Annotated in this window: 116 protein-coding genes and 5 pseudogenes (1 of these 121 running past the window's edge); 67 read left to right on the top strand and 54 right to left on the bottom strand. The window is 60.6% G+C overall.

Annotated features, from left to right (window positions below):
• Positions 1-24: 24 nt before the first annotated feature.
• From otsB to NKJ46_RS11735, 4 genes are all read right to left on the bottom strand, one after another.
• Positions 25-867, bottom strand: coding sequence for a trehalose-phosphatase (gene otsB / locus NKJ46_RS11750; RefSeq protein ID WP_352665053.1), 843 nt, complete (start codon positions 865-867; stop codon positions 25-27).
• Positions 864-2,645 carry an alpha,alpha-trehalose-phosphate synthase (UDP-forming) gene (locus tag NKJ46_RS11745; RefSeq protein WP_352466252.1) on the bottom strand — a complete coding sequence of 594 codons (1,782 nt, stop codon included), beginning with the start codon at positions 2,643-2,645 and terminating at the stop codon, positions 864-866. The genes otsB and NKJ46_RS11745 overlap by 4 nt, the downstream gene beginning before the upstream one ends.
• 179 nt (positions 2,646-2,824) lie before the next feature.
• Positions 2,825-4,987 (bottom strand): amylo-alpha-1,6-glucosidase, encoded by a 2,163-nt coding sequence (locus tag NKJ46_RS11740; RefSeq protein WP_352665051.1) that lies wholly within the window; start codon positions 4,985-4,987, stop codon positions 2,825-2,827.
• Positions 4,988-5,034: 47 nt separating this feature from the next.
• Positions 5,035-6,096: a glycosyltransferase family 4 protein gene (locus NKJ46_RS11735; RefSeq protein ID WP_352665049.1), complete on the bottom strand. Its 1,062-nt coding sequence runs from the start codon at positions 6,094-6,096 to the stop codon at positions 5,035-5,037.
• Between the two features lie 247 nt (positions 6,097-6,343).
• On the opposite strand from NKJ46_RS11735, the gene NKJ46_RS11730 reads away from it, so the two are divergent.
• Positions 6,344-6,649, top strand: coding sequence for a DUF982 domain-containing protein (locus NKJ46_RS11730; protein WP_502903389.1), 306 nt, complete (start codon positions 6,344-6,346; stop codon positions 6,647-6,649).
• Here the strand turns inward: NKJ46_RS11730 and NKJ46_RS11725 are convergent.
• A complete protein-coding gene (locus NKJ46_RS11725) occupies positions 6,570-7,424 on the bottom strand; it encodes a methyltransferase family protein (RefSeq protein WP_352665045.1) in 855 nt (284 codons plus the stop codon). The two genes, NKJ46_RS11730 and NKJ46_RS11725, sit on opposite strands and share 80 nt — an antisense overlap.
• Complete coding sequence (locus tag NKJ46_RS11720; RefSeq protein WP_352665043.1) at positions 7,385-7,927, bottom strand: hypothetical protein; 543 nt, start codon at positions 7,925-7,927, stop codon at positions 7,385-7,387. Before NKJ46_RS11720 ends, NKJ46_RS11725 begins: the two co-directional genes overlap by 40 nt.
• Before the next feature lie 94 nt (positions 7,928-8,021).
• Here NKJ46_RS11720 and NKJ46_RS11715 point away from each other — a divergent pair, with 94 nt between their 5' ends.
• The 10 genes from NKJ46_RS11715 to NKJ46_RS11670 all read left to right on the top strand — a co-directional run bounded on the left by NKJ46_RS11715 (position 8,022) and on the right by NKJ46_RS11670 (position 18,209).
• Entirely contained in the window at positions 8,022-8,363 is a 342-nt protein-coding gene (locus NKJ46_RS11715) for a hypothetical protein (RefSeq protein ID WP_352665041.1), read from the top strand.
• A 6-nt stretch (positions 8,364-8,369) separates the two neighbouring features.
• Complete coding sequence (locus NKJ46_RS11710) at positions 8,370-8,912, top strand: hypothetical protein (RefSeq protein WP_352665038.1); 543 nt, start codon at positions 8,370-8,372, stop codon at positions 8,910-8,912.
• Between the two features lie 703 nt (positions 8,913-9,615).
• Positions 9,616-9,870 (top strand): DUF6894 family protein, encoded by a 255-nt coding sequence (locus tag NKJ46_RS34750; RefSeq protein ID WP_353046777.1) that lies wholly within the window; start codon positions 9,616-9,618, stop codon positions 9,868-9,870.
• A 425-nt stretch (positions 9,871-10,295) separates the two neighbouring features.
• Entirely contained in the window at positions 10,296-10,838 is a 543-nt protein-coding gene (locus NKJ46_RS11700) for a class I SAM-dependent methyltransferase (RefSeq protein WP_352665034.1), read from the top strand.
• Positions 10,839-11,151: 313 nt separating this feature from the next.
• Positions 11,152-12,864, top strand: coding sequence for an ABC transporter ATP-binding protein (locus tag NKJ46_RS11695; RefSeq protein ID WP_352665032.1), 1,713 nt, complete (start codon positions 11,152-11,154; stop codon positions 12,862-12,864).
• A 6-nt stretch (positions 12,865-12,870) separates the two neighbouring features.
• Positions 12,871-14,052 carry a glycosyltransferase family 9 protein gene (locus NKJ46_RS11690; protein ID WP_352665030.1) on the top strand — a complete coding sequence of 394 codons (1,182 nt, stop codon included), beginning with the start codon at positions 12,871-12,873 and terminating at the stop codon, positions 14,050-14,052.
• Between the two features lie 9 nt (positions 14,053-14,061).
• Positions 14,062-15,249 carry a glycosyltransferase family 9 protein gene (locus tag NKJ46_RS11685; protein ID WP_352665027.1) on the top strand — a complete coding sequence of 396 codons (1,188 nt, stop codon included), beginning with the start codon at positions 14,062-14,064 and terminating at the stop codon, positions 15,247-15,249.
• Complete coding sequence (locus NKJ46_RS11680; protein ID WP_352665024.1) at positions 15,239-16,417, top strand: glycosyltransferase family 9 protein; 1,179 nt, start codon at positions 15,239-15,241, stop codon at positions 16,415-16,417. The genes NKJ46_RS11685 and NKJ46_RS11680 overlap by 11 nt, the downstream gene beginning before the upstream one ends.
• 302 nt (positions 16,418-16,719) lie before the next feature.
• Positions 16,720-17,499: a sulfotransferase domain-containing protein gene (locus NKJ46_RS11675; protein ID WP_352665022.1), complete on the top strand. Its 780-nt coding sequence runs from the start codon at positions 16,720-16,722 to the stop codon at positions 17,497-17,499.
• Positions 17,500-17,513: 14 nt separating this feature from the next.
• Positions 17,514-18,209: a sulfotransferase family protein gene (locus NKJ46_RS11670; RefSeq protein WP_352665020.1), complete on the top strand. Its 696-nt coding sequence runs from the start codon at positions 17,514-17,516 to the stop codon at positions 18,207-18,209.
• A gap of 30 nt (positions 18,210-18,239) precedes the next feature.
• Here the strand turns inward: NKJ46_RS11670 and NKJ46_RS11665 are convergent, their stop codons facing one another.
• Complete coding sequence (locus NKJ46_RS11665) at positions 18,240-19,454, bottom strand: glycosyltransferase family 2 protein (protein ID WP_352665018.1); 1,215 nt, start codon at positions 19,452-19,454, stop codon at positions 18,240-18,242.
• On the opposite strand from NKJ46_RS11665, the gene NKJ46_RS11660 reads away from it, so the two are divergent.
• The 4 genes from NKJ46_RS11660 (at position 19,422) to NKJ46_RS11645 (ending at position 23,613) form a co-directional block, all read left to right on the top strand.
• On the top strand, positions 19,422-20,585 hold the full coding sequence (locus NKJ46_RS11660) for a glycosyltransferase family 4 protein (RefSeq protein ID WP_352665016.1): 1,164 nt from the start codon (positions 19,422-19,424) through the stop codon (positions 20,583-20,585). The two genes, NKJ46_RS11665 and NKJ46_RS11660, sit on opposite strands and share 33 nt — an antisense overlap.
• A 113-nt stretch (positions 20,586-20,698) precedes the next feature.
• Entirely contained in the window at positions 20,699-21,490 is a 792-nt protein-coding gene (locus NKJ46_RS11655) for a glycosyltransferase family 2 protein (RefSeq protein WP_352665014.1), read from the top strand.
• An 89-nt stretch (positions 21,491-21,579) separates the two neighbouring features.
• The gene (locus tag NKJ46_RS11650) at positions 21,580-22,302 is read left to right on the top strand and encodes a glycosyltransferase (protein WP_352665012.1); all 723 of its coding nucleotides are present in this window, start codon (positions 21,580-21,582) and stop codon (positions 22,300-22,302) included.
• 273 nt (positions 22,303-22,575) lie between these two features.
• Entirely contained in the window at positions 22,576-23,613 is a 1,038-nt protein-coding gene (locus NKJ46_RS11645) for a phosphatidylglycerol lysyltransferase domain-containing protein (RefSeq protein WP_352665010.1), read from the top strand.
• Between the two features lie 591 nt (positions 23,614-24,204).
• On the opposite strand, the gene NKJ46_RS11640 is transcribed toward NKJ46_RS11645, so the two are convergent.
• The 8 genes from NKJ46_RS11640 to NKJ46_RS11605 all read right to left on the bottom strand — a co-directional run bounded on the left by NKJ46_RS11640 (position 24,205) and on the right by NKJ46_RS11605 (position 33,025).
• A complete protein-coding gene (locus tag NKJ46_RS11640) occupies positions 24,205-25,281 on the bottom strand; it encodes an ABC transporter ATP-binding protein (protein ID WP_352665008.1) in 1,077 nt (358 codons plus the stop codon).
• Positions 25,278-26,078 carry an ABC transporter permease gene (locus NKJ46_RS11635; RefSeq protein ID WP_352665006.1) on the bottom strand — a complete coding sequence of 267 codons (801 nt, stop codon included), beginning with the start codon at positions 26,076-26,078 and terminating at the stop codon, positions 25,278-25,280. Before NKJ46_RS11635 ends, NKJ46_RS11640 begins: the two co-directional genes overlap by 4 nt.
• 1 nt (position 26,079) lies before the next feature.
• The gene (locus NKJ46_RS11630; RefSeq protein ID WP_502903392.1) at positions 26,080-26,940 is read right to left on the bottom strand and encodes an ABC transporter permease; all 861 of its coding nucleotides are present in this window, start codon (positions 26,938-26,940) and stop codon (positions 26,080-26,082) included.
• 66 nt (positions 26,941-27,006) lie between these two features.
• Complete coding sequence (locus tag NKJ46_RS11625; RefSeq protein ID WP_352665004.1) at positions 27,007-28,026, bottom strand: ABC transporter substrate-binding protein; 1,020 nt, start codon at positions 28,024-28,026, stop codon at positions 27,007-27,009.
• 83 nt (positions 28,027-28,109) lie between these two features.
• Positions 28,110-29,585, bottom strand: a complete 1,476-nt coding sequence (locus NKJ46_RS11620) for an aldehyde dehydrogenase (RefSeq protein WP_352665002.1) — start codon at positions 29,583-29,585, stop codon at positions 28,110-28,112.
• Positions 29,582-30,640 carry an LLM class flavin-dependent oxidoreductase gene (locus NKJ46_RS11615; RefSeq protein WP_352665000.1) on the bottom strand — a complete coding sequence of 353 codons (1,059 nt, stop codon included), beginning with the start codon at positions 30,638-30,640 and terminating at the stop codon, positions 29,582-29,584. The genes NKJ46_RS11620 and NKJ46_RS11615 overlap by 4 nt, the downstream gene beginning before the upstream one ends.
• A 5-nt stretch (positions 30,641-30,645) precedes the next feature.
• Positions 30,646-32,445 carry an alpha/beta fold hydrolase gene (locus NKJ46_RS11610; protein WP_352664998.1) on the bottom strand — a complete coding sequence of 600 codons (1,800 nt, stop codon included), beginning with the start codon at positions 32,443-32,445 and terminating at the stop codon, positions 30,646-30,648.
• The gene (locus tag NKJ46_RS11605) at positions 32,438-33,025 is read right to left on the bottom strand and encodes an amino acid synthesis family protein (RefSeq protein ID WP_352664996.1); all 588 of its coding nucleotides are present in this window, start codon (positions 33,023-33,025) and stop codon (positions 32,438-32,440) included. The genes NKJ46_RS11610 and NKJ46_RS11605 overlap by 8 nt, the downstream gene beginning before the upstream one ends.
• 140 nt (positions 33,026-33,165) lie before the next feature.
• Between NKJ46_RS11605 and NKJ46_RS11600 the strand changes: the two genes are divergently transcribed.
• The gene (locus NKJ46_RS11600; protein WP_352664994.1) at positions 33,166-33,837 is read left to right on the top strand and encodes a GntR family transcriptional regulator; all 672 of its coding nucleotides are present in this window, start codon (positions 33,166-33,168) and stop codon (positions 33,835-33,837) included.
• Between the two features lie 682 nt (positions 33,838-34,519).
• Here NKJ46_RS11600 and NKJ46_RS11595 read toward each other — a convergent pair.
• Positions 34,520-35,011, bottom strand: coding sequence for an Lrp/AsnC family transcriptional regulator (locus NKJ46_RS11595; RefSeq protein ID WP_352664992.1), 492 nt, complete (start codon positions 35,009-35,011; stop codon positions 34,520-34,522).
• A gap of 384 nt (positions 35,012-35,395) precedes the next feature.
• Between NKJ46_RS11595 and NKJ46_RS11590 the strand changes: the two genes are divergently transcribed.
• From NKJ46_RS11590 to NKJ46_RS11560, 7 genes are all read left to right on the top strand, one after another.
• The gene (locus NKJ46_RS11590) at positions 35,396-36,778 is read left to right on the top strand and encodes an aspartate aminotransferase family protein (RefSeq protein WP_352664990.1); all 1,383 of its coding nucleotides are present in this window, start codon (positions 35,396-35,398) and stop codon (positions 36,776-36,778) included.
• A gap of 35 nt (positions 36,779-36,813) precedes the next feature.
• Positions 36,814-37,590 (top strand): amino acid ABC transporter ATP-binding protein, encoded by a 777-nt coding sequence (locus NKJ46_RS11585; protein WP_352643410.1) that lies wholly within the window; start codon positions 36,814-36,816, stop codon positions 37,588-37,590.
• A 99-nt stretch (positions 37,591-37,689) separates the two neighbouring features.
• Complete coding sequence (locus tag NKJ46_RS11580) at positions 37,690-38,448, top strand: transporter substrate-binding domain-containing protein (RefSeq protein WP_352665119.1); 759 nt, start codon at positions 37,690-37,692, stop codon at positions 38,446-38,448.
• A 58-nt stretch (positions 38,449-38,506) separates the two neighbouring features.
• Positions 38,507-39,220, top strand: coding sequence for an ABC transporter permease subunit (locus tag NKJ46_RS11575; protein WP_352664987.1), 714 nt, complete (start codon positions 38,507-38,509; stop codon positions 39,218-39,220).
• Between the two features lies 1 nt (position 39,221).
• Positions 39,222-39,914: an ABC transporter permease gene (locus tag NKJ46_RS11570; protein ID WP_352664985.1), complete on the top strand. Its 693-nt coding sequence runs from the start codon at positions 39,222-39,224 to the stop codon at positions 39,912-39,914.
• A gap of 10 nt (positions 39,915-39,924) precedes the next feature.
• Positions 39,925-40,278, top strand: coding sequence for a cupin domain-containing protein (locus NKJ46_RS11565; RefSeq protein WP_352643415.1), 354 nt, complete (start codon positions 39,925-39,927; stop codon positions 40,276-40,278).
• A gap of 30 nt (positions 40,279-40,308) precedes the next feature.
• Positions 40,309-41,652: an NAD(P)/FAD-dependent oxidoreductase gene (locus NKJ46_RS11560; RefSeq protein WP_502903388.1), complete on the top strand. Its 1,344-nt coding sequence runs from the start codon at positions 40,309-40,311 to the stop codon at positions 41,650-41,652.
• A gap of 156 nt (positions 41,653-41,808) precedes the next feature.
• On the opposite strand, the pseudogene NKJ46_RS11555 reads toward NKJ46_RS11560, so the two are convergent.
• The 9 genes and pseudogenes from NKJ46_RS11555 to NKJ46_RS11515 form a co-directional block, all read right to left on the bottom strand.
• Positions 41,809-41,895: pseudogene (locus NKJ46_RS11555) on the bottom strand (ferritin-like domain-containing protein); the annotation flags it as partial.
• Between the two features lie 588 nt (positions 41,896-42,483).
• The gene (locus NKJ46_RS11550) at positions 42,484-43,176 is read right to left on the bottom strand and encodes an amino acid ABC transporter permease (protein WP_352664980.1); all 693 of its coding nucleotides are present in this window, start codon (positions 43,174-43,176) and stop codon (positions 42,484-42,486) included.
• A 17-nt stretch (positions 43,177-43,193) separates the two neighbouring features.
• Complete coding sequence (locus NKJ46_RS11545) at positions 43,194-43,910, bottom strand: amino acid ABC transporter permease (RefSeq protein WP_352664978.1); 717 nt, start codon at positions 43,908-43,910, stop codon at positions 43,194-43,196.
• Between the two features lie 67 nt (positions 43,911-43,977).
• On the bottom strand, positions 43,978-44,805 hold the full coding sequence (locus tag NKJ46_RS11540; RefSeq protein ID WP_352664976.1) for a transporter substrate-binding domain-containing protein: 828 nt from the start codon (positions 44,803-44,805) through the stop codon (positions 43,978-43,980).
• Positions 44,806-44,829: 24 nt separating this feature from the next.
• The gene (locus NKJ46_RS11535; RefSeq protein WP_352664973.1) at positions 44,830-45,570 is read right to left on the bottom strand and encodes an amino acid ABC transporter ATP-binding protein; all 741 of its coding nucleotides are present in this window, start codon (positions 45,568-45,570) and stop codon (positions 44,830-44,832) included.
• Between the two features lie 57 nt (positions 45,571-45,627).
• Positions 45,628-46,191: a peroxidase-related enzyme gene (locus NKJ46_RS11530; protein ID WP_352664971.1), complete on the bottom strand. Its 564-nt coding sequence runs from the start codon at positions 46,189-46,191 to the stop codon at positions 45,628-45,630.
• Entirely contained in the window at positions 46,188-46,670 is a 483-nt protein-coding gene (locus tag NKJ46_RS11525) for a CMD domain-containing protein (protein ID WP_352664970.1), read from the bottom strand. The genes NKJ46_RS11530 and NKJ46_RS11525 overlap by 4 nt, the downstream gene beginning before the upstream one ends.
• On the bottom strand, positions 46,667-48,136 hold the full coding sequence (locus NKJ46_RS11520; protein ID WP_352664968.1) for an NAD(P)-binding domain-containing protein: 1,470 nt from the start codon (positions 48,134-48,136) through the stop codon (positions 46,667-46,669). Before NKJ46_RS11520 ends, NKJ46_RS11525 begins: the two co-directional genes overlap by 4 nt.
• On the bottom strand, positions 48,133-49,104 hold the full coding sequence (locus NKJ46_RS11515) for a LysR family transcriptional regulator (protein WP_352664966.1): 972 nt from the start codon (positions 49,102-49,104) through the stop codon (positions 48,133-48,135). Before NKJ46_RS11515 ends, NKJ46_RS11520 begins: the two co-directional genes overlap by 4 nt.
• Positions 49,105-49,335: 231 nt before the next feature.
• Here NKJ46_RS11515 and NKJ46_RS11510 point away from each other — a divergent pair, with 231 nt between their 5' ends.
• A complete protein-coding gene (locus NKJ46_RS11510; protein WP_352664964.1) occupies positions 49,336-50,406 on the top strand; it encodes an NAD/NADP octopine/nopaline dehydrogenase family protein in 1,071 nt (356 codons plus the stop codon).
• Between the two features lie 198 nt (positions 50,407-50,604).
• On the opposite strand, the gene NKJ46_RS11505 is transcribed toward NKJ46_RS11510, so the two are convergent.
• The 5 genes from NKJ46_RS11505 to NKJ46_RS11485 all read right to left on the bottom strand — a co-directional run bounded on the left by NKJ46_RS11505 (position 50,605) and on the right by NKJ46_RS11485 (position 55,950).
• A complete protein-coding gene (locus NKJ46_RS11505; RefSeq protein ID WP_502903387.1) occupies positions 50,605-51,393 on the bottom strand; it encodes an amino acid ABC transporter ATP-binding protein in 789 nt (262 codons plus the stop codon).
• Positions 51,394-51,403: 10 nt separating this feature from the next.
• Positions 51,404-52,495 carry an amino acid ABC transporter permease gene (locus NKJ46_RS11500; RefSeq protein ID WP_352664962.1) on the bottom strand — a complete coding sequence of 364 codons (1,092 nt, stop codon included), beginning with the start codon at positions 52,493-52,495 and terminating at the stop codon, positions 51,404-51,406.
• A gap of 2 nt (positions 52,496-52,497) precedes the next feature.
• A complete protein-coding gene (locus NKJ46_RS11495) occupies positions 52,498-53,613 on the bottom strand; it encodes an amino acid ABC transporter permease (RefSeq protein WP_352664960.1) in 1,116 nt (371 codons plus the stop codon).
• Positions 53,614-53,678: 65 nt separating this feature from the next.
• Positions 53,679-54,719, bottom strand: a complete 1,041-nt coding sequence (locus NKJ46_RS11490; protein WP_352664958.1) for a transporter substrate-binding domain-containing protein — start codon at positions 54,717-54,719, stop codon at positions 53,679-53,681.
• A 22-nt stretch (positions 54,720-54,741) separates the two neighbouring features.
• Positions 54,742-55,950, bottom strand: coding sequence for a trans-sulfuration enzyme family protein (locus NKJ46_RS11485; RefSeq protein WP_352664956.1), 1,209 nt, complete (start codon positions 55,948-55,950; stop codon positions 54,742-54,744).
• 79 nt (positions 55,951-56,029) lie between these two features.
• Here NKJ46_RS11485 and NKJ46_RS11480 point away from each other — a divergent pair, with 79 nt between their 5' ends.
• Positions 56,030-56,926, top strand: a complete 897-nt coding sequence (locus NKJ46_RS11480; protein ID WP_352664953.1) for a LysR family transcriptional regulator — start codon at positions 56,030-56,032, stop codon at positions 56,924-56,926.
• A gap of 272 nt (positions 56,927-57,198) precedes the next feature.
• Here NKJ46_RS11480 and NKJ46_RS11475 read toward each other — a convergent pair whose 3' ends face one another.
• From NKJ46_RS11475 to NKJ46_RS11440, 8 genes are all read right to left on the bottom strand, one after another.
• Positions 57,199-57,978, bottom strand: a complete 780-nt coding sequence (locus tag NKJ46_RS11475; RefSeq protein ID WP_352665115.1) for an ABC transporter ATP-binding protein — start codon at positions 57,976-57,978, stop codon at positions 57,199-57,201.
• Positions 57,979-57,985: 7 nt separating this feature from the next.
• On the bottom strand, positions 57,986-58,756 hold the full coding sequence (locus tag NKJ46_RS11470; RefSeq protein WP_352665113.1) for an ABC transporter permease: 771 nt from the start codon (positions 58,754-58,756) through the stop codon (positions 57,986-57,988).
• 79 nt (positions 58,757-58,835) lie between these two features.
• A complete protein-coding gene (hisD, locus tag NKJ46_RS11465; RefSeq protein WP_352664951.1) occupies positions 58,836-60,179 on the bottom strand; it encodes a histidinol dehydrogenase in 1,344 nt (447 codons plus the stop codon).
• Between the two features lie 29 nt (positions 60,180-60,208).
• The gene (locus NKJ46_RS11460; RefSeq protein WP_352664949.1) at positions 60,209-60,949 is read right to left on the bottom strand and encodes an SDR family NAD(P)-dependent oxidoreductase; all 741 of its coding nucleotides are present in this window, start codon (positions 60,947-60,949) and stop codon (positions 60,209-60,211) included.
• Between the two features lie 21 nt (positions 60,950-60,970).
• Complete coding sequence (locus NKJ46_RS11455) at positions 60,971-61,684, bottom strand: SDR family NAD(P)-dependent oxidoreductase (protein WP_352664947.1); 714 nt, start codon at positions 61,682-61,684, stop codon at positions 60,971-60,973.
• Positions 61,681-62,565 carry a polysaccharide deacetylase family protein gene (locus tag NKJ46_RS11450; protein WP_352664945.1) on the bottom strand — a complete coding sequence of 295 codons (885 nt, stop codon included), beginning with the start codon at positions 62,563-62,565 and terminating at the stop codon, positions 61,681-61,683. Before NKJ46_RS11450 ends, NKJ46_RS11455 begins: the two co-directional genes overlap by 4 nt.
• A 69-nt stretch (positions 62,566-62,634) precedes the next feature.
• The gene (locus NKJ46_RS11445; protein WP_352664943.1) at positions 62,635-63,633 is read right to left on the bottom strand and encodes an ABC transporter substrate-binding protein; all 999 of its coding nucleotides are present in this window, start codon (positions 63,631-63,633) and stop codon (positions 62,635-62,637) included.
• Positions 63,634-63,674: 41 nt separating this feature from the next.
• A complete protein-coding gene (locus NKJ46_RS11440) occupies positions 63,675-65,774 on the bottom strand; it encodes a N,N-dimethylformamidase beta subunit family domain-containing protein (protein WP_352664941.1) in 2,100 nt (699 codons plus the stop codon).
• A 143-nt stretch (positions 65,775-65,917) separates the two neighbouring features.
• Between NKJ46_RS11440 and NKJ46_RS11435 the strand changes: the two genes are divergently transcribed.
• Entirely contained in the window at positions 65,918-66,775 is an 858-nt protein-coding gene (locus NKJ46_RS11435) for a helix-turn-helix transcriptional regulator (RefSeq protein ID WP_352664939.1), read from the top strand.
• Positions 66,763-66,939 carry a hypothetical protein gene (locus NKJ46_RS11430; protein ID WP_352664937.1) on the top strand — a complete coding sequence of 59 codons (177 nt, stop codon included), beginning with the start codon at positions 66,763-66,765 and terminating at the stop codon, positions 66,937-66,939. Before NKJ46_RS11435 ends, NKJ46_RS11430 begins: the two co-directional genes overlap by 13 nt.
• Positions 66,940-67,114: 175 nt before the next feature.
• Here NKJ46_RS11430 and NKJ46_RS11425 read toward each other — a convergent pair whose 3' ends face one another.
• From NKJ46_RS11425 to NKJ46_RS11415, 3 genes are read right to left on the bottom strand one after another with little or no spacing between them, the layout of a single operon-like run.
• Complete coding sequence (locus NKJ46_RS11425) at positions 67,115-67,912, bottom strand: hypothetical protein (RefSeq protein WP_352664935.1); 798 nt, start codon at positions 67,910-67,912, stop codon at positions 67,115-67,117.
• Between the two features lie 12 nt (positions 67,913-67,924).
• Positions 67,925-68,662 (bottom strand): HupE/UreJ family protein, encoded by a 738-nt coding sequence (locus tag NKJ46_RS11420; protein WP_352664933.1) that lies wholly within the window; start codon positions 68,660-68,662, stop codon positions 67,925-67,927.
• Positions 68,663-68,710: 48 nt separating this feature from the next.
• On the bottom strand, positions 68,711-69,094 hold the full coding sequence (locus NKJ46_RS11415; RefSeq protein WP_352664932.1) for a hypothetical protein: 384 nt from the start codon (positions 69,092-69,094) through the stop codon (positions 68,711-68,713).
• A gap of 104 nt (positions 69,095-69,198) precedes the next feature.
• Between NKJ46_RS11415 and NKJ46_RS11410 the strand changes: the two genes are divergently transcribed.
• From NKJ46_RS11410 to copD, 15 genes are all read left to right on the top strand, one after another.
• Positions 69,199-69,480 carry a metal-sensing transcriptional repressor gene (locus NKJ46_RS11410; RefSeq protein ID WP_352664930.1) on the top strand — a complete coding sequence of 94 codons (282 nt, stop codon included), beginning with the start codon at positions 69,199-69,201 and terminating at the stop codon, positions 69,478-69,480.
• Between the two features lie 8 nt (positions 69,481-69,488).
• The gene (locus NKJ46_RS11405) at positions 69,489-70,826 is read left to right on the top strand and encodes a cation diffusion facilitator family transporter (RefSeq protein ID WP_352664928.1); all 1,338 of its coding nucleotides are present in this window, start codon (positions 69,489-69,491) and stop codon (positions 70,824-70,826) included.
• 67 nt (positions 70,827-70,893) lie between these two features.
• Complete coding sequence (locus NKJ46_RS11400; RefSeq protein WP_352664926.1) at positions 70,894-72,216, top strand: MFS transporter; 1,323 nt, start codon at positions 70,894-70,896, stop codon at positions 72,214-72,216.
• 9 nt (positions 72,217-72,225) lie between these two features.
• Entirely contained in the window at positions 72,226-72,666 is a 441-nt protein-coding gene (locus NKJ46_RS11395) for a YqaA family protein (protein WP_352454979.1), read from the top strand.
• A gap of 160 nt (positions 72,667-72,826) precedes the next feature.
• Positions 72,827-74,389 carry an ABC transporter substrate-binding protein gene (locus NKJ46_RS11390; RefSeq protein WP_352664924.1) on the top strand — a complete coding sequence of 521 codons (1,563 nt, stop codon included), beginning with the start codon at positions 72,827-72,829 and terminating at the stop codon, positions 74,387-74,389.
• Positions 74,390-74,417: 28 nt separating this feature from the next.
• Positions 74,418-75,359: an ABC transporter permease gene (locus NKJ46_RS11385; protein WP_352664922.1), complete on the top strand. Its 942-nt coding sequence runs from the start codon at positions 74,418-74,420 to the stop codon at positions 75,357-75,359.
• A gap of 4 nt (positions 75,360-75,363) precedes the next feature.
• Positions 75,364-76,275 (top strand): ABC transporter permease, encoded by a 912-nt coding sequence (locus tag NKJ46_RS11380; RefSeq protein WP_352664920.1) that lies wholly within the window; start codon positions 75,364-75,366, stop codon positions 76,273-76,275.
• Entirely contained in the window at positions 76,272-77,285 is a 1,014-nt protein-coding gene (locus NKJ46_RS11375; RefSeq protein WP_352664918.1) for an ABC transporter ATP-binding protein, read from the top strand. The genes NKJ46_RS11380 and NKJ46_RS11375 overlap by 4 nt, the downstream gene beginning before the upstream one ends.
• A complete protein-coding gene (locus tag NKJ46_RS11370; protein WP_352664916.1) occupies positions 77,278-78,261 on the top strand; it encodes an oligopeptide/dipeptide ABC transporter ATP-binding protein in 984 nt (327 codons plus the stop codon). Before NKJ46_RS11375 ends, NKJ46_RS11370 begins: the two co-directional genes overlap by 8 nt.
• A gap of 806 nt (positions 78,262-79,067) precedes the next feature.
• Positions 79,068-79,517 (top strand): ATP-binding cassette domain-containing protein, encoded by a 450-nt coding sequence (locus NKJ46_RS11365; protein WP_352665111.1) that lies wholly within the window; start codon positions 79,068-79,070, stop codon positions 79,515-79,517.
• Positions 79,448-79,792, top strand: coding sequence for an ATP-binding cassette domain-containing protein (locus NKJ46_RS11360; RefSeq protein WP_352665109.1), 345 nt, complete (start codon positions 79,448-79,450; stop codon positions 79,790-79,792). The genes NKJ46_RS11365 and NKJ46_RS11360 overlap by 70 nt, the downstream gene beginning before the upstream one ends.
• Positions 79,743-80,009 (top strand): oligopeptide/dipeptide ABC transporter ATP-binding protein, encoded by a 267-nt coding sequence (locus NKJ46_RS11355; RefSeq protein ID WP_352632932.1) that lies wholly within the window; start codon positions 79,743-79,745, stop codon positions 80,007-80,009. The genes NKJ46_RS11360 and NKJ46_RS11355 overlap by 50 nt, the downstream gene beginning before the upstream one ends.
• A 225-nt stretch (positions 80,010-80,234) precedes the next feature.
• Complete coding sequence (locus NKJ46_RS11350; protein ID WP_352635978.1) at positions 80,235-80,777, top strand: hypothetical protein; 543 nt, start codon at positions 80,235-80,237, stop codon at positions 80,775-80,777.
• A gap of 146 nt (positions 80,778-80,923) precedes the next feature.
• Positions 80,924-81,397, top strand: a complete 474-nt coding sequence (gene copC / locus NKJ46_RS11345; protein ID WP_352664914.1) for a copper homeostasis periplasmic binding protein CopC — start codon at positions 80,924-80,926, stop codon at positions 81,395-81,397.
• Positions 81,398-81,399: 2 nt separating this feature from the next.
• Positions 81,400-82,257: a copper homeostasis membrane protein CopD gene (copD, locus tag NKJ46_RS11340; protein ID WP_352664912.1), complete on the top strand. Its 858-nt coding sequence runs from the start codon at positions 81,400-81,402 to the stop codon at positions 82,255-82,257.
• 62 nt (positions 82,258-82,319) lie between these two features.
• Here the strand turns inward: copD and NKJ46_RS11335 are convergent, their stop codons facing one another.
• Together NKJ46_RS11335 and NKJ46_RS11330 are read right to left on the bottom strand one after the other, a co-directional pair.
• Positions 82,320-82,508 (bottom strand): recombinase family protein, encoded by a 189-nt coding sequence (locus NKJ46_RS11335; protein ID WP_352665107.1) that lies wholly within the window; start codon positions 82,506-82,508, stop codon positions 82,320-82,322.
• 477 nt (positions 82,509-82,985) lie between these two features.
• Positions 82,986-84,761 (bottom strand): heavy metal translocating P-type ATPase, encoded by a 1,776-nt coding sequence (locus tag NKJ46_RS11330; RefSeq protein ID WP_352665105.1) that lies wholly within the window; start codon positions 84,759-84,761, stop codon positions 82,986-82,988.
• 376 nt (positions 84,762-85,137) lie between these two features.
• Here NKJ46_RS11330 and NKJ46_RS11325 point away from each other — a divergent pair.
• Together NKJ46_RS11325 and NKJ46_RS11320 are read left to right on the top strand one after the other, a co-directional pair.
• Positions 85,138-85,260: pseudogene (locus NKJ46_RS11325) on the top strand (metallophosphoesterase); the annotation flags it as partial.
• Positions 85,259-85,732 (top strand): annotated as a pseudogene (locus NKJ46_RS11320) (amino acid ABC transporter ATP-binding protein); the annotation flags it as partial. The pseudogenes NKJ46_RS11325 and NKJ46_RS11320, both read left to right, overlap by 2 nt.
• A gap of 227 nt (positions 85,733-85,959) precedes the next feature.
• On the opposite strand, the gene NKJ46_RS34745 reads toward NKJ46_RS11320, so the two are convergent.
• A complete protein-coding gene (locus tag NKJ46_RS34745; protein ID WP_502903386.1) occupies positions 85,960-86,100 on the bottom strand; it encodes an ATP-binding cassette domain-containing protein in 141 nt (46 codons plus the stop codon).
• A 269-nt stretch (positions 86,101-86,369) separates the two neighbouring features.
• Between NKJ46_RS34745 and NKJ46_RS11310 the strand changes: the two genes are divergently transcribed.
• On the top strand, positions 86,370-86,897 hold the full coding sequence (locus NKJ46_RS11310; RefSeq protein ID WP_352664910.1) for a hypothetical protein: 528 nt from the start codon (positions 86,370-86,372) through the stop codon (positions 86,895-86,897).
• On the opposite strand, the gene NKJ46_RS11305 is transcribed toward NKJ46_RS11310, so the two are convergent.
• Complete coding sequence (locus NKJ46_RS11305; protein WP_352664908.1) at positions 86,898-87,485, bottom strand: TetR/AcrR family transcriptional regulator; 588 nt, start codon at positions 87,483-87,485, stop codon at positions 86,898-86,900. It lies immediately after the preceding gene.
• Between the two features lie 146 nt (positions 87,486-87,631).
• Between NKJ46_RS11305 and NKJ46_RS11300 the strand changes: the two genes are divergently transcribed.
• From NKJ46_RS11300 to NKJ46_RS11290, 3 genes are all read left to right on the top strand, one after another.
• Positions 87,632-88,516, top strand: coding sequence for a class I SAM-dependent methyltransferase (locus tag NKJ46_RS11300; protein WP_352664906.1), 885 nt, complete (start codon positions 87,632-87,634; stop codon positions 88,514-88,516).
• 130 nt (positions 88,517-88,646) lie between these two features.
• Complete coding sequence (locus NKJ46_RS11295; RefSeq protein ID WP_502900676.1) at positions 88,647-89,291, top strand: DUF1007 family protein; 645 nt, start codon at positions 88,647-88,649, stop codon at positions 89,289-89,291.
• A gap of 21 nt (positions 89,292-89,312) precedes the next feature.
• A complete protein-coding gene (locus NKJ46_RS11290; protein ID WP_352665102.1) occupies positions 89,313-90,026 on the top strand; it encodes a HoxN/HupN/NixA family nickel/cobalt transporter in 714 nt (237 codons plus the stop codon).
• Positions 90,027-90,142: 116 nt separating this feature from the next.
• Here NKJ46_RS11290 and NKJ46_RS11285 read toward each other — a convergent pair whose 3' ends face one another.
• From NKJ46_RS11285 to NKJ46_RS11270, 4 genes are read right to left on the bottom strand one after another with little or no spacing between them, the layout of a single operon-like run.
• Positions 90,143-91,030, bottom strand: a complete 888-nt coding sequence (locus NKJ46_RS11285; protein ID WP_352664904.1) for a DUF1259 domain-containing protein — start codon at positions 91,028-91,030, stop codon at positions 90,143-90,145.
• 33 nt (positions 91,031-91,063) lie between these two features.
• Positions 91,064-92,431, bottom strand: a complete 1,368-nt coding sequence (locus NKJ46_RS11280; protein ID WP_352664902.1) for a cytochrome b — start codon at positions 92,429-92,431, stop codon at positions 91,064-91,066.
• Between the two features lie 14 nt (positions 92,432-92,445).
• Positions 92,446-92,916 carry a chromate resistance protein ChrB domain-containing protein gene (locus NKJ46_RS11275; RefSeq protein WP_352664900.1) on the bottom strand — a complete coding sequence of 157 codons (471 nt, stop codon included), beginning with the start codon at positions 92,914-92,916 and terminating at the stop codon, positions 92,446-92,448.
• Entirely contained in the window at positions 92,913-93,887 is a 975-nt protein-coding gene (locus NKJ46_RS11270; protein ID WP_352664898.1) for a Fe-Mn family superoxide dismutase, read from the bottom strand. Before NKJ46_RS11270 ends, NKJ46_RS11275 begins: the two co-directional genes overlap by 4 nt.
• A 109-nt stretch (positions 93,888-93,996) precedes the next feature.
• Here NKJ46_RS11270 and NKJ46_RS11265 point away from each other — a divergent pair, with 109 nt between their 5' ends.
• The 3 genes from NKJ46_RS11265 to NKJ46_RS11255 are packed head-to-tail and all read left to right on the top strand — an operon-like array spanning position 93,997 to position 97,723.
• Positions 93,997-94,974, top strand: coding sequence for a chromate resistance protein ChrB domain-containing protein (locus tag NKJ46_RS11265; RefSeq protein ID WP_352664896.1), 978 nt, complete (start codon positions 93,997-93,999; stop codon positions 94,972-94,974).
• A gap of 17 nt (positions 94,975-94,991) precedes the next feature.
• Complete coding sequence (gene chrA / locus NKJ46_RS11260) at positions 94,992-96,407, top strand: chromate efflux transporter (RefSeq protein ID WP_352550975.1); 1,416 nt, start codon at positions 94,992-94,994, stop codon at positions 96,405-96,407.
• Positions 96,359-97,723, top strand: coding sequence for an MFS transporter (locus NKJ46_RS11255; protein WP_352664894.1), 1,365 nt, complete (start codon positions 96,359-96,361; stop codon positions 97,721-97,723). The genes chrA and NKJ46_RS11255 overlap by 49 nt, the downstream gene beginning before the upstream one ends.
• A 93-nt stretch (positions 97,724-97,816) precedes the next feature.
• On the opposite strand, the gene NKJ46_RS11250 is transcribed toward NKJ46_RS11255, so the two are convergent.
• Positions 97,817-98,032 carry a DUF1127 domain-containing protein gene (locus NKJ46_RS11250; RefSeq protein ID WP_352664892.1) on the bottom strand — a complete coding sequence of 72 codons (216 nt, stop codon included), beginning with the start codon at positions 98,030-98,032 and terminating at the stop codon, positions 97,817-97,819.
• 119 nt (positions 98,033-98,151) lie between these two features.
• On the opposite strand from NKJ46_RS11250, the gene NKJ46_RS11245 reads away from it, so the two are divergent.
• From NKJ46_RS11245 to NKJ46_RS11235, 3 genes are all read left to right on the top strand, one after another.
• A complete protein-coding gene (locus NKJ46_RS11245) occupies positions 98,152-99,057 on the top strand; it encodes a transcriptional regulator GcvA (protein WP_352664890.1) in 906 nt (301 codons plus the stop codon).
• 283 nt (positions 99,058-99,340) lie between these two features.
• Positions 99,341-99,481, top strand: a complete 141-nt coding sequence (locus tag NKJ46_RS11240; RefSeq protein WP_023708325.1) for a hypothetical protein — start codon at positions 99,341-99,343, stop codon at positions 99,479-99,481.
• A 166-nt stretch (positions 99,482-99,647) separates the two neighbouring features.
• A complete protein-coding gene (locus tag NKJ46_RS11235; protein ID WP_352664888.1) occupies positions 99,648-100,991 on the top strand; it encodes a hemolysin family protein in 1,344 nt (447 codons plus the stop codon).
• Here the strand turns inward: NKJ46_RS11235 and NKJ46_RS11230 are convergent.
• Entirely contained in the window at positions 100,966-101,493 is a 528-nt protein-coding gene (locus tag NKJ46_RS11230; RefSeq protein ID WP_352664886.1) for a DedA family protein, read from the bottom strand. The two genes, NKJ46_RS11235 and NKJ46_RS11230, sit on opposite strands and share 26 nt — an antisense overlap.
• Before the next feature lie 105 nt (positions 101,494-101,598).
• On the opposite strand from NKJ46_RS11230, the pseudogene NKJ46_RS11225 reads away from it, so the two are divergent.
• The 5 genes and pseudogenes from NKJ46_RS11225 to NKJ46_RS11205 all read left to right on the top strand — a co-directional run.
• Positions 101,599-101,691 (top strand): annotated as a pseudogene (locus tag NKJ46_RS11225) (hypothetical protein); the annotation flags it as partial.
• A gap of 30 nt (positions 101,692-101,721) precedes the next feature.
• Complete coding sequence (locus tag NKJ46_RS11220; protein ID WP_352664884.1) at positions 101,722-102,042, top strand: hypothetical protein; 321 nt, start codon at positions 101,722-101,724, stop codon at positions 102,040-102,042.
• A 106-nt stretch (positions 102,043-102,148) separates the two neighbouring features.
• A complete protein-coding gene (locus NKJ46_RS11215; RefSeq protein ID WP_352664882.1) occupies positions 102,149-102,613 on the top strand; it encodes an FAD-binding oxidoreductase in 465 nt (154 codons plus the stop codon).
• Positions 102,614-102,788: 175 nt separating this feature from the next.
• Positions 102,789-103,319, top strand: coding sequence for a hypothetical protein (locus NKJ46_RS11210; protein ID WP_352664880.1), 531 nt, complete (start codon positions 102,789-102,791; stop codon positions 103,317-103,319).
• Between the two features lie 58 nt (positions 103,320-103,377).
• Positions 103,378-103,827, top strand: a complete 450-nt coding sequence (locus NKJ46_RS11205) for a c-type cytochrome (RefSeq protein ID WP_352664878.1) — start codon at positions 103,378-103,380, stop codon at positions 103,825-103,827.
• 536 nt (positions 103,828-104,363) lie between these two features.
• Here NKJ46_RS11205 and NKJ46_RS11200 read toward each other — a convergent pair.
• Positions 104,364-104,834, bottom strand: coding sequence for a MerR family transcriptional regulator (locus NKJ46_RS11200; RefSeq protein WP_352664876.1), 471 nt, complete (start codon positions 104,832-104,834; stop codon positions 104,364-104,366).
• Between the two features lie 136 nt (positions 104,835-104,970).
• On the opposite strand from NKJ46_RS11200, the gene NKJ46_RS11195 reads away from it, so the two are divergent.
• The 6 genes and pseudogenes from NKJ46_RS11195 to NKJ46_RS11170 all read left to right on the top strand — a co-directional run bounded on the left by NKJ46_RS11195 (position 104,971) and on the right by NKJ46_RS11170 (position 109,633).
• Positions 104,971-105,339 carry a mercuric transporter MerT family protein gene (locus tag NKJ46_RS11195; protein WP_352665100.1) on the top strand — a complete coding sequence of 123 codons (369 nt, stop codon included), beginning with the start codon at positions 104,971-104,973 and terminating at the stop codon, positions 105,337-105,339.
• A 38-nt stretch (positions 105,340-105,377) separates the two neighbouring features.
• Entirely contained in the window at positions 105,378-105,686 is a 309-nt protein-coding gene (locus NKJ46_RS11190) for a heavy-metal-associated domain-containing protein (RefSeq protein ID WP_352664874.1), read from the top strand.
• Positions 105,687-105,810: 124 nt separating this feature from the next.
• Complete coding sequence (gene merA / locus NKJ46_RS11185) at positions 105,811-107,250, top strand: mercury(II) reductase (protein WP_352664872.1); 1,440 nt, start codon at positions 105,811-105,813, stop codon at positions 107,248-107,250.
• Between the two features lie 6 nt (positions 107,251-107,256).
• Positions 107,257-107,940, top strand: coding sequence for an organomercurial lyase (gene merB / locus NKJ46_RS11180; RefSeq protein WP_352664870.1), 684 nt, complete (start codon positions 107,257-107,259; stop codon positions 107,938-107,940).
• Positions 107,941-108,189: 249 nt separating this feature from the next.
• Positions 108,190-108,768 (top strand): annotated as a pseudogene (locus NKJ46_RS11175) (cation efflux transmembrane domain-containing protein).
• A 28-nt stretch (positions 108,769-108,796) separates the two neighbouring features.
• Positions 108,797-109,633 (top strand): sulfite exporter TauE/SafE family protein, encoded by an 837-nt coding sequence (locus NKJ46_RS11170; protein WP_352664868.1) that lies wholly within the window; start codon positions 108,797-108,799, stop codon positions 109,631-109,633.
• A 77-nt stretch (positions 109,634-109,710) separates the two neighbouring features.
• On the opposite strand, the gene NKJ46_RS11165 is transcribed toward NKJ46_RS11170, so the two are convergent.
• On the bottom strand, positions 109,711-109,875 hold the full coding sequence (locus tag NKJ46_RS11165) for a hypothetical protein (protein ID WP_352665097.1): 165 nt from the start codon (positions 109,873-109,875) through the stop codon (positions 109,711-109,713).
• Between the two features lie 123 nt (positions 109,876-109,998).
• On the bottom strand, positions 109,999-110,760 hold the full coding sequence (locus NKJ46_RS11160) for a hypothetical protein (protein WP_352664866.1): 762 nt from the start codon (positions 110,758-110,760) through the stop codon (positions 109,999-110,001).
• Positions 110,761-110,917: 157 nt separating this feature from the next.
• On the opposite strand from NKJ46_RS11160, the gene NKJ46_RS11155 reads away from it, so the two are divergent.
• Both NKJ46_RS11155 and ligD read left to right on the top strand, forming a co-directional pair.
• Positions 110,918-111,379: a hypothetical protein gene (locus NKJ46_RS11155; RefSeq protein WP_352664864.1), complete on the top strand. Its 462-nt coding sequence runs from the start codon at positions 110,918-110,920 to the stop codon at positions 111,377-111,379.
• 434 nt (positions 111,380-111,813) lie between these two features.
• A protein-coding gene (ligD, locus tag NKJ46_RS11150) for a DNA ligase D (RefSeq protein WP_502903385.1) crosses the window boundary here: on the top strand, positions 111,814-111,851 show its 5' portion. The gene runs 1,900 nt beyond the window's last position; 38 of the gene's 1,938 nt are visible here — the first part of the coding sequence; the start codon lies at positions 111,814-111,816; the stop codon falls past the right edge of the window.

Below are 111,851 nucleotides of genomic sequence, written 5' to 3'. Positions count from 1 at the left end.
AAAGACCTTCAATGAGAAACGCGCTTATCGGTCGGACGATGCCGTGGCTGCGATATTGAGCTTCGCCGCTGATTCGGTCGCTGCTTGCTTGCCGGCCGGTCGAGCACCGGCCACCGCCGACGTCTCGAAACTGGCTTCGAGCCAGGCTATCGCGCCGGTCACGTCATCGAGGGCATAGTTTGCGGCCGTCGGTCCGTTCGGCTTCACGCGGATGGAGATGCCGCCAATTTCATTGATCGCCTCGAAACCGTGTTCGTCCGATGTATCGTCTCCGAGGAATATCGGCCGCCGGCCGACAAAGGGCGGAATGTCCATAAAACGTCGGATGGCAGCACCTTTGACGGCTTCCAAAGGCATGAGCTCGACGCCGGCGTTTCCCGGAAGCACCCGATAACCCTTCGGAAGCCGGGCCAAAGCCTGTTCGACGAGCTGGATTGCGGGCGCAAGCAGTTGCGGGGCTGCTCTTGTATGAACGGCAAGGACCGGCCCCTTGCGTTCGACATACACCTTGCCGCTGCCCAGTTCGGCCTCGATCTCGTCGGCAAGGGCGGCGATGTCGGCCGGCGCGTCGGCGGCATCGATCGGACCGCTCGGCGTCAGCCGGTGCTCCAGGCCATACAGTCCGGCGATCCGCAGCTTCAGCGGATGGAACAGCTTGTCCACGGCGGGAATCGATCGGCCGGTGATGAAGGCGGCCGCACCATCCAGCCGCCGCTCTATGCGTCCGAGCAGATTGCGCAATTCCTCGCCGACGAACACTGCGTCGGGATGGGCAGCGTGCTCCAGCAGAGTTCCGTCGATGTCGAGGAAGAGCGCCCATTGCCCTGCCGGCAGGTTCAACGCCGGCGGTTGTTCAAAGCTTTTCACGATGCTGCCTTCCGTGCCCGCTCGAACATCGAGATGACGTTGTTGGTGTTCGATGGCGGGCGCTCGCCGGTTCCGGTCACCCTGTCGAGATCGCCGCGTTTGCGCAGGCGCGCCGCATCCAGCAGCATGCTGCCGGCCCAGCGGTAGACATTGTTGTCGCGGACCATCTCGCGCATCGGCCGCAAACGCTCGCGCTGCTCGTCCGGCGTCATCGTCAGCGCCTGCAACAGCGCCTCACTCATCATGGCCGCATCGTAGGGGTTGACGATCAGTGCTTCCAGCAGTTCGCGCGAGGCACCGGCAAAGGTGCTGAGCAAAAGCACGCCCTGTTCGTCGTCGCGCGCTGCGACGAATTCCTTGGCGACAAGGTTCATGCCGTCATGCAGGCTGGTGACCATGCAGATGTCGGCGGCGCGATAGACCTCGTAGACCTGCTCCTGCCGATGATGTTCGGCGACCATCAGGATAGGGCTGTATGTCTCGCTGCCATAGCGCCGGTTGAGCTCCTCGGCACAGCGACGGCATTCGTCATGGAGTTGCTGGTAGGCGGGCAATGTCCCCCGGCTCGGCGCCGCGATCTGCAGGAAAACCACCTTGCCTATCCATTCGGGATATCTCGTGAACAATTCGTCCAGGGCATGGAAGCGATCGAGAATGCCTTTCGTGTAGTCGAGGCGCTCGACGCCAACGCAGAGTTTGGTATCCGCAGACAGGCCGAATCTGTCGCGCACGCTGGCGCGGCACTCCTCCACAGACGGCAGTTTTGCCAGCAATTGGGCCGGCCATTCTATGGAAATGGGATAGGCGTGGACCAATGTGGTCTGTCCACCATAGGAGATTGCCGCGTCTGCCCGTTCGATCCGGCTCTCCAGAAAGCGGTCTACACTTTCGGTGAAGTTGTTGGCATGGAATTGGGTATGAAAGCCGATGATCGAACTGCCTAGCAGTCCTTCCAGGATCCGCTCACGCCACGGACAGATGCTGAACACTTCCGAATTGGGCCACGGGATATGCCAGAATGTGATGACGATGGCGTCCGGCAGGCGCTGGCGAATCATGCGCGGCAGCAGCGCGAAATGGTAGTCCTGCACCAGCACGATCGGCCGTTCGTTGCGGGCTTCGGCAACCACCGTATCGGCGAACTTGCGGTTGACGGCCTCGTAGGCGTCCCAGTCCGAGGCGCGAAACACGGGGCGGGTGAAGGCGATATGGCAAAGCGGCCATAGGCCCTCATTGGCGAAGCCCAGATAATAGCCCTGATATTCCTCCTCCGTCAGCCAGACCCTGCGCAGCGTGTAGGACGGGTTGCCGGGCGGCACCTGCACCCGGTCGTCCTTGTCGACGGTGAGGCGGTCTGCCGTGCCGCCGCCATAGGCGATCCAGGTGCCGGCACAGGCGCGGGTGATGGGTTCGAGTGCCGAAACCAGCCCGCTGGCCGGTACCAAAAGTTGCACCCCGTCATCCTTGATGTTGTGGATGTAGGGTTCGCGGTTGGACACCACGATGACCTGTGCGTCCGGCAGGTCGTCGGCCAGGATCTTGCGCAAGGTGTCGGGCGACCATGTGACCAGTGCCGCATCGGCCGACTGGCCGTTCTTTTCGAACTCGCGCAGCACCTTGCGTGCCGCTTCCGACGCGACATCCTCGCTCGGCGTGTATGCGGCCGCCGTTGCGCGGCCGCGGCGCTGGCGGGATATCGATAGGAGAATGGCAAAAGCGGAAAAGCCAAAACTTGCAATCAGCAAAACCCAGAGCAGGTTTACGGTATAATCTGACATGGAATGTGATCTCGCCTCCGGCCGGCCGATAGCCGTTTTTTATTTGTTTTTCTGGTTCGCTGCCGCGTGACGACAAACAGCTTCCCCCGCTCCCCATTTTTGCAACGCACAAAGAGGCTATCGGTTCCGGACGATTGCAATGCCGGGCGTCATTTTCGACGCGCCGCAGCGCGGCGGCATCAAGTGCGCACGATGAGCGGCACCATCCCTTCATACCGATCGGCGAGAAAGGCGACGACCCGGTCGCCGACACGCTGGAATGTGAGGTCGACCACCGTCGAGCCGACACCCAGATGCCGCAATGTCAACGTGTCGATGCCGATCGGCAGCCTTGGGCGGGTGACCCGGATTTCGCTGTTCCAGCCGTCGATTTCGAGGCCAAGGCAGGCCTGCATCAGCATGAAGGCCGATCCCGCCGACCAGGCTTGCGGCAGGCACGCGACGGGATAGGCGATGGGCGCTTCGCCCGGCGACCGGGTAAAGCCGCAGAACAGTTCCGGCAGCCGCATGTTGAAATGGACAGCCGATTCGAACGTGCCGCTCATCAGCCGGACCACGCTGTCGCGCACGCCATAACGTGCCAGGCCGGCACCGCACATGGCGGTGTCGTGCGGCCAGATCGAGCCATTGTGGTAGGACATCGGATTGAAGAATATCGCATCGTCGGCCAGCGTCCTCACTCCCCAACCAGAGTGGAACGACGCGGAGAGCAGCTGATCGGCGACCATCTGCGCCCGTTCCGGCTCGGGCAGCCCGACATAGAGAAGATGGCCGGCATTCGACGTCCGTACCTTGCAGAGCTCGCCTGCACCATCGATCGCCAGTGCATAGAAATTGAGATCGTCCATCCAGAAATGGCGTTCCACCGCGGCGCGCATGGTTTCGGCGCGTTCCTCCCAATGATCGGCCTTGTCGTCCTCGCCGCGGCGGCGGGCGAGCGCCGCCAGCCCACGGAACGCGGCAAAGACATAGCCTTGCACCTCGACCAGGGCGATCGGCCCCTTTGGCATGCGGCCATCGGCATGGAAGACGGAATCGAAACTGTCCTTCCAGCCCTGGTTGGCGAGGCCGGTCTCGGCGCCGCGCTGGTAGGTCACGAAGCCGGTCGCGCGGCTTGTCTCCTCCGTCCATTCGGCCGCTGCACAGAGCGATGGCCACAGGCTGTCGACGAACGCCATGTCGCCGGTACGATCCGCATAGGCGCAAGCGAGATGAATGTAGAGCGGCGTGGTATCGACACCGCCGTAGTAGCGGCCGAACGGGAGCTCCCGCAGTGCCGCCATCTCGCCCTTGCGGGTCTCGTGCATGATCTTGCCCGGCTGCGAATCGCTGAACGGCGACGTTTCGGTTGCCTGATGCTGTGCGAGAAAGGCGAGTACGCCGCGCGCCAGCCCAGGATTCAGCCACAGCATCTGCAGTGCGGAGATCACCCCGTCACGGCCAAATGCCGTCGAGAACCAGGGTATGCCGGCATAGGGGTAAGGTCCGGTTGCAAGCTCGGTGGTCAGCAGCGCCACATCCGCGCGCGCGCGTTCGATCCAGTCGTTGAAGACGCGGCCGGAGCTGTGCACCGTCGCACCGTGGCGGCGTTTGGCGCGCATGCCAAAGCGAGCGCGGGCGGCGGCAGCCCGAAAACGGTCGCGGTCGGGTGTCTCCGCCACTTCCGGGCCGACCTCGATATAGAGGACCTCGCTGCTGCGCTTCGTCACCGCAACCAGGAAATCCGCACGGCTGGCGGTCAAATTGTCCGGTGCCCGCGAGAACGAGATCGCCGACAGGCGCACGAGCTGGTCCAGCCCGTCATATCGAAGCACCACGGATGTCGGACTGGTCTCGGCGGCGTGGGCTATTCCGCGCTTGAGCCGGGTCGAACCGCGCACCTCGAACATGTCACGGAAATCTGCTGCGAAATGCAACGAAACCCGAATGGCCGACGATTCCTGGCTGTAGTTGGAAAGGGTGATGCGCTCGAACAGCCGGTCCTGCCAAAGCAGCCTGACGCGTTCTATGTGGATCGCGCCCTGCGGAATGTCGCGACCACCGACACTCTGGATCGGCAGATTGGTCAGGTTCGAGGTGAAAAGCACATTGTCCTGGCTGAGCGATGCGCCCAGCAGCGACATTTGCCGGCCACCGACCGTCAGCCGGAATTCCGAAAGCACACGCGTGTCGTCTCGGAAAAAGCCGTCGCCGGCGCCGCGGATGTCGCCATAGGCGTCGGCCACCGCGAAGCAGTCGCCTTGCTTGAGGGCGAACAGCCGGTGCGGCTCCCGGGGCGCAACCTCGTCGAGGGAGGCAAGGGCTACGGCTGGATCAAGCTTACGCTCGTCGAGTTGATTCATACGTCACAAGCTCTGTCGTTTCGTTCCAACGTCCACAATGACGCCGATCAGGATGCTCTCGCTTCACCGGGAGCGCCGATCAGGCGCGAATAGGCAGCCACATAGTCGTGGGCCATTCTCGTGGCAGAAAAACGGTTTTCGAATACGGCTCTCACCTGTCGCCGGTCGAGGCGCAGCAATTCCGGTATCGAGGCGACAGCAGCATCGACTGAATCGACAAGGAAACCGGTCACGCCGTGGTCGATGATCTCCGGCAGGGCACCGCATTTCCAGGCGATTACCGGCGTGCCGCAGGCCATAGCCTCTATCGCGGCAAGACCGAACGGCTCCGGCCAATCGATCGGAAACAGCAGGCCGGCCGCCTTGCCGAGGAATTCCGCTTTTCTGTCCTCTTCGATCTCGCCGACATAGTCGACACGGTCGCCGTCGATCAGCGGCTCGACGGTGTCGTGGAAAAAGGCGCGGTCGTCATCGCCGATCTTTGCCGCAAGCTTCAGTTTCAGCCCGGAGCGCAAGGCGATCTCGATGGCACGGTCCGGGCGCTTGTCGCGCGACAGCCGGCCGAGAAAGGCCAGATACGGCTCGTCTGCATCCGTCTCGAAAGTCGACTCGTAGATATTGATCGGCAGCCCGTGATGGATGGTCGCCAGCCAATTGGCCCTGGGTAACCCGGTTCTCTGGCTGCGCGAAATGGAGATCATCGGAAAGCGCGGAAAACGCTCGTAGGCCGGGGCCAGGTCGACATAGTCGAGCCTGCCATGCGGTGTCGTCACCGTCCGGTCGGGCATGTGTTCGAAGAAAGGAAAATGCAGGAAGTGGCTGAGATGGAAATGGATAATGTCGAACTGTTGCGCTCGGTTCCTCACCTCGGCCAGCATCGCGAGATGCGCCGCGGTTTCGGATTTGTGCGGGCGCGGATCGAGACGGAGCGCCCGCTCGCGACACGCTACCAATTTCGCCGACGTCTTGGTATCGCCGCTGGCGAACAGGGTCACGTCATGGCCAAGCTCGACCAATCCCTCGGTCAGATAGGAGACGATGCGCTCCGTCCCTCCATAGAACCGGGGTGGCACGGATTCATGGAGCGGCGCCACATGGGCTATTCTCATGTTTTGGCATTTCCCTCAAAAAGACTGCTCGTGGCATCGAAATGCATCAGCCGCGCTAACGTTCCCGTACAATGGCAAGATGTCACTCAATTGGGGCAAGATGTCACCCAATTGGAGCTGCCGGGCGCTTCCACCGCTGCTCGTCTGGTCCAGCCAACATTTTCCAGGCCAAGCCCTCTTTTGCCGGGAACCAAAGTCGAGTTCGCGAGTTTAGTTCGATCGCACGCATCCGGTCGACGGGGAGGAAATGATGGACCGCTTGCAATTCTTTTCGCCCGTGCGGATTTTGCGCGGACAGGGACAGCCCGTGGAGGAGATCGACAACGTTGCCGAAGCTATGGCATTCTTGCGAAAATGGCCGGCCGGGCGGCGCGGGCCGGTTTACCAGTGCGCCGTGAATTGCTGCGCTGCGGCCATGGCCGGCCGGATGTCGGCCGAGGAAGCGAGAAAGGCTTTTGCCGGCTTCGCCCGGATCACCCGCCTGCTCGAGGGCGATAGGCCGTTGCCGATGAGCGGCGAGGATCGGCATCGCGATCACGCGTTGAGGCGATAGGCCAACTGCCGCAGATCGTCAGAGCAAGGGTAGTCAGCCTGAGCGCCCGATCGGCGACCGCGAACAGGCGTTTGAGCTGAGCAACGGCGCCGTTTTCGCTGATGTAATCGCAATAGGCGATGTAATCGGGGTCGCGTGACAGATGGCGTTCCTCGGTGATGGCGCGGAGTGCGTAGACGGAGTTGAGCCCGAACAGGATGGCGGAATGCCGCAGCGCTTCAGCGGGTCCTGCGGCGGTGAGGAAAGGCACGGAGATCAGCCACCAGCAGAGGTTTTTCGAAACATAGGCCGGATGCTTGATCCAGCGATACGGTCCGCAGGTGATGATTCCGCGATTGGTGAGATTGGAAAATCTCAGGCCAAAGCTCACGGTGGACCAGACAAAAATCAAGATGCAGAAGAGGATCGCCGATCCCCAGAAAACCTGGAGCGCCGGTGAGGGCATCACCGCTGTCCAGTTGGCGCCCGTTTCGTAGTTCAGGTAGGCACGGGTAGCGGCGTTGATGGGTTCATAACAGGCAAGACAAACCAGCCAGCCGAACACGGTGGGTTCGACGCCGCGGATATGGTTGTCGAGGACACGCAGCGTGAAGACGTAGCCGACGACCGCGACAAGAACATCCACCATGAACAGGAGATCGATTGCAAAAGCGTGCCAGCGCATGATGTCGAACTGATACGGTTGTTCCAGCCCGGCCAGGATCGAACCCAGTGTGGAGCACAGATAGACGAACATCAGCGGCAGGAAGAAGCCTTTGACGATCCAGCCCCGCACATGCTGGCATATCTGCTCGGTTCGCTGCGGCACGGCGCCGCTAAGAACGAATGCACCGATTTCGGCATATGAATCTTCCGGATCGGTCTGCCGGCGGTCGACATAAGCAACATAAAACGGCGTGGCGACGAGCAGCGCCGGCAAGGTGTCGTAGAGCGCTGTCCAGTAGGGGCGTAAAACTCACGCCGGTATTCCGGCACTATCCAGTAGACTGCGGCAATGGTCGTGAGCGTAACGAAGAAGCCGATGAGCTTGCGCACGACACGCTCGGCTTCAAGCGCTCGCATCGGCTTGGCCTGCAATCCCGTTGAACGCCTTCGAAACGTCTGGAAATAAGCCGTGTCGACCGCGATCATTGCTGCAGCAGTAGCTGCAATGACAGTCATGGCCTGCAAATGCGCAGGCCAGCTTCTGTCGACGGGCATCGCGACGGCCAGCGCAAGACCAAGCAATCCTGCAAGGCCGGTGAGGGGCGCGGTCGCCGATTTCGGTTGGAGCGTCATACTACTACTCCCGTTGTCGTGAGGATCGATCGTCGTTGCCGGCCGCGTGGTCGCCGCCACGGTTCAACTCGAGTGGCGCCGCCACCGGAGCCGCTTGAGCAGCCGCTACACTCCGCCGCTGCCGTTAGACCCGCCGCTGCTTGTTCCGTCGTTGCCGCCACTGGATCCGCTGCCGCTTGATCCGCTGCTGCCGCTTGATCCGCTGCTGCCGCTCGAACTGCTGCTGCCGCTCGAACCGCTGCTGCCACTCGAACTGGTGGTGCCACTCGAACTGGTGGTGCCACTTGAGCCGCTGCTGCCGCTTGAGCTGCTGGAACTACTGGTGCCGCTCGATCCGCTGCTGCTAGAGCCGCCGATGGGTCCCTTGTTGACGTTGCGTGGGGAGGGATGGTTGTTGGCGCCCTCGCTTACATTTTCGCAGGTGCACTTGCGCTGATACTTGGTGCCGAAGGCACTGCCTTCATTGCTCGCCTTCTGGCAGACCAACCTATGGCAAATCAAAGTCGCTTCGGTTGTCTCGGGGGTAAGGCTCATGATGACTATTGCGGTTGTCGTGGCCGCCATGCCCGTGATCGTGAACCGGAGTAAATTCCGAAAATTGTGCATAGATACCTCGCTTTCTGACGCCTCGCTTCTCGGGCTCACGCCCAAGCTTCCTCGTTGTCGAGTGGGTGTTTGCGACAAGGCGGCATACGGATCGCTTACGCCTCAGCGATCGGGGCTTAGTGGCGGCATAAAAAGTTGGACGAAGCGCAGACAATGGTGCCGCATTGCGGTATTTCGACCGGAAAAGGCCAAAGATGCACTTTTGGGGGAATGGATCATGTCGAAACGGCTTAGACTGGTGCTGGGAACCGCCGGCGCAATTGCCGTCGCCATTGTCTGGGGGATCGTCGCCACGTCGATGGGTGTGCCATCGATTCTGATCACCGTAGGAGCGGTCGCGATCGGCGCGGGCATCTACAGCTATCAAAACCGGAACTGATCCGGTACCCGGCGACGCGGCATAGCCCAAAACTCCCACGGTCGCAGACTGCCTGCGGCAATGCTCAGTGTACGAAAATTACCAACGACAGCGTTCTGTGGAACGAGTGGCCTGCCGAAGCTATTGTGGTGGCGGTCCGAGACACCCCCGCCTCGGGCCACTGGCTCACCCAGCCGAGTGGTCCGCTGCTACCCAACGGCAGCGGACCCTTCACCGGAGGGCGGACCCCGGAAGACGGACATTGTGCCGAATCGAGGGAGAACGATGGTCGTTGACGAGATTGCAGCGCGGCGCCTGAAAATCCTGATCGAGCGATATATGGAGACCAGGAAGAGGCGCCACGATGTGGTTTCTACCGCAGCGGCTGAGATCGCGATCAGGGCTGTCTGCCGAATTGCCCGGTCTCGCGAAAAGCCCTTGACGAAATGATTGCGGCATGTGCGTTCGAACATGGGCTGGGGGTGCTGTTCGATCGACCTGACGCATGAAAGCCTAAACGCCATGAATCCCAACGCCAAAATCGCGCGGTGCTGTCGTGTACGAATTCGAGGCTGCTCCTGAGGCGCTTGCGACTACGGCGCGTCGCGTCGATCGGCCTCATGCGATGTGCTTCAGGTTCTTGTTTTGATACATGTTGTTATCGCAGAACCGCTGCACATTTTTGCGCGACATGCATTAGACAAACCGACCAACCGGAGCAGCCATGCCGAGATATTTTTTCCATTTCCGAAACAATGAGGGCCGCTTGACGGAAGATTTCGAGGGTCAGGAGTTGGACGGTTTGTCCGCGGCTCAGGATAACGCCATGGCTTCGGCCAAGGAAATCCTGGCCGAGGGCCTGCTCAGCGGCAGCCCGGTCCTGACAGGTCTTTCCTTCGAAATCTGCGACGAGAACCGGCAGCTGCTTTTCCGATTTCCCTTCTCGGAAGCTGCCGAAAAGGCTGGCACTCGACCGTGATGGCCAAAAGCCCTGCAATGCGGGCGAGCTTTGATCGAGCCTGGCTAAAAAACCGCATGTCGCGGCAAGACGGTCGTTGGTGCAAATCAGCACCATAGCCAAATTAGTAGCATAGCTGCCGGCACAAAGCAAGAACAAACATGGCTTGCCTTGCCTAAAAGGCGTGCGTTTCAGGAATTCGAGGGCAGGCGCCGGTAAGGGGCGCCAAGCGACATTGCGATTTCCAACCGATGTGTCGATTTGTCGGGCCGGGTGTTCGTCAACTTCCCGAAACGTCTTCGCAGGATGCTGTGATCAGGAGTTCCTTTCTCCCGCGGTTACGTTTACAGGACGCTCTGGACAGTGTCGTTTGCGCGCCAGCAACTGGACCGGGCTAGGCCCGGCGCACAGTCCTCCTCCGTAGAGGAACCAGTGCGGCGTCGTTTTTGGAGAACAATGATTTGTGGTGGTCAAATAAGCAAAAGAGATTCAAGGGAACGTGGGATGACCGACTGGACGGGCTGTTCTCAGCAGAGGTCGACTACGCCAGGAAATCCATTCTCGATGTTGGCTGCAACATGGGTGTTGTCGCCTATGAGATATCCAAGCTAGGACCGAGTTCGATCCATGGGATCGACATTCTCAAGCCGCATATCGAGACGGCCAGGATGATCTTCCTGGGTTGTCCAGTCCAAAGCCGGTTCGATTGTCTCGATCTTGGCAGCCGGAAGCTGCAAAATGTTCTCCAACCGCAGTACGACATCGTCATGCTGCTGGCGGTCTACCATCACATGCAGTGGAGCCTCGGCGCGGACAAGGCGCGAAGCGTGCTGTGCGATATCGCCAGGCGTGCTCAAACGATCGTTGCCCGCGTCCCTCCTGGCAAGGATAAGGAGATGATCGCGGTGCTTTCGGATGTGGGCTTTTCAATTAAAAGCAATCACACATCGCCTCTTGGAAGCCATCTCATGGTCCTCGTGAAACACTGACCAGGCATAGCGCGGCCGACGACGAATGGCGCAAGAGCCGCGTGGCTGGGGTCCGCCATGCTCGCATGCGAGGAACCGACGGTCATGGGGCCGATGACGTGCAAGGATCCGGTTCGGCATTGACTGCGGTCGGGAACGAAGCCACAGACAGGTGATCGAAACCGTCTCGTGCTTCAAGACAACACGAAGACCGGACGGGATCGCAACGGGCGGCGACGAGATGATTGCAAAGAAACGAGTGTCAACGGCCCCAGCATATCCGCTGATCAAGCGTCTGATTGGCGAAAATCTGCCGCCGCACAAGATACTGTATGTGACAGGTTTGCTGTGCTCGATCGCTGCTGCTGCCGCGGTCGGCGCGACGGCCTGGATCATGAAAGTCATGATCAACACCATCTATGTCGAGCGAGACGCTGCCGCTGTATCGGGTATCAGCGTCGTCATCATCGGCATTTTCCTGGTCAAGGGCATAGCTGCCTACTGCCAGACCGTCACGACGGGAAAGATTCGCCGGGCTATCGTTTCGGACCTGCAAAACCGTCAATTTTCTCGAATGGTGCGTTTCGACATCAGCCGTTTCGCGAACCAGCATCCGGCAAAATTCATCTCCAAAATCATGTTCAACGCGCGCGCCGGGGCGACCGTTATTCTCACCCTCACGAGCAGCGCCGTCTCTGATCTGCTGACCCTGATTGCCTTGGCCAGCGTCATGGTCAAGCAGGACCCGGTGATGTCGCTGATATCCGTGGCGGTTCTGCCGATGCTGTTCCTGTCAGTCGGCGCGATAACCAGGAAGCTCAAGGCGCTGGCGAGGGGCGAGACGGAATTGGCCGCGCAGGTCCAGTCGATCGGCACGGAAGCCGTCGAAGGCATCCGCACCATCAAGTCCTTCCAGCTCGAGGACAAGGCGGTTGCCAGCTTTGCAAAGGCCGTCCGCAAGATGGAAAGACGTGGCATCCAGATCAACCGGACGTCAGCATTGATGAGCCCATTGATGGAGACCGGCGGCGGCGTGATCATCGGGCTTTTCGTTATGTACGCCAGCTGGCAGACCCTCGACAACGGCAAGACGCCCGGCGAATTCATGGCCTTCATTACCGCGTTCCTGCTTGCCTATGAACCTGCCAAGCGGTTGGCCCGGGTCAATGTCGACATCCAGAAGCAAATGGTCGCCGTCGAGCAGATGTATGATTTGATCGACACGCCCGAGCAGCGGCGACTCGCAATCGCGGGCGAGCGCCTGACCGACATCGATGGTGGTATCCGCTTTGAAGATGTAGCCTTCTCCTATGACGGCAACAGCCCGGCACTGGAGGGTGTTTCCTTCGACGTGCGACCTCGTGAGAAGCTGGCGATCGTCGGCCGCTCCGGCGCCGGCAAGACCACCATCGTCAATCTGATCCTGCGCCTGATGGAGCCTGACAAGGGCAGGATCCTGATCGACGGAAAGGACATTTCGAAGATCAGCCTGGCCGACGTTCGCGACAATATCGCACTTGTGTCACAGGACGTCTTCCTGTTCGAAGGCTCGATCCGCGACAACATTCGCGACGGCCGCCCGAACGCCACGGATCAGGAAATCGAGTCCGCTGCGAACCTCGCCCGGGTCACCAGCTTTGCATCGGCGCTCGAAAACGGGCTCGACACGCTTGTCGGGCCGAGCGGCACCAATCTGTCGGGCGGGCAGAAACAACGCGTCGCCATCGCACGCGCCTTGCTCAAGAATGCTGCGGTAATCGTCTATGACGAAGCGACATCGGCGCTTGACGGTGAAAACGAACGGGCGGTTATGGAGGCAGCCTTCGACAACACATTTCAGCGCACGGTGATCTGCATTGCGCACAGGCTGTCTACGATCAAGGCGGCCGATCGTATTCTCGTGTTTGACGCCGGACAGCTTGTCGATGCTGGAACGCATGACCAGCTTGCCAAGCACAGCGAGATATATCGTTCGATATTCCACCTGGAGACGCCCGATCCGATGGCCGAAAGCGGCAAAAAGCTGCGGCAGAGCGTATTGCGCTGAAGGCCGATGACCAGCTTTTATCACGGTTCCTATGTCCGGTATGTGATTGGTGGACTGGGCCTCCAGGTGCGCCGGTACAAAAAGGCGGTGCGCAGGTTGTTTTCCGGTCCCAGGCAGCCGCGTTCCATTCTTGAGCTGCAGGCCAAGGTTGAGGCGTTGATCGTGCGCAGGGACTGGAAAGGCCTTGAAGCCGGTAGCAATGAGATGGCTGTCACGGCCGATCACAATCGCGACCCGGAGCTGATGCAGAAGGCGGGCCAGGCGTTCGAACGGCTTGGCAACTTTGCGCGGGCAGCTGAGCTTCGGCTTTCCGCGCGCCGGCTGCGGAAAGGGAAAAGCGCCAACGAATGGACCGGCGAGAATCTCGGATCGGATACACTGCTGATCGATCTTGTGGAGGATGACCCGCGCAGCCTTGGCCGGATTATCCGCCACGCGCGACTGGCCGGCGCTGCCGCTTCCTATTCGCAAAGCGCAACAATTCGGGTCGAGCCGCGCCTGGTATCAATTGTGCAACGAACGTTCCCGAAGGCGACCGTGGTCCCGGCGCAGCAGGATGTGGTCGGCAACAAACGTGCGACTTTCGAAGATCTCGCCTGGGTTTTCGGACGCGATGCCGAAAAACTTGCTGCCGACTTCGTGCCGCTGCGGGCAGATCCTGAACTCGTCGAGACATTCCGCAAGCGCTATCGCTCGATGACGGATCTGCCGTTGGTCGGTCTCTCCTGGGGCAGCAAATCCCACACCAAGGACGTGCCTGATTTTCCTGAATGGGCACGGTTAATCGCCCAGACACAAGCGACATTCGTTTCGCTCCAGTACGGACAGATCAAGCCGGCGTTGCGGCGCCTTCGCAAGGGCAACGACGGACGTCTTATCTTTGACGATAGCGTCGACCAGATGGTCGACATGGACCGTTTCGCCGCACAGGTCGCCGCACTCGATGCTGTCGTGACCATCAGCAATACGGCGGCCCATCTTGCCGGAGCCCTTGGCGTGCCGACTGTTTTCCTCATCGACGATAATTTTCAGACGGCATGGCCAGTGACCGGCGACCGGACACCCTGGTATCCGAAGGGCATTGTCATTCGCAAGGAGGGGCGCCCTTGGTCGCTGGTGCTCGACGAGGCCGGCCGGCGGCTCTCGTTGATCCTGACGACGCTTTCCGACACTCCCCGGGGACGATAGAACATCGCCGTGCAGAACAGACGAACCATCCTTCAGAAGGCAAAAACCGCCGATCTGCGCCCGCAGGGCGCCGTCGGCAAGCGGCTGCAGAAGGTTCTCGAGCGGGCAAAGGAACTTCTTAGACGTCCCTCGCGCCACGGCGACGAAAGTGCCGAAAGGCACATGAGGCTGATGGAGGAAAGTGTGCAGCGTGGTGACTGGCAAACTGCTCGCGACCATGCACTGGCGCTTGGCGTGCTTGGTGAGCAGCTTGGCGATCTCGGCCTGATCAAGAAAGCGGGGCGTGGACTGAGGCGTCTCGACGGAGGAAATCGCGTCTGGCAGTTGATGGCGGCGAGCAAGCAGCTGCGCGGCAGGCCCGATTGGGATGGCAGTGATCTTGCGGGTCGCACGCTTCTCGTCGATCGTCGCGAAGGCGACCTGGCGATCTTTTTCCAGTTTGCGTCTTTGCTTGGTCCAGTGGCCGCGGCTGCCGGTCGATGCATCGTCTTCGTCGAGCCGCGACTGGTGCCGCTTTATCGCAGAACATATCCTGCGCTCGATGTCAGGATTGAAGGGGCAGAGGACATGGCGGCGGTGGACGCCGATGTCGTTGCCGGTTTCGAGACACTGGCAAAGCATTTCTGGCCGGACGACCCGGCGGCACGCGCGCCCTTCGTTCCGCTGGAGCCGGACCGCCGACTGGTTGCCGAACTGCGCGGCACCTATCTCGATGGCGGCCCAGGTCCCCTGATCGGATTTGCCTGGGGAAGCCTCAACAAGAGCAAGGATCTGCCGGCTCTCGACGATTGGCAGACGCTGTTCGCCAGCCTGCCGGGGCGCCTCGTCAGTCTGCAATATGGCGATGTCGGGCCGGCCCTCTCCGAGTTCGAGCGCCACGCGCCGGGGCGCATCATCCATGACGCTTCCGTCGACCAGTTGACGGACATGGACCGCTTTGCCGCCCAAATCGCGGCGCTCGACGCGGTGGTGACGATCAGCAATACCGGCGCCAACCTGGCCGGAGCGCTCGGCGTGCCGACGATTGTCATGCTCGACGACGGGTTTCGACTGTCCTGGCCTGCCTTCGGCGAGACCGTCGCTGCATATCCGAGCGTTCGACTGGTCCGAAAAGGCGGCCGAGCCTGGGCGTCGGCAGTACAGGAAGCAAGCGGACGGGTCATGCAAATCATCAGCGGAGCTGGCGATGGAAGGTAGCCTACTTCTCGGCCGGTTGCGCCGCGCTGTCGCGCTTGCAGGCTACAAGTACAAGGTCTGGTTCCGACGTCACCGCCGGCAGCTCTTCCTGCGCTGGCGCGACGGCGACATTGCCGATCAGATGGCGGATTATCGGCGAAGCGTCGAGTCCCGCGATTGGCCGGCGGCACTGCCGAAAGCCCTGGCTCTTGGATCCATTGCGAAGTCGAGGGGCGAAGTCCACCTGATCGACGAGCTCAGCAAGGCGCTGATGCGGATGGGCGCCTATGGCGCAGCCGCCGAACTCAGGATCGCACGACGCCACATCGTCAACGGCCGCGTCGATGGCGAGTGGCTGGGCCAGGATATTTCTGGCCAGACACTGCTGATCGATCTGATGGAAACCGAAAAGCAGGGGCTGGCCACCGCGATCCATCATGCGAGTTCCGTCGGCTGTGCCCTGGGGCGCACCGCCCGCTCGATCGTCCTGGTCGAGCGCCGCCTGGTACCGCTCTTCCAGCGCACTTTTCCGACCGCCGATGTGCGGCCGGTCGGCGCTGGCGGCAAGGCCGCCTATGCCGAGGCGCAGGCGTTCGCCGGCGTCCAGCATCTGACTGCCGTTTTCGAAACCGACGAGGCGACGATCCGCGAGCATTTCGTGCCCCTGAAGCCGGATCCGGCCCGGGTCGCTGAACTTCGCGCCCGCTACCGGAAGGAAGGACGGCCGTTGGTCGGTATCGCATGGGGCAGCTCCAATCCCGGCAAAGACCTGCCGCCGCTTGCCGCCTGGCGAAACCTGATCGGCCGCCCGGACCTCCGGTTCGTCTCGCTGCAGTACGGCCAGATCGAGACCGATCTGAAGATCCTGACCGACGGTGAGCCGGAGCGCATTCTTCATGACAGATCGGTCGATCAGCTCGTCGACATGGACCTTTTCGCCGCGCAGGTTGCCGCGATGGACGCCGTGGTGACCATCAGCAATACCGGAGCGCATCTGGCTGGTGCGCTCGGCATCCCCTCGGTTTTCATTCTGGGCGACGGCTTCAAGCGCTCCTGGCCGGTCGAGGGCGACCGCACGCCCTACTATCCATCGGCCGTGCTGGTCTCGAAACGGGAACGCCCCTGGTCCGTGGTGATGGACGAGGCCGAGTCCATTCTGGCGCCATGGGTCACAAAAGTGAGTGGCTAATGCGTGTCGTCCAAAGCGCGTCACTGAATAGGCTTCGACGCGATGCGCATTAAGGGGTTCGGCCGACGGACCGCGGAATGGAGCGCCCGTGTCGAACAGTCGTCGCAACAGGCCAAAAAACATAAGGCATTCCGAACCGGGATATAGTAAAGGCCCAATTCGCCCCGCAGAGGATCGCAATTCTTGCTGGCATTTCTGCCTTGTGTTCGAATCAGCCGTAGGCTTAGGCGCCCAGTAATTGGGTTCGTCTGGCCGGCAGCGGTTCGGGCGCCAGCTCTGATAATCTAAAGGAGGTCTCTCCCATGTCCTTTCTAAAATTTTTCCAGGCCAAAGCGCCGCCTCTTCCTCTTATCGTATCCTTTCCAAAATCAGGGCGCACCTGGCTGCGTGTCATGCTGGACGATCTCGGCGTTGAAGTTCAATACATTCACGACGGAACCGACCACAAGTTACTTCGACCGAAATCGAGCCTCAAGGAGAATAAATCTCGATACAAGAAAAGAAGAACAATAATGCTTGTTCGCGACCCAAGAGATACGGTGGTCTCAGGGTACTTTCAGGTTCAGAAGCGCCACATGCTTCCAGCGGGATCGTTCAGCGATTTTATCAGAAGCGACAATCATGGGATTGAAAAGATCATCAGATTTAATCTGCAATGGTTCGCGGCCATGCCCCGGATGCGCGAAATCCGGTATCTTCAATATGAAGATATGCATCGGGATACGGCTGGTGTCCTTCGCGCGATCCTTGGATTCCTGAACCAGCAGGCTGACGATCGGACGCTTGTCGAGGTGGCGAACAACCGAACGTTCGACAAGATGAAAGTGAGTGAATCGACCGGTGATCTGTCCGATCGATACGGCAAGATATTACAGCCGCGCGATGCGAATGATCCCGAAAGCTTCAAGGTGCGCAAGGGCAAGATAGGCGGTTACGGCGAATATCTTTCCGACGACGACGTGGCCTATTGTGACGAGCAGTTGGCTAAGTTCGAATATTGGGAGAAGCTGGACAAGGTCTTTAGCACGAACGGCTTGTGCTACTCTCGCGTCGATAACGGCGCCCGGATCGCCTTGGGTTAGGGAGCATTGCCGACATGGTGATGCGGACCGGATTCATTTGCGGCTGCGGCCATAGCGGGACGACGTTGATGGCGACGATCCTTGCGTCGCATCCCGACGTCTACTTGCCGCTCCAGGAAACCAACATTTTCTTCAAGTGGACGCCACTGGCCATGTTCCGCTTCTGGAAACTGAAGCGGGCGGCGCTCGATGCTGGAAAGAACGTGCTGCTTGAAAAGACACCGCGGCATATCCGCCGTGTCGCCCGCATTCGCCGGCTCGTGCCCGGCGCGCGTTTCGTCATGCCGGTGCGAGATGGGCGCGACGTGGTAGCGTCCCTGATCAAACGACTTGGCGACCCAAAGGAGGCTCTCGACCGCTGGATCAACGACAATGCGCTGGTGCTTGCGGAACAGGGAAAGCCGGATGTGCTGATCTATCGCTATGAGGACCTGGTCGAGAATCCGGCCAAAGTCGTCGAGCAGATATGCGGCTTTCTCGATGTAAGCTTCAGCCCGGATCTCCTCGACTACCACAAGAACCCGCAGCAATGGTTCAAGCCGACCGACGCCAGCGTCGAGACGCAACATGAGGTGCTCCGGAACCAGCAGGTCAATCAGCCGATCTACGACGGAAGCGGGAGATGGCGCTCCGAACTTGGAAACGCCGAGTTACAGGACCTGGTACAAGGACGAGGTGCCCAGCTTATGAAAGCATTCGGTTATGCATGATGCCGGTTCGGCATCTGCTGGAAATGCCGTCTACCAATCAATCTTGTCGATCAAACCCGTTTTGAACAGGCTGTGAGCTCCTTCGTACAGCATTGACTGTTCGCTCATCGCGCTGAGAGCGGCTTTACCGCTCGATACCTCATGATACTGGCGATATTTGGAAGCGCCGTTCCAATACTGACCTTCCGCCACCGCGACCTGCGCCTTATCGTTGAAATCGGCGAAGAACTTGAAATGAAGCAGGCCGGCCAATCCCTTTATATAGTTTCGCCAGTAGGGCAGCGGTGAGTGAATCGACGTAAAAATCGTCTGGCGATCAACATATATCAGAGGGAACTTGGTCAACTTGTGCTGCCTGGCGAAAAGCCGGGTTCTCGGGCCGCCTGTGATCTTGAGATGCCGGGGGCTCCTCGTCACCTCGTAGCCGCTGCCGTCGAAATGGTCCGCAACTTGCCATGGCGGCACGATGGGATCGAAGGGTACGTCCCAGATGTTTCCGCTCGGATACATGTCGATCATCGGCGCCAGCAGGCGTGTCATTCCGCGCCGCTTGAGCCAGTCGGCCATCGCACCGAGCGGATGCTGATCCATGCCGTCATAGACAAGATATTCGTCCGCATCCACGGTCAGATACCAGCGAGGCTGACCATAAATCTGCACAATACGCTGCCGCCAAAGGTTTCCCAGGTCCGACTGCGAATAGGTGATCGGCGAGCTGAACAGATCGACGTCTGGCTGCTCGGCCAGAAGCTCAGCTGTGCCGTCGGTCGAGCGATCATCGAGGACGGCGAATCTGGTGACGCCGAGTTCGCGATAGTGCTTCAGGAACGGGCGTAGCCTGTCCGCCTCGTTGCGGATGACGAGGATCAAAGGCAAGTCATTCGCTTTAAGGGGCGTTATCGGCCGCAGCGATGACACTTCTGCCCGTCTTCCGAAGGTGTGTCTCAGCCGATATATGGCGGTGTCGGTAATCGTCCGGCGGACAATGGCAGGCCAGGTTGCTTTGCTCAAGCCGTCGATTCCCCTCATGGCGGTCACCGCCCGGCTGGAGCTGGCGCTGATCCGCTGTTTGCAGTTAATTTCTACATGCAGCACCGTTAGGCAAATCGCAAGCAGTTGCGGAGTTCCGGCGGGTGAGCTTTCCAAGTGTTGCCGATGCGCGCTGGCCTCTATAGACATCGTCGGATGGCAACAGGCCGGAGCCCAGACCCCATGTACGCCGGCATTCGTGGCACCGAAATTCAATTCGACAGGCCGATCCTGTTCGTGCGCCAGCGTTATGCGCCTTTTGGTGGCGGCGAGATCATGCTGGAAAACATCATGGCCGCATTTGCCGCGCGTCAGCGGCCGGTGGCCGTGCTCTCCGGCGAATGGCCGCGAAACGACGGCATAGAATTCATCCATTGTGCCGGCCGCCGGTTTCCGCGTTCGCTGCGGGCGACGTCCTTTGCTCAAGCCGCCTGCCGCAAGATCGCCGAGATGCCGCCGGCTCTGGTGCAGAGCAACGATCGCCTGCCGTGCTGCGATGTCTTCCGGGCCGGGGAGGGCGTTCATGCCGCCTATCTTGCCGAGCGGCGGCGTTTCGAGACGCGGCTTGGCAGGGCGGCAATGGCGCTGAGCCCCTTTCACCGCCAGACGCTGCGCCTCGAGCGCGCAACCTATGCCAGTTCGCGGCTCAAAGCTGTCATTGCCATTTCGAAAATGGTGGCAGAGGACATTGTCCGTCACTACGATTATCCGGCGGAAAATGTGCACCATATTCCCAACGGGGTGGATCTCGACCGCTTCAAACCGCAGCTGCGCCAATTGCATCGGGCGACAATCCGCGCGCGCCTTGACGTCGACGCAAACAGGCCGGTCGTCCTGTTTGTCGGCTCGGGCTTTGCGCGAAAGGGGCTGCTCGCACTGATGAAGGCGGTCGCCAGGCTCGATGACGAGCCTGAATTGTGGGTCATCGGCCATGATTCGCGCGCCAACGCCTTCAGGCAGGCCGGTGACAGGCTCGGTCTCGGCGCACGGCTCAAGATGCTGGGGCCGCAGAAAGACATGCTGCCGTGGTACGGCGCGGCCGATATTGCAGTGCTGCCTTCCATCTATGATCCTTTCGGCACAGTGGTCATCGAAGCCATGGCCAGCGGCTTGCCCGCTGTGGTAAGCACCGGCTGCGGAGCGCGCGAGCTTGTCGAGCGGTTCGAGCCGACGCTCGTTTGCGACGCGGCCAGCGAAAGCGACCTCGCAGCAGCGCTCGCGCACGCGCTGCAGTTGTCGTCACGACCTGAAACCGCAGCCCGGGTGAGGGCGGCGGCCGAACACTATGATTTCAATGTCATGATCAAGCGAATGATGGCGCTGTATGAAAGCCTTGATCTGAAATGATTTTCGACTTTGTTGAATTGGGTTAGTACCGTCAGTGTGCCAACAGGCCGGGAGCCGATGCTGCAGATGCATTCGAATGACAGTGGCAGCTTTGATGCCGGAACATTCTGACCGTGCCGGCGCTCTCGGTCATTATCATCACCCGCAACGAGGAGGCGTCCATCGCGCAATGCCTTCGGTCGGTCCATTTTGCCGATGAGATCGTCGTTCTCGACAACAACAGCAGCGACAGAACCAGGGAGATTGCCGGTGCTCTGGGGGCCAAGGTTCTGATGACCGTTGATTGGCCCGGTTTCGGCGCGCAAAAAAACCGTGCGCTGGCCGCGGCAACGGGGGATTGGATCCTCTCGCTGGATGCAGATGAGTGGGTGGAGGCGCCGCTCGGCGCGGAAATAAGGGCCGCAATCGCCGACGCAAAAGCCTATGACGGCTTCGAAATACCGAGAAGATCGCGCTTTTGCGGTCACATTGTCCGCCATAGCGGCTGGTCGCCCGATCTGGTGCTCAGGCTCTTCCGTCGCCGCTCCGGGCGCTTCAGCGACGACACCGTGCACGAGAAGGTATTGGTGAACGGGAAGGTCAGCCGATTATCCCAGCCGATCGAGCACGATTCCATCACCGACTTGGCAGATGCCCACGACAAGATCGGCCGGTACGCAGAAGCGTCCGCCGCGCAACTGCTTGCCGAGGGCAAAAAAAGCTCGATAGGCAAGGCGGTCTTACGCTCCGTCTGGGCCTATGTGCGCAGCTATGTTTTCCGGCTGGGATTTCTGGACGGTTCCATTGGTGCAATGGTGGCCGCGTATTCGGCCAGCTACACCTATCAGAAATGGGCGCGTGTCGCAGTGGGAATGCGAGGCCAGGGCCACCAAAAAAGCAAGGCTGAGGCCAGGACAAATCTGTGACAAACCGGCTTGGTTGACCGCAATTGTTGCCGAGCCATCGCCAACTAGTTAGTGTACGACCGTTAAAATCGAAAGCCAGGGTAGTGAATATGACTGATGCGTTTAGGGTATTTATCGGATGGGACAGCCGCGAGCCGATCGCGTACGACGTCGCGCGACACTCGCTGCTCAAACATGCGTCGGCGCCTGTCTCCGTCATTCCGATCAAACAGGACGAGATGCGTGCCCGCGGGCTGTATTGGCGGGAAAAAGATCCGCTCGCCTCAACGGAGTTCACCTACACGCGCTTCCTCACGCCCTTTCTCGCCGACTACACGGGTTGGGCCCTGTTTTGCGATTGCGATTTCCTGTGGCTTGGTGACGTCGCAGGCCTGCTGAAATATACGGACTCGGACAAGGCGGTCTATTGCGTCCAGCATGACTATACGCCGAAGGCCACAACCAAGATGGATGGCGTGGTCCAGACGTCCTATCCTCGGAAAAACTGGTCGTCGCTGATGCTGTTCAATTGCGCGCATCCTTCAGTCAGATCGCTCACGCCAGACGTCGTGAATCAGGAAAGTGGCGCCTATCTTCACCGAATGCAGTGGGTTGCCGACAAAGATTTGGGCTCATTGCCGGTAGAGTGGAATTGGCTCGAAGGCTGGAATGAAAAGCCTGCGGTCGGCACACCCAAGGCGGTCCACTATACGAGCGGCGGCCCGTGGTTTGCCGAGTGGCAGAATGTCGACTACGCCGACTTGTGGATAGCAGAACGCGACGAGTTCCTGGCTTCCGATCAAGCGGCATCTTCTCAGAGCGCAGTTCGATAAGAACATCGTGTTTGGCGGGTGACCTGGGCGCTTGCGAAAGTGGCATTGATTTTCGTGTCGCCAAGGGCGCAGCAACCAGCCGTCAGGCGCTGGGCGTCGACAACAATGCATGGTGCGGCCGTGGGGCGGGATGGGGGCTGATTTCGCCTAGGAATCTGGCAGTTTCGGCAGGGTAAGCATGCCGCACCCAGGTAAGGATCAGCTCGCGGCAATATGATTGGTTTGGGGTCCGTCAGCTCTTTCATCGGCCTAGCCGGCACGCGAAAGTCGACCATGCCGTCACTGCGAAGACGCCTCGATCGTTTCCTGGAGAACCGCGGGCCCAAAGTACCGCGGCTGCAGCTGAACCATGTCGAGCGCCTGGCGCTGGTCCGTCGCCATGGTGATTTTTCCCTTGCCTATTCGACCGCTGTGCAGAAGGGGCTTCACTACTTCGGCGATGCCCGGGGCTACATCGCTTACGGCAGCAAAACGCGACATCATTTCGCGCTCGGTGATCCAGTGGCTGCCCCGGCCGATCGGCGCGACTACATCAAACGTTTCATCGAGGTTGCCGGCAGCCCGTGGTTCGTGCAGATCGGCGAACAGACGGCGCGCGTGCTTGCCGGGCTTGGCTATCAGGTCAACCGCCTCGGCGTCGACACCAGGCTTGTCCTGCCTGGACACGACTTTTCCGGAAAGCGCAACGAGACAGTGCGCTATTCCGAACGCTGGCTCTTGAGGAAGGGGTTTTCTTTCGCAGAGGACAACGGGACTATCTTCCTCGACGAGATTGCCAGGCTCTCCCAGAATTGGCGGGCCGACCGCATCGTCAAGCGCTGGGAGATGAGATTTCTCAACAGGCCCTTTGCCGATCACCTTGGCGTCGATATGCGCCGTTTCGTCCTGCACGGTCCGGATGGGGAACTCGTGGCCTTGCTGGATTTCGATCCGCTGTTCAGCGACGGTAAGATCATCGGCTACACCACCTCGTTCAAGCGCAAGCACATCGATGCCTCGGCGCATGCCGAGATCGGCCTGACCAAGTTCGCGGTCGACCGCTTTCGCAACGAAGGTGTTTCCGTCGTCACCCTGGGCCTGTCGCCGCTTGTCGAAATCGGACCTAGCGGTTTTGCCGAAAGCGATTTCTGGCGGCACGCCTTCCAGCGTGCCTATGACTCGCCCTGGGTCAATCGCACCCGCTTCAACCTGCAGGGGCAAGCGGCCTTCAAGCGCCGGTTCCATGGTGTCGAAGAGCCGACCTATCTCGCCTTTCGCAAGGGGAGCTTTTTCGAAGCGCTTTCTCTGCTCCGGCTGATCAGGGCCGTCTAGTGCTTGGTGGAGGATGAGGGCTCGTCGTCTCCCAGTATGGTCGACCTCACAGCGGCCAGGCTTGGTCGTTTAGGTGGGAAAGGAATGCCGCGGCGGGATACTAAAAGACCGGCTGCGAACGCCGGAGCACCCTGCGGCGTCCCCCAGTCCGCCGGAGCACTTTGGCAGCCCGACACCGGCTCCGCATCAGCGCGCCAGCGAGCGGATTCACTATTGCTGCTGCGCACCGCCAGGAATAACGAGAGTACCCTGACCCGGCCTTGAGTATCTGAAGCCTATGAAGAACAAAGCAACGATGACCAAACAAATGACGATGACCGCGACGACGCTGCCAGGATGGTGTCCGGTATCTGGCGGTTGGACCATTGCCTTCCCGTATGGCTATCGCCACTGACCTTCTTCATCTTCCAACCGAGCATCACGACTGTCAATGGACAGAGGAGCTGCCCCCGCCATCCAATCAGCCGCCGGTAGCGTCGACCACGTTACGCGCTTGCCGACCGCAGTTGATGATGGACCGAACCACAACTTATCCTACGCACGCCTCCATCGCTGCGAAGCGTTGGATGGCGGCGATCCACCGCGGCTTAGTCAAGCCTGAAACAGGAACGCCGCCGCCGGATCGAAAAAGACCTGCCGGCTGCAGGGCGACACACCCTGCGATTGCATGGCGGCGGAGGTCGGCCTGATGTCAACCTCCTGTCCAGCGGCGGTGCGCGCGACAATCCGCCGGCGCTCGCCGTAAAATGCGATATCGACGATCTCGACATTCAGTTCAGCGCTCGCCGGGCTCCGCTCCATGCTAAAGGCTTCGGGCCGGATCATCAGCCTGCTCTTCTGGCCTTTGCCGAACGTGCCGTTGGACCTCACTCCGGATATGACCGAACCGTCTGTCATGCGGATCGTTGTCGTGCCGTTGGTGGTGTCGAGATGTTCGGCGGCGAGGAAATTTGAATTGCCGATGAAGCCGGCGACGAAGTCGGTCGCTGGCCTGAGATAGAGATCCTCGCCGGTGCCGGTCTGCTCAATGCGGCCATCCTTGAACAGGGCGATCCGGTCCGACAGATGCAGCGCCTCTTCCTGATCGTGGGTGACATAGAGGATGGTGACGCCGGTCTGGCGATGAATGCGGCGGATTTCGCCCTGGATTTCCTCGCGCAGCTTCTTGTCGAGCGCCGACAATGGCTCGTCCATCAAAAGGATCGGCGGATCGTAGGCCAGCGCCCGGGCCAGCGCGACGCGCTGCTGCTGGCCGCCCGACAGCGCGCCGGGTAAGCGCCCGGCGAAGCTTTCGAGCCGCACCAGGCCCAGCATGTCGGCGACCTTTTTCTTCACCTCGGCGTCCGGCCGGCGGCGAACCCGCAGCGGAAAAGCGACGTTTTCGGCCACCGTCAGATGCGGAAACAGGGTGTAGCGCTGGAAGACCATGCCGATGTTGCGCTTGTGCGAGGGCACTGCAAGCAGTGATCTTCCTTCCAGCAAGACATCGCCGGAAGTCGGGTCCTGAAAGCCGGCGATCGCGTAGAGCGTCGTCGATTTTCCCGAGCCGGAGGGCCCAAGAAAGGTCAGGAACTCACCCTTGGGTATGTCCAGCGTGACATCGTGCACGGCGACAATCGCCCCGAACGCCTTGCGCAGATTGCGGATGGAGAGGAAAGGGTGGGTCATGTCCGGAACTTTCGCTGCAGCAGCGCCGTCACCACCATCAGGGCAAGCGTCAGCCCGACAAGCAGGCTTGAGGCGGCTGCGATCACCGGACTGAGGTCCGACCGCAGACTGCTCCAGATCTTGACGGGCAAGGTTTGCAAGCTGGGGCTGGCCATAAAGATCGCAACCACGACTTCGTCCCACGACGCGAGGAAGGAAAAGATCGCGGCGGAGAAGATGCCGATCCGGATCGACGGCAAGGTGATCCTGAGCCTGGCCTCGAGCGGGCTTGCCCCGCAGACGATTGCCGCGTCCTCGATCGACTTGTCGAACCCTTCGAGCGCCGCGGCGATCGGTATGATGGCGAAGGGCAGCGCCAACACGGTGTGGGCGATGACGAAGCCGGTGGTGGTACCGCCGAGGCCGAGGCGAAGGAAGAAGGCGTAGATTGCGATGGCGAAGACAACGACGGGCAGCACCATCGGCGTCAGCAGCAGGCCGCGCAGGATCTCACGTCCGGCAAACCTTTCGCGAACCAGGGCAAAGGAGGCGAGCAGGCCGATCGCTACTGCCAGGATCGCCGTCATGGTGGCGATCCGAGCGCTGGTCAGCGCGGCGTCGAGCCAGGCCGGATCGGCAAAAAGCTCCTGGTACCATTTGAGCGTCCAGCCGGGCGGCGGAAAAGCCAGCCAGCGCGACGAGCCAAAGGAGAGCAGGACAATGAAGACCACTGGCAGCAGAAGAAAGCCGGCGACCAGCGCGGTGAAGCCGAGCAGGGCAAGCCGCAGTCCACCCATGCGGTCATAGTCGAGCAGCATCTCAGATGCCTCCGCTAATGCGCCCGGCACCGACAAGGCGCACCTGCAGCGCGTATAGAGCCATGGTGACGACAAGCAGGATGAAGGCTGCGGCGCTGCCGAGCCCCCAGTTAAGCAGCGACTGGACCATCTGCGCGATCATTTCGGCAAGCATCATGTTCGACGTGCCGCCGAGCAGTGCCGGCGTGACGAAGTAGCCAAGCGACATGACGAAGACCATCAGGCCACCCGCGGCGACACCGGGCAGCGACAGCGGCAGGAGGATGCGGCGGAACGCTTGGAAAGGGCTTGCGCCGCACAGCGACGCCGCACGCAGCGTCATCGGACCGATCGCCCGTAACGTGCCGACCAGCGGCAGGATCATGAAGGGCAGCATGATATAGACCATGCCGATGGTGACGCCGGTGAGATTGTTGATGAGCGGCAGCGGCTGGTCGATGGCGCCGATGGTCATCAGCGTCCGGTTGATGACGCCGGTACGCTGCAGGAGCACCATCCAGGCATAGGTGCGGGTGAGCAGGTTCGTCCACATCGACAGGATGATGATGCCGAAGATGATCGAGGCCAGTCCCGAAGGCATGATCGCCAGCATCCAGGCGACCGGAAAGGCGACAAGGACCGTGACGATGGTGACCAACGCCGCGACCAGGAATGTGTTGAAGAACACCCGCGCATAGGTGCCGTCACCAAGCAGGGCAGCATAGTTCTGCAAGCCTGGCTCGGGCTCCGTGACACTGCGCAAAAGCAGCGCCAGCACGGGGACGACGAAGAACAGCATAATCAGAATCAGGGCCGGCAGCAGGCCATTGAGACCTGCCGGCACCCGCACCGTTCCAAAGTTCCGGCGTGTTTCGACCGACATGACAGCGACCCGGCTACGGGACGAGACGGTACGAACCGTCTCGTCCATTGCGGTTCAAGGGCGGGCTTATTTCGCCTGCCAGGCATACCAGCGCGCAGCGATGGTGTCGCGATTGGCGGCCCAGTAGTTCATGTCGAGATTGATCTGTCCGTCGACATGAGCATCCGGCAGCGATTTCACGGCATCGGCCGGCATCTCTGCCCTGGCCTTGGTGTTGATCGGCGCATAACCGCTGGCTTCGGCAAATTTGGCCTGGCCAGCGGGGCCGCTCGCCGCGGCGAGGAATTTCATCGCCGTATCCTTGTTCTTGGCACCCTTCGGTACCACCAGAACGTCGGCTGCGGTCAGGTTCTGGTTCCAGGAGACGCCGACATCGGCGCCATCCTTGTTCAGTGCGAAGACGCGGCCGTTCCACAGCTGGCCGAACGTTGCTTCGCCAGATGCGATCAATTGCTGCGACTCCGCCCCGCCACCCCACCAGACGATGTCCGACTTGATGGTGTCGAGTTTCTTGAAGGCGCGATCGAGATCCAGCGGATAGAGCTTGTCCGCCGGAACACCATCGGCCAGCAGCGCGATCTCGATGACGCCGGGCGCCGACCATTTGTAGAAGGTCCGCTTGCCCGGGAACTTCGTCAGATCGAACATGTCGGCCCAGCCGGCCGGTTCACCCGAAACGGCGCCCTTGTTCCAGGCGAGCACGAAGGAATAGTAGAAACTGCCGACGGCGTGATCGGTGGTGAAGCGCGGATCGAGGTCGGCCTTCGGCACGGTCTTGAAGTCGATCGGCTCGAGCAGACCGTCCTTGGCCGCCTTGATGGCGAAATCCATCTCGACGTCGACGACGTCCCAGTTGACACTGCCGCTATCGACCATCGCCTTCAGCTTGCCGTAGTCGGTCGGGCCATCCTGCATGACCTTGATCCCGGATGCAGCGGTGAACGGCTCGGCCCAGGATTTGGTCTGCGCTTCCTGGGTCGTCCCGCCCCAGCTGGTGAACACCATGTCCTCGGCCTTTGCGTCCGTCGTTGCCAGAACTGTCGTTGCAATAAATCCGGCAAGGATGCCGGTGATGATCAGTTTCATGTCGTTCTCCTCTGTTGTTTTCGTTGTTGTCTGTTCGCGATCGGTCGTTTTCGCCTTGATCGCGCATCTCCGGCCAGCGGCGGCTACCGCATGACAAAAGGATCGGGAATCGGGTCGTCGGAGGTGCGTATCCACACCGATTTCGAACGCGTGTAGTCGCGGATCGCATCGAGGCCGCCCTCGCGGCCGAGCCCGGATTGGCCGTAGCCGCCAAACGGAACCAGCGGCGAGACCGCCCGATAGGTGTTGATCCAGACCACGCCGGCAAGGATGCCGCGCGCCATGCGGTGGGCTTTTGCCAGATTGGTGGTGAACACGCCGGACGCCAGGCCGAACTTCGTGTCGTTGGCGAGCGAAAGCGCTTCAGCTTCGCTGTCGAAGGCAAGCACCGAGAGCACCGGGCCGAAGAGCTCTTCGCGCACGCAGGCAAGGGTCTGATCAGGCGCGTCGATAATCGTCGGCGCGTAATAGAAGCCGCCCGCCATGCCCGTGGGGCGGATGCCGCCGGTGACCAGCCGCCCGCCGGCGGCCAGGCTTTCAGCAACGATCTTCTCTATCCATTCGCGCTGGCGCGAGGTGGCGAGCGGTCCCATTTCGGTCGCGGGATCCTGCGGATCGCCAATCCTGATCGCCTCGGCCTTGCGCTTGAGCCGGGCGAGGAGTTCGTCCTTCACGGAGCGCTGGACCAGCAGCCGTGAGCCGGCGACGCAGCTCTGGCCGGTGGCAGCGAAGATGCCTGCAACGACCGCGTTGGCGGCGCTGTCCAGATCGGCATCGGCAAACACCACGACCGGGCTTTTGCCGCCGAGCTCGAGCGTCGTGAAGGCGAGGTTTTCCGCCGTATTCCTGACGATCTGCCGAGCGGTCGAGGGACCGCCGGTGAAGGCGACGCGGGCGACGAGCGGATGACTGGTCAGGCGGTGACCGCAATCGTGGCCGAAGCCGGTCAGGATGTTGACGGTCCCGGCGGGAAATCCCGCCTCATGGACGAGCTCGGCGAAGGCCAGCAACGGGGCAGGGCCGTCTTCCGATGCTTTCAGAACGATGGTGCAACCGGCCGCCAGCGCCGGCCCGAGCTTGACGGCGGACAGGAAGAGCTGCGAATTCCACGGCACAATGGCGGCGACCACTCCGATCGGTTCGGGCCGGATGGTTACTTCCATGTCGGCCTTATCGATGGGGACGAATGAGCCCTCGTGCTTGTCGGCCAGCCCGCCATAATAGCGGTAGTAGTCGCCGACATAGGCGATCTGGGCGCGGGTCTCGCGGATGATCTTGCCGGTGTCGCGTGTCTCGAGTTCAGCCAGCCGGTCGGCATTGGCGACCACCAGATCGCCGAGCCTCACCAGAAGCTTGCCGCGTGCCGTTGCCGTCATCGCTGCCCACGGGGCGGAGCGCAGCGCCCGGTGAGCGGCTTCGACGGCGCGGTCGACATCATCAGATGATGCAGCGGGCATCGTCGCCCATGGCGCGCCCGTCGAGGGATCGATGCTGTCGAAGGTCGCCGCCACTTCGACGAAGCTGCCGTCCATATAGTTCCTGAATTGAGTGGTGCTCATCGCAATCTAGCTTTCGGCTCGGAAAAGGCCGGCATCACCCTGTCGATGAAGAGCTGCAGCGATTTCTTCTTGCGCTGATGGGAAAGGCCGCTGTCGATCCAGATCGAATACTGATCGTAGCCGAGCGCTTCGTAGGCCTTCAGCCTGGCGATCACCTCGTCGGCTTCGCCAATGACCAGGTTCTGCTTGATCTTGTCAGGCGCATATTGCGGCATGGCCCCGATCTCGTCTTCGGTCAGCGCTTCCATCATGCCCTGGTGCACCGGCTTCTTGTTCTGGAACCAGGCGCCGAACTGGCAGTAGAACTGCGACAGATCCTGCGCGAGCCGGTCAGCATCCGCGGCGTCCTCGGCGACGAAAGTATGCATAAGCAGCATGATCTCCGGCCTTGGTACGTCGGGGTGGGCATTGCACGCCGCGTTGAAACGCTCCATCAGGCTGGCCACTTCGTCATCGCCCGAGGCAAGCGGCGTAACCTGGACGTTGCATTTGCTGGAAACCGCAAAGTCGTGCGAGTTCGGATCGCGTGCGGCCACCCAGATCGGCGGATAAGGCTTTTGCAACGGCTTGGGCGACGAGGTGGTTGCAGGAAACGACCAGAACTCGCCGGCGAGTTCGAAGTCACCATCCCAAAGGCCCCGGATCGCTGGCACCATCTCGCGCATACGCTGGCCGGCACCCCAGGCCTCGAGGCCTGGGAAAAGTCGCTGGTATTCATAAGCGTAGGCGCCGCGCGCAATGCCGATGTCGAGACGGCCGCCGGTGATGACGTCGGCCATCGCCGCTTCGCCGGCAAGCTTGATCGGGTGCCAGAATGGCGCGACGATGGTTCCGGTGCCGAGCCGGATGCGCCTGGTTTTGGCGGCGAGCCAGGCGATGTTGATGAACGGATTCGGCGAGATGGTGAATTCCATCCCGTGATGCTCGCCGATCCAGGCAGTCTCGAATCCTGCCTTTTCGGCCTGCAGCACCAGCTCCTCCAACTCGCCGACAAGCTCGGAATGCGGCTTTGCCAGATCCGACCGCTCCATGTGGACGAAAAGCGAAAATTTCATCGGTTTCACCCGCGGCCGGAAAGACGAATTTGAGAAGGAGAGGGCTTGGCGAGCGGCCGGACTTCGCCTTCGACCTCGTTGCCGACATAGACGCCGAATGCATCTTCCGTACGTTCGCGCGCATAGCGGGCAAGCATCGAACGCACTGCGGGATCGGCGATCTTCAGATCCGCGATCTTCTCGATGTCGACAAGCCGCATCTGGCGATCGTCGGAATAGGGTCCCTCGACCGTTCCGCGATAATAAACATGCGTGCGCCAGGGTTCGGCGGCATCGTCCCACACCGCGAACAGGAAGCCGAGCTGGGCGTCTATGGCCTTGGCGGCAAGGCGCCCCTTGAGACTGCGCGCATCGTTCGGCGTGCCCAATCCGCGTCCGGCTGGCAATTCATGAAACCCATCGGCCGTTGCGAAGAACAGCACACGGCCCTCATTCTCGAGAATGGCGCCGATCTCCGTATCGGGGGGCGCCGCCGCCAGGGCCTCCTGGCTGAGGCCAGGCGTGACGTAGGTGCCTCTGCAATAACCGAGGGGCTGAGCTCCGTTGTGACTGAAGTCACGGACGCGGCCGATGAGGATCGAGTGATCGCCAGCATCGACCAGCTGCTCCATGCCGCAATCGAACACCGCAACGCAGCCGTCGATCAGCGGATTGCCGGTCCGGCCCGGTTGCCAGCTCACGGCCGCGAACTTGTCCGCTGCTTTGGAAGCGAAGATGCCGGAATGGGCCTTCTGGTCCTCTGACAGGATGTTGATGGCGAAACCTCTCGACGTCGAAAAAGCACTGTGCCCCAGCGCCCTCTTGGCGATGCAGACAAGCACCAGCGGCGGCTCGAGCGAGACCGAGGTGAACGAGTTGGCGGTGAAGCCGCGCGGTTCGCCTTCCGTGCTGATCGTTGTGACGATGGTGACACCGGTCAGGAAGGAGCCGAGCGCGCGCCGGAATTCGCCGCTGTCAAAGACTGCATCCGTCTCCGGGTTCACGCCAGCGTCTCCTGCCGTGTCGAGAAATTCCATGATGTGTTTGGTCACTTTTTCAGGTGAAGCCATTGCCATCATGTGCCTTTCTCCATTGAGCACGAGGCATTGACCGTGCGGCGCAAGCCTCGCCATCGCCGCCGACATGGCCGGGGTCGAATTGCTGTCTTGCGACCCGGTCATAAACAGGGCCGGTGCGGCAAGACTCGGGAGGGCATCGGCATGCTCGGCATCGGCACGGGCAAAGAGGCGATAGGTGCGCGCGTAGCCTTCGGGTTCGCCCCTTTCAAGGGCGGCGCGCGCGGTAGAGGCCGCGTCGACAAGGTTCGCAGGCAGCGGGTCGCCGAACCAGCGGGCAAGTGTTGCCGCAATGGCGGAAGGATTGCCACGGGGGCCAAGCGCGGCCGCCCGCTCGCGCACGGCCTGCGTCAAGGCCGCGGGGCGGCGGAACACCGCGTTGAGGCACACGATGGCGCGAACGCGCAAAGGGGCGCGAAGGGCGATTTCCAGTGCGACCAGCGCGCCCATCGAATGGCCGACGATCGACACCGACGCCACGCCAAGATGGTCGAGCAGGCGAACCGCCTGATCGGCGAAATCCGACAGGCTGGCTTCTTCCGGCGGCAGCGGTGAAACGCCGTGGCCGAGCATGTCGATGGCGATCAGGTCATGATGGTCTTTCATCGCCGCGATCTGATCGTGCCAGATCGCGGCGTTCATGCCGACACCGTGAATGAGCAGAACCGGCGCGTCGGAGCCGGCGCGGATGAAGCCGGTGCCGTCCGGAGCCGTGTCCCGGACCCATGCGGTGGCAGCGACGTCAGCCATGCAGGTCTCCGACCTCCTTGAGGTCCTGATAGCGGTCGCCGATACGATGGTGCGGGCGGCCGCCAATCGAAGCGCCAAGCGCCACCACCAGTTCGTCGGGCGCGGGCGCGTCGCCGATTTGGAAATGTACGGTCAGATAGTGGGAGCGGCGGCCTTCGTCGTTCTTGTCCATCAGCGGGATCATGATCGGGGTGTTCGGCCCTCCGCGCAGATTGGTGAAGGCGAGATAGGTCTTGGCGCCGACCGCGCGACGGTAATGGTTGCCGAAATGCAGCGTATGGATCAGCGCCGATGCGTGCTCGATCTCGCCCGCCGTGCCGCAGACCGCGGCCTTGCCATAACCCTCTATTGCCTCGCCGGAACCGGCAACGGCGATAATCTCGCGGGTCAGCAGTTCGCCGAGGACGGGAGCAATGACACGGATCTCCGGCGACAGGTCGTCGGTGAAACCGCGGCCCGCCCAAGGGTTTGTCAGCACGGCGGCGACGCCTATCAGACGCAACGGTTTTGGGGCTTCCTTACCGCCCTCGACTAGCGTGTTCTCGATGTAGGTGACGATCTTTCGAATGGCTGGTTTCATGAAAGTCCTCGGTCGCCATGGCGCTGTGCAACGCCGAAATCTTTACATCATATTATGGTATACCATACTATGGAGCACCAGGAGCCTTGTCAATCGGCTATGGAATCTGTTTTGTGGCCGGATCGGGGTAGGGAGAGAAGATGTCAGGCGATACGCTGCGGATCGACCGCTCTGCCAAGACGCTGAGGACGCTGGCGCTGGAGCGCATGCGTGAAGCGATCATGGGCTTCCATTTCCAGCCTGGTGAAAGGCTGGTCGAGCGGCCGCTATGCGATCAGCTCGGGGTTAGCCGTTCCGTCGTGCGCGAGGTCCTGCGGCAGCTGGAGGCGGAAGGCCTGGTGCAGATGATACCGGGCCACGGACCCGCCGTGGCCAAGCCGGATCTCGGCCGCACCGACGAAATCTATGAATTGCGGGCGCTGCTCGAGGGCATCGCGGCGCGGGCTTGCGCCCTAACGGCCACGGACGCGCAGATCGCTTTGCTCGATGACGCCTTGACGAACCTGCTTGAGGCGTGGGCGTTCGGTGCGCCTGTCGAGGTGATGCGGGCAACGACCAAGTTCTACGAAACGCTGTTCGAGGCCGCCGACAAGCGCATTGCCTGGGAAATCGTGACGGGGCTGAATGTCCGCATCAATCAGCTCCGCTCAATGACGATCGCATCGGAGAACCGCCGCGAGCCGGCGATCGCCGAAATGACCGAAATCATGGATGCAATCCGGTCGCGCAAGCCGGACGAGGCGGAGGCGGCGGCGCGGCGGCATGTCGAATCCGCGTGGCAGATCGCCCGCAACACGCTTCGCCTTGGCTGACTGGTTTGCCGCCAACGCGGTTCATCGTTCCATGGAAGGCGTCTAACTGGTGCGTACAGCGAGGTGTGTGACGTGACCAAATTGCTTTCAGTTGCGGCGGCAAAATCGTATATCGGGTTTAGTTGGGTGTGCATCTCTTGCCAAATTGCTCTGTCATTCGAACGGAGTATCGGACGGACTGAGACAGAGAAAATAGTAAAATGAATATGCTACGTCACAAACTTGCCGTGGCGCCGATGATGGATGGGACAGATAGATAAGTAATATCAGATAGTTGCGGGACACCGTGTGCAAAAATCGCACATGAAAGTTCTGCTTCTCTTCTTTTTTCGTTCCCACGATTGAACCGCCGACAGCCCTTTTCGGACGCTCTTCTGCCGACGATATTGACCGCTCCTCTGCTGATGTTCGCCGGGATATCCGTGAACCTCATTGTCCGCTGCGGCGTCCAGTTTACCTGTGGTTCTTGGAAGCTTTTCGAACTTTCTGGGTCGCGCCTCAGGCCGAATTGCGTGCGCTTATAGGGCAACTCGGGACATTAAATTCGGTTTTAGAAAGAATTTGACGAGGCATCGACGTTCTGGCGCGTGCCCTCCCTGGTCGTGAATGTCAGCACGAATCCCCTGGGCCGAAGGCTAGCGCCCACCCTCTGTGATCCGCCAATCGGCATCCAACGAAGGCATCACTTATTAAAATCGTCGAAATTGATCGGCATGGAGAATCCGACCTTCACGCGGTCCATGATGACCATCGTCTTGAATCCCTTAATGTCTGGGTTCTCGTAGAAGAATTTCCGCGTGAAGGCCTCGTAGTCTTCCATGCTTCGGGATGTCACTATGAGGACGAAATCCGATTCCCCGGTCACATAGTAACCGTTCATCACTTCAGGCGTCTGGCGGATCGATTGCTTGAAACGGTCGACAATGTCAGCCCGTTCGCGCTCGAGCGAAACCAGCACGAACATCGCAACAGGGCGGCCGACCATTTTAGGTTTGATGATCGAGACGTCAGCTTCGATCACACCCTCGTCACGAAGCCGCTTGAGACGACGCTGGACGGCCGTTGCCGAGAGACCGACCATTTGCCCAAGCTCTTCCGTGCTGGAGCGGTTGTGGGTTTGCAGGATGTTCAGCAAGCGAGAATCCAGCCGATCAAGCTTGAGAGAGGTTCGCATGTTTTCCTCGCATTGGCTTCAAACAAGCAGCATTTCTGCGAACTTTGGATCGAATAAGCCGAAAATCTTTGTCTCATGTCAATAGCCTTAGCTTATGAAGACTGTCGTCGAGAACGGAAAACGAAATACGGCAACAAAGGCGCAACCAGCGCTCGCCCGGTTCAATGTCCGGGGCTTCTGCGCTCGCAGTTCTTCATTGGCGGAGCCTGGAAGAGTGCAGCCGAAGAAATGGGGAACGCCGATCCGGCGACGGGGCGGGAAATCTCGCGGGGCGCGATCAGTAACGGGCTTGATCTGGACGCCGCAGTCGCTGCGGCCAAGGGGCGAAAAGGTTTCAACACCCTTGGCATTTCATGGACCTGGAGGCCGCTTGAGGATCCGAGGATGACAAATACTGCCGATATTGCCGAAATGGACCGCCGTTCGGTTCTGCATCCCTTCACTTATTTGAAAGATTTTGCTTCGGGCGCGAATGAGCCGACGATCATGGAAACCGGCAAAGGGGTCCGCGTCCGGGACGCCAGCGGACGGGAATACATCGATGGCTTTGCGGGACTGTATTGCGTCAATATCGGCTATGGCCGAACTGAGGTCGCGGAAGCCATTGCGCGCCAAGCCTATAAGCTGGCTTACTATCATTCTTATGCTGCGCACACCACCGAAGAACTCGCCCGCCTGTCGGATCGGCTCGTCAGGATGGCGCCAGGTAACATGTCGAAAGTCTTCTACGGGCTTTCTGGGTCCGACGCCAACGAGACACAGGCCAAGATCGTTTGGTATTTCAACAATCTGCGCGGTAGGCCGAAGAAGAAGAAGATCATAGCCCGAGAGCGCGGCTATCATGGCTGTTCGGTGGTATCCGGCTCGATGACGGGAATGAGTTTTTATCACGATCATATGGATCTGCCTATTTCCGGCATCCTCCGCACGGGTGTGCCGCATTTCTATCGCGGCGCCCTGCCGGGCGAAACGGAGGAGGCGTTCTCGCAGCGCCGCGCGGATGAGCTGGAGGCGCTGATTGTTGCCGAAGGGCCCGAAACCGTCGCCGCTTTCATAGCCGAGCCGGTGCTCGGGACTGGCGGGCTCACGCCCCCACCAGCGGGCTATTGGGCCAATATACAGGTCGTATTGAAGAAATACGACGTGCTTCTGATCGCCGACGAGGTGATTTGCGGTTTTGGCCGAACCGGGGCCATGTTCGGCTCGGACCTCTATAGGATAGAACCGGATCTGGTTACCGTCGCCAAGGGGCTGACTTCCGCCTACGCGCCGCTGTCGGCGTCGATCATCTCGGAGGAAATCTACCAAGTCATGGAGGAGGCGACGCCCAGAGTCGGCCCCTTCTCGCATGGCTATACCTATTCGGGGCATCCGATCGGGGCGGCGGCGGCGAATGCCGTACTCGACATAGTCGAGCGTGAGGATCTCCCCGGACAGGCCGCCAGCAGGGGCGCCTACCTTCTGAAGAGCCTTAAGGCGGCCTTCGAGCAGAATCCGATTGTCGGGGAAGTGCGTGGCGTCGGCATGATGGCCGCTGTTGAATTCGTCGCGGACCGCGAGACCAAAGAGGCGTTCGACCCAACCCTGAAGGTCGGGGTCCGCATCTCTCAGGCGGCGCGCGACCGCAATCTCATTGCCCGTGCCATGCCGCATGGAGACATTCTAGGGTTTGCGCCGCCCCTTGTTATGACGGAATCCGAAATCGATGAGATGGTCTCGATCGCCAAGGCGGCCGTAAACGAGATCGCCCAAACGATCGAAGGTTGAAGCGGCGGAGCAACGGTGGAGTGGATGGAAACGGCGTGGCCCCTGTTCTGAAAGTTCACGAACTTCGCAAAGCCTTCGGCGCAACCAGCGTTCTAAACGGGGTGAGCTTCCAGATGCGGCAGGGCGAGGTCATTTCCCTGGTTGGTTCTTCCGGCTCAGGAAAGAGCACCGCGCTCCGATGCATTAATTTCCTCGAAACCCCGAGCTCGGGCGAGATCGAGGTGATGGGCGACGCGATTTCCGCCGTCCAGAACGAACGCCACGAAACGGAAATCGTCAACGCGGCCAATATCAGGGTTTTTCGCCGCCGCATCGGCATGGTGTTTCAGAGCTTCAATCTATGGCCCCATCGGACCGTGCTCGGAAATGTGACCGAAGCACTGATCTACGTGCTGCGGCAGGACAAGCGGGAAGCGGAAGAAACAGCGCTCTCCGCCCTCTCGAAGGTGGGCATGGCCGACTTTCGCCACCGATATCCAAGCCAGCTTTCGGGCGGCCAGCAGCAGCGCGTGGCAATCGCGCGTGTCCTGGCGATGCGGCCTAAACTGATGCTTTTTGATGAACCAACCTCCGCGCTTGATCCCGAACTGGTCGGCGAGGTCTTGAAGGTCATCAGAACGCTTGCCGGCGAGGGGGCGACCATTCTCCTCGTCACGCATGAAATGAGGTTCGCACGGGAGGTGTCGAACCGAATGATATTCCTGCACAAAGGTACCGTTGAGCAGGATGCCGTGCCGGAAGAACTGTTTTGCAGTCCCGCATCAGAAGCGGTGAAGCGGTTCCTTTCCAGCGTTATTTCAACCGCCGCTTGATAGCGGCAATCAACCAAAAGCAAAAAAAGGGGAAATTACATGCTCGCAAAGAACTCATTTCGCTCGGTCTTCGCATCCTGCCTTATCCTGACGACAACAATGGGCATCGCACGGGCCGAGGACGGCGTTTTGCGCGTCGGCACCGAGGGCGATGCGCCGCAATTCAGCATGGCCGATGCCAACGGCAACGTCACCGGCTTCGACGCCGATATCGCCAACGGCATCTGCGCCGAACTTAAGGTCAAGTGCAAATTCGTGGTTCAGACGTTCAGTTCGCTGGTTCCGTCGATGGACAAGGATCGCTTCGATGTCATCATCTCGGGTCTCGGCATCACCGACGAGAGAATGAAGAAGATCGACTACTCCATTCCATACGCAACCACGCCCCAGTATTTTGTGGTTCCCAAGGATTCTCCTCTCGTCGGGCTGAAGAGCCTTGCGGAAATTGAAAAGGCGCTGGCCGGAAAAACCATAGGTGTCGTGAACGGCACCACCTACGCACAGTTCATCAAGAAACATATTCCGACCGCAGACTTGAAGACCTACGATGCCACTACCCAGCAGAATTCCGATCTGGCGACAGGCCGGCTCGACGCCGCCTTTGGCGATTCCCCGACCTGGGTCGATTTCCTAGGCTCGCCGGACGGAGCCAACTTTGCCCGCATCGACGTCAAGGTCACCGGTGCGGACGATCACGAAACGCTGGGCTATGGCATGGGCGTCGGCCTGCGTAAGGGCAATACCGAGCTCAAAGCCAAGCTGGACGCCGCGCTCTGTGACATGATCACCAACGGTACAGTAAAGGCGACCTCGCAAAACTGGTTCAAGGACGACTACACCATCCCGTGCAAGAAGTGATCCTCCGACAGCCAACAGACCGTCGCGGCTTTGCCGCGACGGTCCCGGGATGTTTTTCATGTTGAACGAGATTTGGGTGCTGATGGTGGACAAGGGCTGGGCCCTTGCACTGCTGCGCGGCGCCGGCACTACGGTTCTGATCGGTTTTCTCGGCGTGGTCCTGGGACTGGCGGCGGCAATACCGCTTGCCATCCTTCGTTGGCGCCGGCTGCCTGTCCTGTCGCAGGTTGTCGATGCCTACAGCATCGTCATTCGCGGCATTCCGGGACTGCTGGTTATCTATCTCCTGTTTTTCGGCTCGGTCGATTGGGTACAGAAAATCGCCTCCGCGTTCGGCTATGCGAACAGCGCCGAAAACGCCTATCCGCTCATTGTCGGTGTTATCGCAATCGCCGCCATCTCGTGCGCCTACTCGATTGAAGTCATACGAGGCGCACTGCAGGCCGTACCCGTTGGCCTGCTGGAAGCGGCCCGATCGCTTTCGTTGACGCCACGCTTGACCTTTTTTCGCGTGACGCTGCCGCTTGCCCTCCGACTTGCTCTGGGCGGGATCAACAACGTATGGCAAATGACGATCAAGGATACGTCGCTGGTCTCCGTCGTCGGCATGCAGGAACTGATGCGCACAGCAGCGGTCGCCGCCGGCATCACCCGTTCGCCGCTTCTGTTCTATTGCCTTGCGGCCGCGATGTTTTTTGCCATGACCGCGGTGAGCCAGGTTCTGTTCAACCGCGCCGAAAAATACTTCAATCGCGGCTTCGATAGAGGGTAAAATGGATCTCGGCATCATTACCTATGCGGTTCCATTTCTTTTCGTTGGCGCCAAGACAACTCTGCTGATTGCAATCTTCGGGATCGGCATTGGGTTGCCGTTCGGCATTCTGTTGGCAACAGCCCGCACGTCTCAAGTCGGCACGATCCGGAGATGCGCCGATTTCTATTGCGCGGTTTTCAGGGGCACGCCGATGCTCGTGCAGATCTTCGTCATTTACTACGGCCTCGCCCAGATCGGTTTCATACGCCACAATACGATCATCTGGTGGCTGATCGGCGACAGTCTGCATGCCGCCATCCTCGCTGTCATTCTCAACACGGGTGCCTACACGGCGGAAATCTTCCGCACCGCTCTCCTCTCGCTGCCGCGTGGGCTGATCGAAGCGGCGGAGGCCTGCGGCATGTCCCCGTGGGTGATCTTCCAGCGTATAAAATTCCCCTTGGCGCTGCGGCAGGCCTTGCCTTCCTACAGCACTGAGGTCGCCGTTATCGTCAAGGAATCGAGCCTAGCTTCCACCATAACGGTCCTTGAAATCACCGGCTATGCCAAACGGCTGATGAGCGAGACATTCGCTATCATGGAAATTTTCGTCATCACCGCCGTCTTTTATCTCGTGATCAACGTCGTCTGTCTGACTGCTCTGAATGTCATCGAAAGGCGCTTGTCTTTCGAGACGCGCTCCGCACGCTGAAAGGTCCTCCATGTCAAAGCTTACCTTCGTCGACCATGACAATCTCCCCGAACCTAGGAGAGGCGAACCGCTGCCGGAACGACGCGTGGAAGGCGATCCGCGTTTTCTGACTTGGGATATCGCGCAAACCGCCGATGGACAGGTGCAGGCCGGCGTATGGGAGGTCACGCCCGGCGCCTATCGTTCCGTCAAGGGCGAAACCTTCGAGTTCTGCTATATCCTTTCGGGGGTCTCGGAACTCATCGAGGACGGGTTCGAGCCACGTCGAATCGCGGCGGGCGATGCTTTCGTGATGCATCCCGGGTTCACGGGGGTCTGGCGGGTGATCGAAACGACACGAAAGCTATGGGTCTCCCGCGATTGAGCGGAACCCCTGTGAGCTGATTGGACCAAGATGCACGCCATGGATATCGAAGATTCCACACGCCCCTTCAAGTCCGTGCCGTATTGGTGGGACGACTGCTCCTTTTCTCCCTTGCCGGTGCGGCCGGTGGCCCCTCGATGCGACGTCGCCATCGTCGGCGGCGGCTATGCTGGGCTGTCGGCGGCCATTGAGCTTGCAAGGGCCGAGCGCAGCGTTCAGCTTTTCGACCGGTTGCCGATAGGGCAAGCCGCATCCAGCCGCAACGGCGGCATGGCGAGCGGCAGCATCAGGCCGGGCCGTAAAGAGTTGATCAGGAGGTTTGGAGAAGCTCGCGCCAACGGCATCTTGATGGAAGGACAGGCTGCCCGGGAGGATCTTTGGAGCTTCCTTCAAGAGGAGGGGGTGGAGTGCGAATTCTTCCTATCGGGCCTTTTCGATGGAGCGATAAATCAACACGATTCTGACGAATTGAGCCGCTACGCCGAGCTATTGCAACGTTTTCTCGGGATTGAGGCGTATTCAGTCGCCCGCGCGGAAGTGCCGCGATACATCGGAACCGACTTCTACTCTGGTGGCTTCGTGCGCATGGATATCGGCGGGCTTCACCCCGCCAAGCTGCTTTCCGGCATACTGCGGGTCGCCCAGGCGACAGATGCGGTCATCCATGAGAACACCGCGGTTCTGGGGACAAGTGCGGAGGTGGGTGGCGTGCGCGTGGCCACATCGCGCGGCGAGGTGTTTGCGAAGAAGGTGCTGGTGTGCACCAATGCCTATACTGATGGCTTCGATCGCTGGCTTCGCCGTCGACTCGTGCCGGTACGAAGTCGCATCGTCGCCACTGAGCCCCTGGGTGACGGCGTTATGGAGCGCCTGATGCCGAAGCGGATGATGTACGGCGACACGAGGCAGCTCAGCTACTACTACCGTCCATCGCCAGACGGCTCACGCATTCTCTTTGGCGGGCGCGACGGCACGACGGAAGGGGACCCGCTCGCCCCCACCACACACCTGCGCTCCGAACTTGGCCGCATATTCCCCGAACTGGCGGGTATTGGTCTTACGCATAGCTGGTTCGGGCAGGTTGCGATGAACCGAGACATGATCCCACGCATGTTTACTTTGGGAGACACGGTTTACGCCACTGGCTTCTGCGGCTCTGGCGTGGTTTGGGCGCCCTGGCTCGGCAAGAAGGCAGCCTTCAAACTTCTTGGCGAGACGGAGAAGGCCCGATCGGCTTTCGACTTCGATCCGCCGCCGAAGGCAGTGCCGTTCTACCGAGGCAAGCCATGGTTCATCCCGATCGTCTATTCACTCTACGAGTGGAAGGACAAACGCGCCATGTTCCGACGGAATAGAAGGCAAGCGCGGTCATGACCTTTCTTCCCAGTGATCGCATTGAGTAGCACACCCGACCATCGCTCTCCGTTGGCGGCAAGTCGAGCGACCGTCACGTTCAGCCCGAGTAAATCCGATGAAACCGCCCCCAAGAAGCAAAGGGATGACTGTTGACGCCTCCGAAGGCCGGGACATCAACTTGTCTTGTTGGGCCTTCTCTCGGTCAAGGATATCGCTGAGCAGCTTGTGCGCCTCGTCATGCCCGAGGTCCTGTGCCCATTGCCCGCAAAGAGGCTCAAAGCCGCCGTTCACGTCGCGGCGCGCAAGTCAGATTCGGTCCAAATCGGTCTTTTTACGGTTCTACAATTGGGGATCGACGGGGGTTCTTGGAAGCTTTTCGAACTTTTTGCCTTGCCCCTCCAGCCGAATTGCGGCGCTTATAAAAGAGGCCGGGCGTCGGAACGCGTTGGGGGCCTAGCTAGCTTCTTAATCAACGCGGTCGCTCTTGGAGATGCTCCCGGCAGTTTGACCACAGTACGACCACAAGCAGCGCGCTCGCTCACGTGTGGGGGCCCGGGTGAGGGCACCTCAGCGCAACCGATGAGCGTTGCTCCCGAAGGCAGCACTCAGCACGATCGTTCGATCGCTTTAAGCTCGAGCTTCAGAATAGGGCACGGCGAACGCTTATGCATGCACGTCGTGGCGCGGGATGGTGATAGCGGCGGACCGCTGTCTATGGAATCGCGTCAAATCACCGGTACATACATCGGCTATTTGAGGTTCTCCTCGGGCTTTTCATCCCCAAAAGAATTGTCTCCCAGGTGCGGCTCGATATCCGAAGCTTGGCGATCCTGACCCACATACTTGCCCTCACGTCCGCACCCTCAGCGCCTGCTCCAGCCTGTCGGCAATCTGTGTGACGATATAGGCAATCACCATATAGATCACGACGGCAATAACGAAGGCTTCGAGGTAGTAGTAGTTCAGCGCGGCGGTCAACTGGGACTGGGCGAAGATATCGACAACCTCGATGGCGAATCCGAGAGAAAGGGCCTTCATGATGACCATCATCGAAGTTGTCAGGTCAGGAATTGCCGTGAGGGCCACCTGGGGAAATAGGATACGTCGGAACAGTTGGCCGCCCGTATAGCCCAGCGAATGGGCTGCGTCCGACTGACCGGTGTCGAATGCATTCAGGGCTCCCTTGATAATCTCCGATTGGAACGCGGCGACACAGCCGGTAATCGCAACTACAAGGATGACCCAATTGGGGGTTTCGTGGGCGTTGAAGTTGATCCCCAGCAATGAGAACAGGAACTGGAATGCGGGCGGCAGACCGAAATAGGCGAGGAAAATCACGATGACCATCGGAACGCCCTTGAAGACGATCTTGTAAGTCATGATGAGCTCTCGCAGCACCGGCACCCGTCTGTATTCGATAAGCGCGAATATGCCGCCGACTATCGTCGACAGGACGAAAATCATGAGCGCCATTGCAATTGTCACGGGTACGGCACTCAGAATTTCCTGCGTGTCCTGAAGCAAAATATCGGTATCAAACATGGTTGAATACCCTTACGTCAGACGCTCGCGAGGAGCTGGTTCTTGATCGGAGTTGTTGTCGTCGCCTCAGGCGCTTGCATCGGTGATCGAAGCTCGAAGAAGCGCACGATGAGCCATGCGACCAGGCACATCAGCGAATAGATGACCGCCAGGACGAGGTAGGTTTCGAACTGGAACTGGTTGTAATCGCGCTCCATGATCAGATGCGCGGTCGCCATGACGTCGGCCGCCCCGATGTACATGACCAGCGCAACGTTATGGATCAGGTAGATGATGGAGTTTCCATAGCCCGGCAAAGCGAAGTGCACCGCTTGCGGGCCGACGACGCGAGTAATTTTCTGTCGGAACGTATATCCAAGGCTGTCGGCCGCATCGTGCTGGCCGCGATCGACGGCCAGGTATGCAGGCCGCATAACTTCCGACAGATAGCCGCCGTGGTAGAGGCTCAACCCCACCATGGCAGCCATCGTCGCCGAAATAAAATCTTTGGCGCCGAACAGGATCACCAACAGCGGAAGCCCATAAAACGCGACGAACAACTGCAGTACGACAGGAACACTGCGGGCATAGGACACGTAGAGGTCCACCAGGTGACTGATGACTGGCACCCTGCGGACCCGGAGGGTTGTCGCGATGAGAGCCAGGCAGAACCCGGAAATGAGGGCTGTAAACGTGATGGCGAGCGTCAGCGGCAGTGCCGAGAGCAACTCGGGAATCATAGCAGATACATCCACTTTGAAACGCTCCTTCTTGCAATTCAGCCTTGCCGCTGACTAGCGAATATGGTCGTCGACGGCCGTGCTATTTCATGTACTGGACGATGCCCTCGCCGAACCACTTCTGCGAGAGCTTTTCGATCGTGCCGTCGCCCTTCAATTCCTTGAGAACCTTGTTCACATCGTCGGCCAGAACCTTGTTCTCGTCAGATCTGTGGATCAGCATGTAGGTGTTGTTGCTGAACACTGGTTCGGACGCCACGATATCGAGTTTCTTTTGCTCGATGACGGTCTGCTCACCGAGATTCGACGGCAGGACGAGAGCGTCGAACTTGCCATTCTGAACTTCGTCAAGCCGGTTCGGGTAGGGAATACCGGCACTCGACGCCGTAACATCGAGCTTGTATTGCGGGTTTTCTTTCTGCCAATTCATGATGAACTTGTAGGTTCCACCGCCGGCCGTGGTCGGAACGATCCTCTTGCCGACCAGGTCTTTCATTTCCTTAATGCCGCTGTCTTTCTTGCTGTAAATCTTCATCAGGCTGGCGCCCATAGGATTTTCCGGAATGAGGAACTGCTTGGCGCGCTCGGGGGACTTGTAGTAGCCACCGACCGCGATGTCGTACTTGCCCGTGGCGAGGCCAGTTTCCTGCGCGATATCCGAGACGCCTTCCATCTCGAACTTGTATTGCGGCAGCTTTGCGTTGATCGCCCTCAGGAGATCGGGCTCATAGCCTTGCGGCTCGACGCCGATCGCGCCCCATGCCAGCGGCTTGGATTCGGCAGACGTGGCGATCTTGATCGTCCGGAGCGTTTCGCCGTGACTGATCCCCACAGTTGCAAGGGCGATTGCGATGCCGCCGGCAACAGCCAAGGCAGCGCGGCGGGACAAACTGGATGTGATTGCAGACATTTCTTAGGTTCCCTTCTTGTTGAGCTATTGAAAAGCAAGTTCTGACTGCAGGAATTGAGCAAGTCGCGGGCTGGAAGGTGCATCGAAGATTTCAGCCGGGCTGCCATCGGCGGCAACCACGCCACGATCCATGAAAACGATCCGGTTGGAGATGTTCTTTGCGAATTGCATCTCGTGGGTCACAAGCAGTGAAGTGATCCCTGACGAGGTGACATCCTTGATCACCTTTAGAACTTCACCGACGAGCTCGGGATCCAGCGATGACGTAGGCTCATCGAAGAGTATCACGTCGGGACGAACCGCCAGGGCGCGCGCGATGCCGGTGCGCTGGAGCTGGCCGCCCGACAGCTGGGAGGGATAGCTGTCCCGCTTCGGGGTGAGGCCGACCCGCTCGAGCTCCCGCAAGGCGATCTCCCGCGCCTCGTCCGCGGACTTGCGCTGCACGACGACCAGCGGATCCATGACGTTTTGGAGGACGGTCATGTTCTTGAAGACGTTGAATTGCTGAAAGACCATCGCTGTCCGGAGCCGGATCGCCTGGATGGCTGCCTTGTCGGCGCGCTGGTAATCCATCTGAATCTGATCGAACGCGATGGTTCCAGATGCCGGCTTAACCAGGTAGTTGATGCATTTCAGCAGGGTGGTCTTGCCGGTGCCGCTGGGACCGATAATTGACACAACGTCACCTCGCTTTACCGAGAGATTGACGCCGTTCAGGACCTGCGTGCTTCCGTAAGACAGCTTTATATCTTTGAGTTCAAGCATTCTGGTTGGTGCCCTTCACAGTATGGGACGGAGTGCCTTGACCGTATGCGACAATCATCACCCGCTCTCCGCATGGCCGAGAACGTGCATCAGCCGGTTTGCCCAGCCGAAGATCGATATGGCGTGGATCAGGTCTATGATTTCGCGCTCATCCATGCCGACAGATCGAAGCGCGGCGATATCGTCCGCCGTCGCTACCGACGGTGCCGCCGACAGGCGGCGGGCAAAGCTGTAGATTGCTGCATCGCGTGGGCCGAGCGCTTCAGGTTTGTCGAGATACAGGGCGGTGACCACTTCGTCGCTCTTGGTCAGCTCTGCATGCCTGCGGGCGTGAACTACGGCACAGAATTTGCAGCCATTAACGATCGAGGCGCCCAATGCACCAAGTTCGCGGTCGGGACGAGCAAGCCCGCCTTCGACATACATGATTGCGTTGAACAAGATGGTGCGGGCAAGATAGCTCTCTGGGTCATGCGCAAGGGTGCGCACATATTCCGAAACTTTCTTGGCCGATGGCGTGACCTTCATCGCGTCAAGCTGTTCCGGCGTGGCCTCGGATAGCTCGACCGGCGCGATGTAGGGATGCCAATTCAACGGCTTCAGGCGAACCGAGGAAATCATGTCGACCTCATCAGGCGCAAGCCGGCCGCCACCCGTGTCTGGAAGTTGACAAAGGCAATCAGCTCGGAGAGCGCGACGATCTGAGGATTGTTCAATCCGGCCTTGGCGAGGAGGGCAATATGACTCGCTTCCGCCTTTTTCGGCGTCAGGGTGACCAGGTCAACATGACGAACGATGGTCGCCAGGGGTTCATTCAAATCCGTTTCCCCCTGGGCCAAGGCCAGAAGCTCGTCAGTCGGACCAAGCTGAGCCAGCTGCACATCGTATTCGGCCACCAGGATCGGATCGGCGTTCAGGGCCGCCATGCGACGGGCAAGAGCAACCCGCAAATTGGGCGCAAGCCCTTGGTCGTTTGCTGGCTGCAGTACGGAGAGGCGACATTCTTCCGCCCCCTGCACGAATTCAGGCCGAAACCGCCTTGCGGCGAAAAGGGTATCATCCGGTGAAAGGCCGGCAGCCTTGTCCATCGCGTCGATCACAACGCGGCCTCCTTCTGCAGCAAGGGAGTTGAATCGACCCATTCGTCGCCCAGCAGTTCCGGAGTGTCGAAAGCAATGAGATTGGCGAAGTGGGTTTCGACGTCTTCGGCAAAAAGCGATGCAGTAATGCCGCGGACCAGGCGGTCGGCGCCGGCACTGACAGCCGGGATATCGCCGGAGACCTTGCCGTGGGTCAGCATGGCCGCGTCGTTGAAGCAGTGGATATCCGCCAGCATCGGGCAAGAGCCGGGGACACGTTCGCGAAATTCGAAGGCGGGACCAAGATCCGGAGCATCGGACATGCCTGCACGCGGCGGTCCCAAATCCGGTGAATATCGACCATCCGACCAAGTGCGGATGTGCGGGGCGAGCGCGGCAAATTCCGGGCGGTCGCTGAAGTCGTTCGAAAAGCCGGTTGCAGCGATCAGGAAGTCGTAATGCATCGGCCCCTGCGTTGTTTCGATCAGCAGGTCCCCGGCATCTTCCTTTACCGCGAGTATGCCGCAGTCGAGAAAGAACCGAGCATTGGAGTGGCGAGATACGCGAAGTGTCGAAGAACGCGGCGGCGGCGTCTGAGTTGAGGCGGTGTAGTCGAAGAATTTCCACTTCCACGCGTCGGGTAGTTCATGGATGCCGAGTACGACACCCGGGCTGCCAATGCCGGTCAGCTTGTTGATGCGTGGCATTTGCTTGCGCCGGATCAACATGTCGACAGAGCCGGCGCCCGCCTCAAGTGCGGTCGCAGCATTGTCCATGGAAGAGGCACCGGCGCCAATCACCGCCACGCGCTTGCCTTTCAGCGCATCGAAATCGATGTCGTCGGCAGAATGGGCCCAATAGGCGCGGTCGATCCCGTTGAGGAAATCGGGTACGGCAAAACCGCCCAGACCGGAGCGACCGGTGGCCAGAACGAGACGACGGGTGAAAACCCGGCCGGATTCCGCGCCCTCGATATCGATCGCAATCAGATCACCAACCGGTGCGACGGCGGTCATGCGCACGCTGTTGCGCACTGGCAGAGCAAGGACTTTGCGATACCAGACCAGGTAATCCATCCACTGGCCCTTGGGGATTTTGTCCAGCGACCGCCAGGCCTCAACGCCCCATTGCGCCGTGAACCAGGCGCGGAACGTCAATTGCGGCAGGCCGAGCGACGGACCGTGCAGGGTCTTCGGCGACCGGAGCGTTTGCATGCGGGCAAACGTTACCCATGGTCCTTCGAGCCCGGCCGGAGCCGCATCATAGGCGACGACATTGGTTATCCCGGTCAGCACCAGCTTTGCCGTGGCAGCAAGTCCGCACATGCCGGCGCCGATCACCACGACGTCACGGACAGGAACACCATCATGCGAACGCGCGGGGACCCATGGCTTGGCAGGCAGTTCGAGGAAGTCGAGATCCTGCGCCAGCTGTGCTTCGAGCGCGGCAAGACCTGTCATAATTGGCGCGGTGGGGGTATGCTTCATATTCCCGTTCCGTGATTTGTGGCGGATGCAGGATCGGTCACCAATTGGCCGGCCAAGGCCGGATCGAGTTTCTTGAAGCCGACGATCGATCGTTCAGCCACCGCTTCGACCGCCTCCATCAACGCCTGTGCGACTGGACGAAGGGGACGTTTTTCGGCAGCCACAACCCCCCAATAAAAGAGAACGGTCGCGTCAATCGGGCGGATGGCGACCCCAGGCAAGGCCACGCCATAGGCGGTGAGGGGATCAATGACAGCGGCAACGCCGGTCCGGCGCACAAGCTGCAACGCGCCATAGGCAGTATTCGTCCGGATCACTGGGCCGGTGTCGATGCCCCTGGCGGCCAATGCCTTGGAGACGTGCAGTTGGAAACGCAGCGGGTTGAGCAACGTAGCGACGCGACGGCCGGCAAAGGCCGAAAGCGGTATGACATCAAGTTCTGCCAGCGGATCGTCCTCCCGCACGGCGGCAACATCGGGCGCCGAATAGAGCCGAAGGACATCCAGGCCGGGCGTATCGAGCGGCAGGCTCGAAAACCCGATCTCGGCACGACCGCTGCGCACTTCCTGGGCGACGATGGAGGGAAGAAACTGTCCGAGATGTGTCTCGTGCGGAAGCTCGATACCGTTGAGCTCGGCCATGGCCGTCGGGATTAGCCCAGTGCCGATCGCAGAGGTTGTGACGATCTGCAGGATCCGACCCCGGCCGGCGGCGATCATCTTGGCCCGCGCCGCGAGTTCGGTGAAGGACATCAGCAGTCGCCGCGCTTCTTCTTCAAATGCGACACCCTCTTCAGATAGCTGCACCCGTCGACCGACCCGGTGCAGCAATTCGAAGCCAAGTTCTGCCTCAAGATCCTGAATGGTGCGTGTCACCGCAGGTTGGGAACGCCCGAGCATGTCAGCCGCCTTGGTAATGCTGCCGCTGGCAGCAACCGCAAGGAAGGTCTGAAGGTCCCGAGTTTCCATATTCTCCCTACATGTGAAATCCGTATGATTGACATCGTCTCATTCATTTTTGATATATGTCAAGCGGAAACTAATGTTCACAGGGGCGCTTGCCGGCTCAGAGCCGGAGCCCTTGATCGAAACGGCTGGGGGCAACCGACGTGACTCCAATTCGAACCTCGTGATGAAAAAACTTGTAAGCGGGGACGGCAAGGATTCTCGAACCATAAAGCCTGCAACAGGAGGAATGTTATGCGCGTGAGTATTCTGGGCGCCGGAGCAATTGCCTATGGCCTTGCGGCCTATTTGGCACAATCGGGACACTCGCCAACACTTTGGTCACCGTCGGGACACCGCACCAGAACGTTGGCTACTGGCGAATTATTGAAGGCGACGGGTGATATCGAGGCGACGGTGCCGGTGCGCATTGCCAAGGATTGTAGAGATGCTATCGACCACGCGGACGTGGTGGTGATCGCGCTTCCGGCTTACGGCCACAAGATGGTGATGGACGCCGCCGTCCCTCATCTGGCAGATGGAATTCCGGTCATCATCAGTTCGCACAGTTCGTTCGGGGCTCTGTATCTCTCCAAGCGGTTGGCCGAACGCAAAGTCAGGTTGCCGATCGTCGTTTGGGGCACAACACTTCTGACTGGTCGCCAGCTCGGATCAACCGAAGTCAATGTCACTTCCATTCGCCAGAAGCTTGATGTTGCGACGCTGCCTTTCGATGCGCTCGACCAAGGGTACGAGCTTTGCACGGCCTTGTTCGGCGATCGTTTCGTCAAGCGCGATGGTCTGCTGGCGATTGCGCTCAGCAACCTCAATCCGCAGAACCATCTGGGAATTGCCCTTCTCAATCTAACACGCATGGAGAAGGCCGAGCAGTGGAGCCAGGGGGGAAATGTCACTCCTGCCGTTGGTCGCTTGATCGAAGCTCTGGATGCCGAACGGTTGGCCATCGCTGCCCATTTCGGTATCGCGGTTCGTACCGTCCAGGAACATTTTTCATTGTCGTTTCATGTGCCCATGAGCACTGTTTCGGACATGAACCAGGAGATGGATCGTCAAGGTCGGGGCGGGTTCGGCCCCACAACTATCGAAAGTCGCTATATTCTTGAGGACGTTCCGTTCGGCCTGTTGCCGACGGCAGTCCTTGGGAAAATCAGCGGAAATCCGGCCATACTCCATGAATCCGGAATTTCAATATTATCGGCCGCTTATGGTCGTGATCTCAGGAAAGACAATGATATTCTTCCTGTACTCGGTATCGAGGCGATGGCAAAAGCGGATCTCGAAAACCTTTGCCTCAAAGGGTTTTAACAGTGGATCCGCATCGGCCAATACAAACAAAGCCGATCGTTCGTCTAGGATGCTATCAATTCATCGGCCGACTCGCCCACAGCGGATGCCAATCCAGTTGTCGGCAAGCGTCTCTACGTCGGGATCGATTTTGGCAGAATGTGCGAACAAAATCGACATAGAGACATTGAACTCATCAAGGCCGACGAGTTCAATTACTTAATTCAGAATCTGGCTAAGAAACAGCTTGCTGCGTTCGTGAAGCGGGTTTGTGAAGAACTCGACCGGAGTGTTGGTTTCGACAATCTCGCCCTGATCCATGAACACAACGCGGTCCGCAACCTGGCGGGCGAATCCCATCTCGTGGGTGACGCACAGCATTGTCATGCCATCACCGGCCAATGACGCCATTGTATCTAGCACCTCCTTGACCATTTCGGGATCAAGTGCCGACGTCGGTTCATCGAACAGCATAATTTTCGGGTTCATGCAGAGTGAGCGAGCAATGGCTACCCGCTGCTGCTGGCCGCCAGAGAGCTGACCGGGATATTTGTGCGCCTGATCGAGAATCCCCACGCGCTCGAGATAGTGGATGGCTGTCTCTTCAGCCTCCTTGCGCTGAAGTCTGCGCACCCAGATCGGCGCCAATGTCAAATTCTCCAACACGGTCAGATGCGGAAAGAGGTTGAAATGCTGGAACACCATGCCGATGTCGCGGCGGATTTCATCGATCCTCTTCAGATCGTTCGTTAGCTCAGTACCGTCTACGACGATATGACCTTTCTGATGCTCCTCCAACCGGTTGACGCAACGGATCATCGTCGACTTGCCAGAGCCAGACGGTCCGCAGATCACCAGCTTTTCGCCGCGACGAACGGTGAGATTGATGTTCTTCAAGACATGGAAGGTCCCGTACCACTTGTTGACGCCAATCATCTCGACGGCAGCCATCTCGGCAGTAGAAGATCCAGGTTCAGCATGTCGCGTGCGAGGAGTGGAAGACAACATGTTCTTGTTCCTAGTGCGATGTCGGACCGCGCCGTTCGAGGAAGTCGGCGAAACGGGCGAAGGAGAAGGAGAGCGCAAAGAAGATCGCGCCGATGAAGAGAAAGGTCTCGGCCGCCGGCGATGGCCATTCGGGATCCGCAAGCGCTGCCTTGCCGGAACTGATCAAGTCGAACAGGCCCACGACGAGGACAAGACTGGTGTTCTTGATCATGACGATGATGGTGTTGGCTAACGCAGGGATGGCCACGCGGATGGCCTGTGGCAGGATAACCAGGTACTGGGTGCGCCAGAAGGGAAGGCCGAGCGCGGCGGCGGCCTCGTATTGCCCATTGGGGATAGCCTGAAGCCCGCCGCGGATGACCTCGGCCAGATAGGCCGCCGCAAAAATGGTCAGAGCAACCAGCGCGCGCACGAATTTGTCGGGCAGCAGCGATTCCGGCAGGAAGAGCGGCATCATGATCGATGCCACGAACAGGATAGATAAGAGGGGAAGGCCGCGCACTGATTCAATCAGTACTACCGCGCCGATCCGCACCGCAGCCATTGAAGAGCGTCGGGCCAGCGCAAGCAGGATGCCGACCGGAAAGGCGACGCCGATGGCAACGACGGTCAGTATCAACGTTACCGGAAGTCCGCCCCATGAGGACGTGGGGACCTCGACCAGGCCAAGGCCACCGCCCATCAACCAGACGATCAACGCGAATGCTGCCAACCAGAGCACGAGCAATCGGGGTCTCCAGCTCGCCGGGCGAACGGACCAGCCCAGCAGCGCCAGGATGAGTAGGCACACAATGGCGGGACGCCAGCGGTCATCAATCGGATAGATGCCGAACAGGAGTTGGCCGGACTTGGCGTATACGAAACTCCAGCAGGCTCCAACCGCCGCACGACAGGCGTTCGGGTCGCGTTCGAACAGCACTGCGTCTATGACCAGCCAGCGCAGCACTGGCGGGACGGTGACCATCAGCAGAGTGCCAAACACCAGCGTCAATGCGGCGTTGAGAGGCGTACCGAATAGGAGGCCGGCAGTACGCTGCAGAACTGGGAAGCGAACACGTCGCTCCAGGGGCTCGACGGGTAACGGGAGAGAAACGGCCTTCATGATTATCGCTCCACGATGGCGATGCGGCGGTTGTACCAGTTGGCTGCGCCTGACATGGTGAGATTGAGGGCGAGATAGACGCCGAGAATGATGAAGACGCCTTCAATGGAATGGCTGGACTTGCTGATGGTTGTATTCATGACTGCAAGGAAATCCGGATAGCCAACCGCAATCGCCAAGGTCGAGTTCTTGACGACGTTGATGTACTGGCTGTTGAGCGGTGGCACGATTACCCGCAGCATCTGGGGGATGACGATCAGGCGCAATATCTTGCCGCGCGGAAGGCCAAGCGAATGGCCAGCGTCCCACTGGCCACGGCCGATCGACAGGACACCGCCACGCACGATTTCTGCTACGAAACCCGTTGTGTAGAGGGTCAATCCGATGAGGATCGTGCTGAGCTCCGGGGTCAGTTCTTTGCCACCTTCAAAGTTCGAACCGGTGAAGACCGGCCAGTCGATGGTGAACCGCGCGTCAGCGAGCCAAACTCCTGCGGCGCTAACTGCCAGCACACTGGGCACGACGGCCTTCGGCGACCAACCTTTGCGTACTGCGATCCAGCCTGCGATAGCGAACGCGATGGCGCACAAGATCATGAGGAGACCGGTCATGCCTACGTCGATGCCAACGGCTGGCACCACGAAACCGCGCATGGAAGCATAGACGCCAGGCAGCGGGTTGAGCGCCTCGCCGACTGGCGGCAACATTTTCCACCACAGCGAATACAGGAAGATCAGAAGGACGATAGGGGGCGAATTGCGCGCCAGTTCCACCCACACGCGACATGTGCTCGCAGCCAGTGGGTTGCTGCTCAGCCGCGTGATGCCCACGATCAGTCCGAGAATGGACGAGAAGACGATGACCAGCGTGGAAATGAAGACTGTGTTGGTCAGCCCGACTACAATGGCCCAGTAGTACGGATCGCGCGACTTGTATGTGAGGATTGCCTCGGAGATGACGATCCTGGACGGCATGGACAAGAAGTCAAAGCCTATCGGGATACCGCGCGCCTCAAGGTTGGCGAAGGTGGTGCTGACGAGTAGCGCGGCGAACGCCAGGAAAGCAGTCGCCAAGGCGGCCTGAATGATGATTGATCTGGTTTTGGCGTCGCTCAACATGCTGACCTCGGATCCACATCGCTATCGGAAGCGAGGAGCGCGCCAGGCGCTCCCCTCGACGCGCCTCAATCCCACGGGAAAGGGTAGTTCAAGCCGCCATCTTTCCACAGGGCGTTCAAGCCGCGTTCGACCTTGAGCGGGCTATCCTTGCCAAGATTACGATCCCAAATCTGGGCGTAATTGCCGGTCTGCTTGATGACGTTGTAGACCCAATTGTCATCCAGCCCGAGGGGCTTGCCGAAGCCGGCTTCCTTGCCCAGCACTCGCTGGACCTCCGAATTGCCCCCAGCGAGCTTTTCGTCGATATTTTCCGACGTGATGTTGTTGGCCTCTGCCCAGAACAGGGCATTTATCGTCCATCGAACGATGTCGAAGAGCTGTTCATCGCCGCGCGCGATCGCCACGCCATTGGGCTCGGCAGCCTTTCCGACTTTGATGATGTCGTAATCGTTAGGATTCTTTGCGACCGAGGCACGCTGCCCTGCTGCCGCGGTTCCATCGGTGACGTAGGAATCGCAGCGGCCGCCGAAGAAGGCATCGCGGGCCTGGAGGGTCGAGTCGTAGTAGACCTTCTTCATCGAGATCCCGAACTCCTCCTCGGTTTCCTCGATCGCCTTCTCGGTCAAGCTGCCGCCGCCTTGAAGGCAGACAGTCTTTCCGTCGAGCAGCTTCGGCTCGGTGATTTTGTCCGCTTTGCGGACGAGGATGCCATCCGTGTCATAGAGGTTGATCCAGACGAAACGCACCACGGCATCGCGTGTGTAGGTGATCGTGGACGTGCGCGACAGAATATCGATTTCTCCAGTCTGTAGCGCAGGAAGTCGCTGAGCAGCATTGAGCGGCACGTATCGGATCTTATCCTTGTCCCCAAGAATGGCGACCGCGAATGTACGACAGATGTCGGAATCGAAGCCGCGATAATATCCCTTTTCGTCGGGGCGAGAGAGACCGGGCACGCCCTGGCTCGCGCCGCAACTGACGTAGCCGCGTGCCTTTATCTTTTCGACGACGCTTTGCGCGGCCGCATTTCCCGCGCTTGACGCCAGGCCGACCAGCCCGATCGCTAAGGCGGCAAGCCATTTATGCCCTTCGCATTTCATATCCATTCCCCTTTCGTTGAAGTTGTTGTCATTCTGCAGCCTTGGCTTCGCCAACTGTGGTTCGTCGCGTTTCCGCAAAATGCTCGAAGGCCTGTGACAGATCGGCGAGAAGGTCGCCGACGGCCTCCAGGCCGATAGAGAGCCGCCAAACTGGGCCAGGCTTCAGCCAGTCGAGGCCACTGCGGCCCTTTCGAGGATCACTGACTGAGATCAGCGAATGCACCCCACCCCAGCTTGCACCTAGCCTGAACAGTCGCATGCGACGCAGGGCCTCGGATTGGTGGGGCGCCAGTTCCGGCTGCAACACAAACGAGAAGACACCTGCCGATCCGGCGAAGTCACGCTTCCAGGTCGAGTGGCCGGGATGGTCGGGCTCACTCGGATGCAGGATCTGCGTAACCTCGGCACGCTCCGACAGCCACGATATGATGTTCTGCGCGGTGCTGTCAGCTTGGCGCATGCGCACCGGCATGGTCATCAGGCCACGTTCGCACAATGCGCAATCCTCCGGCGAAACGCCGTAACCGAGAAAACGCGCGGTATCCTTTAACCGCCGGAACAAGGTCTCGTCGTTCACCGCCACCGAGCCCATCAGCAGGTCGCCGTGGCCGCCAGCATGTTTGGAAAGTGCCTGCATCGAGATGTCGACACCATGCTTGAGTGGTTTGAACAGCAAGTGTGAGGCCCAGGTGTTGTCGACCGCGACAAGCGCGCCAGCCTCGTGGGCCGCAGCCGTGATTGCCGGCACGTCCTGTACCTCGAAGGTCGCGGAACCCGGCGATTCCACCCAGACCAGCTGCGTCCTGCCATCGATCAACGCCGAAATGCTTCCATCGAGCTTGGGGTCGTAGGTCACCGTATCGATGCCAAGGGGAGCGAGAAGGCGGGCGGCCATTTCGCGTGCCGGCCCATAGAACGTCTCCGGGATCAGAACCCGATCGCCACCATGGCAGACGGCCATGGTCGTCAGCGTTATGGCCGCCATTCCGGAAGGGACGACGAGCGCCCGAGATCCACCTTCCAGTGCAGCGATATGGTCTTCCAACTGGCGGCTGGTCGGAGTCCCGTAAAGTCCGTAACTGAAGCCATCGTACAGTCGATCGACGCGGCGCTCGAAGGAATCCAAATCGTCGAAGACGACCGTGGAGGCGCGTTCAACTGGCATCGCCAACGACTTGAATGGCTCCCCCGAGCGCCTGGGAGGATGGATATGTGAAGTATCGTCGTGTCGGGTCATGGGCGGACTTTAACTGGCTCGCCCATTGCCATCTATGACCGTGGCGATAAAGGTAATCCACTTTTGATATGGAACGCCAATGAACCCGCGCGACATCGATGTGTTCAACGCAATCATGATCACGGGTGGCGCCGGAGCAGCGGCGACGCTGCTGGATACTTCGCAGCCCGCGATAAGTCGCTCTCTGACGAAGCTGGAATCGGAGCTCGGTTTCAAGCTGTTCGACCGCATCCGCGGCAGGCTGGTGCCGACCCGGGAAGGAGAACTTTTCCACATCGAGGTAAAGGCCAATCTGGTGGGGTTGGGTCGGCTCAAGCTGCGCGCGGCCCAGATCAAGGAAGTCGGGACGGGGACGATCCGCGTTGCCAGCCTCTCGGCACTCGGCCACGGTCTGGTGCCACGTGCCATCGCGGCTTTCTCGAACAAACATCCACAGGTTCGCATCAGCTATCAGGTGCGCACGTCCAACGTCGTGCGCGATCTGGTGGCATCTGGCAGTTTCGACATCGGTCTCGCTGCCGACGAGATCGACACGACAGGCGTGCTGCACAGCATCTTCACCACCCCGCGCGCTGTCTGCGTGATGCCGAAGAACCATCGGTTGGCCCGCAAGCCCGTGGTCAGGCCTGCTGATCTTGAGGGTGAGGCGTTCCTGGCACTGTCGCCGGAAGACACGGTGCGGCTCGCCATGGACAAGATCTTTGCCGAGCATCGTGTGCGGCCGCGTGTCTTGATCGAAACACCTTACGGTCTGACCATTGCGATCCTTGCCGCGAAGGGCATGGGTATCGGTCTGGTCAATCCTTCCGTCATTGCCGACCGCATGATCGACGGCATCGTCGCCAAGCCATTCGAGCCAGCCGTGCATTTCCGAGCACTGATTTTGCGCCCCCCAGACGGCATCAACTCGACGCTGACAACCGATTTCATCGCCGAGCTTTATGCAGCGCGCAATGCGCTGTCGAGCGAGGTCTAGGCGAAGGAACTATCGCATTTGTGAGCTCAACCCCAGTGACCGCCCAGGTGTTTGGTGATGGCCTTGAATTCGTCGATCGACTGACGCTGGTCTCGATCCAGCATGCCGTATCAGGCCACAGAATAGTAGGCAGCTCAAGCCAAAGCTTGAATCTCACGGCCCCACGCTCTTGGGTTGCGTCAGGATTTAATTGTGTGTGTTCGCTGAACGAGAGATTTCGCCTGCCGCATAGTTGTCGGCGCTGCTCCTTGCCCTGATGGAGGCTATCGAACTCACTCAAAGTCCGCGCGGCTGGTCTCTTCCCGAATGGATTTCAGCACTCTTGCCTGAAGCTCAAGGACATCGCGATCATGCTGAATGCCGGTCGGCCGCGGCCTGACGGCAGGCACCGTAATGCACTCCTTGATACGACCCGGGTTGAGGCCCATGACGAAGATGCGGTCGGATAGATAGACCGCCTCCTCGACATCGTGGGTGACGAAGATCACGGTCAGGCGATGCTCCTGCCAGATCTGCATCAGCAATTCCTGCATCTGGCCACGGGTCAGCGCATCCAGCGCACCGAAGGGCTCGTCCATCAGAAGCATCTTCGGCCGATAGGACAAAGCGCGCGCAATGGCGACGCGCTGCTTCATGCCGCCAGAAAGCTGGCTCGGAAAGCTGTCGGCAAAGCGCGAAAGCTTCACCAGGTCGAGATGCTGGCGCGCCACTTCGGGAATGTCCTTAGCATCATGCCCGGTCTCGCGCAGCGCGAACTCGACGTTCTGAAGCGCGTTCAGCCATGGCAGCAAGGTGTAGGACTGGAAGACGACGCCACGGTCGCGGCCCGGTCCGATGATCGGGTTGCCGTCGACCAGCATCTCTCCTTGTTCATAGTCCTGCAGGCCGGCGATGATCGACAACAGCGTGCTCTTGCCGCAGCCCGACGCGCCAACCAGCGAGACGAACTCGTTGTCGCCGACCTCGATGTTGATGCCGTCGAGCACCTTGATCGTCGACCGGCCGTTGGTGAACGATTTTTGCAGATGCGAAATCTTAAGCTTGGGATGCATCTGCATGTCAGGACTTCCTCTCATATTTGAAGAAATGCCGACCGAGGAACCGCATAATCTGGTCCGTCGCCAGGCCCAGTATGCCGAGCACCAGTATGTAGCCGATCGCCATGTCGGTTTGCAGATAGCGCTGGGCAACCGTGATCCGGTACCCAAGCCCGGAATTGGCGGCGACCAGTTCGGCCAGCGTCACCCACGTCCAGGCCCAGCCCAGCGAGATGCGCAGCGTGTCCCAGATCTGCGGCATCGCCGAGGGCACGACAATGCGCATCAGCACGCGCAAATCGCTCATGCCCAGTGTCCGTCCGAAGCCGATGAAGTCTGTGGGAACACGCTTGATGTTGTCCTTGAACATCAGCGCCTGCTGGAAATAGGTGCCGATCCAGATGATCAGGAATTTCTGGATGTCACCGGTGCCGCTCCACAGTATGGTCAGCGGCACGAAGGCCACGACCGGCATGTAGCGGACGAAATCGAGGAACGGCTCGATGGCCGCTTCCCAGAAGCGATAGGCGCCGATCAGGATTGCCGTCGCCAGCGCCATCACCGAAGCAATGAGGAAGCCGACCATGATGCGGTAGACGCTGTTGCCGACATCGCTGGCCAGCGTTCCATCCATTGCCAGCTTTGTAAGCTTGGCGACGACGGCAAGGGGCGAGGGCAGGAAGATGGGCTTGGTCATGCCCAGCCCTGTCGCCAGGAACCACGCCGCGATGAAGAGCAGGAAGGCGCAGACGGCGATGAAGAGATAGGTCGAGCCGGAAATCTCCGCCGCCATGCTCAGCAACGGCTTGCGCTGAGGACGTTGTGTGGTCTGCTTCGGGGCCGCTGTGTCGGTTTGTATGGTCATTGTAAACTCACGGGCCGGTGAAGGGGCTGCTGTTCGACAGGATGCGATCGCGGATTTCCGAAACCGAATTGGCGTGCGCCACAAACCCCTCATAGCGAGCGAAGGTGCGGGCAGCGGGCGCCAGCCGTTGATAGGCCGCTTGCGAAAGATAGGCTATCGACGAGCGTTTCATGAAATCGAAGACAGACAGCGGTGAGGCCGTGTTGGCCCGGCCACCGGTCGGCAGGACGTGGCTCGGCCCAAGCACGAAGTTTGCAATCGGAATTGCCGAATGCGGGCCGAGCAGGATTTCGCCGGCATTCCTGATCCTTGGCAGCAGCTCGAAGGCCGATGTCGACAGCACGGCCAGATGCTCGGCCGCATAGTCGTTGACGAAGTCGAACGCGGCTTCGATCGAAGGCGCCAGCACGATGCCGCCATTCCTGCCGTTCAGCACTGTGCGGGAAAAGTCCGCGCGATACTCTCCCATTGCCTCCCAGAACTCCGGCACCGCGGCGGCGATGGCTTCCGCCAGCGCCCGGTCGGTGGTGACGACAAAGGCTGACGAGTCTGGGCCATGTTCCGATTCAACTGTCAGCTCCAGTGCGGCAAGCGCGGCCGGGACCGAGTTGTCGGCATAGACTAGCAATTCGCTCGGGCCGGCGGGGCTGCCCGGGTCGATGCGGTTCGACAGCAGCTGGCGTGCCGCGCTGACCCACGGGCTGCCGGGGCCGACGATCTTCGCGCATTTCGGCACGGTCTCGGTGCCGTAGGCGACCGCCGCCACCGCCTGGGCGCCGCCGCAGAGATAGATGTCCTCGATGCCGATCAGCGAGGCGATGAAACGCGTTGCGGCATCGGCCGTGCCGCCCGGCCCCGGCGGCGTCACGATGACCACTTTTGGCACGCCGGCCACCTTGGCGGGCACTGCGGTCATGATCGCGCTCGATGGGAAGAAACCCTTGCCGCGCGGCACATAGCAGGCGACGGAATCGATCGACGTCCAGCGGTCGCCGATCAGCGCGCCTTCGGTTGCCTCGCTCAGCCAGAGATTGTCGGGCATCTGCGCCTCATGGAAGCGCGTGATCTGCGCCACCGAAAGCCGGATCGCTGCGACGATCTCGGGATCGAGTTCCGTCTCGGCGCCGGCGATCTGGCTTTGGGAAACCTTCAGCGCCGTGCGCTCCAGCGTCACGCCGTCAAACCGGGCGGCAAGCTCGATCAAGGCATCGTCACCCCTGGTCCGGACGGCGGCGATGATCGGCTCCACCTTGCTGATCGTGTCGCTGAGATCGGCCTCGGTCCGCTCGAGCAGGCGTGTGCGGGCCTCCGGCGACATCTTGGCCAGGTCGTGGATTGCAACAGGGGGCATTTTCTTTCCTTCGTGCTGTCGGTCGCCCCTCACGGGGCGACGCGCGCGGCAAGCCAGCCGCCGTCGATGTTGAGGATATGACCGGTTATGAACTGGGCGTCGGGGCCGCACAGAAACAGGATGCCGCCGGCGACATCCTCGGCGGTGCCGACACGCCGGATCGGCGTGGTTTCGATCATGGCGCGGCGGTACCAGGCATCCCGGGCGATCCGTTCTGCGACGATCGGCGTGTTGATGACGCCGGGCGCCACGCCGTTGACGCGGATCCCGTCGGCCGACAGGTCGGCCGCGAGCTGGCGCGTCAGTTGCGACAGCGCGCCCTTGGACGCGGCATAGGGTGCGGTGTTGGGAAAACCGATCTCGCCGAACACCGAACAGACATTGACGATCGAGCCGCCCGGCCTCGCCAGATGTGGAAGCATGTCGCGGGTCAGCCGCATCGCCGCGCGCACGTTGATCCCCATGACATGGTCGATCAATGCGTCGCTGCTGTCGGCAAGCGCCTTCGGCCCGGCGACGCCGGCATTGTTGATCAGGATGTCGACGGTCCCGAATTGCGTTTTGGCGGCAGCGACGATCCGCGCCGGGGCATCGTCATCGGCGAGATCGATCGTCAGTTTCGGTTCCGCGCAGTCGGCCAGATAGTCCGCGTTCCAGTCGACCGAAAGCACCTTCGCACCTTCGGCCTGCAATCGCCCGGCCGTGGCCAGGCCGATGCCGTTGCCGGCGCCGGTCACCACGGCGGTCTTCCCTTGAAATCGCCCTTCCATCGTCAGCTCTTTCCTGAGTCTCTAGATCGTCTGCCCGCCGTCGATCGTGAATTCGGACCCGGTGATGTACTCGCTTCCGGGCGACATCAGGAACGCGACGAGATGCGCGATCTCCTGCGGCCTGGCCAACCGGTTGAGCGGCACGGAGGCGGTCATGGCTGCCAGGTTCTCGGCGGTGTTCTCGCCAAGCATCGGCGTGTCGACCAGGCCTGGGTGCACCGCGTTGACCCGGATGTTGCGGCCGGCGAGTTCGCGCGCCGCGACCTTGGTCATGCCGCGGATCGCCCATTTCGAGGTCGAATAGGCGAAGGCGCCGCTGAACCCTCTCAACCCGCCCGTCGAGCAGACATTGACGATCGAGCCGCCTTGCACCGGCATCAGCGCCGCGGCGGCGCGCATGCCGAGGAACGTGCCCAACTGGTTGACGTCGGTGACGGCCTGGAAACCGCCGGCGCTTTCTTCCAGGAACGGTACCGGATTGAAGATGGCGGCGTTGTTGACCAGCGCATCGACGTGGCCGAACCGCTGCGAAATCAAGTCGCCAATCCTTGTCCAATCGGCTTCGTCGGCGACATCGAAGGAGGCCGACAGGATCTGGCCGGCGCCGGTGGCTTGTTCGCTCACGCCGGTGAACGATCGGTCGAGTGCGATCACGGTCGCACCTGATGACGCGAACAGTGTCGCGATGGCCGCGCCGATCCCGCCGGCGGCACCGGTGACGATTGCCGTTTTCATCTGGTCAGCCTGTTGTCGCCGGCATCCACGGGCAGGGACGGCGAACGCCCTTTTCGCCATTGCCGCACATAGTCTTGGCATGTGGTGAAGCCGGCGCGTTCATGGGCGGCGACATGGCGAATGAATTCTTCGAGCATCAGCAGCCTGTGGCCACGTCCCATGATCTGCGGGTGCATCGTCACCACCATCACGCCGCTGCCGATCCTCTCGTAGAGGAAGTCGAACTCGGCCTTCCAGATTTCCAGTGCCGTCGAAGGCGCGCGGCCTCCGGGGAGATAGCCTTTGTCCGTCGCAAGGAACTCGAATTGCGGAAAGTCGTCCAGATGCCAGGCGACCGGCATTTCGACGAGGTTGACCGGCAGGCCGAAGCGGAACTCTTCGGTTGTCGACCACGCATCGCCGATCCGGCACCAATAGGGCTCGTGGTCGTTGCCCATCATCGAGCTTTCATACTCGAAGCCGAATTCGAGCAGCAGTTCGACGGTGGACGGGCTGTTGTCCCAGGCCGGCGACCGGTATCCGGATGGCCTGATGCCGGCGACCTTGTCCAGTGCGTCCAGGCCTCTCAGCAGGACGGCGCGCTCTTCCTCCCGCGTCAGCAGCACGGGGTTCTCGTGAACCCAGCCGTGATGGCCGATCTCATGGCCCCCATCCCGAAAGGCGCGCACGACCGGTGGGAAGGCGAGGGCGGAATGGCCGGGTACGAAGAAGGTTGCCGGAATGGCGGCCTGCTCCAGCACCTTCAGGATGCGGCGCGCGCCGATCGGATCGAATTCGCCGCGCGAAAGCATGCTCGGCGACGTCGCCCGATGGCTGCCGATCCATGTCGAATAGCCATCGAAATCGAACGTCAGCGCTATTTGGACGTCAGGGCTGGTCATGCCTGGGTTTCTTCCCGTCATTGACTGGACAGGCGGGCCGCATTTGCCCGCCTGCCGCTTTCGCGACGCTTACTTCGAATGCGCCACGGTCGAGTCGATGGCTGTGTCGTAGGCAATGTCCTTGTCGATCAGCTTGGCCGCCGTCGCCGCCTTGACGATGCCGGGATAGGTGTCGGACTTGAACACGCCATTCAGCGCCGCCTGGCTTTCGCTGACCGAATAATACGACACGCCATCGAAGGCCGTCGCCAGGTCCGCCGGCTCGGCGCCGACGCCCTTGGCGATGATTGCGCGGCCTTCCTCTGTGTGGGCGCGATAATATTCCAGCGCCTGGTCCCAGCTCTTCAGCATGGCCTGCACCTGGCCCGGCTTCTTCTTCAGCGTCTCCTCCGGCACGGAAAGCACGTCGCTGATCAGGCCGGGCGCCTCGCCGGCCTCGGCCAGCACCTTGATGTTCTTGTCGGCGCCAATGGCGGCCGAAATGTAGGGCTCATAGGTCACGGCCGCCGGCACGGTGCCGGAAATGATCGCCGTGCCGGCGCTTGCCGCCGGCATCGGTAGGACGCTGACGTCGTCGATGGTCATGCCGTTCTTCTGCAGCACATAGTTCAGCAGCAGATCGCTGGTCGAGCCGCGCTCGAAGGCAACCTGCTTGCCCTTGAGGTCGGCCACCGTCTTGATGTCGCCGTTGACGAGGATGGCATCGGCCTTGGTGCTGGCATCGAGCAGCAGCACGCCCTTGATCGGAATGCCGGCTTGCACCTTGGCCAGCAGCTGCTGGATGGATTCATTGTCGCCGTCGACCTGGCCGGCGGCAACCGCCGCGCCCATGTCCTTGTCTTCGACGAAATTGGTCAGTTCGACGCCTTCCAGGCCGTTGGCTTTGAAGAAGCCTTTCTCCTGCGCGATGTACCACATGCCGTAGCCGAGCCAGGGCGATATTGCGAGCTTGAACACGCCCGGTTCAACCGGCAGGTCCTGTGCTCTTGCCGGCTGTGCGGCGAACGGCATTGCGGTGGCGAGCGCCAACAGGGCGACCGCCCCGACGAAATGTTTTCTCAATCCCATGATCCTGGTCCTTGTTCCCAAAGTGTGATGTTGAACTGTCGCTATGCCGTCGAAGCCGATTGGGCGGCGGGTTGGCTCCCGCTCTGTTGCTGTCGATCCGTCCGGCTCTTTGCCGTCGCCAGATGCGTCAGCAAATTCTTGGTGATCCTGCCGACGTCGTTCATCGCATCGCCGGTCGGCAAAGCGCCGCACCAAGCGACCGAACTCGCGCAAAAGATCAAACCGCCTGAAGGCAGATGGCGCAGCGTCATCTCCGCGCAGCGCCGCGATGCGCGTTCCTCCGCGCCGCCCTCATACCAACGCGTCGCGTCGTGGACGAAGCTGTCAGGAAAGCCTGTTGCGCGCGCAATGACTGTTGTATCGGCGGAGGTGCCAAGATGCGGGTCGGTGGCATCGACCTCGTAGCCGGCCGCGCCGCCAAGCACGATGCCCTCATCGCCGAAGGTTTCGTTGGCAACGCTGTCGAACAGCCATGCGGCCGAAGGTTGGCGGCTTTCCGGCGTGCGCGTAAAAGGCCGCGCGCGGTCAAAACCCATCAGCGAGATGGCGACGCCGGTCAGCGAGAATTCGCCGCGCCCGCTAGCGCGCAGATGACCGCCCGGCTGGTTGGTGATCGACAGCGACTGTTCGGCGATCGGCCCGTCCCAGGTCCGGCCCGCTTCGAGCGGCGACCGGCGCAGTTCCATCAGATCGCCCTGGAACGCCACCTTGCCGGCAAAGCCATTGCCGCCGAGATAGGCGATGCTGCCGCCCGTCGCCGCGAACTGACGCAAGGCATGCTCCATCTCGACCGACATGTATTCGGGATGGCTGCCGGTGATGACCGCCTGGTAGCCCTGCAGGCCCGCAGCGCCCCGCTCATGCAGGTCGCGGTCCGTGATGAGATCGAAGGCGATGCCGTTGACGTGGCAGAAGCGCAGAAAATGCAGGTCGACCGGCAGATTGTGCGGGCAGCCGCAGAGCGGGTAGTTGTAGTCGTCGCGCAGCGTCGCCTTCGGCTTCCTGGTGGAAGAGATCGACACGCCGCTGAGGTCGCTGTGATAGTCGTAGAGCGACTTCAGATTGTTATCGATGGCGAAGCGATGGCCGCGATCTTCGCACATCCATTCGTAGAGATGCGCCGGCAGGAATTCATCGGCGTAAGCGAGATAGGTGGCCGTCGGCACCAGGAACAGCAGCGGCGCCCGGCGTGCGGTCGAGGTGATGAAGAACACGATGCGCTCCGATCCACCGTCATGGCCGACTTCGAAGGCATAGACGCCGGCAGACGCCTCGACGGGGATCTGCAAACGGTATGATGCCGGCCAATCCAACGCGCCCATGTCGTCATCATGGCAATGTACCGCATCGTAATGCGACGGCACCATACGGGGATCGAAACTCGACCCATCCCAGCGGCGTGAGGTCATGCAGAACGCCGGCTGGTTGATGGTGTCCAGGAAAAGGGCGTCATCTCCGCCTGTCGACGCGATCGGGCCGCTCGGCAGCAAAGTGGGGAACGTCCAGGCGATGCGTCCGGCTGCGGTCTGCAGGGCGATTGCCGCAAACTTAGCATTCAGCGACCTGACGTCGTTTGCCGCGCTGGCGCCGAAGACCATGTCGCCGGACAGAGACCAAGGCCGGTCGAGTTGACGATGCAATCGAAACGGCGACAACAGGTCGTCCGCGCCGATCTTCAGCACGGTCCCGCCGCTATCGGACGAAATCTCGACGGTGAGCCAGGTGTTCGCTGGCAAGGTCTCGCCGATTTCCAGCGGCTTGCCGTCATGGCTTGATGTCAGCCGTCCGTCCTGCAGCTGAAGCCGCAAGTCACCGCTCTCAAAGAGCACCCGGGCGCCGTCATTGCGGGTCAGGTAAACCTCAAAGGCAACGCCGCGGATTTGGTTAGTCTTGGCGAACTCCGAGGCCGCGATCCTCAGGTAAGATCCCTGATCGAAGTCGCGATGGCAGACAGCGTTTCCGGTCGGCTCGACCTGCCAATCCATGACCTCGGCCGCAGGCGTGTCGAGCTGTACGATCCGCACATCGCGTACTTGCTGCGACGACGAGATATGAAGGGCGACAGGCGTTCCGGCCGCTGCGTGCCAGGGAACCGTGTAGCCTGAAACTGCCATCGCACCGTGATCGACCGGACGTCTCATCTCAGCGGGATTCCGCAGGGTGATTTCGGTCGGTGCAATCTCGCGGGTGGCAAACTGGACAAATCTCTCGTACCCCTGTTTTTTTTGATTTACACTACGAGCATCGTTTCTTGGGGGTATATACCCCCATCGGGGTATGATTGGTGACAAAGTCCGTTTTTGAGGGCCTCGCGCTGGCCATCGACGCGATCGGCAAGCGCGAGTTCTATCCTGCCGTCACCGAGTATCTGCGGCGCTGCCTCAGCTTCGACAACGTTATCGTAATCGTTTTCTCCGGGACCGCTGTCCCCAACGTGCTTTACAAGAAGATCTATGGCCCGGACGTGTTTCGCTATCTTGCCGAACAATATCTGCCGGCCGCCTATCTGCTGGATCCGATCTATCATTTTCACCTGAGGCGCGGCGCGCCGGGGCTGTATCGTCTTCTTGACGTTGCGCCAGACCAGTTTCGCCGCAGCCGGTATTTCAAATGGTATTATGGGCGGATCGGCATCACCGATGAGATTTCGGTCGTGCTGCCGACCGGCGAGAACGCCACCGTCACGATCTCGATGGGCAAGGACGGCTCTTCAGGCGAAGCCTTCGCGCAGAAGGCCGAGGAATGCTTGCGCTCGCATGAGCCGGCGATCATGTCGTTGCTGCGTGCCCACTGGGTTGCGTCAGAAACCCCGCCTGCGGTCGCTCCGCGTTCGATGTCGATCACCGACAGCCTGATTGCCGCCATGCGAACGCACCATAATGTCTTGTTGAGCAAACGTCAGGCCGAAGTGGCGCTCCTCATTCTGCAGGGGCACTCTTCACCATCGATCGGTCTGAACCTCGGCGTCAGCCCGCAGACGGTGAAGGTGTTCCGCAAACAGCTCTACAGCAAATGCAGCCTTTCATCGCAGGCAGAGCTGTTTGCGCTCATGATGCCGATCCTTGAGCGGGCAACCAGCCATGGCTCCGGCCGGCAATACGAACGAAGCGGGGTTATAGAAACCACGCCATGGCGGGGCTGATGTTGTGTCCACTTGCACTTTTCGTGATGACCTTCGCGATTGCCAGAGGCGTTCCGGTCGTAGGCATTGTGTTTGTACCCAACATGATGGTTTTCGTGGCGGTGACGCTGACTTGCCTGTTGGATCTGTCCCTCCATTTCCCCGCTATCGAGGCTGTCGTCTGACTGGTGCTTGCCGGCGGTAAAAATCCGTCAGTAGATTGAGCTGCCTTCAAAGGGCGGTACACGGAACCCAACGGCGTCCTCGTCTAGGCGCAAACCTTGGACGCGCATCTTCGGTGGAACAGACCGCTAAGTGACGCCCGACTCTCCGAGTGGAGCCGGGCGATCCCGTATAGCGCTAGATCAGACGCTTGATGTCGATGTAGTCGCCTTCGGTCTGGATGGTCAGCGTCACGTCGCTGTCACCGCGGTTGCGCCAGAACCAGCCGTGGTTCCCGTCGAAGGCGGCTTCCAGCACGCCTTCACCGGAAGGAACGCTGCGGCCCTTTTCATAACTGATAGATTGTCCGCCTCCATCGCCATGGGCGTCGAAGTTGACGACGCCGCCGTCCACGGCCCAGGCGAAGTTTGCCTTGGCGCCTTGCCGCATCACAAGCTTGACCTCAATGCCCTGACCCGGTGTCAGTGTGAAGGACATTTCATCTCGCCTTCCGGTGGTCGGGGCCGGCGCTTCCGCAGGGATTTCGGCGACCTGTGGCGCCGTACTCGGATTGACTGGCAGGGGCTCGGCAGGCGTAACCTCTCCAACTGTCACGTTGTCTTGGGCAACGGCCTCCCCAGTTGGCGATGGCTGCGACGCGGGCTGGTCGGTGGTAAGGGCAACAAGGAGGTTTTCAATTCGGTCCATGCGCGCCATCAACTCGGCTGGAGGGACCATTTGCGTCATCCGCTCGGCCGTAGCCTTCGCGCTAGCGACTTCGTCCGCTGCCGCCTCCGCTGCCAACTGCGTCTTGATTTCGCCCATTCTGGTGAGGCCGAGCAATCTGCCTGCTCCGGTTGGGTCGATCGCATACTCGGACGGCATGACGACCGTGACGAGCAAGGCGAGCGCCGTCAGCGCGGCAATCATGGTGGAGCGCTTGAGCTGCGCCGACGTCGGCAAATCGGCGCGGCTGGGAAGGTCGGTGTTGTACATGATTTCGGTTCCTTATGCTGCGACAAACAGGCCGGTGAGCTGATATCCGATCAGCAGGAAACCGGCCGTCATCATGATGACGTTTGCGGTATAGGCGTGGCGCCAGAAGCTTCGTGTCCGGCGCCAGTAGCCCATCACGATCAGGATGGCGCCAAGGGCCAAGAGCTGCCCGATCTCGACACCGACATTGAAGGCCAAAAGGTTGGGCACCAGGCCGTCCGACGAGATGTTGTATTCGATGATCTTCGTCGACAGGCCGAAACCGTGGAAGAATCCGAAGACCAGCGTCGCGACCTTGGTGTTCGGCTGGAAGCCGAGCCATCGCTGGAACGCGCCCATATTGTCGAGTGCCTTGTAGACCACGGACAGGCCGATGATCGCGTCGATGATGTAGCTGTTGATGCCGACGTTGAAGTAGACGCCAAGCAGCATGGTCGTGGAGTGGCCGAGCGCAAACAGGCTGACATAGATGCCGATATGCTTCATCCGGTAGAGGAAGAAGATCACGCCGAACAGGAACAGGATGTGGTCGTATCCGGTCACCATGTGCTTGGCGCCGAGATAGATGAAGGGCAGCACGTTGATGCCCGAGATTTCCTGGATGTAGCCCTTGTCGCCGGCGGCAACGGCATGGGCAAAGGCTGCTCCGGCGAGCAGCGGCAGGGTCAGGAGAGCGATAAGCAGGGGCAGAGCGGGTCGCCAACACGTGCGCCGCGCGCGTGGCCGGCCCCGGTCGAAGGGTCCTTGCATTGAATTTCCAATCTTCGTCGTTGAGGGTGGTCGCGTGAGCGACCGCGATCATGCGGCGAGGAATGGTCTCGGCGGTCGCTCGAGCGGAAATGTCGTGCCCGGATCGACGAAAATCGGCGGATAATTCAGCCAGCCGCGCTCGACCTGTGGAACCGTCGGTGCGAAGTCGGAGGGCGTACTCGCCGTCTCGTGCGAGTGGTCTGCCGCATTGTGCCCTTGAAAATGGTCAGAGCTCTGCTCGCCCGAAACGCCATCATCGTGTGCGTGGCCATGATCTTCGATCTGCGCGGCGGCTCCGCCGTGACGTTCAACCGCGATGGCAATCGCGATCGGATCGTGTGAGGTCGAATAGCCGAAAGGACGGAGCACGCCAAACATCATCGCTAATGCAATGACCAGACAAAAAACTGTGCGGTGGATCCGATTTGGCATGAACGGCGATTATTCTCTAGAATCCTAACGAATGGTTTTGCTACATCAGAATCGAGGCCTCTTTGAGACTTGCATATCCCCTCCAGGAGGATAGTATCCGTCGCATGAGCGGCCAACCCCACATCCACGAAACCCATCCCGATATCGTCAAACGCCTGAAAAGGGCCGACGGACATCTCAAGGGCGTCATCGACATGATCGAAGCGGGCCGGCCCTGCCTCGACCTCGCCCAGCAACTTCATGCTGTCGAGAAGGCCATCTCGCAGGCCAAGAAGACCCTGATCCAGGATCATCTCAACCATTGCCTTGAAGACGTTGTCGGGCCGTTGGCGCGCGAGCAGCGCCGCTCGATCGACGAGTTCAAGGACATCACCAAGTACCTGTGAGAAACGCCATGATGGACAAAGTTCGCGATTGGTTTGGGTTTGGCCCGATGACGCATGGCATGGGGGGGCACGGACATGATCACGGTGATGGTGGCCATGGCCACACACACGGTGTCATAGATCCGACGATCGCCACGACGACGCGCGGCATCTGGGCGATCAAATGGTCATTCGTCGTTCTGGCCATTACGGCAGCGCTTCAACTCGTGGTCGTGTTCCTCTCCGGCAGCGTGGCGCTGCTGGCCGACACGATCCACAATGTCGGCGACGCGGCCACTGCCATTCCGCTGTGGATCGCGTTCGTGCTGGCCCGCCGCAAACCGAGCAAGACGTTCACCTACGGGCTGGGCCGGGTCGAGGATCTGGCCGGGATCGTCATCGTTCTCATCATCCTCTTCAGCGCCATCGTCGCAGGCTACGAGGCGATCGACAGGCTGATCAATCCGCGTCCCATCACGTTTCTTGGCTGGGTCGCCATTGCCGGCCTCATAGGCTTCATCGGCAATGAAGCGGTCGCCGTATTTCGTATCCGCGTGGGGCGAGAGATCAACAGCGCGGCGCTGATCGCGGACGGCTACCATGCTCGCACCGACGGCTTTACCAGTCTGGCGGTCGTGCTGGGCGCTATCGGCGTCTGGCTGGGCTTTCCGCTTGCCGATCCGATCGTCGGACTGTTGATCACGCTGGCGATCTTCGCCATCGTCTGGCAGTCGTCGAAAGCCGTGTTGACCCGCATGCTCGACGGCGTCGAGCCCGGCATCGTCGATGAGATCCATCATGCCACCGAACACGTGTCGGGCATCGGGCGCGTTGAAAGCGTGCAGGCACGCTGGATCGGACATCGTCTGCATGCCGACGTGGCCATCAGTGTTCCGGAGATGGCGACGGCCGAGGACGTGCTGGGCGTAACCGAAGCCCTCAAGGAGGAGCTGTTCGCCCACTTGCCGGCGTTGGCGGAAGCCAATGTCCGCCTGGTGAGCCCAGCCAGCCTGGCCGTCACCGGCGCGGAAGCCTCTCATGCTCACCATCATGCGCCGGAGCCCTTCAAGGTCGCCTGCGATCTGGCTGAGGGGACGTTGGAAATTGTCGACACACCGGCCGGCGAGCGGATGCGGCTGACCATAGAACGGCACGCCGACGATTTGAAAGCGACTGTGATCATCGACCGGGCCGGCGAGCCGGAGACACTTCGCCTCGAACCCGTCGCTGACAACCATCATCGGCTTGAGAGCACGGTTGCTCCGGCCGAGCCGCATGAGTTCCAGGCGAGGTTGATCCTGGCCGCGAATGGTCGCGAGCAGGTGCTGCCGTTCAAGATGGTCGAACCCGAAGGTCACCACCACTGAGACAGGCGGGCTGTTCGCGCTACATTCCTGGCTCGACGAATCCCAATCCACTGCAAGAAGGCAAAATATGCTTCAGGTCCTGGCCAATCGCACCTACCGCCATCTCTTCCTGGCCCAGGTCATCGCCCTGATCGGCACTGGCCTTGCCACCGTAGCACTCGGGCTGCTGGCCTATGATCTTGCCGGCGCCGATGCCGGCGCGGTGCTCGGCACGGCGCTCGCCATCAAGATGATCGCCTATGTCGGCGTGGCTCCTGTCGCCGCTGCGTTCGCAGAGCGCCTGCCACGGCGGACCATGCTGGTTTCCCTCGACCTCATCCGGGCAGCGGTCGCCGTGTTCCTGCCTTTCGTCACCGAAGTCTGGCAGGTATATCTTCTCATCTTCATCCTGCAGTCGGCGTCGGCAGGCTTCACTCCGGCCTTCCAGGCCTCGATCCCTGATGTGCTGCCCGAGGAGAAGGACTACACGCGGGCCCTGTCGCTGTCGCGACTGGCCTACGACCTGGAAAGCGTCGTCAGTCCCATGCTGGCGGCGGCGCTGCTTTCCGTCATCAGCTTCCACAGCCTGTTCGCCGGTACGGTTATCGGCTTTCTCGCCTCGGCGACGCTGGTGGTGTCGGTGGTCCTGCCGAGCCCTAAACCGTCGCAGCCGCGCGGCGTTTACGATCGTACCACGCGCGGATTGCGCATCTATCTGGCGACGCCGCGATTGCGCGGGCTGCTGGCCCTTAACGTTGCCGTCGCGGCGGCAAGCGCGATGGTGATCGTCAACACGGTCGTCCTGGTTCAGGCACAGTTCGGCCTCTCGCAAAGTGACACGGCGCTGGCGCTCGCAGCGTTCGGCGGCGGATCGATGATTGCAGCTCTTGCCCTGCCGCGGCTGCTGGAGAACATCCCGGACCGGGTTGCGATGCTCTCGGGCGCCGCGATCCTGGTCGTGGGCGTGCTGGTGGGACCTCTCGTCGGCAGCTACTATCTGCTGCTGGCGCTCTGGTTCGTGCTCGGGCTCGGCTATTCGCTGGCGCAGACGCCCTCGGGCCGATTGATCAGGCGTTCCGCCGATGCCGTCGACCGGCCCGCTCTGTTTGCTGCCCAATTCGCGCTTTCGCATGCCTGCTGGTTGATCACGTATCCCATTGCCGGCCGCGTCGGTGCGGCGATGGGATTGCCTTTCACATTCATTCTGCTCGGCATCATTGGCGCCGCTGCCCTGCTTGCCGCAGTCTGGCTCTGGCCGAAACATGATCCCGACGTGCTTGTGCATACGCATGTCGATCTGCCTGAGGACGACCGGCACATCGGCGACGCAGTATGGTCGGAAGCGGGGTATGAGCATTCGCATGGCTACGTCGTCGATGATCGGCACCGGAAATGGCCCAAGACAAGCTGAGAACTCAACATGCTTGGCGAGCTCGCCATCTATGGCGGTCTATTTCTGACCGCGTTCGCGGCGGCGACCATCCTGCCGATGCAATCAGAAGCAGCCCTTGCGGGACTGCTTCTGACAGAAAGCTATGCCCCGACTCCGCTCATCGCCTCCGCAAGCGCCGGCAATGTGCTCGGCTCGATCGTGAACTGGTGGCTCGGCCGGGGCGTCGATCGCTTTCGCGACCGCAAATGGTTCCCGGTGAAGCCCTCCGCGCTGACGCGCGCGACGCGATGGTATCAGCGCTATGGACGATGGTCGCTGCTGTTGAGCTGGTTGCCTCTCATCGGCGATCCGCTGACGCTTGTGGCGGGAGCGCTGCGGGAGCCGTTCTGGAGCTTCCTTGCGATTGTTACGATTGCGAAGGTCGGCCGCTATCTAGCGCTGGCGGCGATGACACTGAACTGGATTTAGTACTGGTCGAGACCCGTTTGCCGGCACCGCGACAGTACGTGCGACGGCACTTTCCTATGCCAAACGCAGCATTGCACGCCAAACTGGATTGCTCAGATATGTCTATACAAATGGAAATGCATGTATACAATCGTCACCAATCAATCAAAAGGGGAACTACATGATCACTCTCGACCGCCGCAATTTTCTCGCTTCCACCGCTGGCCTCGCCTTCGTCGCCGCCCTTCCGCGCAGCGCCTTTTCCGAAACGCATGAAACGCTGAAGATTGCCATCGCTGCGGAGACCGGCGATCTAGACCTGCTGCAGAATGTTTCAACGCTGAGCACCTACACCATCGTCTTCGATGCGCTGATCCACTACGGCCAGAACGGTGCGCTTGAGCCGGGACTTGCCACCAAATGGACAGCCGCCGACGATCAGCTTTCGATCGCCTTCGATCTGCGTGAAGGCGTGACCTTCAGCGACGGCACGCCCTTCGATTCCACCGCAGCCGAATGGAACCTCAAGCGCTGGATGGGGGTGAGCGACTTCTCCTGGATCGGCATCTCCGACGCGTTCGACAGCATCGTCACGGACGGACCAAACAAGCTGACGGTCAAGCTGAAGCGGCCGGTGCCGGCGGCACTCCTCGAACTCACAATCGTGCGGCCTGTCCGTTTCCTGTCGCCCAAGGCAGTCGACAAGGATGGCAAGCAGACTGCGCCGATCGGAACCGGTCCATGGATCGTCGAAAAATACGATTCGAGCGGCACCAGCCTCGTTCGCAACGACAAATACTGGGGCGAGAAGCCGCTTTTCAGCCGCATGGAATTGAAGGTGGTTCCCGATGAACTCGCTCGCGCCAACGGCCTCCGCTCAGGCGACCTCGATGTCATCGGCGGCGACTGGGTGGCGACGCTGTCGCCGCGCCGCGCTCGCGCGCTGGAAAGCGACGGCATGAAGGTCGTAGCTGAGCCGGGCACCGCGACGATGCTGCTCGGCTATTCGCCGAAGTCGAAGATCATTGCCGACAAGGCCGTCCGTGACGCCGTCTATGCATCGGTCGACCGGACGGCGATCGCCAAGGTCCTATTCGAAGGCTTTGCCGACCCGGCCGCCGATCTGTTCCCGGCGAACGTGCCTTCGTCGGGCAAGCGGCATGACGTGCCGGTGCGCGACGTGGCGGCGGCCAAGAAGATACTCGCCGATGGCGGCTGGGTCGACAGCGCCGGTGCTTGGACCAAGGCTGGCTCTCCTCTGACCATCGACTTTCTGGTTTCCGAAGAATCCCTGCCGGGATCGCGGCGCATCGCCGAGATGATCCAGGGCCAGTTGTCCGAGGTCGGTTTCCAGGTCCAGGTCTCTTCTGTCGATAACGCCACCATGCATGAACGGCGTCCGGCCTTCGACTATGATCTCGCTTTCTTCACCACCTATGGCGCTCCCTATGACCCTCACGGAACCCTTGGCAATGCTTTCGTCTCGACCGCCGACAGCGGTCCTGACGGCAAAATCTATGTCTCCGACGCGCTCGACGGCGTAGTCAAGGCGGCGCTCGAGGCGAGCGGCGCCGAACGCGACTTGAAGATGCAGGCCCTCTACGACTGGCTCTACGACAACACCGCCATCTGTCCGCTCGTCGTCAGCCAGCGACTGTGGGCCCACAATCCGCGCGCGGAGAATTTCTCGCTCCCGGCGACCGACTATGATCTGCCGTTCAAGGCGATAACGCTGAAGGCCTGAAGAGTTCGAGCCCAAGCGAGGCCTGACGATGAAAAGCACGATCCTGCGACGGATGCTGCTTGCCTGCCTTTTGATCCTGGCGGCATCCGCGCTGACATTCGCCCTGGTTGCGGCGGCTCCGGGCAATGTTGCGGCGCTGATTGCCGAGCGTGCGGCGGGTCCCGGCGCGGACGCCGAAATGATAACCAAGATCGGCAACGAGCTTGGCCTTCATGACCCGCTGCCGATCCGCTATGGACGCTGGCTGGCCAGCGCGCTGGCCGGCGATTTCGGCATATCGCTGCGAACGGGAAAGCCGATCTCGTCGGAGTTTGCCGCCCGCATCCCGATGACGGCGGCTCTGCTTGCCGGCGGCGGCGTTCTCGCCTTCATTTTCTCGATCGCGCTTGGCATTGCCGGGGCCGTCAGCAATGGCGGCTTCATGGACAGATTCCTGCACGCATTTTCGCTGATCGGCGCATCGACCCCGAACTTCTTCGTGGCGGCGCTGCTGGTGATCGTGTTTTCGGTGATGCTCGGCTGGGTGCCCACCTTCGGCACCAGCGGCTTCACCTCATGGCTTCTGCCATGGGTGACGATCGCGCTGTTCCCGGCCTCCGTTCTCAGCCGTGTCGTTCGGGTCAATCTCCAAGAAGCGATGTCGCGGCCGTTTGCGACCACTGGCTTCGCAAAAGGCTATACCAGAACGCAGGTGCTGCTGCGCGAGGCGCTGCCCAACATCGCCATTCCGTTCCTGACGACATTCGGGGCGCAATTCACGCTGATGATCATCGGATCGATCGTGGTCGAGACGGTATTTGCATTGCGCGGCGTCGGTGCCTTTTTCATCGAGGCGATACGCTTCCGCGACTTCATCGGCATGCAGTCCGTGCTGCTGCTCTTCGTCGTCTTCTTCGTCATGGTCAATTTCATCGTCGACATGATTTGCATCGTCGCGGATCCGCGAATGCGCCGGGCGCGGGGAGCATGAGGCGATGAACATTTCCGCGATCAGGGACATCAAGGACTGGCCGTGGCTGGTGCTGCTTCCCGTCATCGGCTTTGTGCTGGTCGGCATCTTCGCGCCGGTAATCATGCCATATGACCCCAGCACGCAGGACTATTCTGCGACATTGGAGGGCGTGAGCGGGAGCCACTGGCTGGGCACCGACTATCTCGGCCGTGACGTCTTGAGCCGCATCGTCGGTGGCGCGCGCATCTCCTTGGTAGCGATGGTCATCGTGCTCGTCGCCGCTCTGGCGATCGGCGTGACGATCGGCTCCTTCGCTGGCTATGTTGGCGGCCGTGTCGAGCTCGTCCTGATCAGCCTCATCGATATTGCGCTGGCGCTTCCGAGCCTGGTGATCGCGCTGGCGCTGATCGGCATTCTGGGCACGGGCTATTGGTCGATGATCACAGCGCTCACCCTGGCGTGGTGGGCGAACTATGCCCGCATGAGCCGCGCCGTCGTCACCGCCGAGCTGCAACAGCCCTATATCGAGGCGGCCAGGGTCATGGGCGCTGGCCATCTCTGGATCTTTGTCCGCCATATCCTGCCGCATGTGCTTGCCCTGGTCGTCGTCTACGCAAGCGCCGACGCGGGCGCCCTTGTGCTGGCCATCGCTACGCTCAGCTTTCTTGGACTTGGCGTCGCGCCGCCAACGCCGGAGTGGGGTCAGATGCTCGTCGACGGCATGAGCTACATCGAGGAGGTTCCACGCCTTGTCGTGCTGCCCGGCCTCGCACTGACACTTGTCGTGGTCAGCTTCAATCTGCTTGGCGAAGCCTTCGCGCTGCAAAAGGTGCCACGGCCAGTTCGCGGCAGAACGCTGCGTAAAAGAAAGCTGGCGCGCGCCCGTGAAGAGACGGAACGCAACGCCGTCGAAACCGGGACGACTTCAGCATGAGTGACAATCACCCGCTCTATGCGATCGAAAATTTGGTCATCGATCTCTACGCCACGACCGTCTCGGTGCGGGCGGTGGACGGGGTGTCGTTCAACGTCCGTCCTGGAGAAACGGTCGCGGTCGTCGGCGAAAGCGGTTCGGGAAAGACCGTCATGACACTTGGGCCGCTCGGTCTGCTGCCCGAGGGCGTGACGGTGGATATGAAGGGGTCGGCGCAAGCCGACGGAAGCGAGCTGCTCAGCATCGGCTCCCGGCAATTGTCGGATCTGCGCGGACGCTATTTCGGCGTGATTTTCCAGGATCCGATGAGCGCGCTCAATCCGATGCTGAAAATTGGGCCGCAACTGGCACGCCAAGCACGCCGCTTCGCCGGCCTGTCGCACGAGGCTGCCCGCAAGGAAGCGGTGTCGCTGTTGGCGCGCTCGGGCATTCCTGATCCCGAAGACCGCTATCATCGCTACCCCCATGAAATGTCGGGCGGCATGCTGCAGCGTGCGATGATCGCGCTGGCGCTGGCGGCCCGGCCGCGCGTGCTGATCGCAGACGAGCCGACAACAGCGCTGGACGCCACCGTCCAGGCGCAAATCCTGGAGCTCATCCGCCAGATCCAGCGCGAGGACGGCATCGCCGTCGTGCTGATCACGCACGATATCGGCGTGGTCGCTTCCGTCGCCGACCGCGTCATCGTCCTTTACGCCGGACAGGTGGCGGAGGAAGGGACGGCGATGGATGTGCTGACCCGGCCGGTCCATCCCTATACGCGCGGACTGCTCGCATCGGTGCCGGATTTTCGCGCCGACGAGCGCGCGGCGACCCGCGAGATACCCGGCCTGCCACCAAACCAGATCCGGCTGGAACCGGGTTGCCGGTTTGCCGAGCGCTGCGAACTGGCCGAAGCCGGCTGCCGGCAGCACCGGCCGCCGCTGCAGACGATATCCGCGTCGACAAGCCCGCACCGCGTGGCTTGCCCGGTCGTGCTGAAACGAGAGGGGATCGCCGTCCATGTCTGATGCCGCGGCGATCGAGGTCAGGGGATTGAAGGTGCATTTCGCCAACCGTTCGGGCACCGGCGCGGTGCGGGCGGTCGACGGCATAGACCTGACGGTCGCGCGCGGCGCGTTCCACGGCATCGTCGGCGAGTCCGGCTGCGGCAAGACCACGCTGGCGCGCACCATCGTCGGTTTGCAGAAGGAGAGCGAAGGCACCGTCCTGATTGGGGGAAGGGATCGCGCCGAATGGCTGAAATCGGACAGGAAGTCGTTCAGCCGCGAAGTCCAGTTCGTCTTCCAGGACCCGTTGGGGTCGATGAGCCGCCGCCAGAGCGTCTACCAGACGCTGGAGGAGCCGCTGCAGATCCATCGCCTCGGCTCATCAGTCGAGCGCCGCCGCCGCATCGCCGAGCTTCTGGACCTGGTTGCGCTGCCTGCGACGGTGCTCGACCGTTTGCCAAGGTCGCTCTCCGGCGGCCAGCGCCAGCGCGTTTCGATTGCGCGCGCACTCGCCCTCAAACCATCCATACTGGTATGCGACGAACCGCTCAGCGCGCTCGACGTTTCGATCCGGGCGCAGATCGTCAACCTGTTCACGTCGCTGCAGAAGCAGCTTGGTCTGACCATTGTCATTGTCGCGCACGATCTGGCTATCGTGCGCGAGGTCTGCTCGGACGTAACGGTGATGTATCTCGGCCGCATTTCGGAAGCCGGCGTGACCCGGCCGCTGTTTCGTGAGCCGGCCCATCCTTACAGTCAGGCGCTGCTGTCGGCTGTTCCTTCTCCCGATCCTCGCATCGAAGCCGGGCGCCGCCGGATCATCCTCGCCGGCGATCCGCCAAGTCCGAGCGCGCCACCTCCGGGGTGCCGGTTCAACACGCGCTGTCCGGTGGCGATCGATGTCTGCCGGGTCGAGGAACCGATGCTGCGATCCGTGCCGCATGGCGGCGTTGCCTCTTGTCACCTGGCTGATAGCGGCCGCCGCCCGGTCATTTAAAGAAGCTGACCTATCGAGCCATGAAGGGTCCAAAAGGTCCAATCTCAACATTAAAGCGACTGCCGACTCGGTACAAACAGCAGCAATGGCGGTTTCAGGCGTAGCAACATTACGGGCCAATCGCGGGCTGACCATCCGAGCCCTGCTGGATCTGCCACACGTTCGGCCAGTTCGAGCCCTTTTTGGCCTCCAGCTATTCTCCATCTGAACGCGGACGCCAGCCTGGACACCCAGTATGGGCCTCAAACGATTTTGTTACCGCGATTGAAGCCGGAACGTCGTTTAAGTCGGGATTTTTCAACAAAAAGACGCGGTAAATGTCCGGCAAATCGCGCATGCTAACCGCTGGCAGTTCGCAATGGGTCTCCGTGGCGTAGAGTTGGGACCAAACCGCTGCCAGGAATCCGACGCAAAACTCAGCGGATGGGTCATTGCACTTCGAGGCCACCACGTCCGCGCGATAGATTAGACCGTCCGTGTGAGCCTTGGCCGGACTCGCGGCAACCAATGCCGACAATCCCAAAGCCACAATAACTGGTGCGCGCATATCCCACCTCCAGTCTGACACAGAATATGCAGGACAGCGGTTCGCATGCAAGCTTCACCAGGCGGAAAGTTTTCCCGCAAATACCTCCTGAGCAGGCAACGCCGGCAGTCATCCGGGTTCGAGTTTGTTAGGGCAGCGCCACGGCTCGGTGAACGGGCTGCAACGTTGGGCTTAAGGCCGGGCACCTGACGAATTTATCGAGGTAAAGTACTTCGCGCGAGGCAGATCTCCGGAGCACGCACACGTCCACTTGACCAGTGTGCTTCACCAGCTTTCCAACCGCCAAGCGCGGCCAGACGATCAAAGCGGTAAACGACGTCTCAATCCACCTCAATCAAGGCGAGATCGTCGGCTTGGTGGGGAGTCTGGCTGCGGCAAGTCCACGCTCGGTCGTTCGATCGTCGGCTTGGAAAAACCCCAATCCGGACCTGTCGTTTTTGATGGCGTCGACCTCGGCTCCTTGAGTGGTCGCCGTCTGCGGGAAGCGCGTCGGGCAGTTCAGTACGGGTTCCAGGACCCCTATGCGTCCCTGAATGATCGCCAGACTGTGGGCGAAGCCATTAACGAAGCCCTCATCATTGCAGGCTTGCGTTCGCAGACGGAACGCGAGGCGAGGATCACTGAACTCCCCAGGTCGGTCTGGCGACAACGGTCCGGGGCAGATTCACCCCTGAGCTCTCAGGCGGCCAGAGGCAACGCATCGCGATAGCGCGCTCGCTGGCTGTAGAGCCGCGGGCTTTGATCTGCGACGAACCGGTCAGCGCGCTAGACTTGTCGATACGGGCGCAGGTCATGAACCTATTCCTCAACCTCAGAGGGAAGCTCGGCGTGTCCTGCCTCTTCATCGCGCTTGTCCGGCAGGCAGCGAGCCACGTCTACGTGATGTACCTCGGCAAGGTGGTGGAAAGCGGTAGCTCGGAAGAGGTCTACCGGAATCCGATATCCTTATACCCAACTACTTCTCGCGTCTGTCCCCGATGCTGATCCTGCCACCGAACGTCGGCGCAACCCTCCCTTGATCACAGGCGAAATCCCAAGTCCGACGAATCCGCCCTCCGGCTGTTTCTTCAGGACGCGGTGTCCCCTTTCAGTGGAAGCTTGTGCGGAGGCTGAGCCCGTGTCGCAAGAAGTAAGCTCAATGTACAAGGCGGCGTGCTGGTTCGCCGGAGACCTCTTCGCGAAACGCGTCTCGGCTGCATGATCAAAAGATGCAAGCCATCGCTTTCTGAATGCGCCTAAGCGAGACGTCACCCTGAGCCTGGACGGACGGGACCGACCATAACGCCCCTGCAAAGACATTAGGCACCGCTAAAACATAAATTGTCCGGAGGCATGTAATCTGCTAGTGTTTGATCACCGACAAACGGCTCTGGAAAGCCGTGCGTCCGACATCATGCACAAGATCAACTCAAACCGGAGAACGGCCATGAAACGGCTTCTGACGGTCGCTGCCCTTTTGGCGGCAGGCAGTTTGGTTACGATGCAAGGCGCAGCCGCCGACGACGCTGCGATGATCAAGAGCGCCGAATCTGCTGCACCCCCTGCCGTGGCAAGCGGCGCTGCGGTCTACGCCGCGGATGACAAGGGCGCCATGCGCACCCTGCGCGAGGGCAAAAACGGCTTCTGGTGCATGCCGGACAGCCCGTCCACGCCCGGCCCGGACCCAATGTGCGGCGATGCCAACTCGATGGAATGGGCGATGGCATGGATGGAAAAGAAAGAACCGCCCAAGGGCAAGGTCGGCTTCATGTACATGCTGTCCGGCGGTACCGATGGCAGCAACACCGATCCCTATGCGACGAAGCCCGAGGAAGGCAACAATTGGATAGAAACCGGCCCGCATGTGATGATCGTCAACGCCATGGACATGATGCAGGGCTATCCGACGGACCCAAAGCCTGACACATCCAAGCCCTATGTGATGTGGCCGGGCACTCCATACGCACATCTCATGATCCCGGTTAAGTAGCTGAAATGGAGTCACGCGGGCGCCAACGCTTGTTTCGCCCGCGCTTGTCCTGATAATTACAAACGCTTGCGGCGTCCGTGACCTTCAATCGAGAGTCTCGGCGGTCGGTAGCGTGTTGGCCTGATCTCCCATCACTTTTCCGGCAAATGGAAAGTTTCGTAACAGCTCGAACAGTGGCGGCCCTGCAACACCAACAAATTCGTATACTCGTCAGAAAGTGCATTGTCTTTGATGACCGTCCGTCGCGGGAGGAGTTCGCGTTGAACCGGACTATCCGACTGATCGCCACACTTGCGCTGTGGAGCGTGCCATTATCCGGCCAGGCGCTTGCGCATGCTCGATTGGTCCAGGCTACTCCAGAGATCAATAGCACCATTGCCGCTCCGCCCACTGAGATTCGACTGCGCTTTAGCGAACCCATTGAGGCTCGATTCTCGGGCATCGATCTGTCGGGGCCGGATGGTGCGAAGATCACCACGGAGATCGCGGTGCAGGATAAGGACATGGTGGCAGCTGTATCAAGGTCCCTTGCGCCGGGTGTTTATCAAGTTGATTGGCACGTGCTGTCAGCAGACGGGCACAAGGTGAAGGGCAATTTCAAATTTGAAGTCAGACCGTAGAAATGGACGTTGATGGCACTCTGGCCTTCGCCCGGTGGGTCTACTTCCTCTCAGTGATGATTCTATTCGGGTCGGCACTCTTCCCTTTCTATGCGCTAGACAGAACCGCGGCTCCCGCGCTTGCGCCTCTACCCCGTAACCTCAATTCTGCCCTCGCACTTGCGGCCGCAATCTTCGCGGCAATTTGGCTGCTGTGTTTTACGGCCGGGCTCTCCGGACGCGAGAGTATGGTTGACACCTTGCGCGGCGTTCTCATGGAAAGCGACTTCGGAACTGTTTGGTTTGTTCGCCTTTCGCTCGTTCTCCTGCTCCTGGTGATCAGTTTCTCGGGGCGGCCCGAATTGATCGTCGGGCCGGCTTTCTTGCTACTGACCTGCGAGGGTTGGCAGGGCCACGCGGCGGCGTTGGGCCTTCTAGGCTCACTGAATCAAGCTCTCCATGTTGCAAGCGCTGGGGCGTGGATAGGTGGCCTCCTGCCCCTCGGCCTGCTTACCGCGGCAGCAGAGCGGCATCCATCCAAAGTCGCAGGCGTGGAAACTGTCCTGTGGCGCTTCTCCCGCTTTGGTATGGTGGCGGTTGCGCTCATTTTTTTGACGGGCGCCATGAACACTTGGCTAGTGCTTGGCTCGTTCCCCGATCCGCGCAACAGCTACGGTCGAGTTCTCCTGTTCAAGATCAGCCTATTCGTCGCGATGGTCGGTTTGGCGGTCTACAATCGATATGCCCTGGTCAGCCGCATAAAGTCCGAACCGGCCAAAAGCTTGCGCACATTGTCTCGCAACGTTGCGCTGGAGCAGATCGTCGGGTTTGGTGTGCTTCTGGATGTAAGCACGCTGGCGCTGATGGATCCGTACGCGTGACGCGCGGACCGCGCAATTATCCGCTGGCAACGTTTCTGCAATTTGCGATCGACACTCACCCTCTATCCGCCTGCGCACAGAGTGGCCTGGCGCCGGCGGCCTTCGATCTTCTCGAGGATAAGGAGCATGTCCTTGAGTGAACGCGTCAGTCGGTCGAGTTTCCAGACAACCACGATGTCGCCTTCGTCTAGCTCGCCAAGAAGCCGTTGGAACTCGGGTCGGTCCCCTCCAGATGCTCGCTCCTCCGCGATCCGCTTGCAGCCGGCGGCTTTGAGAGCACGCAGTTGCAGGCCAGATCCTGATTATCAGTTCTAGAAACACGAGCGCAGCCGACAGGCATTTGCACTCGAGGCTGCTATGGCACCGCAGACAGGCCTACGCGCTTCTTAGGAATCCCTACTTGGCCTACTCCGTCATCAGGGGATCAGATGGGTCGCTCGTCACGAAACCGACGACCAAAGGATGAAGAAATCGCTGGCTTGCCAAGCGCAGCGCGATATTTAGTGTAACGATGAATTGCATGGACAGGCGGCTGGTACGGTGTGGCAGCCGTGATCGTGATATTGCTTGTGATCGGGTATGCGGCTGGGTGGTTTGGCGGCACACCGCCACCAGCGCCCCAGCAGTAAGCGTGCTCTGGTTGCGGTTGCCGGGTTTCGTGGGCCATGCGAATTGGACGCATTTGTCGTCCAAAGAACTGCAAGCGCCTTAGGCTCCAAAGAGATGCGCTAAACATCTTGGATTCGAACGCGCAGCAGTTTTGCCGAATTCAGGAACACCAGGACATCTGGCCCCAAGTGCAAAATCGCTGCCTGGATAGGGCCGATCCAGCCCATCAGCGCTGCGGTAATGCCTAAAACGTGCACAACACCGACACCGACGAAGATATTTTCCTGAATTGTCCGGTAAGCGCGTCGCGCAATCGCGCGGGCGCTGACAATTCTTGCCAGATCATCCTTCATCAATGCGATGTCGGCGGCTTCCAGCGCTGCCTGCGTGCCGCCGCCCCCCATCGCAATGCCGACATCGGCGCGTGCCAGCGCCGGCGCGTCGTTGATACCGTCGCCGACCATCGCCACGCGATGGCCCTGCTTTTGCAGTTCGGCGATGGCGGCGACCTTGTCCTGCGGCATCAGATTGGCACGCACTTCATCCACGCCGAGCTCCTTGGCGATGGTCCGCGCTGTGGCCTCATTGTCACCCGTCACCATCACCATGCGCTTGATCCCGGTTGCACGGAGCTTTGCCAGCGCTTCGCGCGCACCTGGTCGCAATGTGTCGGCAATAAAAATCACGCCCGCGAATTTCCCATCGACCGCGACGTGAACCGGCGTCTGTCCGCCCTTTTCGATCGCATCAGAAAGCGGCACGCCGGCCTCGCGCAGCAACGATGCATTCCCGAGCAGCACGGTGCGTCCGGAGACCGTCGCCTTCACACCGCGCGCCTGCAACTGCTCGTACTGCTCCGGTTCCGGGACATCGATTTTCATCCGGGCGGCATAATTGACGACCGCCTTCGCCAAGGGGTGAGCCGAGCGCCGATCGGCGGCGGCGGCAAGGCCGATCAGATCAGCTTCCGAAAGCGTGCCGTCCTGCATCTCCACGCCGACAACCTCGGGCTTGTTTGCCGTCAGGGTGCCTGTCTTGTCGAACACCAGGACGTCGACCTTGGCCAAAGACTCCAGATAGACGCCGCCCTTGACCAGAATTCCACTGCGTGCGGCTCGCGCAATGGCTGCGATAATCACCAGAGGGGTCGCCAATCCGAGTTCGGCAGGCGATGTGAAAATCAGCAGAGTGACGATCATCCGAATGTCGCGTGTATAAAGATAAACCGCGACGAGGAAGATCAGCACGACCGGGATCAGCCATGACGCGACCTTATCCGCCAGTTTCTGGACGGGTGCCTGTTCTGCTTCGGCATTCTCGACCAGACTGATAATGCGGGCAAAGGTGGTGTCGGCACCAACCTTCTCGGTCTCGATGTCGAGGGCTCCGGATTCGACGATGGTTCCGGCAAAGACATCGGCGCCATCGCTCTTGTCCTTCGGAATGCTTTCTCCTGTGATCGATGCTTCGTTGACCGAAGCCGCTCCACCGACGACGGTGCCATCGACCGGGATCTTCTCGCCGGCCCGCACCAAGACAACGTTGCCTGCGCGCAGATTCTCGATCGGGACCTTGCGTTCGCCACCTGCGTCCCGCACAAGCGCCACTTGGGGCACCGAGCCGATCAAGTCTTTGATTGAGGCTCGCGCACGATCCATATTCAGATCGGCGATGAACTCCGCGATCAGAATGATCACCATGAGGACCGCGCCGGCGACGGTCTCGCCTCCGATCAGAGCCACCACCGTGGCGATGGTGACGAATATTTCGGTACCGATCTTGTGCTCTTTTGCGAGGTCAACGACGCCGGTCTTGACGAGCGGATACAAGCCGATGGCAACGGCCACCCACAAGGCTTGAATGGGAATCAGCTGTTGCCAGTACAGAAAGGCCATCAGGCCGGTAAATATAATGCGCGCGACTTCGGTCCAACGTTCGCGCGTCATCAGCGATCGCCAACCCGATGGAACCGCCTTAGGCGCCGGCTCAACGCTTTCGGTGCCTGCTATCTCGGATTCCATTGGCTCGCTATCTCGGATTGCGGTTTTGGCTTGAAGCGTGAGCGCATCAGGCCCCCGCGGCGGATAGTCCTGTCCAGCCATGGTATCCGACATAGAGGCCGACGGCGATGAGAAATAGGGCGCCCAGCGCGCGATGGTCGAGAACCACGACCAACGCCTGGTCGCGTGCCGGACGCTCAGGGCAGCGGCGGCCCCGACCGTGACGAGAGTGATCGCAAGGCCGATCGAGAAGCACAGCACCAGGGAGTGCATGATCGGGGCGGGCACCGGTGTGCTCTGGACCCTTTCGGGCGGTGTCCCGACATCGCTCAGCCTGCTCGGTGAAGCGAAGGCCGCCGAGGCCGCAGCCTCCGGCTTCACCTTCCTGCAGATACGCGCTGTTCCCGCATCTGACGATCCTGGAGAACTGCACGCTAGCGCCGATCTGGGTGCGCAAGACGCCGAAGAAACAGGCCGAGGAAATCGCCATGCATTTTCTCAAGCGCGTCAAAATCCCGGAACAGGCCAACAAATATCCGGGTCAGCTTTCCGGCGGGCAGCAGCAGCGCGTGGCGATCGCCCGCTCGCTGTGCATGAACCCGCGCATCATGCTGTTCGATGAGCCGACTTCGGCACTCGATCCCGAAATGATCAAGGAGGTGCTGGAGACGATGGTTGGCCTGGCTGAGGAAGGCATGACCATGCTGTGCGTCACCCACGAGATGGGCTTTGCGCGCAAGGTCGCCAACCGCGTGATCTTCATGGATCAGGGCCAGATCGTCGAGCAGAATACGCCGGCCGAATTCTTCGACCACCCGCGCCACGAACGGGCAAAGTTGTTCCTATCGCAGATTGAGGCTCGATAACTGAAAGGCGCTTGCAGGAGCAGGCACTGCAAGATTATCATCTAACGCATCTGAGGAGGTTCTTGGATGGGGACTATGATTGCTGGGCTTCGGATATCGAGCCGCACCTTAAGCTTGATCAGGTCGAGGTGTTTATGCGCCACCTCGGTGATGTCCTTTGCATCATGTCCGGTCTCGCGCAGCGCGACTTCGACATTTTGCAGCGCGGTCAGCCATGGCAGCAAGGTCTAGGACTGGAAGACGACGCCACAGTCGCGGCCCGGCCCATTGATCGGACTGCCATCGACCAGCATTTCGCCCTCATCGTAGTCCCGCAGCCCGGCGATGATTGACAGCAGCGTGCTCTTGCCGCAGCCCGATGCGCCCACCAGTTAGACGAACTCGTTGTCGCCGACTTCGAGATTGATGGCCGCTGCTGATCGCTGGCGCCTTGAAGATTGTCCACGACATCCTTCCGCTTGCGCCAGAGGAACGACGAGAGGGTCCGTAGCAGCCCGCGGCATGCCCGAGCCAACGTGAAGCAACGTGCCCCGCTTCATTCTGCAGGTCGATGCCCTGGCGATCGCTTGACCAGCGTGCCAATGGCTCCATCTTAATCGTACCGGTGCTCGCTCTTTCAGCGCGAGGTGTAACGGATATGTCGAAACCTCTCTTCGCTTTTGCGTTCGCAGGCGTCTGCTTGATATCGGCGCCGGTGTATGCCGACAATGTCGATCTGGGGCTAGAAGCTTTTCACGAAACCTGTCTTGCCCATGGCCCCGACTTCGAGCGAACCGCCGCTGTGGCGAAGGCGCGTGGGTGGACACCGCTATCCGGTGACGCAGCGCTTGCTCCAGTCGATGACGTCGATGCCTTTCAGGGGTGGGCGGTGACTGGCAACGATCTACCTGCCGGAACCATAATCGCGGTGACCAAAGCCACCTTGAACGGAAAGGCCGTGCAGACCTGTTCCATCAGACTGTTCGGCGTCGACCGCGCGACATTCGAGCAACGCTTCTTCGCCCGGACGGACGCCGAAAAAATCAGCGAGGACCGGAATGGAGATCAGGTCTCCAAACTTTATATATTGATTGCGGGCAATCGAAAACAGCTTGTCCATTTGACATCGCCGGTCGACACGGGGAGATCGAACACGATTATTGCAAGCTCGATCGCCGACGACTAGTCAGGCGCCGATGCCACTTCCCGCCATCCTCTGGAACAGGTCGTCTGCCTGCGCTGGTGAAAGGTTCATGTCGGTGGCGACCCACCAGGCGAGGACCGCAAGAAATGCGCCGGCGATGAACTGAATGGCGAATTCGGCAGGCATGCCGTGACCGCCGATCCGTTTCTCGACGAGTTCTTCCCGGACGGCTCGCCGGATACGCTCACGCAATTCGTCGTGGATCGTATCGCCGCTGCTTGCAAGCAATGCGTGGTGAAGCGGTCGGAATGCATGAGCGTGCTCGAACATGGGCAGGCTGAACTCGAACAGGCGGCTACCTGTTTCTTGACTTGCCGCCTCGCGCCTGCGGCCTATCGACCGCAGATGCGCCTCGATGGTCGCGCTGCGCAAAGCATCCTTGTCGGCATAGTGGGTATAGAAAGTCGACCTGCCTACATTGGCCCTCTGGGAGATGTCATCGACGGTGATGGCAGCATATCCCCGCTCCGGGATCAGGGCGATGAGCGCGTCCTGCAGCAGGCCGCGCGTCCGCGCGACGCGTCGATCGATCGTGTTCCGCTCGCCCGCACGTTCGATTTTCATGGCCATGGCCCTCTGCGGTGCCCAGTTTCGGACATTCGGCGGTCCGATGTCCGACAACAGCATTTCCAGACATCGTGTCCATTATGATACGCCAAGTCCAGGAGCTCAAATCGGGTTTGGGCACGCCGCAATGAAGCAGAAGGTCGCCAGACATGCACTCATCTGATCATCCCGCCGGCAACGGACCGCATTCGCGCAAGAGGGTGATAGCGTTGGCCCTGCTTGCCAAGCTGTCGCTGATCGCCGGCTTCCTCGTCCTCGCCAAATTGGGCATGGGCTATGTTCAGGCTGGGGCCTGGACGGCGGCATTCCACGGCCTCGTCCTTGCGGTGATCGCGGGATTGGCGCTGTGGGGCAGCCTGCGTCACAGGGGGCTCGTCGGCAACGGTGCGCAGAGCGTGAGCGACAAGGGCATCGGCATCGTCCTGCACCGGGCGGCGGCCTATGACTTGCTTGCGCGCGTTCTGACCTTTGGGCGCGAGGGCCGCTTTCGCGAGCTCATGCTTCGCCCGGCAAAGCTCCAGCTCGGCGAAGCGGTGCTCGATGTCGCCTGCGGGACAGGAACCCTTGCCATTGCCGCGAAGCGGCTGGTCGGTTCGGACGGCAGCGTCACCGGCGTCGATGCGTCGGCCGAAATGATCGAGAGGGCGCGCGCCAAGGCCGAGCGGTCCGGTCTCGATATGACTTTCGTCAACGGGACGGCGCAGGAGCTTCCCTTCAAGGACGCGCAATTCGACATCGTCGTCGGCACGCTGATGCTGCATCACCTGTCGAAGCCCGTTCGATCGGCCTTCATCCGCGAGGCGGCACGCGTCTTGAAGCCAGCAGGCCGGCTGTTGCTCATCGATTTCGGCAGGCCGGTGCGCAAGTCCGGATTGCCCAGGCTTCACAAGCATGGTCATATCGATATGCATTCGGTCGCCTTGCTGTTGACCGAGAGCGGATTCCAGGTCAGCGATATCGGCGCCGTCGGCACCAAGAACCTGAACTATATTCGCGCGACGACGAACAAGGACCAGCAAGGCCAAGCGTCGTGATGACGCTCAGGCGCTAGTTGCATGGCGACCCTGTTCTGAAGAATTGGCGTTTGAATGTCCCATTTCGGCCTGCTTGCAATGGCAGGTGTCCTGCCTGATGCGGAATCGACGAGCGAAATGTGAGCGAAAAATGCGACTGACTGGCATGATATCAGGCGCGGCGCTGTTGCTCGCTTCCGCGGCGGCGGCGAACGCCCATCCGCATGTGTTTGCCGAAGCGAAGCTGGACCTGACCGTCGGTCCAGACAGGACGGTCAAGTCGCTTCGGCACTCCTGGCGTTTCGACGACCTCTTTTCCAGCACCGTGCTGATGGAATTCGACAAGAATTCCGACCTTGTCCTTGATGCCAAGGAACTCGATGAAGTCGCTCTCACCGTCCATGCGTCGCTGGCCGAGTACAACTATTTTCAGATGGTGACCTTGAATGGCAAGGACGTGACGATGGCGCCACCGCCGAAATTCAGCGTCAGCTATGAAAACGATCAACTCGTCGTCCAGTTCGAAACGCAACCGAAGGATCCGTTGGCCCTTGCTGGAAAAGTCAGCATCGGTGTCTACGACCCGACCTTCTACACGGCGATCGATTTTACCGACGACGACAAGATTGTGGTGGCTGGCCTGCCTGAAGGCTGCTCACGCGCGGTCGTGCGTCCAGATCCGGATACGGCCATCGCGCAGAACCAGAAGAGCCTGACAGACGCGTTCTTCAGTGATCCGACCGGGACCGATCTCGGCAAGATTTTCGCGACGCGCCTCGAATTGACGTGCGGCTGATCCGGAGCCGGTTCGATGGCCATGTTCCAGACGCTTGTCGAGTTCCAACGCACGATCTACCTGGCGCTGGCCGAGCAGATCAAACTGCTTTCGGCCGGCGGCGGTTGGCTGGCCTTCACGGCCTTTCTGCCGATGGGCGTGTTGTTCGGTGCGGCACATGCGCTGACGCCGGGCCATAGCAAAGCCGTGCTGGCCACTTATCTCGCCGGATCGGATGCCAGTGTCCGGCGTGGGCTTCTGGTATCACTGACGCTTTCCTTCACGCATGTGACGATCGCGGTTCTGATCGCGGCGCTCTCGCTACCGTTGGTGTCTATTGCCCTGGGCAGTGTCGGCCGTGCGCCGCTACTGGAAGACATCAGCCGCGGGTTGCTTGGCCTGATTGGCATCTGGATGCTCTGGCGCGCTCTGAGCCATGGTCATCACCACAAGCATGAAGGTGAGGCGGTGGGTGTGATGGCCGGCTTGATCCCATGCCCGCTGACACTTTTCGTGATGACCTTCGCAATATCCAGAGGCGTTCCGCTCGCCGGCATCCTGTTTGCAATTACCATGATGGTCGGCGTGGCGCTGACGCTGTCTTGCGTGGCGGTGTTGTCGATCCTGTTTCGGGAGCGGCTGGTGCATTTCTTCGACAGCCGGCCACGCCTGTTTGATATCATATCGCGGGCCATCGAAGGTATCGCAGGCTTTGTTCTAGCCGGCGTTGCTGTCTGGCAGATCTCATCGAACTGATGGCTCGAGCGATCGGCAAGGCCTGAACGGTGAGTGGCAGGTGGGCCAACCCACCGATTAAGCGGATCGACGAAACGAGTCCAGAGAGCTGCCCTTAGCGCTCGCAAGGGACCAACCTAGCTCTTCTTGACGGCGACGTTGTCGAGTGCAGCGCGCAAGCCTTTTGCAAGCTTCTGCGCGTCGTCATTCGCCCAGAAATGCATGAAGAAGAGCCGCGGCTGCTCATCGAGCATGTGGTTATGCAGCGCCGTGATCTCGATGCCGTTGTCTTGCATGGCTTTGATGACTGGATTGACCTCCTTTGCCGTCAGCACGAAATCACCGGTGATCGCCGCCTTGGCGCCGCCAGTCGACTGGAAATTGATTGCTATTGCCGAGCCCATGGACGCCGGCACTTCCATTCCATTTTCCTCGACCGGCTCAGCGCGCGGAATCGTGAACTGGTAGACCGCGCCATTGGCCTTACCTGTATAACCAATGGTTTGGTCGACCCCTGCCGCATCGAATTCGATCTGCGGCTGTGCGGCACCGGATGCGGCATTCTCCATCGGTGTCTTGCTCAGCGCCAACCCGGCATGAAGCGCTGTGGCGAGCGTGGCCGGGTCGCCCTGGCCGAAGACGTGCATGTAGAGTGTCATTGGCTCCGCGCGCAGCAAATGGTTGTGCAACGCAGTGATCTCGATCCCACCTTCTTGAAGCTTCTTCATGACCGGCTTCACCTCGTCCTGCGTCAGAACGATGTCACCCATGACCATTGCCTGATTCCCCATTGGTTCGAACGCTATCCAGCCGCCGAGGGCAAATCCTGGCTTCAGCGATACGCCATCGAGCGAAACTTTCAGGTCGGTTCGTGGCAGGCCAACTCTATAGACGCCGTCGGACTGCGTGGTTCCTCCTTTTCCCAGCGCCTTTCCGACTTGGCTCCAATCGGGATTGGCGGCGAACGAGGGGGTGACGAGAGTTGCGGCAGCAATGAGGACTGCCAAGCGGGTAGGTAGTGTCATAGCGGTATTCCTCTTTTCTTCACTGCGAATTGATCAGTCGGCCGTGAGCTTCGGCATTTGGGTTGGTTTCGCCGTCGCCGTGCCACTAGAGACAGGTGCGGTACTCGATGGCTGGATTGGTTGCGGCGTATCTGCCAGCACCTGCGCTGCGGCAGGATGCGAGCCGCCCTTCGGCAGGACTGCCGAGACGATACTGGTCGGGAGCGGCAGCGGTCGCTCGAAAATGCCGAGGAGCGGCATCACGACCAGGAAATGGAAGAAGTAATAGAACGTGCCGACGCGGCCGATGAGAACGAAAAGTCCCTCCGGCTTGTTGGCCCCGACCCAGCCCAAAACGATGACGTCGATGACCAGGAGCCAGAAGATCCATTTGTAGATTGGCCGGAAGCGAGCACTGCGGACCTTCGATGTATCCAGCCAGGGCAGAATGAAGAGGACAGCCACGGCCGAGAACATGGCGATGACGCCGGCAAGTTTGTTCGGGATCGAGCGCAAGATTGCGTAGAACGGCAGGAAGTACCATTGCGGCACGACCTCGGCGGGCGTTCGCAGTGGATTGGCCGGGATGAAGGCGTCGGTGGAATTCAGGTAATTCGGCAGGTAGAAGACGAAGAAGGCGAATACCAGCAGAAAAGCCGCCAAGCCGAGCAGGTCTTTGACCGTGTAGTAGGGGTGGAAGGGGATGCTATCTCCCGGCCCGTTGCGGTCGATGCCGAGCGGATTGTTGGAACCGTGCCGATGCAACGCGACGAGATGCAGCATTACGACGCCGACGATGACGAATGGCAGGAGGTAGTGCAGGGCATAGAAGCGCTGCAGCGTCGGATTGTCGACGGAGAACCCGCCCCAAAGCCACGTGACGATGCTCTCTCCAACTACCGGAATTGCGGAGAACAGGTTGGTGATCACCGTAGCGCCCCAAAACCCCATCTGGCTCCATGGCAGGACATAGCCGAAGAAGGCGGTCGCCATCATCAGCAGCAGGATGACGATCCCCAGCATCCACAACAGCTCGCGCGGTGCCTTGTACGAGCCGTAGTAGAGGCCGCGAAAAATATGGATATAGGTCGCGATGAAGAAGAACGATGCGCCGTTCAGGTGGATGTAGCGGATCATCCACCCGTAATTTAGGTCGCGCATGATGTGCTCAACAGAGCCGAAAGCGAGGGTCGAATCCGCTGTGTAGTGCATTGCGAGTACGATGCCGGTGAAGATCATGACGACCAGCATGAACCCGGCCAGTGAGCCGAAATTCCACAAATAGTTCAGATTTCTTGGCGTCGGATAGTCGTTCAGTTCATGATTGACGAAGGTGAAAACCGGCAATCGGTGATCGATCCACCGAACGACGCGGCTGCTTCGCCGACTGCTTCCGGCTGCCTCATTCGATTGATCTACCATTGCGCATTCTCCGCTCAGGCCACCGCCGGCTTCGTGGCCGGTGGCCAACTGTGCGTTTCCGCTCTGCGGCCCGAAGCCCATGCGTAGAGCGCGTCATAGATGACGAAGCCGTGCTTCAGCACCTCATGGTCGTCAGGCGTCAGGTCCCGTAAACCCATGGAGATCGCGAGCAGTCCTGCAGACTGCGGCGTGAGATCGTGCCGATCCGTGTCGGCGCCGCGCACGATCGCGGCAATGGTCACGATGGCCGGGTCGCCCTCGAGACCGTGTTTGGAAACGAAGGTATCGAAGCTGCAGCCGTCGCCGACATGGGTGAATTCGACGCCGGGCACGTCGTAGGGCGTCGCGCCTGTCTCTTGGGCAACACGCATCACCTGATCAGGCGGCACAAAGAGAAACTCAGGTTGCTTGTCGATGAAGCGCGTAATCAGCCAAGGGCAGGCAATGCGGTCAATGACCGGACGTTCGCGGGTAACCCATTTCATGCCACAATCCTTTCGTCGTTCATCACCAGAGGGACGGTTGGCGCGCCGATCGCATGCCAGGCGGCGATCCCGCCTGAAAGCGCACTTGCATCGACGCCGCGGCGACGCAGTTCGGCGACGGCGTCGCCGCTGACCTGGAAGCCGTAGACGCAATAGACGATGACTGGTCTATCCTTCGGCAGTCCATCGGCCCAACCGGCGATGGTTTCGGGGGCGCGGAGCTTGGCGCCCGGCAGCATATCGCTGCGCTTTGCCAGATCGTCGGCCAGGCAGACGTCGAGCACGATGAGATCCTCTCCTTGATCGAGTCGGGCCCGCAGTTCCTCTGGTGCAACGGTTGGAATCTTTTCGTCCGCTGCAGGTCCTGTTGAAGGGTCGCGCCGAGCGACTGCGCGCCGGTGGCGGGCAGCAACCCGCTCCCAATGGATGTTCTTCATGAAAGCGTCGACATAGGCACCGGCCTTGGCGCCAAAATCGAGGTGATAGGCATGCTCGTACATGTCGAGCGCGAGGATCGGCACGCCGCCAGCAAGACAGTTGGTGTGGTCCGCCGCCCATTGGATCGTCAGCCGATCGCGGCGCTCCGACCAGGTCAGCAAGGTCCATCCCGAACCGCCGGCTTGCGCCTTCGCGCAAGCCATGAACTTGGTGCGCCAGGCAGCCACGCTGCCGAAGTCGCGCTCCAGCGCCATAGCGAGATCGCCAGCCGCATCGCCCGAGCCGCCGAGCCCGTCGAAATAGATCTCGTGCAGGATCGCTGAATTGGAGGCGACCAGCTCCTCGCGCTTCAGCCCGTTGATGTCGAAGACGGGCGCTGCGCTCCAATCGAGTTCGTCGAGCCGCTGTTCGATAGCGTTGAGGCGGCGAACGGCACCGCCGTAGTTGTTTTCGTAGTGGCTTGCCAGCAGCCGTTCAGACAGGCCAACGAGCCTGGGTGGCTTGAACGGCAGCGGCATGATCTGGTGTGGCATCGGTTTCCCCACTCTGCGGCACGGCCCATCCGTGAGGAGGCGAACGCTATGCCTGAATGTAAAATGATACAAGTGTTGCATTTGGCCTTGTTCGTGATACGGTTCACTTATGAGTGAGGGGCAACCTCAGGAGCAGCGCTGGCTGCTCCTGATCCATCAGCTGCCAAGCAAGCCCGCCTATTTCCGGGTGAAGATCTGGCGACGGTTGCAAGGCATCGGCGCGGTCGCAGTCAAAAGCACCGTTTACGCCCTGCCGGCCAATGCCGAGATGCAGGAGGATTTCGAATGGCTTCTCAAGGAGATCGTCGCTGGCGGCGGCGAGGCGATGATGTGCGAGGCGCGCCTCGTCGATGGTTTGTCCGACACCCAGGTCCGGGCGCTCTTCGACGCCGCCCGTGACGCCGATTATGCAGAGATCGTCGAGGAAGCGCGCGCTCTGGCCGCAGCAATCAAGACCGACGCGACAGCGGAAAAACATGCGGAAGCGCGTCCGCAGCTCGGCCGCTTGCGCAAGCGGCTCGCGGACGTCGTGACGATCGACTTCTTCGGCGCCAACGGTCGTCTCGCCAGCGAGGGACTGATCGCCGAACTCGAGGCACAGTTTATAGAGGACAAGGCCATGACCAAGGAACCGAAGAAGGCGGCCGAGCCGAGCGAGCTCAAGGGCCGGATTTGGGTCACGCGCCGGGACGTGTACGTCGACCGGATCGCCTGCAGCTGGCTGATCCGTCGCTTCATCGATGCCGATGCGATCATTCGCTTCGTGGCGGGCAAGGGATACGTGCCGAACGAGGGGGAATTGCGCTTCGACATGTTCGAGGGCGAAATCACCCATGAAGGCGACCGCTGCAGCTTTGAGGTGCTGCTTACCCGGGCCGGAATGAACGATCCGGCACTGCAGGCCATCGCCGAAATCGTCCATGACATCGACCTCAAGGACGGGAAGTTCGGCCGCGAGGAGGCGACGGGCATTGCCAGCCTGATCGCCGGCATCGCCATGGCGAACGAGAGCGACGAGCAACGGATCGCGCAGGGCGCTCCTGTCTTCGACAACCTCTATCAGTATTTCCGCAAGAAACGCGGATGACCGTCAGGACCCAAGCAATGGCCGATCTAGCGCAGCCCATCGCGACCCAGCCGCAGTCGGCCGAAACCCACGACCATGGCATTTCGTTCGCCGCCGCCATGCGCGTGTGGGCTCGCGTGGCAATGCTCAGTTTCGGCGGCCCGGCCGGCCAGATCGCCATGATGCACAGGATCATCGTGGAAGAAAAACGCTGGATCGGCGAGACCAGATTCCTGCATGCGCTCAACTACTGCACCCTGCTGCCCGGTCCGGAGGCGCAGCAATTGGCCATCTATATCGGCTGGCTTATGCACAAGACCAAAGGTGGTCTCGTCGCCGGAATCTTGTTCGTGCTGCCAGGCGCGATCGCCATCATGGCGCTCAGCTGGATTTACGCAATCTTCGGCAACGTCGGCGCCGTCCAGGCGCTCTTCTTCGGCCTGAAGGCTGCAGTTCTGGCCATCGTTCTCGAAGCGGTCCTGCGGATCGGTAGGCGGGCGCTCAGGAACAACGTGATGGTAGGCCTCGCTGCAGCAGCCTTCATTGCCTTGTTCTTCTTCCAGGCGCCGTTTCCGCTGGTCATCCTGGTCGCGGCCGTGATCGGTTACGTCGGCGGCAAGATGGGTTGGGCTGCATTCCAGACAGGCAACGGACACGGCAAGCTTGGCGGCACCCAGGTCAATGATGCCGACTCGGCACTCGGCGAAGGGGTGCCGGCTCATGCACGGCCATCCGCCCGGTGGTGGTTCGAGGTCGCCGGGGTGGGATTGCTGCTGTGGTTGGTCCCGGTCCTCGGGCTGCTTGTATTCCTTGGGCAAGGCAACGTCTTCACCGACATCGCGATCTTCTTTTCCAAGATGGCAGTGGTCACCTTTGGCGGTGCCTATGCGGTGCTTGCCTATGTCGCCCAGCAAGGCGTTGAACATTATGGCTGGCTCAAGCCGGGGGAGATGCTGGACGGCCTCGGCATGGCAGAAACGACACCCGGTCCGCTGATCATGGTCACCCAGTTTGTCGGCTTCATGGGAGCTTACCGCGCACCGGGCGTGCTTAATTCGTTGGTCGCCGGAACGCTCGGCGGCCTTCTGACGACGTGGGTGACCTTCGTCCCGTGTTTTCTCTGGATCTTTCTCGGCGCGCCGTACATAGAGTCGATGCGCAGCAACAAGGCCTTGTCAGCGGCGCTGTCGACCATCACGGCAGCGGTGGTTGGAGTGATCTTGAACCTGGCGGTGTGGTTCGCGCTTCACGTGCTGTTCCGCGAGCTGCGTGAGGTCAGCTGGCTGGGCATGACGCTGGACGTTCCCGTGTTCAACTCCATCAACCTGCCGTCTCTGGTGCTGACGCTCGGGGCGCTGCTGGCGGTATTCCGTTTCAAGATCGGTATGATCCCGGTGCTCGCCGCATGCTCGATCCTCGGCTTACTCTACGGGGTGGCCAGCGGATCGATTTAAGCTGTGCGGTCGGCGTAATCATTCACCGGGAGGCATTCTTGACAGCCCAAAGGCCGATGCATGCTTTGCGCGAACCGGCTGCAAGACGGCGGTTTGCACTCCTGCCTTCCGGTGCCGGGCCGGCAGCCACGTACCTGCTGACTTCGAGGGGGTTACGGGCGTTCGGTGATGGACTGGTCAGTCTCCTGCTTCCCGCCTATTTGGCCGCGCTCGGCTTCAACGCTTTCGAGATCGGGACACTCGCAACGGCGACGCTCGCGGGTTCGGCGGCGCTCACCTTGGCAGTCGGGTTTGTCGCGCACCATTTCTCCCGCCGCTCTCTGCTGATTGCAGCCGCCGTCCTGATGGTCGTCACGGGGATTGCCTTCGCGTTGGTTCACGATTTCTGGCCGCTGCTCCTTATCGCATTCGTCGGAACGCTGAACCCATCCTCGGGCGACGTCAGTGTGTTTCTGCCGCTGGAGCACGCGCAACTCGCTCACAGCGTCACTGATCGCGACCGCACCGCGCTCTTTGCACGCTACAGTCTCGTCGGTTCACTTGTTGGGGCCGTCGGGGCTCTGGCGGCTGGCGTCCCCGACCTACTCCGCCAGATTGTCGACCTGGACATCAAGCAAGCTCTCCAGATCGCCTTCCTGCTTTATGCCTTTCTGGGAGTAGGAGCGCTGCTCCTTTATCGGCAACTGCCGGACGAGCCGCTCGATGCTGGTGCGGTACCGGCAGAGCCATTGCGCAAGTCTCGAGCCATCGTCCTCACGCTCGCTGCGCTCTTCAGCCTTGATGCCTTTGCGGGAGGCTTCGTGGTCCAGTCATTGTTGGCTCTGTGGCTTTTCCAACAGTTCGGCCTATCACTCGCTGCCACGGGTGCGATCTTCTTCTTGACGGGCATCCTGTCGGCCGGGTCGTATCTGGTGGCAGTGCAAATCTCCAAACGGATCGGGCTCGTAAACACCATGGTGTTTACGCACCTGCCGTCCAGTCTTTGCCTTTTGCTCATTCCCTTCATGCCGAGCCTGGGGCCGGTCATTGTCCTTCTGCTGATCAGGAGCGCGTTGTCGCAGATGGATGTACCGACCCGCACCTCCTACGTCATGGCTGTGGTGACGCCGGGTGAGCGAGCAGCGGCGGCGAGTGTCACCGCTGTGCCTCGCAGCCTCGCGGCGGCCGCCAGTCCGATGCTTGCCGGCTCGCTACTCGCAATTTCCGGTTTCGGTTGGCCGCTGCTCATCGCGGGCGCCTTGAAGATTGTCTACGACATCCTTCTGCTTACAATGTTCCGTAAGGTTCGTCCGCCAGAGGAACGTCGGGATGGTTAGTAGCCGCCGCCGCAAGTGCCTTGCCTGACTTGGCAACGACAAGCGAAATGATGACCCTGCGCTGCCCGTGAGGATATCGGCCTCAGTCGAGAATTAGGCCTGCCACGGCCACTTTGCGCATTCCTTCCGAACCTGCGCAGGGCTCAGACCCAAGTCTGCCAGCTGATGATCTTCGAGTTCGGCCAGCTGTTCCCGTTGGCGATGGATTTCGATCCAGCGCGCCACCGATGCCATCGAGCGCACTAAATTTTCCATGACGCGATAGGCACTTGCCTGTGGCGATGAACGCCTCGGCGTCTCAATCAACATTTCTCATCCTTCCGGAGTGCACTGGTTGACGTGTGCTGCGGAAATGCGCCAATCTGCCCACGGGCGCAAAGCATGGTTTCTCGTGCTTGGCCCAATATTTCTCATGACATGGTGCGAAATTGGCCCGCCGACTGCCATCACTCAACGCCCTCAAAGCCTTCGAGGCGGCGGCGCGCCACGAGAGCTTCACCAGGGCGGCGGACGAACTTTCCGTCACGCAGGGTGCGGTGAGCCATCAGGTGAAGGCGCTCGAACTCGAATTGGGCATCAGGCTGTTCGATCGTGAACGTCAAAAGCTGAGCATCACACGAGCCGGCCTCTCCTATCTGGAGGTGGTGCGCGATGCCTTCGACCGTATAGCTCTCGGCACGCAACGCATCCAGCATCTATCTCGGGCCGGAGCGTTGACGGTCAGCACGTCGCCCGACTTTGCCGCCAAGTGGTTGGTAAACCGCCTTGGCAGGTTTGCCGAGACGCATCCGGACATCGATCTCAGGATTTCCGCAACCATGCATCACGTCGACTTCGCTAGAGAGGACGTCGATCTTGCCGTGCGGCATGGCGATGGCAATTGGGCGGGGCATGATGTTGTCCGCCTGTGCTCCGAGCAACTGTTCGTGGTCTGCAGTCCCAAACTTCACCAGCGGATGCGCGAGCCGTCCGATGTGCTGAACTTTCCGTTGCTGCATCTTGATGACCGAAAGGACTGGTCGGAATGGCTCGAGGCCGCTGGCGTGGTCAATGCCGAACTCTCCCACGGACCGGTCTTGAACCGCGCCAGCATGGTCATAGACGCCGCCGTCGACGGCCAGGGCGTCGCACTCGCCCGCACCACGCTTGCGGCTTGGGACCTCATCAACGGGCGCCTCGTAAGGCCGTTCGCCACGACGCTGCGATTGTCCAAGACCTACTGGATCGTCTGCCCCAAGGCGACGTCGATGCTCCCCAAAATCACGGCATTCCGTGACTGGCTGTTGGCTGAGACCGCCGATGATGTGCGCCGCCTCAACATGCTCGGTCCATAGGCGTAAGATCGAATCGTGAAGGTCAAGCAGTCGGAAAAGGTACTCGAAGGGCTCAATTGTTCAACGGGCTTCTGCGACGGGCGAACTCCGGTTACCGGCCGCGAGAAGTAATTCGGACGAACGGCGATAAACGCAGATAAGAGTCCGCTAGCGCGCCAGCGCGACCTTCAGCATGGTGAGCCGCGATGTCCGGGGTGGCTATTCATACTGAGTTCAACCGCAGTCGGCGAGACCGGATGCTGGCTCGCACCAGGCCCTATGGTGCGCCTCGGGAGATGATAAGATGACCGATCTTCAGAAGATCATTTGGATGATAGTGCTGGCGATCCTCGCCGGGATCGCGGTTATTTTACTAAATCACTGGATCAAAGGCGACCTGTCCGCAGCGCTGCCATTGACCTTGATCACCGAGAAGCCAGTTTGAGCTCGGCCGTCTGCGGAGAGGATTTGGTCATTCTGCCACTCATTGACCGGCAGTCAACGACGCTACCGTGATAGCTGCGCAATGATGCTCAAGGCCGAACGGCGGTTGCGCGATAGCGGCAAATACGCTTCAGAGACGACCGTAGCTTTTTCATACCGAGGATATCATGCCGGCGGACGATGGTAGCCTACGCGACATTCTTGGAATTTTGTTGGTTCTCGTACTCGTAGGCGCAAACGGCTTCTTTGTCGCCGCCGAGTTTGCCCTGGTAGCGGTTAGACGCAGCCGCGTCGACGAGCTTGCGGCTGCCGGGCGCTTGAACGCCGGCCGGCTTCAAAAAGCCTTGGTCAATCTCGATGCCAATCTGGCTGCGACCCAGCTCGGCATCACCATTTCATCGCTGGCGCTCGGCTGGGTCGGTGAACCCGCACTTGCCCATCTGATCGAGCCACTCCTCTTGGGAGTAATGGGGTCCCTGGCTACGGCAGCTTCGCACACGATCGCCGTCGTAATCGCTTTCATCATCATCACCGCTCTTCACATCGTCCTGGGCGAATTGGCGCCGAAAAGCCTGGCGCTTCAACGCAGCGAAGGCACGGCACTCTGGGTCGTACGCCCGCTCGGCCTGTTTCTGTTTCTGCTGAGACCAGCGATCCTCGCTCTGAACGGTCTCGGCAATCTAGTGCTGCGTCTCTGCGGTCTGCGCCCGGGCACAGGGGAGGTGTCCTTGCATTCGCCTGACGAGCTGAAGCTGCTCGTGGCGGCAAGCCAGGAGGCAGGATTGCTTCACCAAACTCAGCAGGAACTTGTCGAGCGTGTCTTCAACATCGGAGATCGGCGCATCGCCGATATCATGACACCGCGACGCGATATCGACTGGATCGACGCTGACGACAGCCCAGACGAGATTCTGCGCACCATCCGCGAATGTCGCCATGAGCAGCTTCTGGTCGGCCGGGGCGGGATTGACGAACCGCTCGGCATGATCCTGAAGAAGGATCTCCTTGACCAGGTGCTCGATGGAAAAACGCTCGATCCGATGGCGGTTATCCGCGAACCCGTGATCGTCCACGAAGGAACGCAAATCTTCCGCGTTCTCGATCAATTCAAGCGGGCGCCGGTGCGCTTGGCGATCGTCATCGACGAATATGGCGCTCTGGAGGGGATCGTCACCCAGACCGATCTGCTCGAAGCCATCGCAGGCGACCTTCCAGACCTGGAAGGTGAAGACCCCGATGTCGTCGAACGTGATGACGGTTCCCTGCTGATCGACGGGATGATGCTGGCGCATGATGCCTTCGCTCGCCTGGGCTTTCGATCAGGGGCGGCAGAGGGTGATTTTCATACGATCGCCGGGTTCGCTTTGTCCCAGCTGGGTCACCTTCCGGAAGCTGGCGAGCGGTTTGACTATGAAGGCTGGCGCTTCGAGATCCTCGATATGGACGGAAGGCGGATCGACAAGCTGCTCGCGCGCCGTGAAGTGCCTACATCCAAGCCTGCACCCATTTGAGACCGAACGCACCTGGCGCGAGTATGCCTGTCGCCCACAGCAAGGCCGAGGTTACGTTGGCGATCTGAAACGTCAAAGCAGGCATCTCACAGACGCCCGCAACCAATGGAACGGAGGCGCGCAACGGACCTGAGAAGCGCCCGATGAACACCCCCACCCCACCCCAGCGTTCGAAGAATCTATGGCCACGCGGAAGAAGATCGGGGTAGCGCGTCAGGGGCCAATAGTGCGACACCCTGTCTCCCAGCCGGGTGCCAACCCAGTAGGACAGCCAATCACCCAGCACCGCGCCGATGATCGCCGCCAGCCACAACGGCCAGAACGCGACGCCGCTTTCGCCGATCAGAAAACCCACGCCAATGAGGATCACGGTTGCGGGAAGCAGCAGCGAGATGAAGGCCAGCGATTCGCCGAAGGCCAGCAAGAGCACCAGCGGGATGCCCCATGCCTGATGCGCCCGCATAAAAGCGATCGTCGCTTGAGTGATCTCATCGAGACTCATTCGTTGGTTGCCCTATCAAGGAGAGGGGTCGCGATACTAGAACCAGCCCGGCACGGGTAGGCGCGGGCTGCACTCAGGGCGACGTCGACCACCCATGCCTTTGGGCTGGCTGTACCGGCGGGCATCATCTCGACCACCGGGATCGCCGGACTGACGCTGAGTGGCGGCCACGGCTATCTGACGCGCAAATATGGCCTGACCATCGACAATCTGATCGAGGCCGATGTCGTGCTTGCCGACGGAAGCTTCGTCACCGCCAGCAAGGAACGGGACCCCAACCTGTTCTGGGCGCTGCGTGGCGGTGGCGGCAATTTCGGCGTCGTCACCAGTTTTGTGTTCCAGCTTCACCGGGTCAACATGGTCTTTGCGGGGCCGATCGCATTTGATCAGCAACACGGCCGCACCATCATGCAGCGTTATCGCGAGTTCCTGCCGGACGCGCCCGAGGAACTCGGGATCTTCCTCGGGCTCAAGACAATCCTCTCGAGCGCGCCGTTTCCGGAAGAGTTTTGGGGGAAAGCGGATGTGTCTCCTGATGTGTTGCTATAGCGGTCCGGAGGAAAAGGGTAGAGAGGCGCTAGCCCCGCTCATCGATGCGCTCCCTGCGCCTTGGTTCAATTGGATGGGAACGATGCCCTATCCCGCCGTGCAGAGCATGTTCGACGGGCTCTACCTGAAGGGGATGCAGTGGTATTGGCGGGGCGATTTCGTCAAGACACTGTCTGACGCGGCGATTGACGCTCATCTCGATCAGGCGGCGAAGACGCCGAGCGAGCTATCGCTCATGCATCTCTATCCGATCGATGGAGCCGTCCATCGCATCGGCAAAGACCAGACAGCCTGGAATTGCCGTGATGCGACCTGGTCGATGGTTATCGCAGGGATCGATCCGGACCCACAGAAAGCGGGGCCGGTGACGCGCTGGACCAAGGCCTATTGGGAGGCGGTGCATCCGTTCGATCTGGGTGGCGCCTACCTGAACTTCATGATGGATGACGAGGGCGATGCAAGGCTCAAGGCGGCCTATGGTGACAACTACGAGCGCCTGGCTACGCTGAAGAAGACATACGACCCGAACAACCTCTTCAGGGTGAACCAAAACATTCGGCCGGCCGCCTGACGGGCGGCCCTCGTCAGGCGGCCCGGCGTCACATCCCTAGGTGACCCAACGTAATATTAGGAGTATCTTATGTCTTCGGCGCGCCCAAGTCCTAGGGCAGCAGCCAACTCCAAAGAGCGGGAGCTGTGCTCGTTGCGATGCGCCGGCAAAATCTGCGCTCGCTAAGGAGGAGGAAATGCGCATCCATTCAAGCCCCGTGTTTTTGGCAGCTCTCGCCGCCGCTTGGGCATTCCCCGCACCTGCGGCTGATAAAAGCGAAGAGCAGTTGATTGAGAATGCGATTACGGCAGCACCGGAGGCTGTCGGCAAAAACGCCGCCGTCGTGAATTGGGAGATGAAGACGATAAGAAAGGGCACGAACGGCTTCACATGCATCCCGGACGACCCTGGAACTCCCGCCGACGATCCGATGTGCACAGATGAGAACGGGATGGCGTGGATGCACGCGATCATGTCAAAGAGCGAGCCGCCGAAAGGCAAGGTCGCTTTCGCCTACATGCTAAAGGGGGGCGATGCGGCCAGCAATACCGACCCCTTTGCAACCAAGCCGGCGGAAGGGGCCGAATGGCTACATGATGGTCCCCATGTCATGGTCATGAACGCACCGGACATTATGGCCTTGTATCCCCACGAGCCGGACCAGACGCAGCCATATGTCATGTTCCCCGACACCCCCTATGCGCACCTGATGATTCCGGTCAAGTAGTCGAATAAGACCTGCCGCTTAGCGCAGCGGCGGGTCCCGTCGTGGACGAAAGATTTGAATGTTCAAGCTCGCGGCCATTGCGTTAGCAGCCATGCTCATTGCGGGTGCGGCGCTGGCACACAAGGGGGCGACGGGTATCATCGCCGAACGCATGACAGCGATGAAGAACATGGGCCGCGAGCTGAAGGCCATCGGAGAGATGCTCGCGGGCAGGGCGCCGTTCGATGCGGCGGCCATTGTTCAGCATGCCGGTGCTCTCCACGACAATTGCCACCGAACCACGACCTTGTTTCCGCCCGGCAGCATCGATCATCACAGCAATGCCTTGCCGGCAATTTGGGAAAAGCCGGAGGCTTTCCACGAGGCAATGCAGGGGCTGCATAACGCGACCGAGACTTTTGTTGCGACAGCGACCCTCGGCGATAAGCCCGCGCTCGCCGCTTCTTTCGAGCGGATCAGGAAAATCTGCAACGGATGCCATGAGAGGTTTCGGTCGCCTGAGAATTGACTCGATAAACCGAGGCGCTGACCCTGGCCGGCCCAGGTAGCGGACCCAAGTACAGAGAGCTTGGCCGTCTTGCGTTTCCACGAGGAGAGATTTGCTATCTGACCTTGATGACGACCTTGCCCCAGAACGGATCCATATTTTCGGCCGCGCTTGCCTTGAGTGACTTAGGGTCAGTTCACGACCCTGGCACTAACTGTCTGATATCTGTCTACGAAGCCAGAAAGCTGCCACTCCGCAATCGGCCCAAAGAATAGGACGCTCATATGTCTGGCGCTGCGTGTAGGCAGTTGGAGCATGTGTGACTTTTAGTCAGACGGCGGGGCGCCTGGCACAGGCTTTCGATAAAATGGCCGCCAGGTTCGAACGGAACATGCGTTTTAGTATTCCGTACAGGGTTTCACGACGAATATTGGCCTACTAACTTCAGTCTTTACTCAGGCCATGCCGATGTAAAGAAAAAAGGTCGTATTCCGTACATGGCCAGATGCTAGCGGAATTACCAGACGATGGCTGTACGGCGGAGGCCACAGCATGATTTATGCTGGCGAGGCGCCTTTCACGGCACGAGACCTGCGATTGAGCGTTCGCCCGCGTACTGGCCGCATCTCGAACAGAGCATCGATGATCGGACACTCCGGAAGCTGATCCGCCGTGCATCGCGCAGCCATGTCCGACATCACGCGTTCCAGCCGTCGCAGGTCGGCGATCTTCTGACGAATATCGGCGAGATGCTTGACGGTGAGCGCATGCACCTCGCCGCACGTGTAGGTATGCCCATCGACCAGATGAAGCAGGCCACGCAGCTCATCGAGGCTGAAGCCAAGCTCCCGCCCTCGGCGGACGAAATGCAGGCGTCTCACATGTTCCGTTCCGTAGACCCGGTAGCCGCCGGCGCTGCGCGCGGGCGACGGCATGACGCCGATCTTCTCATAGTAACGGATCGTCTCGATGTTCACGCCGCTGCGCTCTGACAGAACACCAATGGAAAGCCCTTCGGTCGTCTTCATAGCTGCCCTCGCAAAGACGTGATCGGTCCACGCTTGACCCTGTAGTCACTACAGACAGTAGGGTTACCATAGACGAATTACGGGAGCGGCTTCAATGACAGTTCGAGACAAAGCAACGGTGCTGGCAAGCGTGGACATGGTACCGACGCGAAACCGCTTTGATGGGGCGGCCCTGCTGTCGGTCGGCGGCATCCTGGCAGCACTGGGCGCGGCAAGCTGCTGCATGGTGCCGTTCGGCCTGTTCCTTGCCGGCGTCAGTGGCGCTTGGATCGGCAATCTGACCGCGCTTGAACCCTACCAGCCAATCTTCGCGGCGGTTTCGTTGGGCTTCATTGGTTACGGAGCCTGGCGTGTTTACCGGAGGCCCAAGGTCGCCTGCGCAGACGGCTACTGCGCCACGCCGCGCTCGGATCGGATCGCGAAAATCGGCCTCTGGACCGCAGGCGCAATGGTCGTCGTCGCGGTCGGTTTCCCCTACGCCGTTCGATATTTCCTCGTTTCCTGAGAACCCTAACCATGACCTCACCTGAAAGGATTCTAGCCATGAAACCTTACCTCGGCACCGTTTTCGGGCTTGGCCTATTGTTCGCGCCGATCGCTGCTCAGGCAGCGGAGGCCAAGGTCCTACTCGACGTGCACCACGCCGGCTGCGTGTTCTGCGGTCCAATCGTCAAGAGCACGCTGGAGCATGTAAAAGGGGTGTCCTCGGTTTCGGTCAGCCAGCCAGACGGAATAGCCGACGTAACAGCGTCGGTAAGGTATGACGACGGGCAGACTTCGCCCCAGGCGCTGATCAAGGCCACCACCGATCAGGGCTATCCGGCCGACATTTCGAAAAAGACGAGTGGCTGATGTGCCGCAGTCGGTCGCCAAGGGCTACGATGTCTCAGGGTCGGCTCCATCGACGCAACCGTTCCACCTCTTCATCCGCCGCTGATTGCTGCGAGGCGGGCAATAACTCACGAAAGTTGAAGTCATGAGCGACTGCTGCATGCCAAGCGCAAACAACGGAAACGGTCGTTACGACCTTGTTGTCGTCGGCGCCGGCTCAGCCGGCTTCTCGGCAGCGATCGCCGCCGCCGAACAGGGTGCTCAGGTTGCTCTCGTCGGGCACGGTACGATCGGCGGCACCTGCGTCAATGTCGGCTGCGTTCCCTCGAAAACGCTGATCCGCGCCACCGAAGCCGTGCATCACGCCAATGCCGCTCCGGTCCGGTTCGCTGGCATTGAAGGCGGCGCCCGTGTGGTCGATTGGGCTGCACAGGTCGCCCAGAAGGACGCTTTGGTTGCAGGACTGCGCCAGGCGAAATACGCTGACCTCCTGCCGGAATACAACAACATGGTCTACCGGGAAGGCCGGGCGCGGCTCGTCGACGGCGGCGTCGACGTGAATGGGCAGCGCCTCGCCTCGGAGCGCATAATCATTGCGACGGGCGCTCGCCCGGCAGTGCCGACTATCCCGGGGATCGCCGATGTGCCGTCCCTCGACAGCACAACCGCGCTCGCCCTGACCCGACTGCCGCGTACTATGATTGTCGTCGGCGGCGGCTATATCGGGGCCGAACTCGCCCAAACCTTCGCACGAGCTGGCGTCGCGGTGACGCTTGTCTTCCGCAGCCGCCTTCTGCCGGAGGCTGAGCCCGAGATCGGGCAGGCGCTCGCGGGCTATCTGGCGGATGAAGGCATCGCGGTGATAGATGGCTTGACCTATGATTCCATCCGCAAAACCGAAGATGGCGGAGTGGCGCTCGCCATTCTCCGGAACGGCCGTCCAGAAGTATTGACTGCCGAACGGATCCTCGTAGCCACGGGGCGAACGCCGAACACCGAAGGCCTCGGACTTTCCGAGGCGGCCGTCGTGCAGACATCTTCCGGCGCAATCGTCGTCGACGATCGCATGCGCACCTCGAAGACAGGCGTCTACGCGGTGGGCGACGTGACGGGCAAAGATCAGTTCGTCTACATGGCTGCTTATGGCGCGAAACTTGCGGCCAGGAATGCCCTGAACGGCAACAGCCTCCGATATGACAACGCCGCGATGCCGGCCGTGATTTTTACCGATCCACAGGTTGCGAGCGTCGGATTGACCGAGGCGCAAGCCCGGGGTGCCGGGCACGTTGTGCGAACCTCGGTGCTCTCGCTTGACAATGTGCCGCGCGCGCTTGCGGCCCGCGATACAAGAGGGCTGATCAAGCTCGTCGCGGATGGGGCAACCCGAAAGCTGCTGGGGGCGCACATTCTGGCGCCGGAGGGCGCCGACAGCATCCAGACGGCGGCAATGGCCATTCGCTGCGGTCTTACGATCGATGACCTGTCGGAGACGATCTTCCCTTACCTCACAACCGTCGAGGGCCTGAAGCTCGCGGCTCAGGCGTTCGACAGGGACGTGAAGAAACTGTCCTGCTGCGCCGGATAGGGAACCATGACATTGACGCCGAAGATCCCCTCGCTGGAGGAGTACTGGCAAGCCTTGGAAATCCATCTGCTGCATTTCTCGCCCGAGGAACAGCACGCCGCAGTCGCGTTGTACCGCGAGCTTGCAAGGGGTCGCGCGGTCGATGCCGCGCAGTTGGGCCGGGTGCTCGGGATCTCTGCCGCCGGGGCCTTTGCGCTCCTCCAACGAGACTCGATCAAGCCTTTCGCCTACTTTGACGATCGGGGACGCGTACTCGGCTTTGGCGGGCTGGCGACGGCGCCGATGCATCATTCCCTGGAGGTAGACGGTCGCACTCTATGGACGTGGTGTGCCTGGGACAGTCTGTTCATTCCCGAAATCCTCGGCCGTCCGGCGCGCGTCACGTCGCCCGATCCGGAAAGCGGCGAGGTTGTGCGGCTTGTCGTGACGCCAGACAGGATCGAATCCGTCGAGCCTGACAAAGCCGTTGTCTCATTCATTCTGCCCGATGCGGAGATTTTCGGTACGTCCGCCGCCAACGTGATGGCGAAGTTTTGCCACTTTATCTTCTTTTTCGCGTCGCGCTCATCCGGTGAACGCTGGGTCGCCAAGCACCCAGGTACATTTCTGTATTCTCTTGGCGACGCCTTCGCCCTGGCAAAGCGGTTCAACGACAGAAGCTTCGGGCTGGAGTTGGCGCGACTGGCATGAGGTGCGGCGACGGCGATCGCGGCACAGCACGACCCCTGGCTGTGCCGTTGTTTTGCGATTTCGTCAGAGATAGAAGCGCTGCTTCCTCTTGCCGCCTTCTGCTCGGGTGCGTTTATGGAACAATGGCTTCAGCGCTCAACACCCCGACGTGAAGGAGGCCTGAAGGCTCTGGTCCCATGCAAAACCGTGATTTACTCACGAGCAGGCAACCCGGTGGCAGAATAACCCGGGCTCCGATATTTCACGGAGATGGGTTCTTCACTCCGTCGCATCGTCCTCAGCGTGGCGCTACTCAATCTCGCCTATTTGGCATCGAGTTCGCTCTGGCGCTCGCCATCGGGTCAGTGTCTCTGTTCGCCGACAGCATCGACTTTCTGGAAGATGCTTCGGTGAATCTCCTTATCCTGCTCGCACTCGGCTGGTCGTTGCGCTCTCGCGCACGGGTGGGGATGGCACTGGCGCTCATTCTGCTCGTGCCGAGCCTGGCAACGGTCTGGACGGCGTGGGAGAAGTTCAACATGCCTGTGCAACCACGCTATCGCCTTGACCCTGGCGGGACTCGGCGCTCTCGCCGTCAACTTTTCCTGTGCCTACATGCTCGCCGCGTACCGTCATCATAGCGGCTGTCTCACAAAGGCCGCGTTCCTGTCGGCCCGCAATGACGCATTCGCCAACATCGGCATTATTGCCGCAGGGCTGGTGACGGCCTTCTTGTGGCGATCGGCGTGGCCGGATCTGATCGTGGGGCTGGGCATCGCAGTGATGAACGCGGATGCGGCGCGCGAAGTGCGGCAGGCGGCGCGGGAAGAACATCGTTCCGTGGCCTAATTCGCCCTTCATGCCTCACTCGGTATCTATGGCCGGGCATTGCGGCTCATGCCATGTTGCCCAAAACGGTTGGGAATTGCGCGTGGCACAAAACAAGGCGTTGGCATTCGGTGGCGGGACGGTCATTGGTGCATTGGGCGGATTGATCGGCCTTGGCGGCGCAGAGTTTCGTTTGCCGCTCCTGATCGGGGCATTTCGGTTTGCGGCACTGGAAGCCGTGATCCTCAACAAGGCCATGAGCCTCGTGGTGGTGGCATCGGCGCTGCCCTTTCGCGCTCGCACGGTGCCGTTTTCCGAAATCGCTGGGCATTGGACCATAATTCTGAACTTGCTGGCCGGAAGCCTGCTTGGGGCTTGGCTCGGGGCAGGATGGGCAACACGCCTCAAGTCGGAAAATCTCTACCGCGTGATCGCCGTGCTTCTCGTCGTGATCGCTGCGGTTCTGATGTTCGGCCACGATGCGAGGTCGGGCGCACCCCTTTTGAACGGGGCTGCGCAAGCGGTGGCAGGCATTGCCGCCGGCTTCGTCATCGGCGTTGTGGCGTCTCTGCTTGGCGTGGCAGGAGGCGAACTTCTCATCCCCACCTTGGTGCTGCTGTTCGGCGCCGATATTAAACTGGCTGGGAGCCTGTCCCTCGCGGTTAGCCTACCGACCATGCTGGTGGGGTTCACCCGCTATAGTCGGAACCAGAGCTTTTCCGTCCTCGGCCGCAACAAGACCTTCTTACTCGTCATGGCGGCCGGCTCCATCGTCGGCACGTTCATCGGCGGCCTGCTGCTTGACGTTGTGCCGAGCCCAATCCTGCTGCCGGCCCTTGCTGCGATCCTGGTGATTTCCGCAGTGAACGTCTGGCGTCACAGATAGATTTTGGCCGTTCCGCGATCCAGACCATCAACCGCAACAGCGCCCGCCGCCAGGGGCGCCGGCCATATCCTTGAAGATCATGCAGTCCTGGCCAGGCCCGCCGGCGCAGGCGACGTTGCAGCGGGTGACGAAGCTATCCAGCCGACGTTCGAGCAAGCGCAGTTCGGCGATACCTGTGCAATGTCGCGCGTTTCCGCGCAATCGCGGTCGGTGTTGATCGATAGCTCCAGCAAGACGCGCACCTGATCGATACCGAAGCCGAAGTCTCGGCATTGCTTGATGAAGGTCAGCCGGCAGCGCAACCTGATGTGGCCAGTCGCGGTCTATGACCGATGGCGTTGGTGAGCCCCGACTGCGTTTGACCACTATTCGAAATGCATTGACTGGCCGCGCATCATTGCCAGCGTCAGCGCGATTGCAGGATTTGCCGGCGGCTTCTCCATATGCAAGGAGCCGTCGAAATCACGCCAAGCCGCCATGCGCAATTCATCATCGTCATCGTCATCGCCGGCCGCAGGGTCGAAAACGTGGGCATCACAGGGATCCCGGTCAATCTCGATTGTCCAATCCTTGAGCGCCTTGCGAGCCATCTCTTCGACCTGGGCAAGGTCGCTGGTGAAGAAGGGGATACGGTCTCCATCTTCCGAAAGGGGCTCAACGCGATCCAGCGTCGGCCGCTCGGGAACCCAACCGAGAACGAAGGCAATATCGAAATCGATCTGGCGGTCGGGGCCGGTCGTGAATTCCAGCCGCTTAACGACGTCAGGATAGAGCTGCTTCCGTTCTGGCCAGGTGTCTGGAATCGCCTCGGCTTGCAACTTCGTGCGGGGAACGTTGATCAGTTCCATGACCTGATGGCGCGGAACCTTGTCCTCCGGCCAGCCCGCACAACATGCAGCCGCCGCAGCCTCGTCGGCTTCCAACCAAACTGTGGCAGCGCGATCCTCGTCCTCGGTAGGCTTGTCGCCTTCCGGAAAGCCTTTGATATCCCACCCTTCCAACGCAAACAGCCCTTCCGCGCCTTGCAAAGCCGTAATGCCGGCGCGTGAAAACACTGCTTCGGCTGCCGCGATGCCGCGTGCGAGCTCTTGGGGTGTTGCGTCCTCAATGTTCAAGCGAAGTTCCATGGCTCGCCTCCTATGGCCTATCTCTGCCTATGCGAACAAAAAGAGAACAAAAAGTCAAGAGCGGCCTTGACGAGACAGGAATATGTTCCTTATTTCAACGTAATCTGGAGCAGCAAAGGACCATGGCTCGGCGTCAACCGCGCTGGCCGGCGAAGCTATGGCAAAAACAGCGGAAGACAATTTTCGGATCGAGGTATGGGATCGCGACGAGCAGGCTCTATCGGAAACCATTTCGCGTTCCCCCGATTCAACGGTGAGTCAGGCAGCCTGGCAAGCTGCCATCCGGCGCCGGCCAGGCATGTTGCTGATCCACTACAACAGCCGGCATGTGATGGAGAAAATCCTGACGCCAGGCGAGGTGAAGATACCGCCACAGACCATCATCGACGGCAGCGTTCACGCCGGCCTCGATGTGGCGCTCGGCGATCTTCGCGAATGGCATGTATTGCGGGCCTGGTGCAGATCCTGTTCGCACCATGCAACGGTAAAGCCTGCCGGGCTCATCGAACGCTATGGAAAAGGCGCTCTGTTCAGTTCGGTCGAGCGAGCGCTCTTCTGCACCAGCTGTGACAGGGGCGGGCCGGTCAGGCTGGAAATTCACAAGCTGCCACGCAATTGAGAAGAGCCGAAGGGCGCAGGACCTGATCGATTTTTTCCAGACCAGCTCGGCGCTGGTGTTGGCAAGCCAGTAGCGTCGTTGCCGATCGGCGGCTTGACCGCCTAGGACCGGAACTCAGCGCGATCACAGCTGGTCGGTTTCCACCGTGTCGCAAAGTCATGCGGACCACCGCGGACGGGGACAGTCGGTCCCGCGTCCCGTCCTGCGGCCGGCGCTATGCTGACGCTCCTACGGCTGTCCCGTTCACCGCCCGCGGCGGGGGCGAATTTCCTCCGTCCGGCGCGCGACAATTGTCCGCTGTTGCGGACGCGCGCAGGACTGCGTTTTATACGCCGTTCTTCCTTTGAGCGCCGACGGTCGCCGGCGCGGGATGCTTGGGCATGGAACCGAATCCCAGGCACGGTATTGAATCGGACCATGTATCCGAGTTCCGCATGTCGGCCGTAGACGGCACCCTCAGCAAAAGGCGCAC

The organism is Mesorhizobium sp. M0166, assembly GCF_040322255.1.
Taxonomy (GTDB): domain Bacteria; phylum Pseudomonadota; class Alphaproteobacteria; order Rhizobiales; family Rhizobiaceae; genus Mesorhizobium.
This window is presented reverse-complemented; position numbering and strand designations above follow the sequence as displayed.

Excerpts from the sequence above, each read along its gene's own strand:
- NKJ46_RS11745 (WP_352466252.1), bottom strand. The coding sequence starts at position 2,645 with ATGTCAGATTATACCGTAAACCTGCTCTGGGTTTTGCTGATTGCAAGT.
- NKJ46_RS11740 (WP_352665051.1), bottom strand. The coding sequence starts at position 4,987 with ATGAATCAACTCGACGAGCGTAAGCTTGATCCAGCCGTAGCCCTTGCC.
- NKJ46_RS11735 (WP_352665049.1), bottom strand. The coding sequence starts at position 6,096 with ATGAGAATAGCCCATGTGGCGCCGCTCCATGAATCCGTGCCACCCCGG.
- NKJ46_RS11730 (WP_502903389.1), top strand. The coding sequence starts at position 6,344 with ATGATGGACCGCTTGCAATTCTTTTCGCCCGTGCGGATTTTGCGCGGA.
- NKJ46_RS11720 (WP_352665043.1), bottom strand. The coding sequence starts at position 7,927 with ATGACGCTCCAACCGAAATCGGCGACCGCGCCCCTCACCGGCCTTGCA.
- NKJ46_RS34750 (WP_353046777.1), top strand. The coding sequence starts at position 9,616 with ATGCCGAGATATTTTTTCCATTTCCGAAACAATGAGGGCCGCTTGACG.
- NKJ46_RS11690 (WP_352665030.1), top strand. The coding sequence starts at position 12,871 with ATGACCAGCTTTTATCACGGTTCCTATGTCCGGTATGTGATTGGTGGA.
- NKJ46_RS11680 (WP_352665024.1), top strand. The coding sequence starts at position 15,239 with ATGGAAGGTAGCCTACTTCTCGGCCGGTTGCGCCGCGCTGTCGCGCTT.
- NKJ46_RS11675 (WP_352665022.1), top strand. The coding sequence starts at position 16,720 with ATGTCCTTTCTAAAATTTTTCCAGGCCAAAGCGCCGCCTCTTCCTCTT.
- NKJ46_RS11670 (WP_352665020.1), top strand. The coding sequence starts at position 17,514 with ATGGTGATGCGGACCGGATTCATTTGCGGCTGCGGCCATAGCGGGACG.
- NKJ46_RS11660 (WP_352665016.1), top strand. The coding sequence starts at position 19,422 with ATGTACGCCGGCATTCGTGGCACCGAAATTCAATTCGACAGGCCGATC.
- NKJ46_RS11650 (WP_352665012.1), top strand. The coding sequence starts at position 21,580 with ATGACTGATGCGTTTAGGGTATTTATCGGATGGGACAGCCGCGAGCCG.
- NKJ46_RS11645 (WP_352665010.1), top strand. The coding sequence starts at position 22,576 with ATGCCGTCACTGCGAAGACGCCTCGATCGTTTCCTGGAGAACCGCGGG.
- NKJ46_RS11640 (WP_352665008.1), bottom strand. The coding sequence starts at position 25,281 with ATGACCCACCCTTTCCTCTCCATCCGCAATCTGCGCAAGGCGTTCGGG.
- NKJ46_RS11635 (WP_352665006.1), bottom strand. The coding sequence starts at position 26,078 with ATGCTGCTCGACTATGACCGCATGGGTGGACTGCGGCTTGCCCTGCTC.
- NKJ46_RS11630 (WP_502903392.1), bottom strand. The coding sequence starts at position 26,940 with ATGTCGGTCGAAACACGCCGGAACTTTGGAACGGTGCGGGTGCCGGCA.
- NKJ46_RS11625 (WP_352665004.1), bottom strand. The coding sequence starts at position 28,026 with ATGAAACTGATCATCACCGGCATCCTTGCCGGATTTATTGCAACGACA.
- NKJ46_RS11620 (WP_352665002.1), bottom strand. The coding sequence starts at position 29,585 with ATGAGCACCACTCAATTCAGGAACTATATGGACGGCAGCTTCGTCGAA.
- NKJ46_RS11615 (WP_352665000.1), bottom strand. The coding sequence starts at position 30,640 with ATGAAATTTTCGCTTTTCGTCCACATGGAGCGGTCGGATCTGGCAAAG.
- NKJ46_RS11610 (WP_352664998.1), bottom strand. The coding sequence starts at position 32,445 with ATGGCTGACGTCGCTGCCACCGCATGGGTCCGGGACACGGCTCCGGAC.
- NKJ46_RS11605 (WP_352664996.1), bottom strand. The coding sequence starts at position 33,025 with ATGAAACCAGCCATTCGAAAGATCGTCACCTACATCGAGAACACGCTA.
- NKJ46_RS11600 (WP_352664994.1), top strand. The coding sequence starts at position 33,166 with ATGTCAGGCGATACGCTGCGGATCGACCGCTCTGCCAAGACGCTGAGG.
- NKJ46_RS11595 (WP_352664992.1), bottom strand. The coding sequence starts at position 35,011 with ATGCGAACCTCTCTCAAGCTTGATCGGCTGGATTCTCGCTTGCTGAAC.
- NKJ46_RS11590 (WP_352664990.1), top strand. The coding sequence starts at position 35,396 with ATGACAAATACTGCCGATATTGCCGAAATGGACCGCCGTTCGGTTCTG.
- NKJ46_RS11580 (WP_352665119.1), top strand. The coding sequence starts at position 37,690 with ATGGGCATCGCACGGGCCGAGGACGGCGTTTTGCGCGTCGGCACCGAG.
- NKJ46_RS11575 (WP_352664987.1), top strand. The coding sequence starts at position 38,507 with ATGTTGAACGAGATTTGGGTGCTGATGGTGGACAAGGGCTGGGCCCTT.
- NKJ46_RS11570 (WP_352664985.1), top strand. The coding sequence starts at position 39,222 with ATGGATCTCGGCATCATTACCTATGCGGTTCCATTTCTTTTCGTTGGC.
- NKJ46_RS11565 (WP_352643415.1), top strand. The coding sequence starts at position 39,925 with ATGTCAAAGCTTACCTTCGTCGACCATGACAATCTCCCCGAACCTAGG.
- NKJ46_RS11560 (WP_502903388.1), top strand. The coding sequence starts at position 40,309 with ATGCACGCCATGGATATCGAAGATTCCACACGCCCCTTCAAGTCCGTG.
- NKJ46_RS11550 (WP_352664980.1), bottom strand. The coding sequence starts at position 43,176 with ATGTTTGATACCGATATTTTGCTTCAGGACACGCAGGAAATTCTGAGT.
- NKJ46_RS11540 (WP_352664976.1), bottom strand. The coding sequence starts at position 44,805 with ATGTCTGCAATCACATCCAGTTTGTCCCGCCGCGCTGCCTTGGCTGTT.
- NKJ46_RS11535 (WP_352664973.1), bottom strand. The coding sequence starts at position 45,570 with ATGCTTGAACTCAAAGATATAAAGCTGTCTTACGGAAGCACGCAGGTC.
- NKJ46_RS11530 (WP_352664971.1), bottom strand. The coding sequence starts at position 46,191 with ATGATTTCCTCGGTTCGCCTGAAGCCGTTGAATTGGCATCCCTACATC.
- NKJ46_RS11520 (WP_352664968.1), bottom strand. The coding sequence starts at position 48,136 with ATGAAGCATACCCCCACCGCGCCAATTATGACAGGTCTTGCCGCGCTC.
- NKJ46_RS11515 (WP_352664966.1), bottom strand. The coding sequence starts at position 49,104 with ATGGAAACTCGGGACCTTCAGACCTTCCTTGCGGTTGCTGCCAGCGGC.
- NKJ46_RS11510 (WP_352664964.1), top strand. The coding sequence starts at position 49,336 with ATGCGCGTGAGTATTCTGGGCGCCGGAGCAATTGCCTATGGCCTTGCG.
- NKJ46_RS11505 (WP_502903387.1), bottom strand. The coding sequence starts at position 51,393 with ATGTTGTCTTCCACTCCTCGCACGCGACATGCTGAACCTGGATCTTCT.
- NKJ46_RS11500 (WP_352664962.1), bottom strand. The coding sequence starts at position 52,495 with ATGAAGGCCGTTTCTCTCCCGTTACCCGTCGAGCCCCTGGAGCGACGT.
- NKJ46_RS11495 (WP_352664960.1), bottom strand. The coding sequence starts at position 53,613 with ATGTTGAGCGACGCCAAAACCAGATCAATCATCATTCAGGCCGCCTTG.
- NKJ46_RS11490 (WP_352664958.1), bottom strand. The coding sequence starts at position 54,719 with ATGGATATGAAATGCGAAGGGCATAAATGGCTTGCCGCCTTAGCGATC.
- NKJ46_RS11485 (WP_352664956.1), bottom strand. The coding sequence starts at position 55,950 with ATGACCCGACACGACGATACTTCACATATCCATCCTCCCAGGCGCTCG.
- NKJ46_RS11480 (WP_352664953.1), top strand. The coding sequence starts at position 56,030 with ATGAACCCGCGCGACATCGATGTGTTCAACGCAATCATGATCACGGGT.
- NKJ46_RS11475 (WP_352665115.1), bottom strand. The coding sequence starts at position 57,978 with ATGCATCCCAAGCTTAAGATTTCGCATCTGCAAAAATCGTTCACCAAC.
- NKJ46_RS11470 (WP_352665113.1), bottom strand. The coding sequence starts at position 58,756 with ATGGCGGCGGAGATTTCCGGCTCGACCTATCTCTTCATCGCCGTCTGC.
- hisD (WP_352664951.1), bottom strand. The coding sequence starts at position 60,179 with ATGCCCCCTGTTGCAATCCACGACCTGGCCAAGATGTCGCCGGAGGCC.
- NKJ46_RS11460 (WP_352664949.1), bottom strand. The coding sequence starts at position 60,949 with ATGGAAGGGCGATTTCAAGGGAAGACCGCCGTGGTGACCGGCGCCGGC.
- NKJ46_RS11455 (WP_352664947.1), bottom strand. The coding sequence starts at position 61,684 with ATGAAAACGGCAATCGTCACCGGTGCCGCCGGCGGGATCGGCGCGGCC.
- NKJ46_RS11450 (WP_352664945.1), bottom strand. The coding sequence starts at position 62,565 with ATGACCAGCCCTGACGTCCAAATAGCGCTGACGTTCGATTTCGATGGC.
- NKJ46_RS11445 (WP_352664943.1), bottom strand. The coding sequence starts at position 63,633 with ATGGGATTGAGAAAACATTTCGTCGGGGCGGTCGCCCTGTTGGCGCTC.
- NKJ46_RS11440 (WP_352664941.1), bottom strand. The coding sequence starts at position 65,774 with ATGAGACGTCCGGTCGATCACGGTGCGATGGCAGTTTCAGGCTACACG.
- NKJ46_RS11430 (WP_352664937.1), top strand. The coding sequence starts at position 66,763 with ATGGCGGGGCTGATGTTGTGTCCACTTGCACTTTTCGTGATGACCTTC.
- NKJ46_RS11425 (WP_352664935.1), bottom strand. The coding sequence starts at position 67,912 with ATGTACAACACCGACCTTCCCAGCCGCGCCGATTTGCCGACGTCGGCG.
- NKJ46_RS11420 (WP_352664933.1), bottom strand. The coding sequence starts at position 68,662 with ATGCAAGGACCCTTCGACCGGGGCCGGCCACGCGCGCGGCGCACGTGT.
- NKJ46_RS11415 (WP_352664932.1), bottom strand. The coding sequence starts at position 69,094 with ATGCCAAATCGGATCCACCGCACAGTTTTTTGTCTGGTCATTGCATTA.
- NKJ46_RS11410 (WP_352664930.1), top strand. The coding sequence starts at position 69,199 with ATGAGCGGCCAACCCCACATCCACGAAACCCATCCCGATATCGTCAAA.
- NKJ46_RS11405 (WP_352664928.1), top strand. The coding sequence starts at position 69,489 with ATGATGGACAAAGTTCGCGATTGGTTTGGGTTTGGCCCGATGACGCAT.
- NKJ46_RS11400 (WP_352664926.1), top strand. The coding sequence starts at position 70,894 with ATGCTTCAGGTCCTGGCCAATCGCACCTACCGCCATCTCTTCCTGGCC.
- NKJ46_RS11395 (WP_352454979.1), top strand. The coding sequence starts at position 72,226 with ATGCTTGGCGAGCTCGCCATCTATGGCGGTCTATTTCTGACCGCGTTC.
- NKJ46_RS11390 (WP_352664924.1), top strand. The coding sequence starts at position 72,827 with ATGATCACTCTCGACCGCCGCAATTTTCTCGCTTCCACCGCTGGCCTC.
- NKJ46_RS11385 (WP_352664922.1), top strand. The coding sequence starts at position 74,418 with ATGAAAAGCACGATCCTGCGACGGATGCTGCTTGCCTGCCTTTTGATC.
- NKJ46_RS11380 (WP_352664920.1), top strand. The coding sequence starts at position 75,364 with ATGAACATTTCCGCGATCAGGGACATCAAGGACTGGCCGTGGCTGGTG.
- NKJ46_RS11375 (WP_352664918.1), top strand. The coding sequence starts at position 76,272 with ATGAGTGACAATCACCCGCTCTATGCGATCGAAAATTTGGTCATCGAT.
- NKJ46_RS11370 (WP_352664916.1), top strand. The coding sequence starts at position 77,278 with ATGTCTGATGCCGCGGCGATCGAGGTCAGGGGATTGAAGGTGCATTTC.
- NKJ46_RS11350 (WP_352635978.1), top strand. The coding sequence starts at position 80,235 with ATGAAACGGCTTCTGACGGTCGCTGCCCTTTTGGCGGCAGGCAGTTTG.
- copC (WP_352664914.1), top strand. The coding sequence starts at position 80,924 with ATGGAAAGTTTCGTAACAGCTCGAACAGTGGCGGCCCTGCAACACCAA.
- copD (WP_352664912.1), top strand. The coding sequence starts at position 81,400 with ATGGACGTTGATGGCACTCTGGCCTTCGCCCGGTGGGTCTACTTCCTC.
- NKJ46_RS11330 (WP_352665105.1), bottom strand. The coding sequence starts at position 84,761 with ATGGCCTTTCTGTACTGGCAACAGCTGATTCCCATTCAAGCCTTGTGG.
- NKJ46_RS11310 (WP_352664910.1), top strand. The coding sequence starts at position 86,370 with ATGTCGAAACCTCTCTTCGCTTTTGCGTTCGCAGGCGTCTGCTTGATA.
- NKJ46_RS11305 (WP_352664908.1), bottom strand. The coding sequence starts at position 87,485 with ATGGCCATGAAAATCGAACGTGCGGGCGAGCGGAACACGATCGATCGA.
- NKJ46_RS11300 (WP_352664906.1), top strand. The coding sequence starts at position 87,632 with ATGCACTCATCTGATCATCCCGCCGGCAACGGACCGCATTCGCGCAAG.
- NKJ46_RS11295 (WP_502900676.1), top strand. The coding sequence starts at position 88,647 with ATGCGACTGACTGGCATGATATCAGGCGCGGCGCTGTTGCTCGCTTCC.
- NKJ46_RS11290 (WP_352665102.1), top strand. The coding sequence starts at position 89,313 with ATGTTCCAGACGCTTGTCGAGTTCCAACGCACGATCTACCTGGCGCTG.
- NKJ46_RS11285 (WP_352664904.1), bottom strand. The coding sequence starts at position 91,030 with ATGACACTACCTACCCGCTTGGCAGTCCTCATTGCTGCCGCAACTCTC.
- NKJ46_RS11280 (WP_352664902.1), bottom strand. The coding sequence starts at position 92,431 with ATGGTAGATCAATCGAATGAGGCAGCCGGAAGCAGTCGGCGAAGCAGC.
- NKJ46_RS11275 (WP_352664900.1), bottom strand. The coding sequence starts at position 92,916 with ATGAAATGGGTTACCCGCGAACGTCCGGTCATTGACCGCATTGCCTGC.
- NKJ46_RS11270 (WP_352664898.1), bottom strand. The coding sequence starts at position 93,887 with ATGCCACACCAGATCATGCCGCTGCCGTTCAAGCCACCCAGGCTCGTT.
- NKJ46_RS11265 (WP_352664896.1), top strand. The coding sequence starts at position 93,997 with ATGAGTGAGGGGCAACCTCAGGAGCAGCGCTGGCTGCTCCTGATCCAT.
- chrA (WP_352550975.1), top strand. The coding sequence starts at position 94,992 with ATGGCCGATCTAGCGCAGCCCATCGCGACCCAGCCGCAGTCGGCCGAA.
- NKJ46_RS11255 (WP_352664894.1), top strand. The coding sequence starts at position 96,359 with ATGCTCGATCCTCGGCTTACTCTACGGGGTGGCCAGCGGATCGATTTA.
- NKJ46_RS11250 (WP_352664892.1), bottom strand. The coding sequence starts at position 98,032 with ATGTTGATTGAGACGCCGAGGCGTTCATCGCCACAGGCAAGTGCCTAT.
- NKJ46_RS11240 (WP_023708325.1), top strand. The coding sequence starts at position 99,341 with ATGACCGATCTTCAGAAGATCATTTGGATGATAGTGCTGGCGATCCTC.
- NKJ46_RS11235 (WP_352664888.1), top strand. The coding sequence starts at position 99,648 with ATGCCGGCGGACGATGGTAGCCTACGCGACATTCTTGGAATTTTGTTG.
- NKJ46_RS11230 (WP_352664886.1), bottom strand. The coding sequence starts at position 101,493 with ATGAGTCTCGATGAGATCACTCAAGCGACGATCGCTTTTATGCGGGCG.
- NKJ46_RS11215 (WP_352664882.1), top strand. The coding sequence starts at position 102,149 with ATGTTCGACGGGCTCTACCTGAAGGGGATGCAGTGGTATTGGCGGGGC.
- NKJ46_RS11210 (WP_352664880.1), top strand. The coding sequence starts at position 102,789 with ATGCGCATCCATTCAAGCCCCGTGTTTTTGGCAGCTCTCGCCGCCGCT.
- NKJ46_RS11205 (WP_352664878.1), top strand. The coding sequence starts at position 103,378 with ATGTTCAAGCTCGCGGCCATTGCGTTAGCAGCCATGCTCATTGCGGGT.
- NKJ46_RS11200 (WP_352664876.1), bottom strand. The coding sequence starts at position 104,834 with ATGAAGACGACCGAAGGGCTTTCCATTGGTGTTCTGTCAGAGCGCAGC.
- NKJ46_RS11195 (WP_352665100.1), top strand. The coding sequence starts at position 104,971 with ATGGTACCGACGCGAAACCGCTTTGATGGGGCGGCCCTGCTGTCGGTC.
- NKJ46_RS11190 (WP_352664874.1), top strand. The coding sequence starts at position 105,378 with ATGAAACCTTACCTCGGCACCGTTTTCGGGCTTGGCCTATTGTTCGCG.
- merA (WP_352664872.1), top strand. The coding sequence starts at position 105,811 with ATGAGCGACTGCTGCATGCCAAGCGCAAACAACGGAAACGGTCGTTAC.
- merB (WP_352664870.1), top strand. The coding sequence starts at position 107,257 with ATGACATTGACGCCGAAGATCCCCTCGCTGGAGGAGTACTGGCAAGCC.
- NKJ46_RS11170 (WP_352664868.1), top strand. The coding sequence starts at position 108,797 with ATGGCCGGGCATTGCGGCTCATGCCATGTTGCCCAAAACGGTTGGGAA.
- NKJ46_RS11160 (WP_352664866.1), bottom strand. The coding sequence starts at position 110,760 with ATGGAACTTCGCTTGAACATTGAGGACGCAACACCCCAAGAGCTCGCA.
- NKJ46_RS11155 (WP_352664864.1), top strand. The coding sequence starts at position 110,918 with ATGGCAAAAACAGCGGAAGACAATTTTCGGATCGAGGTATGGGATCGC.